Here is a 115,343-nt window from a genome sequence, read left to right on the forward strand (position 1 = left end):
TGGGTTTCTTTAGTATTGCCTTTTTTAGATGCTGGTGGGTTTAAAATTTCCAATTCCTTAGATTTTTGGGCTTGACATATTACCGCAGGACTTTTCCAGTAAATATCTCATCTGATAATATTTATGGGCAAAGTCTGTCACCCTTTTTGTGAGCTGATAGTTCATCCCTGCTCCAATCGCCATACTCACGAGTGGTATTCCTTGAAGTCTTTTGTTCTTAAATAAAAGAATCGTCACCGCCTTTAAAATTTGCTTCAATGGCTGTTCGATCCATTGAATATCTGTTATTTCCTCTTCGCCATCATAAAAATAATGCTCATTCGTCGATTGCCATTCATTCATCAGCTGCACCCAGCCATCCCCTTGCATTCTTGCAGGTAAGGTAGCTGCATGAAACACCTTCAATGAGGTCATCATTTCAAAAGGGTTATTTACTTCATTGCCGTAGGCCATCGCAATTAATTGCACCACGCGTAGGTTGATGATTGCAATAGCTGGTATATCGGTTCCAAGCAGCAACGGACTCCCTGTTCCAGATAGTCCCCCTTGTACAAAGGAATAGAAGCGATGACGAGTCATTTGCTGCTGGGCTATGTATTGAAGCTGGTCTATCGAAAGCCCTTTCAAATCCCCAATTTCACCAATATCCTCCTGAAACATTAGTCCAGCAGAAATAATTCTCCCCTTCGCTTGATGCTGAAATTCACTTCCCTGTATCAAGGCATGAAGATGAAAAAGCCAGGTATCAAGCACTGAAAAGAACTCCTTTTGCGTTTCAAGGGGAAGCAATGAGAAAGCGCGATCTAAATATTTTTCGTATGCTAAGATTAAATCATTGGACTCATAGCTAAAAAGACTTTGCTCCCAGTCCTTTATTTCATTTATCAGCATTTGCTCTCTTTCCGTTAACATGAACAAACCTCCTAACTACGCCATACTAAATTTCAGTATAGCATAGGAAGGAGGTGGAAATGAAAAGTGGGCTTTGAATCAAAAGCATTTTCACGAAAAATACAAGTTATTTCCAAACCTGATCCAATTTATCTGAGTAAAAACTTATCGCTCTCTTATAGTTCAAAATTTCTTCGTCCTTTGTTGTCTCTAATAAACAGTTCAGCAGCACTTCCATGGCCATTTGATGTTCACTCAAATTATATAAGGTCATGGAGTAGAAAACTTGCATTGCTCTATTATCAGGAAATAATTCAAGCCCCTTCAAAAAAACACTCTTTGATTTTTCATAATCCCCCAATGTCCGATAGGTGCTACCCAATCCGAGTAGAGCCCCTTCTAAATCTTTACCCGATAACCCTAAATCAATGGCTCGCTCATAAAAAGGGACAGCCTTAGATTCTTCCCCTAATAAATCACAGCTCCAGGCACATTGATAATTCACAAATGCATCGTTTGGAAATTTTTCAACTAAAGCGAGCAAGATTTCATTCGATTCCTTTGCATGACCGTTTTTCCGCAACTCCATTGCTCGAGTAAGTTCCTCTTTCACTTTTTCCACTCCCCCAAATCATAGCTACCGATTGAATAAACATTCACAATAATTAGACTGAAAAAATCGGGTAATGTTTCAAAAATAGGCCTGTTAAATCCAAAAAATCAAATTAATAGAATAGAAAAATCCGCACATACTGTTATTAAAAGTGCATGCGTTTTGTTTAAAAGTCTTATTAGATTGAGGGGAAAATGGAGAAAACACTAAGTAGCGATGCGAACAAAAACATTTCAAGTCTAATATGGAAGATGGCTCTAGGCTCTGCAATTGCATGGGAAATATCAAAATTCCTTGGTTCTGAGCATCCTTATTTAGCGCCATTATCTGTCATATTATGTCTTCAATCCTCATTCAATAAAACCCTTCGCCTCTCCATCCGACGTATGATGGGGACGATCCTTGGGATTATTGTGACGGTTCTCATTGCAGGCCATCTGAAAATTAACGGAATTAGCTTAGGAATGCTGATATTGATCGGTTGTTATGTGGCAAAATGGTTGAAGCTAGATAGGATTGTCATTCATCAAGTGGCCATCACCATCTTATTTGTCTTTGTGTTCGAAAAACAATCTCACCTCTATGCCATCGATCGCTTAAGGGATACTTTCGTTGGTGTCATCGTCATTGGTTTGATTCAGTTCATTTGGTTTCGCTTTATCGCCAAGGAGAATCATCTCAAACCCAAGCGAAGCTCCTAAACAAAGGAACCCCCTATGATGTTGAAAGGTTCAGCATCATAGGGGGCTTTTCATTGTGGATTTTTTTAGCCATGATTAATGACTTAATCTCATGACATCCCTTGCGATCATAACTTCCTCATTCGTTGGGATCACCATTACTTTTACCGGTGAATGTGGATAGCTAATAAAGGCTTCCTGGCCACGAACTTTATTAAGGGCAGGATCAAAATACACACCCATAAATTCTAGACCTCTAAGAACACGCTCACGGATGGCAGAGCTATTTTCGCCAATTCCTGCTGTGAAAATAATCGCATCCACCCCATACATACGAGCGGCATAGGAGCCAATATATTTGTGAATGCGGTCTGCAAATACCTGTAGAGCTAACTCTGCACGGTCATTTCCTTTTGCTGCTTCTTCTTCAATATCTCTTAGGTCGCTTGAGAAGCCAGATACGGCAAGCATCCCACTCTTCTTATTAAGAACATCAAGTACTTCTTCAGCAGACTTATGGGTCTTTTCCATAATATATGGGATTAACGCTGGGTCAATATTTCCTGAACGAGTTCCCATGGTTACCCCTGCAAGTGGTGTAAAGCCCATCGAAGTATCAATCGATTTTCCGCCTTGGATGGCAGCAATACTAGCTCCATTTCCTAAATGACAGGAAATTAAGCGCAATTGCTCCAAAGGACGACCGAGCATCTCCGCAGCACGCTGGGATACATATTTATGTGAAGTACCATGGAATCCATATTTACGAATGCCATACTCTTTATAATATTCATACGGCAAGCTATATAAGAAAGAATTCTCCGGCATCGTTTGGTGGAATGCTGTATCAAATACTGCCACCGCTGGCACATTTGGAAGTACCTCTTTGAACGCTTTAATTCCAGTCACATTAGCTGGGTTATGAAGTGGTGCTAGTTCTGAAAGTGCTTCAATTTTACTCAATACTTCGTCGGTAATTAGAACTGAATCGGCAAATTCCTCTCCACCGTGCACAACCCGATGTCCGATCCCTTCAATCTCATTCAAGGACTTGATGATTCCCTCAGATGTCAAACGATTTAACAGCATCTTAACCGCAACACTATGGTCTGGAATGTCAGTTATTTCCGTTTTTTTCTCACCATTCACTGTTATATTAAAAATGGAATCCTTTAATCCGATTCTCTCAATTAAGCCTTTTGTGATAACTTCCTCACTCGGCATTTCAAATAACTGAAACTTAAGAGAAGAGCTTCCTGCATTGATCGCAATTACTTTTGCCATGATTTCCGCCCCTTTATATGTATTTATGCTCCTACTTATTTTGTTCAAGTAAGGCTATTTCTATCTCCAATTTCTCATTTAATCATTGTCTCTCCTTCAATTCAAGATATAGCATAAATTGGGACCGCTTTCACCCTAAAGTAATTATTTTCTGTTTTTTAAACATAAATTTGACGAAGAAGTGAACAGAATAATGAATGCACTTTCATTTCGCTGTGTATCAACTAGGAACACTGGGATCAAAAAAACCGTCACAGCTGCAACGGTTTCATTTATGAATTATTTATTTTCGGCGATCCAGCCGTCAATTTTTTGCAGCACGCTTTCCACTGCTGTTCCTTTCGATAGACTTGGAAGATTGACGAGAAGAACCTGCTTTGGCGCTTTAAGTCCCTCTTCCTTTTTCTGAAGGATGAGGATGCTTTTCGCTGCATTTTCATGGCGGAACATCGTCATAGGAAGCTGTAAAATAGCCTGAATATATGCATGGTCCTGCAAATATTGATGAAGCTTTGGTGCTTCCACACTCTCAAAAAGTCCATTCGGAATTAAGAAGAAGAGATATCCTCCAGCTTTTGTATATTTCATGCTCTGTTCAATAAATAGATGATGCGCATAGGAGTGACCCTTATCTGCCTTGAGATGATAATCAGCAGCGCGAACATCATTCGGATAATATCCAACGGGCAAATCACTGACAACAGCATCTGCCAATTCAATAAATAACGGCTCTAGACTATCTTGATTGAAAAGCTGAATCGGATGCTGCTGTAAATTCGCATTCACATAGGCAAGCTTAATGAGTAAATCGTCAATATCTATGCCGATTCCCTCTACATTTTTTCCAGCCTGCTGATTCATAACGGTTGTTAAAAGGTTTCCCGTTCCAACAGCGGGATCAAATAATAGAAAGGACGACTTGGTCACAAATTTATTCACTAAATAGCCAATGAGCAGTCCGATCGAATCTGGAGTCATCTGATGGTTGGGCTGGACACTTTCCTTCATTCCCTTAAGGATAGCCAGTTGAAAGGATTTGCGTATTTCCTCCACCGTATAGTCCTGAATATTTAATGCTTGGTAGCTCTTTCGCAATCTTCTTAATGTCAGCTCACTGATCTCTTCTTGCAGAACGGATTGCTGAAAAATGTTTTCACCTGTCTCCGCCAGCGCTTCAAGAAAAGATATGCCTAATTCCTCTTGGAGAAGTGCTGCCGTTTGATTAAATACCGTAAATAAATCCTCTACCGGAGTAATTTTCACGTTACTTTCCTCCTTTTTCTAACTTTCTATTTTAACGGGAAAATTTATGTAGCACAAGCGGGGTCTAATTTTTGCGGCACTAGTTTACAGAGGTTTTCATACAACCGATGTTCAGTAAAGAACTTCCTTCTTCGAGCTCTGTCTAAAAGACAAGCAAGACCCCGAACGTTTCGAGGTCTTGTGTTTAAGCTTTTGCTTGTTATTCCTTATTTCGCTGCTTTAGCCGCTTCAATCGCTGCTTCATAATTTGGATGGTCTGTTGCTTCACTTACATATTCCACATATGTAACGGTGTCATTTGAATCGACAACAAAGACAGCACGAGCTAGTAGGCGCAATTCTTGAATCGCTACTCCATAAGCTTCACCAAACGAAAGATCGCGATGATCAGACAAAGTTTGTACATTTTCAATTCCTGCAGCTGCACACCAGCGCTTCTGAGCAAAAGGCAGGTCAACGCTTACCGTTAGAACCTTCACGTTCCCTAGACTTGCTGCCTCCTCGTTAAAGCGACGAGTTTGAGCATCACATACTCCAGTATCAATAGAAGGTACCACACTGATTAAACGAACATGACCCTTTGAGTCATCTAGTGTAACAGGGGATAAATCATTTGCCAATACGGTAAAGTTCGGAGCTTTATCGCCTACCTTCACCTCTGAACCTAGTAATGTAACAGGACCACCTTTAAATGTAATTGATGCCATTTTCCATCCTCCTTACCATCATATGTACAGTGTAAATCATAAACGATTCCCCAGCATAATTGCAAATAATTGCTACCAATATTTTCATTCCATTTGAATATACAAAAGTGCAAGCGCCTTGGTCAGCCCCACAAGCACAGCAAAAAAAATAAGCTCCCGCGAAAGGAGCTTCTATCTTTTTAAAGTTCCAAATCCTGCTTTGGTCCACCGTACTCTGGATTTTGATATTGGTTCTTTTGATTTTGTTGATTTTGTTGGCTGCTTTGACTATTTTGTCCTTGTCCTTGACCAGATCCATTTTTATTAGAGAACATTTGCTGAATTTTTTCAACCGCTTGTGGAGCCAAATCAAGAATCCGTTCATATAAATGGGTGCTTTCATCCAAATGAACCATTTTTACCTCTTTGGAATTAACAATCAGGAAAGCAATAGGAGTAATGGAAACACCACCACCGCTACCGCCTCCAAAAGGATGCTTAGCTGCCCCCTCTTCCTTTTGACCATTATCGATAATAAATTCGCTACCTCCAGCAGCAAAACCAAAACCAACCTTTGACACCGTTAGTATTACAGAACCATCTGGTGTTTCTACTGGGTCTCCTATAATCGTATTGACATCGATCATTTCCTTTAAATTTTCCATTGCAGTTGTCATCAAACCTTGAATTGGATGCTCTGTCATTCTGCTTCCTCCTTCTTAAACGGATTTTGTCTTACTTGAAAAAATGGATAATGGCTTTGATTTAAAGTTGGGTCGTCCGCCCTTCCAAAATTTGATTAGTTTAATACCTGCAAAAATAGCATGCCCGATTCGAAAATGGAGCATACATTGAAAAGAAGTTTGGCTTATGGCCCGATTGAATTCTGGTGTGATCATAATTTTAGGTATCGTTTTAACCTTCATTAATGTGCTAATAAGCCCCAAAAGACTTCCTTTAGCCGTCCAAAACGCACCTGTAAGCATGCCTGTATAAGCAGCATCTCCGACTCCAACTACCGTAATCCATTCGATCCTTGATACGGTTACTTTTTTCAAAAAGGAGCGAACAATCTTATAAAAACCAGAGACATGCTTCAAAAAATGCTGCATATCTTGAATGCTATGCAGAATTTCTTCTGCTGTAAATTTTACTTTTTCATGTTTTTTATCTTTTTCCTCATTGCCTACTCCAACCTTTTTGTGAACAACTAGGCTCGGGGAATCCTCCGCCACTTTTATCACAGGAACATTGACCTTGTACTTTAGAAGGCCAAATAGGGCTCTGAGGGTAATCTCTAAGTGATCATTATCATTTCCATGGTAATAATCAATAAATACCTTCAATTTCAAAAATAAAATTGTACAGAGTATTAAGATAATGACAACTAATGATAAAAGAACCCATATCATCCCGCTCACGACCTTTCAGCCTACCATTATCGACGAAATAAAAAAAAATAAACCTGCCAACGAATGTTGACAGGTTTGTAATACAGACTAGTGACAAAACCTATTTTTCATGTACGACTGTTGTATCAGAAAACAAATCATGAAGTCCTTGCTTTTTTGGTAAAAATGCAACAACCGCATAAGTAATCCAGATCGTGGTAGAAATAAAACGACCGATCCATTCACGGAAAAGAATCGTACTCCAAGACAATTTGTTCCCCTTTAAATCAACAACCTTCAATCCAAATGCCATTTTTCCAAGGGTTTGGCCGAAGAACTTCGTCATTAGGACAAAATAAGCATAAAAAGTAATAGCCGTCGCAATCGAAATAGGAGCAAACATACTAATGGCACTTAATTCAAGATCGAACGCACGAAAAACGGGGTTGATCAAGATGCGATCAATGCTTCCGATGACAATAAGATCTAAAATATAGGCCCAGAATCTCATCCAGAATCCTGCATATTTCATATTTGGAATCTCTTTGTTCCGATCCGTTTCTATTGGAACAAGCTCCTCCTCTTTCGCAATCTGTGGAAGGGAATGTCTGGAGTCTAATGTTCTATCTTGAGTCAAACCTTGTTCATAATCCTTTGAATCCATTTTGACCTTCCCTCCTATTCAGCATATAAATACATCAGACGTGGAGAATGAGACTTCGATAAAATTTGAATCAAATCCGAAATTTCATGCTGCTCGCCCATCATTTTTTGCGCTCCCATGCTGAACAAAGAACCAAATCCAAAGGATTCTGTATAACTCACGACTTGAGCATCCTTTAATTTCTGTTCCTTCTTCACAACCTCAACAACATCGCTGAAATAACCGAAGCCATCTATCAAATTCAATTCTTTTGCTTGTCTGCCATCATAGACTCTTCCGTCGGCGATCTTTTTGACCTGTTCCTTCGTCATTCCTCTTCCTTTAGCAATCACATCGACAAAGCCTTCATAAGAGTTATTAATCATCTCTTGAAGAATATTTCGTTCCTCCTCAGTCATTTCCCTTGTTGGGCTCATAATATCCTTATACGGACCACTTTTAATGGTGACAAATTCAACCCCGTATTTTTCCGCTAAACCAGAAAAATTATAGCCCTGCATGATAACTCCTAAAGAACCTGTTAATGTTTCTGGCGTTGCATAAATTTTATGAGCCGGTGCGGAAATATAATAGCCGCCAGATGCAGCCATGGAGCCCATGGAAATATACACAGGTTTCTTTGCCTCTTCCTGTATTTCAACAATCTTGTCATGAATTTCCGCACTTTCGACAACGCCACCGCCTGGCGTATTCACCCGTATGATAACCGCCTTCACGGTATTATCATCTTTGACATGCTCCAATTTTTCCATGAAGGAACGGTGATTGTAGCCCTCACTGGCGAAAAAGGAAGTCACATCCCCCGTATCCTGAATCGTACCATTCAACTCCAATACAGCGATTTGATTAAAAACATCGCCTTCTTCAATAACTTCCTCTACGAATAATTCGTCACTCGCACCAAATAGTTCATCTAAGGATTTCTCAAAATTGCCAAATGCAAAAGCAGAGAACATATTGATTGCAATTGAGAAAAATAATAGAACTGCTGCTATTCCTAAAGCAGCCCAACGTTTTCCTGTCATTCCTCTTCCTCCTTTGGAATCATTAAGAAAGGTATTATGGGTTCACCATCAAACTTGAACTCCTACACAATATAAATCTTATCCTCTGGTTCAGACATCAATGTCAATTACCCTGTAATATTTACGGGATACCTTTCAAAATGTTTCAAAAACCATTACACTTATTTAGAGAGCCTTTTCCAATTATGGCAAAATTAATAATGAATATCTAGAGTATCTTTAGAAAAAATTCAACTACATACGGGAGGATGACAAGATGGCTAAACGCAATAATGTATTTTTATTTCATAAAAATAATGAAGAATTGTTGGAAATCGTTCGCCCTTTTTACGAGCATGCAGAGAAATATGGCTTTTCCATTGTCACGGATCACAAGCAAGCAAATATTATTATCAGCTTTGGAGGAGATGGGGCGTTCCTGCAATCCGTCAGAAAAACTGGATTCCGTGATGATTGCCTGTATGTAGGGATTTCAACTAAGGATAGTCCAAAGCTATATTGTGATTTTCACATAAGTGACACCAAAAAAATTGTTGAGGCGATGGCGAATGAACAGCTGGAGGTTCGACGTTATCCGACCGTTGAAGTCACCATTGATAATGAGTTCACCGTCCATTGCTTAAATGAATTTAGTCTTCGTTCATCCATTATCACCACGATTGCGATGGAAATATATATTGACGATTTTCTTTTCGAAACATTCAGAGGGGATGGAATTATTGTAGCCACTCCAACAGGCAGTACAGGCTATAATAAATCCGTCAATGGGGCCATTGTCGACCCGCTCCTTCCATCCATTCAGGTGAGCGAGCTTGCCTCATTAAATAATAATCAATTTCGTACGCTTGGATCATCGTTTATTTTAGGTGGAGATCGCGAGCTTACAATCAAGATCGTTCAGGATGGAAATGATCATCCAACAATGGGAATGGATAATGAAGCGCTCAGCATCCAAAAGGTTGAGGAAATCAAAGTCAAGCTAAGCGATAAAATTATTAAGACCGTGAAACTAAAGGATAATTCCTTCTGGGAAAAAGTTCAAAGAGCCTTTTTATAAAGGCTCTTTGTATATTTCTCCTATAACAGGTTTTCAGAAACAGTAAATTTTCACTTATGCTCCTAGTCCCTTCCCTTTTTTCCATTTAGATTCAATGGATACGATAAGCCTTGTCCGTGATAATGAATAGACGGTTAGCGCACCCCAAATAAGCATAAAGGACAATAGATGTATTCTTGAAAAATGCTCGCCGTAGAAGAATACTCCTAAAATGAGCGTCAGTGTTGGAGCGATATACTGTATAAAGCCCAGCATGGAAAGCGGAATTTTCTGAGCTCCCATCGCAAAATATAAAAGTGGCACTGCCGTAGCTAACCCAGAGCCGATCAGTAACAAATCTGTCGCAACGGATACGTTGAGAAAAGCAAGGTTCCCCTGGAAAAATAAATAGATGATGTATCCTAGGGCAATCGGCATGACCACCATCGTCTCCAGTGTCAATCCAATTGTTGAATCTACTGTAATAAGCTTTTTCGCTAAACCATAAAAACCAAATGAAAATGCAAGTGCAAGCGAAATCCATGGAATCTGTCCATAGGAAACACTTAAAATAATCACACCTGCTATCGCCATGAAAAAGGATAGATACTGGGCAGGAGATAACTTTTCTCTTAGGAAGATGACTCCTAGTATGACGCTCACAAGCGGATTGATATAATAACCTAAGCTTGCTTGAATCATATGGTCATGATTGACAGCCCAAATATAGACAAACCAGTTACCGCTCACCAAGAATGAGGCGGTAATAAGTGTCCAGAGCTGTCTTTGATTTTTCCCGAAACCCTTCACGGTTACAACGAATTTGGACCATTTTCCTGTTATAAGCAAAAGAAGAATCATCAGAACAAAAGACCAAACGATTCGATTGGCGAGGATTTCATCTGCCTTGACATCGTGCAAAAGCTTCCAATAGATTGGAAGAATTCCCCACAGGAAGTAGGAGAAAGCTGCTTGAATGACCCCTAATTTCATTTCTTTATCTTTCATCGCTACGCCTCTATTCCTTCTAGACTCGAAATATCTCCATTATAAACACAAATAGATACAACTTCCATCCTTTTTAGATCGTTTCGCAAAAAGAAAGCAGAGGGCATCAATAGCTAAACTGTCTCTTTTCTAGAATAAACCATTTCCCCACCGATGACGGTTTTCTCGACCTTTATCTTAAGTAGCTCATCAGGCCGGCATCCGAAAATATCCCGATCGAGAATGGTAAAATCCGCTAGAAAGCCTTCCTTAATCATTCCCCTATCCTCCCCATGACAAGCAGCAAATGCACTTCCTTTCGTATATAAGCACACCGCTTCATAGATGGAAAGGGCTTCTTCTGGCCGATAGGCGATTTGGTTTTCATCGGTCGGACTCGTTCTCGTTACAGCTGCATGAATTCCAAGCAATGGAGAAATGTCCTCTATAGGCGCATCAGAGCCACCAGCACAATGCAAATTCTCCTCCAAAAGTGTCTTCCAAGCATAACAATACTTCATCCTGCTTTCACCAATCCTATCTGTCACCCATGGAAAATCAGATGCTACAAAGCTTGGCTGCAGATCCAAAATGATTGGTAGCTTCTTGGCACGATCAATCAGATCCCTTCGTAATATTTGAGCGTGTATGAGCCGATCCTTCCCGGGCACGTTCAAAGGATTTTCCTCGATCGCCTGTAGCGTCATTTCAAAGGCTAAATCCCCTATTGCATGGACGGCGATTGGCATCCTTAGCTCTCTAACCTTTGCAACAAGAGCATTTAGCTCCTCCTGCGAGAATATGGCCACACCATTTGTTGTCAGGTCATCGGCATAAGGATGGCTTAATAGTGCCGTTCTTCCCCCTAAGGAACCATCAGTGAAAATTTTTATCGCTCCGAATTCAATCCATTCGTTTCCTTTTAGAAAATGCCCACCGGCCTTTTGGAAATCATCCATTACTTTATGATGAACGAGCAAATGGGCACGAAAATGAGTTCCTTCTTCTTCAATGACTTCTCTAAAAATATTGTATGTTGGGCCAAACCCGTTATAGTAGGATAAATCCTCTGTATGCCCTCCTGTTAAGCCGTGGCTGTGGGCATCCCGAATCGCAGTTCGAAGTGCTCTTTTAAGATATGAATTAGTGGCCTTCGGAACGGCATCTAAGACAAGAGATTGAGCCTCTTCCTTGAAGATTCCATTTAAGGCCCCATCTTTATCCTTTCCGATAACACCTTCCACCTGATATTCTTTTCCTTCTACGATCGAGGCTTCCTCTAAAGCACAGGAATTAACGACTAGTGCATGGCGGCAAATTCTTTTTAATAAAACAGGATGGTTCGAAACCACTGCATCAATATCCGAACGAACAATGGGTTCAGCCTCTTCCCACAAATTTTCATTCCAACCCTCACCGATCACCCACTCCCCGCCCGCAACACTCTCAGCATAATTCTTCACAGCCTCTAATACTTCCCTTTTTGAACGATATCTGGAAAGATCGAGGCGGATGAGCTTTTCCCCGTGACCGATGAGGTGTAGATGACTGTCGACAAATCCAGGGAGCAAGGTTTGACCATTTAAGTTGATTCTTTTTGTGATCTTATATTTGATTTCAAACTCTTGAATATTTCCAGTTGCAATAATTTTATCATTTTCGGTTAAAATAGCTTCAACCTGATGCCCCTCCTCCGTCATGGTGTAAATCGGGCCTCCATACCAAAGCGTAAACATTTCATTCCCTCCCCAAAAATAAAGGTGCAGACAAAAAATAGTCTGCACCCTTATTAATTCTACTTCGCACTTTCTAATTCCTTTTGCCTTAATTCTATACGCCTAATTTTTCCCGACGTTGTTTTCGGTAGGTCGGAAACGAATTCAATTCTGCGCGGATATTTGTATGGAGCCGTTAAGCTTTTTACATGCTCCTGTAGTTCTTTGATTAGACTAGGATCTCTCTCGTCAACCCCATCTTTTAGCACAACGAAAGCCTTTACGACATGACCCCTTATTTCATCTGGACTTGCTACAACCGCACATTCCTTCACAAATGGATGCTTTACAAGGGCATCCTCCACTTCAAACGGTCCAATCGTGTAGCCTGAACTAATGATGATGTCATCACCACGCCCTTCAAACCAGAAATAGCCGTCTTCATCCTTTTTCGCTTTATCCCCTGTTATATAATATTCTCCCCTGAATTGCTTGGCCGTCCTCTCAGGGTCCTTGTAATAATGCTTGAACAACGCAGGAGTATCGATATGGACCGCAATATCCCCGACTTCTCCCGGTTCACATGGTTTTCCATCATCATTGACAATTTCAACACGGTTCCCTGGAATTGGCTTTCCCATTGAACCGGCTCTTAATTCCATACCCTTTGTTATGCCAACTAAGAGTGTATTCTCGGTTTGACCGTATCCATCACGAACATCGATGTTGAAATATTTCTTAAACGTATCAATGACATTTCTGTTCAAAGGCTCTCCAGCAGAAACCGCGCTGCGAAGATGAGCGAGCTTATAGTCCTGTAGGTTTTCTACCTTCGCCATCAAACGATACTCTGTTGGGGTACAACAAAGAACATTCACAGCATATTTTTCAAGAAGCTGTAAATATTTATTTGGTTCGAATTTACCATGATAGACGAGACCTGTTGCACCCGAACCAAGGACAGAGAGGAAAGGACTCCAGATCCACTTTTGCCATCCAGGTCCTGCCGTTGCCCATACGATGTCGCCCTCTTCAATACAAAGCCAATTCGGTGCCGCTGCTCGCAAATGTGCATATGCCCAGCCATGTGTGTGCACGACACCCTTTGGATTCCCAGTCGTTCCTGACGTATAAGAAAGAAAAGCCATATCCTCTTTATCTGTATTTGCTAAGGGCAGTTCATCAGAAGCTTGAGCCATTTCATCGTCCAAATGGATCCATCCCGGTTCTTGCTTGCCGACTACAATCTTAGAAAGATGATCAATTCCATCCACCTCAGCAAATTGTTCAACATACAGATGGTAGCTAATGATTCCTTTCACATCCCCATGTGAAATGCGGTATTGAAGGTCTTTCGTTTTGAGCATTTCGGAGCTTGGGATGACGACAAGTCCGATTTTTAGAGCAGCTATGTAGACCTGATAAGCTTCGATCAATCTAGGAACGATTACTAGCACTACGTCCCCTTTTTCCAGACCGCTGTTTGTGAAGACATTCCCGATCCTATTTGCATTCCTTATCAGGTCTTGATAGGTTATTTGCTTCGTTTCCCCGTCTTCTGATTCCCAGATAACCGCAACCTTCTTCGAATCCTCCGCAAACCTTTCCATTTCAGAAACTAAATTATAGCTACTCGGTGCTAACAAGTCTTCCCGTCTCATTCGAACTCCCCCTAAAAATTGAATTATTATCTAGTCATAATATCAAGTGTTAATTTTATTTTATCGATTTTTCCGAGTAATTTCTAGTTTTAGTTTTTGAAATTTATTTGAATTTGGCTTTTTTTCTCAAGAAGTTCATTGGAAAACAGCCTCGAAAAAATAAAAAGGAGCGGGCCGAAACCCACTCCTTGTAGCCATTTTATTTATTTTTTTATTTGTAGCCGCCGCCTAATTGAGATTGAGCCATTGATACTAAACGCTTTGTAATTTCTCCACCAACAGAACCGTTAGCGCGAGAAGTTGTGTCAGCCCCAAGGTTAACACCAAACTCTGTAGCAATTTCATATTTCATTTGGTCGATTGCTTGTTGAGCACCAGCAACTAGTAGTTGGTTTGAACTGCTGTTGTTTGCCATAGGATATCACCTCCTTGTGAATATAGAGTGTGTTATCCGTATGGTGTTCATTCAAAAAAAACATTGGTAAATTGTTTCAATCAAGACTTGCCAATCTTGTAAATTTTGGGCAAATAGTCTTTGATCAATTACCGCCTTATACATGTACGTTCTCGCTAGTTTCGTACCGCATAAAACCCGTTCACGTACACGTATAAGGCTAAATAATTTTTAGAACAACTCTTCAATCTCATCTTTTTGAGTTTGATCTATAGGTCTAATCTGAATCGTTTCCGTTCCGTTAACCGCTTCAGCTATGAGCGGGTCAAAATCGATAAAACTCTCATAAAATTCAACCTTTTCCTTCTTCGGCTTCGTTTTCGGTGAAGATGGAACAAAAACCGTACAGCAGTCCTCGTAGGGTTGAATGGAAATATCATGCGTGTCTATGTCCATGGCAAGCTTAATAATATCCGTCTTATCCATCATTACTAATGGACGCAGGATCGGTGTACTCGTCACATCATTAATCGCAAACATGCTTTCAAGGGTTTGACTCGCAACCTGTCCAAGACTCTCACCCGTTACAATAGCTAATGCATTGTGCTTCTCTCGTAGAGCATCAGTAATTCGCAGCATTAATCTTCTGGTCGCAGTCATGGAATAATTCTGTGGAATCTGTTGCTGTATGGCCTGCTGTGTCGCAGTAAAAGGAACGATATGGAGCGTAAAATAGCCTCCGTTGGCCATGGCGAGCTTTTCTGCAAGGTCGATTACCTTTTGCTTGGAACGTTCACTTGTGAAAGGAGGGCTATAAAAATGGACTGCTTCAAGCTCTAAGCCCCGCTTCATGGAAAGATAGCCTGCAACTGGGCTGTCTATTCCACCAGAAAGCATCAGCATCGCCTTCCCGCTAGAACCGCTCGGCAATCCACCAGCACCTTGAATATTCTCACAGGATAAGTAAGTCGCTTCAGCACGAACCTCAATATGCAGATCAATATCAGGGTTTTTGACATCCACCTTAAGATTAGGAATATTTTTTAATAAATGGGCACCAAAAATTTGATTAATTTCATTCGTATCATAGGCAAATGTCTTATCCGACCTTCTAGTGGAGATTTTGAAGCTTTTCCCTTCTTCATATACCTGTTCAAATAGTTTAAGAGCTGCTTCCTTCATTTCCTCTAGCTCTCTACTCGTTTTTACAGCTGGACTGAAGGATTGAATCCCGAATATTCCTCTTATCCGCTCGATGATTTCTTCCCCATTCTCTCCATTTAAGACAATATACATCCTTTCCCGCCCGCCTTGAACCTTGGCATTAGGAAAGTCTTTAATGGCTCGCTGAATGCTTCGTTGTAGCTTTGTTACAAATTTATTGCGATTTCGACCCTTTGTCGAAATTTCACCGTATCGTATCAAAATTCGATCATAGTTCATCCTTATTTCATTACCTCTCTTAATTTGTTTACTGTTTCCTTGATCGCATCTACTACAAAATTCGCTTCCTCTATTGTATTCTCATGGGAAAGACTAATTCGAATGGCACTTCCCGCGATTTCCTCCGGTACCCCCATTGCAGTTAATGTGCTGCTTCCTGCTTTCTTTTTTGAGGAGCAGGCACTCGTCGTCGAGACGTAGATGTCTTTTTCCTCTAGTGCATGAACGAAGACTTCTGCCTTAAATCCTTTTACTGAGAAGTTAATAATATGGGGAGCGGAGTTAACTGCAGGTGTATGAACAACAATCTCTTCGATATCCTGAATCCCCCTGATAATTGTTTCCTTTAGTTTAAGGATTCGTGGAACCTGCTCATCCATATTTTCAAGTGTCAGCCGAAGAGCCTTTGCTAAAGCAACTGCTCCTGCCACATTTTCTGTACCACTGCGGTATTTTCTTTCCTGACTCCCTCCCGTTAATAGAGGGGAGAGCGTCACACCCTCGCGTACGTATAGAAGCCCTGTTCCCTTTAAGCCATGAAATTTATGACCGGAAAACGAGCATAAATCGACATGACTCTTTTGCAGATTCAAAGGCACCTTGCCGACCCCTTGAATATGATCGACATGAAAAAGAACTTTGGGATAGCTTGTCAGAAGAGCCCCTATTTGTTCAATCGGCTGTATTGTCCCTACTTCATTGTTCACATGCATCACAGATACGAGAATTGTTTGATCGGAAATAGCATTTGCCAGTTCTCGAACGCTCACTCTTCCCTCATCGTCAACGGGGAGAATAGTCACTTCAAATCCAAGCTCCTGTAATTGCTTATATGGTTCCTTAATCGAGGCATGCTCAACAGCGGAGGTAATAATATGATTGCCCCTATTTCGGTGCATAAGCGCAGCACCTTTTACCGCAAGATTATTGCTTTCAGTTCCACCCGAGGTGAAAATAATCTCTGATGGCTTGACCGCGAGCTGTTCTGCTATTTGCTTCCTACCTTTCGAGAGTAGCTTCTCTGCTTCCCCTCCAATCCGATGCAATGATGATGGATTTCCAAAATAATCCGTTGAGACTTTTACAAAGGAATCCACTACTTCTTTGTATGGTTTCGTTGTGGCACTATTATCGAAATAAATAAAATTAGATGTCAATTACATTCACTCACCTTAAAAACGTTGATTTAACGGTATTTATTATAGTTCAAACTGTCATAGAAAGCCATTAGCTTTTATAAAAACTAACCAAACGTCAATCATCGGCCACTTTTTGATCACTGAAAATCACTTAAGAATGAAGGAAAAGATGAAGGATGAGAGTCGAATTAGAAAGTGTAAATGAAGGGATATACACAATTGAAGTTAACGTGAATTCGGAACAAAAGAAACAAGACAATTTTCACAAGCTGGTTTAGAAGAATATTTAGAACTAGCTGACACACTTAACTATTTCCATCTCAAAAGAGAACCCGTTACTCTAAAAGGGACTTTTTTTAATTATATAACTATAATTATATTAGTTTAAGAAAATTCAAGAATAGAGTAGAATACCCAACAAAACATAGAAAATTTCAAGCTATACGGAGAAAACATAAAATTCCCTATCTTGTTATATTATTCAAGAGCAGAAAGGGGGAGATACGGAAATGAAGACAAAATAATCTTGCTAAATGTTGATCTCTTAGCATTTATTTAAGTTCGGTTGGTTGACCAAGTTTCAAATCATTCTTAAGAAAAAAAGAGTTATTTTTCAATCGTATTTAATTGAAGAGGACTGATAAAATGAAAGCTTTATTTCAAAAAAACTTAAAAATCACTATTCTTATGTTAACTTTTGCATTAGTATTCACTTTAATTCCAATGAACACAACGTTTGCAAATTCATTAGAAAACACTGAAAATCTTATAATTTCCGACAAAGTAATTACTCTTTCCAATGAAGAATATCAAGAACTTGTGGATAGTCTTGAAAATGAAAGTAATATTTCCGCAAATGTTGATAATAATTTTAGCACATTCGCTACAGACAAGCATAATATGTTAAATGATTGGACGACTTTTCTTGGACGTTCAACTTATACTCATACCAGTTCTGGGGGTATTAGACAATTTACCAATAAGGGAAATAGAACTGCTGCACAAGCGGAGTTCGGTAAGCTCGGTGGAGGAGGGGAAGTCACATCTTATGTAAGTGGAAACAATATAACTCATGTAAAGAAGACACCAGCTGGGAATGTTACTTTATATACCAGCTCTAGTACGACTGCTGGTGCACAAAGACCTACTATATCTTTTCTAAAAGATAAGGTGAGATTTCTTGGGGATTGATTTTAGGAGGTTGTTTTATGGAAAGTGAGAAGCTATTAGTTTGGGAACCTATCCATGAGGCGGATAATCAATTTAGCAGATTTAATAATGAGTTACTCTTTGTTGAAATGCACTATCAAAAAGATTTTACCCTTGTTTTTGAAGATGCGAATCACACTAAGAAATATATCTTTACATATAAACAACCAGAATCTAGGCCTAACGCAGTTATTACTTTCCGGTTGTTTGATGAGACAGCAAGACCTGATATTGAAAACCTTATTTCCAGAGTAGGAAAACAAAGAGAAGAAGATGGTTTGGATAAACTTACCTACGAACCTACTTTTTACAAGGTTTTAAATTCCAGCTTTTTGTCTTGGTATGATAATATTTTTCCCGCTAGAGTTCAACTACAGCCCATGGCTGAACATCATTTATATATCTCTTCAGACTACATTATTGATGTACTAAGTGAGCACGATCCTTTTGTTAAAGTTGATGTTCAAACATGAGATATTCTCAGTAAAAGTCCCTCCCCCTATTCGAGGCGTATTGTCAAAACTGTTATAAGAAATAGGTTATGAAAGACCTTGATAGAGGGCTTTATAAGCAAAGAAATTGCCACTCCCTGGATTCTAAGGATTATTGAGATTACGACACATTTCAACAACCTAGAATAGGAAGTGGCAATTTGTCACTTCAAATAATTAGCTATTTATTACAGAAAAAACCTTATTTGTTAGATACATTGTTTTATTTGAAAATAAATAAAACGGCTCGCTTGCGATCGCGAACCGTTTCTTATTCCGTTCCCTATTCAATGATGAATCCCTGTCACAAGACCTGTTCGTCTAAGAGGGCCTCAATTCTTTTTAATGCCCCTGGCTCTACTTCCTCGATAGAAGCCGCCGCTTGCTCCAAAGCTGACTGATAATCAAAGCCACGGAAGGATGATTCTGCTTCCTTCAAGCCTTTATCAACAGAAGGAAATCGGCTTCGGTAACGATTTCCGTATTGAATGACCTTTTCAACTAGCTTTGCCGTTTCAACTAGCTCATTCGTTGTTTCATGTGTTTTCTCCACATTTAACACAGCCACTTCAAGAACCCTTTGGACTGAAGGAATATCCAGTGGTTTTTCCTCGAGCTTCTCCTTTACATCCTGAATGCTTTCTTTTGAATCCTCCATCAAAGTGATAAGGTCCTCAGGGATGCCAGGAATATTGTTCTTTGAAACGAGCTTAATCGATTCAGCCATTTTTCTTGTAAGCTCCTGTATTTTCTCACGGGCAGCGAGCTCATCTTTTCTTAACATTTTTAGATCCTCTGAGAAGGCTAACAGCTCCGTATTCATCGCTTCAAGCTCTGTCTTAATCTCCATTAATTCTTCTTTTAAAAGAGAAAAAGCTGTTTCATCCTCTTGAATTTTAAGCTCCAATAGCTCGTATCGTTTGAGAAGTTGGTTCAACTGCTTTTCTAGCTGCAATTGTTCGTCTAATTTGCTTTCTGAAAGATGGTAGCTTTGTTTAACTGCATCCATCTCAACTTTGAGATCGCCATTTGCAGTCTGTGCCGTATGTAGCATTTCCTTCGTTCTCTCTTCATGCTCATCAATAAATTGTTTGGCAAGGACCTCTGCTTCTAGCATATCATAAAGAAGCTCAATGCCTTCCTTTATCTCTTCAATTCCCGTTTCGACTGCTTCCGTGTCAGACTGCTCTAACAACTGCTTACAATTCTGAAGCAGATTTTCAATTCTTTCCACTTCTTTGTCCAACTGGACATGCTCAAGTATGTATCCCTGCTGGGTCATTTCTCGAAAGCCGTCTTTTAACTCAGCGAGCTGGGAAGGGATATGTGATTGAATTTCTATAAGTAGATTAGGAACCAATTCCATTTTTATCTGAATGACGTCAAGCTTTTCTCTTATCGACAAAACGGTTTCTTTTGCGTACAGATAATCTCCATTACTCATGAATTCATCGAATTGCTGAAACGTCCTCATAATATCATCAAGCTCTGCTTCCAAGCTGGTCACAGCAGACCCGTAGTTATGTCGATGAGCTAGGAGGTTTTTCTTAATCACTCGGTAGCTTTCTTTTAATTCCTCAATTTCAACCTTACTAGTTTCTTCACTACCTACCAAATCTTTTATTTCATTGATTAAAGCTTGAATCGTTTCATCTGTCTCTTTTAGATGCTTTTCTATGGCTACTTGTATTTGTTTCGCCTTTTTGAATCGGTATTTATCAATACACTCTTCCGCATCAAAAAGAAACTCCTCCACATCAGGAAGCCCTGTGGTGACAATCTCGTCCCAGTCTTTTCTCCATTTTTCGAAAAGCTCTTCCGTTTGTCCTGTCATATTGAGCTTTTTGACCTTCGCCAGTTCTTCCAAAACAGGACGATTCATAACTTCTATTTTCCAGGCTTCAAGCCGATCAATATCCTTATAATACTTCTTTTTGAAAAAATAACCAGTTATATATAAAATTAAAATTAAAATAAGGGCAGCGATTATAAACTCCATTTTAAAGCCTCCTGTCAAGCTCCGTTTGCTAGGCCACCAACGTTTTCAAGTGTTCATTTCAATGTTACTATGATAACATGTAAACGACAATTTTTGACTATTAATTTCAAATTTTTTGTAGGAAATGGGCGTTTTCGAAAGATTGTTCGTCCATTATCTCGAAAAATGGGGTCTTAGTTCATATTTTTAGATGATTTAGGAGGTCATTAAGATGCTGAAGGACGGCCATATTCATACTCCATTTTGTCCTCATGGGACAAAAGACGGGTTTGAGGAATACATAGAAAGAGCGATTGAGCTAGGCTTCAGAGAAATCTCCTTTACTGAGCATGCCCCCCTTCCCAAGGGATTTGAGGACACCACTCCGAAAAAGGACTCCGGGATGAAATTAGAGCAGCTAGAGGAGTATTTCGCTAAGATTGATCAACTGAAAGATAGATTTAGTGATCGATTGGTCATTAATTGTGGATTTGAGGTTGATTATATAGAAGGGTTTGAGGAAGAGATCACATCCTTCCTTAATCAATATGGAAGCAGATTAGATGACGCCATTCTCTCGGTACATTTTTTAAAGCATGGGCATTCCTATGATTGTCTTGATTACAGCCCTGAAGCCTTCGAGCAAATGGTTAAAAAGTACGGAACCGTTGAAGACATATATCAGAATTATTATCGGACCTTACTTAAATCGATCCAGACTGATTTAGGTCCTTATAAACCAAAGCGAATTGGCCATATAACTTTAGTAAGGAAGTTTCAAAAAAGGTTTCCTGTCCAATCCGATTTTCGAAATGTAATTATGACCGTGCTACAGGCGATTAAAAACCAAGGGTATGAGATGGACTATAATGGGGCCGGAACCGCAAAGCCCTTATGCAGAGAAACCTATCCGCCAAAATGGGTTGCGGAAGAAGCGAGTAATCTACAAATCCCTCTTGTCTATGGGTCTGATGCCCACCAAGTAAAGGAACTAAAGCAGGGTCATGACGCGCTGCTAATCAAATAAACCAAACGGGAAATTGGCCGTTTGGTTTATTTACGTAATAACCATTGGGAGCAACTCGCTCCTCTTGTTACAAAGTACCCCCTCCATCCAGAAGCATAACTCCTTGTAATATCTCTTTACGAAATAGGATTCATTCGGAAAAACCTGCAATACTTCAGTTAGATAAAAGGGATTTAAGAATGGCATTGTCAGCAAACTCTTATATTGGATAATCAAATAATTGACGGAAAATGAGTGGAATTCTTTCGTGAGGATTCCCTCCTCCATCACCTTTTTAAAATAATATCTTTCTTTCACCAAATACGTAGACATAATCTCCCTAACCATTTGGGAGTCTAACGATATTTCCCTTAAGACTAGCCTTGTTAATTGAATATTTCGAGACTGGAATTGTAGGATATTTTCCGTTATTTGCTTTAAGCGATGAAGGGCACTTTCTTTGGATTCATTATACCCTATTTCAATTTGCTTCAGGTATTCCTCAAAATAAGTTGTAAAACAAGTTTCAAGAAGGCCGTGCTTGCTTCCAAAGTAATAAGAGATATTAGAAACATTCGTATTCGCTTTCTTGGCGACATCTCTTATCGATGTCCCCGCAAAGCCATTTGTATTGAATAGTGAAATGGCTGCATCCATGATCGCTTCTTTCGTATTTTTAACCATCACTGCACCTTCTTTCATTTACTTATTTACTCCCTCATCCCTAATAACCGATAATTCCCTTCCTTAATATTAAAATTCTTGGCTTCTTCATCTTTTCCTCTATAAAAAACTTGACAAAGTATCCTATTTTTCAACGATTTTTGATACAATAAAATGATAATCTTAGAAAAGTAAGGTGATTTAGGGTGTTTAAAGTCGAAAACTATGACGGAAATCGTCAGGCTCAATATAATCTTCTCCGCAAGCAGCTCGTTTCTCTTCTAGAAGGAGAAAGAAACCAAATCGCTAATCTAAGTAATGCCTCTGCTCTGTTAAATCAATTCTTTGATCGAGTGAATTGGGTGGGTTTTTATTTGACAGAAGGAGATGAACTCGTGCTCGGTCCATTTCAAGGCTTGCCAGCCTGTGTAAGAATTCCTTTTGGCAGAGGCGTGTGCGGGACAAGTGCGAAAGAGAGAAAGTCTGTTCTTGTTGCAGATGTCCACCAATTCCCTGGACACATCGCTTGTGATGCTGCTTCCCAATCAGAAATCGTCGTGCCGATTATAAAGGATGGCCAAGTTTTAGGTGTCTTGGATATCGATTCACCTGAAAAGAACCGCTTTGATGAGATTGACCAAGAGAATCTTGAGGAATTCGTACGGATACTAGTGAAGTTTTTATAACTCTAAAAGGGGGAGCACGGTGCTCCCCCTTTTGCTGGTTCTTGATCAAATTCCATTCAAGGCTGATGCCAAGTCATCCCTGATGTCCTCCCATGCTTCAAGACCAACCGAGAGCCTTAATAAATGATCCTCAATCCCCATTTTCTTTCTTTCATTTTCTGGAACGACGGCATGGGTCATGGTTGCTGGGTGCTGGATTAGTGTTTCAGCGTCTCCAAGACTCACCGCAATTTTAATCAATTCCAAGCGATTCATAAATCGTTGGGCATCTTCCTTACTTCCTTTAATCGTAAAAGATATCAGTCCACCAGGTTGAGTCATTTGTTTTTCCATAATCGGATAGTCTTCATGATTCGGGTCACCGGGATAATAAATTTTTTCTATCTTTGGATGCTCAGATAAAAACTCGGCTAGTTTCGAAGCATTGGAACAATGACGATCAAGCCTTACTGCAAGAGTCTTTAATCCCCGTAATAATAGCCATGCATCGAAAGGAGAAATAATACCGCCTATATCCTTTTGCGTCGTCATTCGCACTTCATCTATAAATGCTCGCTTTCCTACGATAATGCCCGCAATGACATCTCCATGCCCGCCTATATATTTCGTTGCACTATGAATGACAATATCTGCTCCAATGGGGATGGGCTTCTGTAGATACGGGGAGCAAAACGTATTATCGACGACCACCTGTATCCCCTTTTCCTTTGCGACACTGCAAACTAACTCCAAATCGACCAATTTCATCGTGGGATTAATCGGTGTTTCTACATAAATACAAACGGTTTCAGGTCGAATCGCTTTTTCAATCTCATCCCTTGTAGACATAGGAGAAAAATCATGTGTAATCCCATATTTTTCTTTCATCATTTGTAATAAGCCAAATGTGCAACCATATATCCCTTGTGAGCATACGATATGATCACCCGTTTTTGTTAAGGATACCAAGACGGCAGATACCGCAGCCATGCCAGAACCAAATGCCAATGCAGCTTCCCCATCCTCCAATGCAGCCATCCTTTCCTCTAGCACCTTCACAGTGGGATTTCCGAGGCGGGAATAAATAAATCCTTCCTCCTCCCCGGAAAATCTCTTTTCTCCACGTTCTGCAGTTGCAAAGGTAAAGGTCGAAGTTTGGAAAATAGGTGGATTTAAGCTGTCTTGAAATTGATTAGAATCATAGCCTTTGTGAATAACTTCTGTTTCGAATTGGTAGCTTTTATTTTTCCCCATGATAACCTCCTGTGTGAAATCGCTTACATCCATTTTCATATTTAGCATATGATAAATACTTACAAATGGAAAGGAAAAAATAAATAAGCACCCTGCCGAAGCGAGTGCTTATTCATTAATATCTATATTCTCTTGAACGACGACTTTATTTTTTCCTGTTTCTTTTGCAATATAGAGAGCATTATCAGCTCGTTTGAACAGTTTGGTGAAGGTATCGTTTGAATATTCCTTGCGCCAAAAAGAAACACCACAGGAAATCGTTACACTTGGATTGGTTTGCTCTCTAACTTTTTTCACTAATCTTTCTGCAATAATCAAAGCTACATCGGATTGGATTTTTGGCAAATAAATGGCCAGTTCCTCTCCTCCCCAGCGGGCGGCCACATCCGTATCGCGAATGTTATCCATCAGAATGGAAGCTACCTGAACCAGAACTTCATCTCCAACCTGGTGTCCATACGTATCATTGATTTTCTTGAAATCATCAATATCAATTAAAATATAGGCGCCATAGGCGTCCTCTTTCATCGATTGATGGATTTTTTCATTTAAATAATTACGGGAATGTAATTTCGTTAGCTGATCCGTGATCACCAATCTCTCCAATTCTTCCCTTAGCATCGAGTTCGTAAAGGCTAATGTCGAGTGATGAATAAGAGCCTGCAAGAGCTTGAACGTCTCAAAGGTAAACCGATATGGATTATGATGCAACACGACCACAAAGCCAATAATTAGACCTGTTTGAACCATTGGCACAGCCATCAAGGAACGGAACCTTATTGGTTCACAATCAATCGTTAAGTCTCCGATAAAGATCGAATCCCGTTCTCGCTTTATTCTCTCTACAATAAAATGAAGATAATGCTCAGATTCATCGGCAAAAAAGAATTCCGTACTTCCTTTTATCACCTTTAATTGTTCAAAGTCTTCAGATACGAGAACAAACCCGATTTCCTCTGCACCAAAGGACTCCTTAATTTGTCCAGCCATAAAATTGATCGATTCAGTCAGCCTTAGATTGGAGTTTAAACGATGAGAGGTTTCATTAATCAATTGCAGATCTGTAATCAATCTTCTCGATTGTTGGTATAATTGAGCATTTTCCAAAGCGGAGCCAGCTGTATTGGCCAGAAGAGTGATAAACTCTACTTCATTTTTTGGAAAGGTCATCGTATTAGGAGCAATGACCTGAAGTACTCCATAGACCCCTTGCTTGCCCTTAAGCGGTGCATATAGAATTGAACGCTTCTCTAAAAGGGAATCCTCAAGCTGAATCGTTCCTGTTACGTACGCCTGCATCGCCGTAATGTTCTCGCTATCATACTCCAAGTCCTTGATAGGGAGGTCACCATGGCTATTATTATCCTGAGAAAGCATCAAATAATAGGTAAAGGATGGATATACTTCCTTTAACGTGTAAATAATCTCTCCTAAAACCGCATCCATGTCCATGGAGGAGTGAAACTTTTCGGTGACTCGGAATAGCTGCTTGTACCTCTTTTCCTCAAAAACAACATTACATATCACCTGTGCTTTATGAAGAAAATTGGAGCACTCCTTCGCAACCTCCACAATTAAATCATCGGGACAAGGACAATCCGTTATCCCTTTAATGGCAAGATATCCATGGAATTGTTCTCCCCTTCTTAATTGTAAGACTAAATCATAATTCTCTAACCCCGCTAAAGAAATGGGCTTGTGTAAAACACATACTTTTGAAAAAATACTTCTAATTTCTTCGCATAAAATAGGACTAATTTCAATATCAAATTTCAATTTTTCGTTTGTGGAGGCCTCCACAAACCATTCATGCTTCCATTCATTGCAGTTAAATAATGTAACTTCATCAGCTCGAATAAAGCCCTTCACGATAAAAAGCATTTCCTGAAGAAACTGTTCATAGCTTAACAAGCCACTATCCGTATCTATTAAATCAAAAAAACGGCTTTTTAGATTTATGATTAATTGTTTTTCTAGCACTTTCATTCCTACCATCACCTACATCACGTCTTTACCAACGGATCAACAAATATTATTATAAAGTAATTATTTGGATATTCTTGTTAAACTTTTGTCTATTTCGTATCAATTGTCGAAATCTTCACTCCATGATTCGTCAAAATCAACCATAGTCTCTGATCGATAGATAAAGGTAAAACTTGTCGAACGATTTCATTGACTTCTACCTTCACCCTTTCCCCATCCCCTAGAACTATCCATTTTCCATCCTCAGTCTGTACCTCGGTATAGGGAATTGGCTTTGTTGAACTTTTATATTCAAGGCTTCTCTTCTTCGGCTGTAAATCTTGATCAAAATAATGCCATTTGCCTGATATTTTTACCCAGACCCCTTCGTCCCGATCCTTTTCCAAATCGGTGACTGCCTGCTTAATTTCCACGGCATGAAGTGTCTTGAATCGATAATCATGATTCCTTTCAATCTCATATTGTGCTAGAATATGTTTTGGCTCCCGAAAATCGTACATGATCACAACCGGGTTATCCTTTTCCAAGCTTCCTTCTATCACGATCACTAAAGGTACAGGATCATCTCGTTTTGCTTGATCGATTCCATTATATTTATAAAAAAGGGCTCCTATCGTAATACTAACAAACACCGCGACTAAGAAATATCGCAGCCTCTTTTCTCTTTTGGTTTCCATACATAACCACTCATTTTTCATACTTCATTTTTTAATTATATCATATGTTCCAAATAGACTTCACTAATATTTTTGAATCCACCCTTGACTTTTAACAAGAATTGTAGTTATAATATTCTTTGTGTAAAATATCGCAGCCTATGAGAACACCTTTATGTCTTCATTTTGTTCCTCAAGAGAGTCTTTCCTCTCTGACGGGGTATTGCGTAACCCGCTGCTGCAGGGCGAAGATACATGAAAACAAAATGTGCATAATCGCTGTTGTCGTCTGTTTTTATTTTACCAAAATAAAAACACAAGGAGGAGTCAATCAATGGCTCGTTATACAGGTCCAAGCTGGAAATTATCTCGCCGTCTAGGTATTTCCCTAAGCGGTACAGGTAAAGAATTAGAGAAGCGTCCTTACGCTCCTGGACAACATGGTCCAAACCAACGCAAGAAATTATCAGAATACGGTTTACAATTACAAGAGAAGCAAAAGCTTCGTCATATGTATGGTGTAAATGAGCGCCAATTCCGTAACCTATTCGACAAAGCTGGCAAAATGGCTGGCGTACACGGTGAAAACTTCATGATTCTTCTTGAATCTCGCCTTGACAACCTTGTTTACCGTCTTGGCTTAGCTCGTACTCGTCGTCAAGCTCGTCAGCTAGTTAACCATGGTCACATCCTTGTTGATGGCAAGCGTGTAGATATTCCTTCATACCGCGTAGCACCTGGTCAAACAATCGGTGTTCGTGAAAAATCACGCAACCTTGACATCATCAAAGAAGCAATCGAAGTAAACAACTTCGTACCTGACTATTTAACATTTGATGCAGACAAACTAGAAGGTACATTCACTCGCCTTCCAGAACGTTCTGAGCTTCCTGCAGAAGTTAACGAAGCGTTTATCGTTGAGTTCTACTCTCGTTAATAAAATCGCTTCTTAAAGAGCGATAACGAAAACCCTAGAAACGTTGATTTATCAATGGTTCTAGGGTTTTTTATTTTTTGTGTCATGTAGTTGTATTCAATCGGAACGACGGATTCGTCGAGCGTTGCATGAAAGTCATAGTTAAAGTCGCTATCGAAGGACGAGTACCAAGGAATGTTCCACCCCATTCGTTCCTTTTAGCTTTGGAGCTTGGGAAGTGGAGCACGAGATATCAGTGCCAGTGACGTGTTGCGTGCATGCAGGTGGGCGAGATGATGACCAATATTGTCCGCAGCGAGCGAACAAGCCATTCCTCTCGTGAAACAACATTTGGTAGTTGTAAATTTCAATTTCAAAACATTCTATCGGTTTTAGGATGTTTTTCTTTTTTATTCAATTAGCCACTAGTGGGATCTACAAAAACATTTCGTAAGTTTCGCATATTTTAATTTCGCGAAACATAGGGTATACTAGGGGGTGAAGAGGTGAGAATAATTATGTACGAAATTCAAACAGAAGAATTGGAAAAAATGAAGCGAAATTTACAATTGTCTCCTCCAATGGAAATGTATATTACAGCCATTGAAAATTTATTGGTAGCTGAAAAGGTCTTAAAAACAACAAATATCGATAGTGATTTAGCTTATGCGAATCAAAATGCAAAAGGGTTCGCAACGCTGGTTAAACAAATCGTTCAGAAAAGAGATAATATAGCAATTATCCCAAGTGAAGAAAAGGTCCTCGATACGTTTGAATTAGCTGATTACTGTGGTGTATCTGCGCAAACAATTCGTAAAAAGTGCGAATCTGGCGAGATTAAAGCAAAAAGAGGGAAGAGAAATCAATGGATTATCCCAGAGAGTGAGTTATCCAACCCAATCATTTTAAAGTGGTTAGAAGACAAAGAAACTCGATTTACGAGTATAAAAGAAGCACAGGATGTTTTAAGCAAAAGCAAAGCTTTTATTGACGGTTTAAAAGAAGAGGAAAAAGCCAGAAAAGCAGAGGCAGAAGAATAAAGTGGCAAGATACTTAATTGATACAAATGTTATTCGGTTATATGTAGATAGACAGCCTGAAGTCGAATCGTTCATTGAAAGCTCCCTTGCTAAAAATGATACATTTTTCATTCCTGAAACCGTCAAATATGAAATTTTGAGTCAATTTGTAGAGATGAAAAAACATGAAGTCGTAGCTGCAAGGAAACTAATCGCAGCTTTTCAACCAATTGAAGTTGAATTGAGTGATTTTAAAAGAGCACATCTATATAGAAGACAAGGTAGAAAGATCAGAAAATATCATAACGGATGGAAAAAACCCCAAACTCCAGCACTTCCAGGATTAGCTGATTCCTTTATAGCAGTAACAGCAATCAATGAAAAAATCGATCTTGTAACGAATAATCTAAAGGATTTCCACCTATTGCGTTTTTTTGGAAGAACAATTATTGAACCCATTACACGGGAGCGTTATGGACCAATAGATTTCAAAAATAAAAATACCATTCCTAATGAATATCCAAAATCTTAAGCAACTATCTCATTAAATTGGGATAGTTGTTTTGTATTAATGCAACTCATTCGACATTAAGAGACATAGTCATTAAGACTTGATTGGTGCTGGGCTACTAAAAACAATGCAAATTAAAGAACCTCCCAATGTTCGGAGACTCTTTTCAGAGTTTTTTTGCATAAAATCAGGCTAGTATCCTAGTGTTATGTTTTCAATCTCATTAATCAATCTTTCAACTTCTTTTATTCCCAGAGCTGTTATTTCGCATGAATCTTTTTGAAACTCAATAAAACGAGATGCATGTAAGCTCTTTAATACCTTTGCAAGAAAAAGTTTCTTTACTCGTTTTTCTACTGTTACTTTGACTTTTCTAACATAATAATAGCTCGTACTTTTAGGTTGTACAAGACTTACGCAGGGTATATAATTCACCCAAATGGAGGTATTATATATCATGAATGACTTATTAAAAGAAAAGGCAACGTACTGGAAAATCAGATTAAAAAAGTGTATGGATGCAGCAAGATATACTCAAGCATCCTTTGCTGAAGCCTTAAACAATAAATATGGAACTAGTTATGGCCAAAAAGATGTTAGTAGATGGATGAATACAGGAGCCAAAATTAAAAATGGAGAAGTCGGCTTTCCAAAATACGATACTATGCTTCTAATTGCAGATTTCTTTAGTGTAGATGTTGGCTATCTCACTGGTGAAACTGATGAGATTTCATTTTCAGTGGAGAAGGCCTGTTCTTATATGGGTTTGAATGGCGAAGCGATAAAAGCCATAAGAGAAATCACACAACCTGAAAATGAAGCAACTTACATGAGGAAAGATATGAGAGAATCATTTAACAAGTTTCTTTCAGCAGAGGGCTTTCATAATTTTTTTGATAGGCTACATGATCTTCAACTTACATCTATATTACCAAATCAAGAGAATCACGTCTTGGACAACCTTGATAGTGCTATTGACTACATCCGTGGTTTAGAGTACAAAGGGAAAATTGCACGATATGAATTGAATGAAGCTCTAGTACTACTAGTTAATGAATTATATCCTAACCCACCACAAGTAGATTTGAATATAAAAGAATGAATAATATAACTTATATCAGATTATTCAAGGGTTTCCACCACAACAAAACACCAAGATAGCGGCTCTAGGATAGACTATGCTGGCATTTAATGAAAATCATATTGAACGTTGCCTTTTGTGTTTTTTGTTATACACAATCAAAAATTCAATTAATAAGGGCATAAACCCTTTATATTCTATGCCCTTTATAGCTTGGCTTATTTAACTTCTACCCGTTTATTTAAGTGAAATTCTTCACAAAAAAACTTAAAAATAGAGGTTGTTTATTACGCATTATGAGACAACTACGTAATATAAGGGTTAATCCAAATATGGCCCTTTAACCGAATAACCATTTAATTACTTTACAATACTTTTTTATCCTATTTCATGTTCAATCGTAGCAATTTTTATTATACTAAGAGTATACAATTGGGAATATGTGTAATATTTTATTGGCCGATGAAATCAAAAAGAGTTGTATTTTGTTAAACTATAAAATAGGTACTTTTCATAGTTAAATGGGGTGAAAAGAATGTTTGTAGCAGTCGACCAAAATGGGGAGAAGCAATTCGCATTTGATGAGGATAAGAATGCATTACGATATTTGTCAGCTGCAAAAATACTCTATTGTCCCAACTGTCAGAAGAAAGTTTTCTTTCGCGGAGGACCAAAACGCATTCATCACTTTTATCACGAACCTCATGTTGAATGTAGTTTCGTTGGGGAGCCTGAGACACAGGAACATCTTGGTGGTAAATTAGCAATTTATAATTGGTTGAGAAAACAATATCCAAATACCTTTATAGCTTTAGAATACCGAATTACAAAAACGAATCAAATAGCTGATGTCTATGTGGATTTTGGCAATGGCAAAAGATTTGCATTTGAAGTGCAGTGTGCCGAACTAACAGCAGAAACTTGGCTAGAGCGACGTAAACTATACCGAATTGCTGGAATAAGAGATATATGGCTTTTTGGAACTATTAACTATTACAAAGAGATAAATAGTAATGAAATTGGTGAAGGAGAGCTTCTTCTTCGATTAAAGTACTTGCAGCAAACAGTTAATGAAAAAGAACGTAACGTGTACTTTATTGATGTGAAAAATAATCTGGTAAAGCAAATTGGTCAATTTTTCGGTTTGTCTTATTGGACAGAAACAAGAGCAGTTGTAAAAACACAAGAAATTTCTATAGACGAAATGAAAATTTTTCAAGTACCAACTCCTTGTAAATATGTCTTAGGAGATCAAAGCTCCCTCGCAAGGCTTCATGAATATTTTTCAAACCGGAGGAAAAAAGCAGCAGAAATTTGGGAACAACGGAAAAAGGAAAATCATTTAAGATTACAGAGAATACAGCAAAAACAACAACGGATAAAGAAATTTGAAAAATATAAACGGTATTTGAATAACTTTAGTATACAAGTGGTGTTGCAGCGTATGTCACATAGAGAACAAATTCTTTTTAAACGTTTAGTGAAAGAATACAATCTATCCGATACAAGTTTTCCGGGAATATTTAACATTCAAATGGAAGATTATGAATATATACATACGCCTTATCCTTTATGGCAGTTACTCGTATTCCATAAAGCAATTAGACACAACTATAGTAAAAAACAATTAATCTATTCAAAGTATTTATTTCAAGATATAAAAGATCAGATCCGGTACAATTCTAGGGACAGTAAAGAAGTCGCTACGATAATTCATAGCTATCTAGTTCTATTAGAAAAGTGTGGATTTTTAGATAAAAGAACACTCTATCGCAAGTATATTCATCCATTTACAATTGAAAACAATGTGTTACCAATTGTCGATGATAAAGAACTTAACTCATTTGTGGCTTTGTATTTTTCAGAATTTAATTTACTAGAGATTGGTTGGGCTGAATATTACGATACTCAAGTATTTATCGAGGTTGAGGAACAAAAAAAATTAAAAAAGGCAGTGAATCGTTATCAACATCTCGTTATCAATCGAATGGAGTCCCCTCTTCACATTGAAGAAGGTTTAATTGAATGGTTTCAGAAGGCAGTATTGAGTCAATCTATTCAATTAGAAAAAAATGAGGAAGAATTTTTGAACGATTTAGTGAATCTAGTTCAAGAAGGTAATTTTATCTCACAAGCAATATATGATACGTTTTTTGCGTTAATAGAAGGGAAATTTAATTAAGGAAATTTAAGTTAAAGAGTCAAAGAAAATTTAAAAGACCGAGTATATAAGTCTGTACATAGATTTTCTCCAGTTACGAATACTCACTATGTAATATTTAACAGTCGAATGCCGTATCTAATGGTATCTATTATTAGATACCACACTATTTTCACCTATAAAAGCGACATATTTTTGGTGCGTATCATACTATTAGAGACGAATAGTGGTAACCATGAAATTTATTCATCCCACTAAGGTTATATCAGTTTTGCTAAAGTAAATTTCAATAGATACGATTAAGTGACCCTTATAATAGTAACCAATGTCAGTTTCTAAAATAGATTACTCTCTTAAAAAACTTTTTTGCGACACTTTGTAATCATATTCATAAACTGAGTAACTAAAATCAATAAAATTATTTGGTTTCAATTTTTCTTCCTTATGATTTATCCCAAGCCAAATCGTTGATAATCTGTTCCTCCATCAATAAAAATGCTACCGCAAGAACATTTCTTAAAATCATGCGCAAATTTGAATGAATGTTATAAAATTTTAAATCTCATTATATTTTCTGGCTAAATTATCAAATTATCAATGTCAATAATTCCAACGTGCCTATTTTACTACGCACGTTGGGGGCGTCCGCTGCATGAGCATAGTTCAAAATCTTTATATCCCAGTAGTATCAACACTTATCACCTTTAGAAAGAACAAGAAAAAAGCCCGACTATAACCAAAAGTAAGTGGTGAAAAAAGCGCAATTACCGTCCGATCATAGCCCCCTTTAATCAGGTCTATTGATATAAATATAAATTTTAAAAAATCTTAACAGAACTGCACATTTCTTTTTCGTTATTAACTACACATTGACTAAAGTTACAAAAAAATCACCCATGGTTAATGAATAACCTTGGGTGATTTGGCTATTAGATTATAGCAGTCTCAATGTTTTATCCAATGAAACCTCTTCACTTATATCATTGCTTTCTATTACGTATATATAAACATATTGTTCAATTCCAGTATAATCATCATAGTTAATGCTACGTAAAAGATCTGGCAAAGAATCCGTTACAATAATAAAACGTGTTTCATCTTTTGTACCTTCACTCGTAAAATCAACAAGACCAAATGCTTTTCTCTTTTGGATATTGAGTCTTCCATTCTGGTATTCATATTCTTTTACCTTTTGAAATACATCATCTGGTATCACTCTGCCTGTTTGTTCTGTTGGCTCCAAAATTAATTGTGCAATTCGTTTGATTGGTTGTAATTGGATGCTTCTCTCACGCTCGATGTCATCTAATCGCTCACGACTTCGTTCTTCTAGGTCTTCAATTTGAGAATAGGTTAGGTTAATTAACGCACTATTTTTATTGTCAATATTGCTCTGTTCATACTGTAAAAGACGATTTTGGAGCGTAATCATTTGTTCATCAAAAGATTTTCGTAGGTACACACTTTTCTTATTAACATAATCATCCCGCTTCATTTGAACCCCTTGTAACAACCTACGTGCTTGCATAATAGCTTCTCTCTTGAAGGAAGGATCTTCTCCCCCATCCGTGTTTATCACATCAAATGGCTTAGTAAATAAGCAATATGGATCGATTTGAATCCATTCACCTGATTCACGTTTTCCCAAAAGCATGAATGAACGCTCTAATTCTCTTCCTGTCCCATCTACGATACTAACTTGATCTAATTCAACAGTAATCTGTTCACTTACATTTGCTTCAACATGGCAAACAGGAATGGCAACTTGCTGAATTTCAGTTCCTCCTAATTCCAACGCCAGTTTATATAGTGGATGGTCGTTTTGTAATAAAGGCGTTTCTTCGGTTTCTTTTTGAGGTTTTAATGCAAAGCGAATTGATTCATCGGTCTTCAATGGGATTCGTCTTTTTTTAGCTAATTCACGGATATTTTTTGGAAAACGATCAATTCTACCTAATGTCCCATCAGTTGAAAGGTGGAGACGAATTCGAGTTTCTTCAAACTGAGCTACTGCAAATTCACCATACACCCTTGCTGGCAGACTATTAATTGAAAGCTCTTGGTATGCTCTCCGCATTCCCGGTAAGTCAAAACTTTGCTCATCCATCCTCTCCTGTTTTGCTAAATCTAATAACCTTTTATGTTCTTCTGAGAGCGTTTTTTCCATACGTGCAATGAGTTCATCTAAGTTTTCCCTACCGCTTACCGCTTGTTCCATTAAGTCTGAGAGATCGACACCTTGTTCCTTTAATACATCGCCAATAAAGTCATATACTAGCTCTTGCCCTAAATCATTTCGCATCTGTTCCATCTTCTCAAGCAAACGGACCAATACATCTCCTTCACGTGTATTCGATGCCACTAAGTTAAAGATAAATACTTCATTCTTCTGCCCGATTCGATGAATACGGCCCATTCGTTGTTCGAGCCGATTTGGGTTCCACGGAATATCGTAATTAATCATTTGATTACAAAACTGCAAGTTGATTGATTCTCCACCTGCATCTGTGGCTAACATTATCTGCAGTTCATTACGAAACTTTTCTACCTCCATGCGCCGCTGATCCATCGAGAAATTCCCAACTATTTTAGCTACCTCTGGTACATGAGTAAGTAATTTCTTTTCTAAGTAATACAGAGTGTCTTTTGATTCGGTAAAAATTAATATCTTTTCTCCTTTAGCTAATAGTCCGTTTCCTCCAAAAAGGGTTTGCTCTAATTCAATATATTTTCGTTCTACATCTTGCTGACGAATCCAATTCGCTTTTTCAACTAAACGACCAAGTACGTCAATTTCGAGCTGCAATTCTTCTAAATTAAGAGTTTCCGTTTCCCCTTCTAACTGCATTTCCAACTCTTCTTGTTCATCTGCTGAGAGGTCTTCGAAATCTTCAGTATCTACCTGCTGCATATGTTGCTGATTATATAAAACAGCCTCAAGTTTCTCTTTTCTTCGTACTAGTGACAGGTAAATGGCATCCAATGAAGAACTTAACCGACGTTGCAGAATCATCATAGCAAAAGCTACATTGGGCTTATTATTCTGTTTTGCGCGGTTAAAATGCTCTCGAACATACTCAGTAACCTCTTCATATAGTTCTTGCTCTTCAGCGCTCAATTCAAATGAAATGGTTTTCGTAGTACGTTTAGGAAAGAGCGGTGTTCCATCGAAATTGACCATTGATTCCTTTAAGCGACGGATAACAAAAGGGTTACTTTTCTCGTACATCGATTCCCCACTATTTAGACGAGAAAAGATGTCATGATCAACCAGACTCATTAAATGGCGATAGTTCTCCTTATCCCCCTTATGCGGTGTTGCCGTCAGCAACAGACAATGCTCTGTATGTCGTAATAGGGCTTCCCCTAATTGATACATCTTTGTGCGCTGAATTTTTTTCTTTTTTACTCCATGAGTATAAGCTGCCATTTTATGAGCCTCATCCACGATGACAAGATCAAATTGAGATTTCAATATCAGCGATTTTATTTCTTCTCTTGATGCCCAATAAACTGAAGCGATCACTTTATCGTATGCTTCAAATGGATTAATTTCATTGGAATTGTTTAAAAGAGAACGAGTCACAATCGTAAAATCTTCTCCAAACTTCTCTTTTAGCTCTTCTTGCCATTGCTTTAATACTAATGGTGGGACAAGAATAAGAATCCGTTCTGCACTCTGCCTAGCTAGTAATTCACGTATTAGCATTCCAGACATAATTGTTTTACCCGCACCCGGATCATCCGCTAACAAATACCGAACTTGTGGAGATTGCAACATTCGGCTATATACTGCTTCTATCTGATGTGGCAAAGGAATAATTTTCTTATTTCCTTTAGCTCTAGATTGTGAATATTTCTCTTCTGTTTTCAAAATATAATATTGAAGATAATGTTGCAGGCGATCTGGATTAAAATAAGAATCCTCCTGCTGGATCTTCTCTAACTGTTCTAGTTGATATTGCTCTAAATAGCGGTCATAGTATTTATTTGTGTTCCTACCAATTGATTCAACTTGATAGAGACCATCATCAATTAGTTCACAATTTTTGATTTCAACAATTTCTGGCCAAAAAGGTCCTTTTATTATTTCTCCACTCTTTAGCAAAATCAAAGCCTCCTTCCTGAAAAACCTGCCAAGCTCTTTTTGCAAGGCAGGTATAGATCATTAATACAATGCATCATACATTCGAATCGTAAATGTTTCTTCTTTATAAAATTCATATGTCTTATCTTGAACGGTTTCCACCTTTAAAGTACATACTTGTCCCAGAGTGTAATACGCTTCTGCTAAATTAAAGGTTAGTTGTTCTGTACGTTGATGGTTTTCACCTGTTAAGTTAAACGTGAATTCGATTTCATTTGAAATACGTTCGTTTTCAATATAAAAAGCAGCCTTTATTTTACGAGGCAAAAAGTCGCTTGAAATGCTTTCTTCTTGATAAAACGTGACTGGTACACGGAAATTTGTAATCACTTTATCTAACATGGCAACACTTACACCTACTAATTCGGCACGATCCGTACGTCGGTAATCAATTAACGGAATAATAATTTCTTGTGGCATGGCACCACCATGAATGAATTGTAATCCACCACCACCAGTAAAGCGGTTAATGCCTTTAGCTAATACAGTTTCAGTTTCTATTAATTCCGATTTGTTCTCGTCAAGCTTAACAGCTCCCTCCGGAATGGAAAGTCCTTGTCCTAGAGCAAACCGTCGATTGCTTTCTATAATTTTACCGTTTACTGCTTCAATTTTCACGTCAGCTTCTATTTTAGAATATTGATATAAAAAGCCATGATCGGCTGTTATATAGACTCTCTTAGCCTGTAATCTTGATAGCCGATCTATCGTTCGTTCCAAATCATTTATTGCTTTTTCCGCTGCTGCATATGTATCTCGCTCCGATTTCTTTGAATCCCCTACAGCATCAATTACATCATGATAAATATACACAAGCCGTTTTCCCTTAAATTTTGAATCAGCCTCTGTTTGGGTCCAATTGTCAAATTCATCCCATCGATAGGCAATTGCATCTTGATTTATTTTTTGTAAAATTTTCGTTCGATTTGCTGTACCATTAGTTGGTTCACCATCTGCATAAATGATTTTGTTTTCGCCTAAAGTCAGCTTGCGATGTGGCAGCAAAGAGGCCATTCCTAACTGTGTATACGTTGGCAAACTAGCTTGCATTGGTGATATACTTGCTTCTCCATTAATACGGCGGTTCAGACGCTCACAAAGTTCAAAACCAACCTCATAGCGTAGTGCATCCGAAATAATGACGAATACTCTAGTTGATTCCTTATCTAAAATTGGTTGTATTGTTCTTTTGAAAAATCCACTTTGTAAAGGGATTTTAGAATGCTGTTCATTTGCAAGGATATAATTTGTTTCTTCGGCTATTTTTCGTAAATAGACGTTTTCATACCAGTTGGTAAGAACTTCTGCTATTGGTTCAACCATCTCTCGTTTATCAAGCTCCGTATAAGCTTGCATAAAGTGACGATAAGCTCGATCAATGGAATGAATTCTTGCAGCATATTGTCCATACAGCTCTTCACGCGTATCATACTGAGTTAAATAGGATTTATAGTCCGTTAATCGCACGGCCTCCAATAATGTGCGATATAGACCAGCTAGTCCTGATTTACTCCCCCAGTGAGTGCTTATTCGATTAGGAATTCTTTCTTTCCAAGCTTCTAAATCAATGGTCTTATGCTGTAGTTCGTCCGTCACTTTTTCAATAAGTAAAGCATCAATGAGTGGGAATGTAGTCACTTTTTCAAATTGCTCAATAGATATATCCTGTAAGTGAGAGCGTAAATGAAAGCCACTTTCCATAACCTTTATATATTCTTCTAACACTTTAACTTCTTCGGTCTTCCCACGTATCCAGTCATCAATAAATAAAGCACAAATGTTTGCTCGTACCGTTGAGTATTTTTCATCCAATGCTTTAATCGTAACTGTAGCCTCTCTAGAAAAATGAGCAAATAAAAGTTGTTCCATTAAATATCGCAATGTACGCTGTTCATTTGAAAGACGCAACCCAAAATACTGTTCTAGCAATTCCCACATGCGGTCAATCGAGAACAATTTGCTAATTTTTTTATAATTACTATTATTATTTTCTTCCAGACCATCAAGCAATAGATGTTTTGTAATATGAGAAATATTAGATGTTGGAGCGCCTGTTAGTACAGCAAGTATCGCCAATTCAATTTCTTCCTCTTTAGGTGAAGGATTGATTACTCTCTTTAATTTTTCTCTCCGTTCTTTACTGTTAAAAAACGACGGATAACGATTCGCTACTGTACGCAGAATAACATCTTTTACGCCAAATTGTTCAGACCATATAGCAATCTGATCCGCTTTAAATTCAGATCCGTATAAAAGAATATCTAATAAAAAATTCTCTTCATCTGCTGGGCGAGAAAAAGGAGCATACAATAAATACGACCTTGTAGGATGCTCAATCTCGATTTCTATCTTTAACTTAAAAAAATTATTTTCTGTTATTTCTCTTACTGTTACTTCTTCATGTGTTAATTCGTTTGATAAGGCCTCTACAGTTTCTTGTCCAGTGGAATCGTACCAAAAAACAACAGCACGTTCTTTTTTATCTTTTTCATCCCGAATCCTCTCGCGGACCATTTCGATTACATCCATTTTTTCACCTCAGTTTAACTACCGTAATAACATTTCTAAGTCGATAAGTATATTTTACCAAATCAAAAGTCATTTGCCGAAAAAAATCAAATGCCCACCGTTATTCGCATCATTAAAGCGACGGTGGGCGGCAGGTATTGATACACAAGTTATAAATATTACTGTTTATTTAATCTTTGCTAGTACCTTATCAAATTTTTCATAATTCACTTTCACACCATCATCCAAGTCAATTTCAATCTGTGCATTTGCATATTCAGCCAGTTTTTTATCAAACACAAGCAATTCTTCCAAACGTTTTTGAAAAGCCGTTTTACGCTTCTCAAGATCACGTTTCTCTGTAGCACTTAAATTTGGATTCACAATACGTAAATCAATTGCTGCGATTTCATTGTTATACTTTGCTTGGATTTCTTGTAGATGCTCAAAGCGAATCGTTGCCATTGTATCTGGCTGATAACGGTGCATATAAATAAGTGTACGTAACCCTTTTTGCTTGCCTGAATCAACCAGCCAATAGATGGGACGTTTTTGATATACTTGGCAATGGTCTTTAAAGAACTCATCTAAGAAATAACGACGCAAACGTTCTTCTGCTATTTCATTACGTTTTAATTCAAGAGATTCTGCTAACCATTGCATGTTTTCCTCTATGGTTTCTTCTCCAAACGTTATAGATAAAAATTTCCGTAAGCGAGCAATTATATCATTTTCAAAGTAGTGTTCATCTGTTATTTGTATTAAGCCAAATTTATTTGGTTTAAATGTTTTATATTTTGAGTCATCCCACTCACCTCCTGCATAAGCTAAACCTTCAACATCTAAAGAATAACGACCCATTACGCATCCAATGAAGTAGGAAAGGAATGACTTTGAATCAAATTCTTGATTAGCTTTACGAATTGTGATATTGTCGCCCGATACAGTAGGTGACAGTTCATCTTGTAATTCATACAATTCGATGAATATTCTATTTATTTCTTCTTCATTAGTTTTTAATTGTTCAAATTGTGATTCCATATTTTCCATCCATTTGTTAAAGACATTAATTAATAGTTTACTTTCATGTCTATAATTTAGAAATGGGTGGAGTTGAAAATCCCATGATGTTTCGAAAGAGTTCCAATCTTTTGTTGCAATTGATATGTTGGTCTGTGCTAATTCATTGATTTTCTTCTGTTCTACTTCGGGAATAGAATCAATTATTGGTAATAAAGCAATATTCCCAACTTGAAAATTAAGGGTGTCATTTTGAACTTTTAAAAATTCAAAAGATAATTTTGAATTTAAAAATGCAATAAGTAATAATAAATTTTCATTAGGAAATACAGAAGAACCACCTATATCAAATATTGCTCCCTTTGGCGAATACCTTACTCCAAAATTACCAGAACTTACAAATGACCATGTTATACTTTCACGGAAATAATATTGTACGTTTTTGGGTTTTGAATTACTCTCAAGACATTTTCCTATAGAAAGTTTATAGAGTTTGTCATTACGAATATCTTCACCATCATTGTACCAATTTACAACATACTCATTATTTCCAAACCATTTTCTATAATCTCCACCTTTGTTATATGGAAACCATTTTTTCTGACTACTTTTTGCTTCATCTCTATTACCACAGCCTATTCCCATTTTAGTATAATCAACTTCGCTCCAATATCTTACAAAAGTTTCATTTTCGCCTGTCTGAAGTCCTGCACGTGGTTCAGCAATATCTTTTAATGGTTTAAAGTTCAGGAAAATATCAATAATTTTATCACTTATCCAAAAAGAAAAGGGGTAATTGGGTAGTTTTTTGAAATCAAATTGATTAAATAAATATTTTAAATTTGAACTTTGTGCTACTTTCATTAAATCTAAATTGGAAAAATGTTTATTTTTTTCATTATCCTTGCTATATAAGAATAATTCTCTTATCTCGTTTGTGTCAAAGTACTGGAATAATCTTTTATACAGTTTAAAATATGTTCCTTTATAGTTAATACCCTTGCTCTTTCTAATTACAAAAGCAACTGAACCAAAATCAATACCAAAATTACCTCTACCCATATACAAAAGACTCTGAATAATAGTATTATCTAAAAGGAATTTTCGTAAGTGTTTATAATATGATAATTGCACCCAAGAAGGTTGAGTAATTAAGGCAACAAATCTATTTTCTTGTGCAAATGAATAACATCTTTCCATGAAAACACTAAACATATCATATTTTGAATTATTAAATCTTTTTTTAACATACGATAGCAATTTACTACCCATGCCTCTACTTCCCATATATGGAGGGTTAGTCATAGCCACATCATACTTAGATGCTAGGATATTTGCTTGCTTCAATAAATATTTAACTTCTGGCATTTGCTCAAATGCAAGATAATTTTCGGTGGTCAATTGTTCAAATGAGAGTTCATCAATTCTACTTATATACTTCTCATAATCAAGAAGCGGTGGTTCTAGAATTGAACCAAAATTTTTCGCCTCAATAAATCCCTCTATAAGTGAAATTAGATCTTTTTTCTCATCTTCGTTTTTCCCTAATAGGAATGCAATACCAACTTTATCTATATGATTAGATTCATGAATCGACAATATATTTAGTTCAATACTTTTACGAAAGATTCTGCGGGATTTTTCTCTTGCCTTCATTGTTAATGCAAACGATGCTAATTGAGTTGCGCGCTCATCTATATCTAGCCCGTATAAATTTTTTTCTAGTATTAATTGTGGAATCTCAGCACTTGGATAACCTGCTTCTTCATACATTTGATACAATAAATCAAATGCATAAACAAGGATATGACCGGAACCAACACAAGGATCAAGTATCGTAATTTCCTCTAAGTTAACATTTTTATATCGGATTTGTTCTAATTTTTGTTTCACTTTTTCATCTTGTTCTGCGGGTTCTATGTAATAGCGCATTGTTTCTTTTAATAGTGAATCTGGATTAGATTCTAACCATAACTGACCTAAAGAGTTCTCCACCATGTACTGGACAATCCACTTTGGTGTAAAAAGTTGTGTTGCAGCAGGTATATCATATTTCTCTATCTTCTTATTCTTTTTTAGGTTAGCAAACACTTTGTCTTTAGGCTCTGAATTGTAAAATTGATAAAGCCAACCAATTACTTCAACTTCTTTAAAGCTTTCCGATAATGAATCATTTGAAACTAATTTATTGATAACTGACTCACTGTCTAATAAAAAATCAGGAAGTAATAATTCTGTATAGTCATGAATTTTTTCGAACATGAAAGGCAAAATTTCGTTTAGTGCATTACATTGGGCTATAAACAACTTTCGATAAGCATCATCTGTTTCCCCTTGACGAATTAAATCTTTGATTTTTAATGTGTCGATATCTAAATCCATTGTTTCAAATTCTGAAAAAATATCCGGTTCAACCTTACCTGTACTACTTGTTAATACATTCACTCTCTCAGGAAGATATTCATTCACTTCCATATACCGTATGGCAATGATACGGTTAAACCATGTATAGGCTACTTCTTCAATCAATTGTTCATAGCCTTTTATTTCTAACTGTTTTTTTAATGACAAAAATGCTGATTTTTTATCGATTGGATAGGTTTCACCATTAATGGCTAGTTGACCAAATTTTTCTTCTATTGTTAGGCCGTTCTTCTCATCAATCCCAAAGATTTTTGCTCGTAAAGCGACTTTTTCGAGTAAATCTCTTCGAGCAGAGACCGCAAAATTCTTTAACTCCGTTTTGTTCATCTAACATAACTCCTTCTCTGATATAAAAAGCAGGTCGTTAAAGACCCGCTTCTGTTCAGTCAATTTCCAACGTGTGGTCTTTTAATTCTTTTAATAATGCAGAACGTAACTGATTAAGAGCTTCATCTAAATCTTGCTGAGTTTCGATCTTATTACGACCATTAAAAAATAAGCGATACAATTCATTTGAGCCAATACGTTTGCTTTTCTTCTCCCTAATTACTACAGGTGGTGTATCATCACTATCATCTGGATCAACAACTGGTGGTTTTCTCAACTCTTCTTCCAGCTCTTTTGCTCTTTTTTCAATCCTTGTCGCAATTTCATTTAATTGTTGCAAAAGCGCACGAATTGTTACAAGACTAGCTTCTGTTAAGATGCTCGACTTGATTTGATTAAAGTTATAATATTCGGTTTCAATATAATCAACAATAGACTGCATACTTTGGTAATAATCTTTTAGCTCATTTAAATTTGTTTCCATTTGTTTTACTTGTACCTGTATAGCTTGTCTTTGCTCATTTACTTCTTTATTAACACTTTCTTCTAATTGGTAAGTTAACTGCGGAAGTCTTGGTATATCACGATAAGGTTCTTGCTTCGTTAAAATATCGGTAATCTGTTTCTTAATTAATTGAACATCCGTACTTTGAATAAGGGTTAGATCCCTTTGATACTTCTCTAATATCTCAACTGCCTCATCAAAAACAGTAATTGGCGTTTTATTGTAAAACCCTGTTAGTTTCTCTAAAACTCCAAACCAATCATCAATATCATCTTCTGCATTAATAAATTCTTTCACCATCTGCTCCGGATTACGTATTTGTAAAAGCTTTTGTAATCCCATTGAAAGTGCGTTTATTTCCCTTTCGCCCGGATAGGGATAATTACGTAACCGTGCATTTTGGCGTTTTAAACGAATATCTTCGAGGGGTGACTGGAAGCGTTCTTTCAACTCGACCTCAATGGCATTCGCAAATTCTTGATACGTATCTCCTGCTACGGAACGACCAAAAAAATCTCTTATTAACGAGATGAACTCTCTTCGTATTTTTGAGTCCACTTCAATTTCCGGTATTACTCGTATTTTTTCTCGCTCAGATACACGTGCTAAACGGTCATAGAAGTTAGAATGGTCAGGTGTAAACTTATCATCACCGAGATGAAGATTCACCTTTCCAGCATTCATATGGGCCAATATTAGGCCGATAATATCATACTCACTCCAGCCATACGGGACAGCATGGTACTTTTCAATAATTACTTTTATTGATGGTTTTTCATGCTTTCGGGCAACATCTTCAAAGTAGTCTTTCAGTTCATCATAGGCTTTCCGATTGCTTGTCATTTGCAATAAGTCATTGTCAATGCCTTGTTCTGCAAGTCTCTTCCAGTCTTCTTTATAGGACTTAAACGCAATTGGAACATCTATATAATCTAAGTATTTATACGTATTACTAATTAGCATATCAAAGGCACTGTTTACTTGATTTTCAAAGGATCCTTTAAAAGAACGTTCTTGTCCTTGAATATAGAAATGAGCTTTTTCACAAGCCTTTTTCAGTAATTCTTCCGCTTTTTGTTCAAATTCATCAATGGCAGCAAGTTTTGCATCATAAATACGATGTTGGGCTTGGGTTGTACTGTTATTCCGCTTTAAATTGACATAGCGTTGAACTTGCTCAGAATATTTAATTGCTGCCTCTGCTTCAGCAACTAGTTCTTCGTCAAGACAAATCACCATTTGCCCAGAGTTTGCTTTTAGGGCAGCTTCCATATCAGACATATAGACAGAAAAGATTTGCATCGTTAATGGATGAGTCATATTACCCTTTGAATAATTATCAAATCGTTTATTAAAATCAAACGGTGGCGTATCTTTTCTGTAATCATATTTTGTTTTTGGATACATTTTAGTGAAAAATAAATCCCCAAGTTGCTCTTTAATTTTTGTAGGATTTACTTCAACACTTCTAATTTCCTTATTAATTTCTTGTTCCTCATCAGATAAGAACGAATAAGTACCATCAGCATGTTTTTCAATAAACATTGCCTGTTCTAAACGATTTAACGATTCTTTAATAGGAAGATCATTTTGATCGTCATTTATTGTTTCTAAAAGAAGTGTAGCAATGTTATTTGGTGTTGCTTTTATTTCATCAATTCCTTTTATTAAGTAAAGGACTTTCAATACTGAGATGTCTTCAGGTAAGATATTTTCATTATTACGCGCACGGTCTTCAGCTCTACTGATTGTTCTCGTAATAGATGTTTCCAAGAAATTGCGAATCGAAGGAAAGAATTCTGCCAATGTGACAAGATTTCCTATTTGTTCTTCAGCATTCAATTTTGCTGCTTCTTGGAACGCTTTCAGTAAGGAGCGTTCACCATGAGCTAAACTCGTCCCACCTTCGCCATGAATTCTAATTTTGTTAAATACCTTTTGTAGTAAATCAACTTGATAAGGAACAAATGGGTAGAGAGCCGAAAATTCTTCTGCTGATCGATAACCTGAACGAAACTGTGTCGTATTAGGATCAAAAGATAAACGATTTCGAACTAGTTGTTCAATTGGTTCATAAGTCATTTTCAACGTTTTATCTGCTGTATCTGTTTTTTCTAGTATACGACGCTTAATAACTTCATCTGTATTCGCACTCGATAAGTTAATACGGGTAGCAAAACGGCCTTGAATCTTCGAAAAATCATTTGTACTATGAATATTTGCAACGGCTTTAATCTTTTCTTGTGAGGTAACTATTACCCATGCTTGACCCATTGTGGCGCCACCAATATCTTCAACAACTGTTTGTAAATTGAGCATCAAATTAACGTCAGTTCCAATGTATTGCCCAACCTCATCAACTAGGAATACCAGACGATATTCTTTCCCACGATTACGACAGTATTCTGCAATTAACTGTGAAAGTTTCTCAGATGTCATACTGAAGGTATTTTTACTAATTTCAAAAAAGCTATTTGCCGTTTCTTCGTCATATCCTGTTTCAACAAGTGCTTGAACAATTTTCTTCCGTCGGATAACAGCCTTTAAACGGAAATCTTCCCATTCTGTATCATATAAACGATGGATGATTTCTTTGAACTCTTTATATTTACCTTCTTCATCTAATTGTCGCTCCATATCTGCAAGCCATAACGTATCTGAATAGCCTAAATGGCGGTTAAAAACTCGTAAAAACACTTCTACAATACGTTCCTTGTTAGTTGCACCAGAGGAACTCATCGAATCAATATTAAATAGAATGGCATCTGAATCTTTTCCATCTACTTCTTTCATCATCGATAGTAGTTTCTGATTATTTGTTTTTTCTATAAAATACTCATACGGCTTTTTGGCATCAATTTCTTTTCCATCTAGTAAATAAGACAAGATTTTTAAAAAGTGTGATTTACCTGAGCCAAAGAAGCCACTGAGCCAAACCCCGATATCTTTTGTAGGAGTGTTATAGACTGCTGAATAATTTTCATAAAACTTTTGAAAGTATTCTGTTACCTCTTCAGTCATGACATACTCTTCAAGCTCCGTTTTAATCGTCTCATGATCAAGCTGTCCCGCTTGAACTACCCCGTTAATTGGTCGAAATATATCTTTTTTAAATATTTCTTTAATGACCATCTCGTTTCCCCCTTTACGAAATTCTTGATAATTGATACTGATCTTCATTCTGTAAAATTCCAAACAGCCTAAGTTCTAAGCCGGTAAAATAACCGGGATAAAAAAGAATGATTGGCTTTCGAAAGGCATGATTGGATAACTTTTTAAGTAATTGGCTAGATCTTAGGAGTGGATGAGCATTGCCTACACCTGTTATAAAAACGATTTCCGCATCATTAACTTGATCGACGAAAGCTTCCACAACAACATCTTGATCTTCTAATACAGTTTGCAGTGCATGGACTAACTCGCTGTATCCTTCTTCCTCACTGATTTCAATTAATTCTTCTATATCATCTTCAAAAAGACTTAATAAGAATAGGAACAAATTAATTTCCTTAATATTTAACGATGTCCGTTTCAAAACTCCTTCAACATAAGTTCGAACGATTAATTCATCCTCTGCTGGATAATCAAATACGAAATGTGGAATCTCACTTCCAATACCGGTAGGAGTTGTAAAACCTTCTTCATTTATTCGTCTTTCCATTTGCTTTAAACGCTCATATGTACTACTCATTTTTTTACCTACCTTACTTCACTTAGTAAACAAAGCAGCTGGTCATGTTTAATTGCGTAACTCTTTAATCTACTGCTCAAATGTAATGGGTGTATTCGGAATGTATCTGAATTCTCTTCTTGTAGCATTCCGCCTTCCTTAAAGAACATTAATATAGAGCTGCGTAATCTTTTTTTGGTTTCAGGTCTCCAGCCTGCCACTTTTTCAGATTCACTTTCTTTACGTTCTATAAAGAATTCGACATCAATATTTTGAATAAATGGCTTGTTGTTACGGTAATTGTATAGAATAACTTCATTAAAAAATTCAAATGGCAGTCGATAGCATTTTAAATAGCTATATAAGAGCAGTGCTTTTTGATCTAGACGAGAACCATTTATATAAAGTTTTGCTAATTCAGTATTAAATGTTTCGGTCCTACGATAAACCATTTGAAATCGTTTCTTAATACTAGATTCACTTCTCAATTGAAATAAATTTTTTTCAAGAACTCTTTCAAGTATTTCACTTCTTGGTAACCCTTCAATCTTTAATGGAAGAACAATATTTATTTCATTTTGAAACCAGCCTTCGCTCGTGAAACCCGCTGAGTATTCCAGCATTATCTCGATATCCCCTTCCATTACTCGTTTGTAATCATGTTGAAACTGTCAATTGTATTGGTAAATATTCTCACATTAAATTATAGCAGTTCAGAGAAAACAAAAGAAGGAAACATATAACATAAAATACCCCTTACAACGATGACAAAATTTTTTATGTGTTTTAAGGTATATTAATAGAGTACAAGATTTTATCTAAAGGAAGGAATGAATTAAATGTCTTTAATTAAACAACTAGAGCCTGCTTATATCTCTTTTTATGTTACCTTTGAGCAGGTGAAAACAACTGCCAATAATTTAATAAAGGATGAAATAGGTATTGAACTGCCTATACATATTGAGGCAGAAGATTTTAACAACAGCTTAAAAATATTGGTTAACATTGATGATAGTTCACTTTCAGATGAAGATGCAAGGTTTCTTTCAGCTGCAGGATTTAGTTCAGAAACACCATATAAAAACGCAGATTTAGTATTGGATGAAATTTTTAGTGGAGTCGCCCGCTTTGACATTGAAATTCAACCCTTGACCGGAGAAGATGATGAATGGGGTACATATTTTGTAGTACAAATACCATATTCAGATTATGAGGACTGCTTAGACTCATAAACAAAAAATGGAAGATTCGCTATAGAACCTTCCATTTTCCGTTTAATCATAGGTGATTTTATTAGATATTGTTTTAGAAAACTTTTTATTTGATTTTCTCTAAATGATATTCAAAGTTCCTAATACTGCGATTTTTGTTCTCTTCACGCAAGTTATATTCCATTTTTCTAAGACGATATGTGTCTTGTTCAGAAATATTTTCGATTTTTATGTCTTCTTCATTTAAGATCATCATTAGTTCAGCTTCAGATGAGATTAAGTCAACGTCTATCAAAGAATGACCTGTATTTTTATATGCGCGTATTGTAAATGTATACTTTTGAAATTCCCCGTTTATAAATGATACTCGGTGGTTTGCAGTCTGTATCTTAGGGAAATCATGTCCATCTCCATTCTGATCATACGAAAATTCATAAGCATCACATTCACCATATTGTAATAATAAGGGTTTATCCTTTTTTCCATTACGAGCAATAGCAATTATTAAAAAATAAGGTAAATCCAAATAATCTGCTGCAGCACAATCACCATTACTTGGATTTGCCCATCCTTCAAATGGTTCGTCGTACGGATGACTATGATAGGTTGCTATACAATTAGAAGTTGAAAATAATTCTTTAGCTGACTTAACTGCTTGATCCACTTTTGAATCAGGCATAACCGATACATCGCTGCGTTCCATTACGCTTCCAACAGGAAATGCATAGTCACACTCCACTGAGTTTTCTTTATCGATCCCAAATATTAACCCGTGTGCTTCAGAATGAACTTTCTTCTTATTCTGCGGAAAGAACTGTACAGCGTCTAAAATAATTGTAGATAAGACATGCTGAATGAATTCAACTGGTTTTTCATTTATCATTCTACGAAATTCCTTCTTTCTAACCCGTAAAGAATTTAATCAAGAGATTTACTAGTAAAAATTGTTGTTTTCGTGTTGGCTGGCGTTACTAAGACTGGCCACCAGAAAGGGCAACCCCTCCAACCATTTTCCTCTTTACCATTTTGGCGAAGTAATATTAAGGCTGGAATATCAGTGGCAATCTGCTTCGCGACCCTTAATTCACTTTTTTGTCCCGTAGGGGTATCTGGCGCATCTTCAAATCGGTCATCTTTTCTAACACGACTTATGTTTCTATCTTTTCTTACGATACACCATACTTTTCCACTATGTTTTGAATCCGTATTATTGGAGAGAAACTCCATACTTGAGATAAAAGCAGCATCATCCCACTGATTGCCTTCATCTTCTGCAAATGTAGACTTAATTTTTTCGATAATAGTAATGGCTTGATCTACATCGATAAGAAATGGATGCTCATCATTTGTAGAAAGTTGCTCTAATACTTGATCGATTTCTGTAATAGTTTTCGAAATATAAGACTTATAGCCGGTTTGAAATCCTACTGGCAACAAACGTTTTAAAGGCTTTAACGCAGTAGTTTTCGATAATAAAATTTTGTTTGGACTGCAAGGAATGATTTTATTTTTATCGTCCTTTTGGATAAAAACAACACCCTTGTCTTGTCCCCCATTTTCAAATGCTGCTCTTAATGAAGAATCAAATTCATGAATCTTTTTCATCACATCATAAATATCATTCGTTGTATAAAAACGAGTTACTGATAAATCTTCTATTGGTCGGTATCCAAACATTCGCGAGTGCTGTAAAACAGTATCTTGCTGAAAAGTTTTAGGATTTCGTCCATAGTAGAAGCCAATTAGGTTTCCAATTGTAATTCCTCTATCTAAAATCTGACCACCTATAAAAATATTAAGTGGTGCGCGAAGCTTTAATTGTCCGGAGTCATCCAGTAATTGTGTGATATCTTTTTCTGAATTTACCTTTGTAATCATTAGATAATCCTTGCTCAGTGCGGTTAACACTTCATATTTTACATCTTCAAGGCTTGGAATGTAGCTTTCTATTAAACTAAGGGACTTAATTAAATCTTCATAAGACTCTTGAATTAACTCATTCAATAATATCGGATTTTGATTAAGTATTCGCTTCAACTGATCTTTTATTTCAGTAACAATCGTTTCTTGCCATTCATGAGCAGCTTTTGCCTGCTCTGTATGTACTATAAAACTATATTTTTTCTGTCGGACACCTTTTTTCTTATCTTGAATTCTTCTAATTGAACCACCCACAATAAAGTTAACAATGGCATGTCTGAGCGAACTAATTTTATTGCTTGTTAGCACATCTTCTAATTTAAATCTTCTTCCATCAGCCTTTTTCAAAATTAATAATTCATTCGAAGAAATTGGTTCATAAATATGGGAAGCTATTGAGTCATGTTCTTCACTTTCCTCAAAATAATATTCACCACCTATGTACGCATCAGGTACAGGAACCAATCCTGTAAAAGCTGGTTTAATCGGCTGAAATGTTTTGGTTGTACCATCTATTTTCAAGTCTTCTGGTTGCAAATATAATGAGTATGGGGTAGCTGTAACTTGTAAAAAATCTGCACTGCTTAACTCTTTACGGATATTATCAATTAAACCAGCAATTACATTGATCTCATATATTTCTTGCTGAGTTTTAGAGAACCCAATACTTGCAAAATCCGCTTCATCATCAATGATCAAGACTTTTTTATTGGCAAGAGCAGGATATGTTTCAAACAATGCTTTTTGTAGTCTTCTTAAATTGTTTGCTTCCTTCTTTACAACAAAAATCAACTTTTGCTCTAACTCATAATCTATCAAATTGTCCGGCAAGGTCATGATATCGAAAATCTGTAATACATCATCATCCTTGAAATCTTCAAATTCTTTTTTCAGTCGTTCATAAGTTTGCTGTGCTAAAGCCCTTGTTCCTTTTGTTAATACAATCGTTATGTCATAGTCATTGTCGAAAGCAAGCGCAGTTATCCCAATAAATGTTCTTGTTTTCCCGCTTTGAATTTTCCCTAACAACATACCGGGCCTGCTGACAGTTGTGTCATTTTTCATTAAATTTATTAAGGTATTTTCAATACATTGTTTCGTTTCCAAAGAATAGTTATTCTTTTCTTTAAATTCAGGATAAAATAATCCCTCTGTATTTATCATAGTAGTTTGCAAAAAAATCTTCCCCTTTTCCATTGTCTACTCCATAGGTGGCAAATTTGCTTAAAATGAATTTATAAGCTTAATGCTAATTTAAATTCAATCCAAAAGCCCTCGTTCCAAGTTTTTCCTTATAGAGAGATTCATATTTTATAACTTCATTTTTAGTTAGTTCCTTTTGTAAAGTTCTTAGAATGGTAAATTTAAAATGTTTAAAAGACTGAGGATTTTCTTCTAATATTGTTTTTAATACTTCGTTTCCCCCATGTTTTGTTTGGGCATAATGTTTCCACCTACCGAGAATACCTTCTTTTCCATAAGCTGAGCCAACATATTGTTTCCCTGTTTTCGAATCGACAATTAAATAAATCCCGGCAACAGAGGAAAGCATTTTATGCCACTCTTTATTTGAGTCTGGAAAATTAACGATTCTTAACAAATCATCCGAATCTAAAATGAATTCTAAAAAGCCGGGAAATGAGTCATAGTAACCAACTGGGAAAATCTCAACAATTTCTTTTGGCTTGTTAATATTCAGCCATTGATGCCAGCTTCGTGTGCCTGCTCCCCAATCAATGACTAATCTCTCTTTGAGATCATCTAGTAATGGCTCTTCGATCATTTCATAATAGTAATTATCGTTTAGAAACATTTCAGGATAAATAAAATTGTCGGGAATTTCAGCGTCTGAAATCGGTATTTCTTGTATCACCCTGTATACCAACAAGTTTTGCCTTATTATTTTCAATCCCAAGAAAAGATATGATATATTCACAGTCGCTAAAGACATTGTTCTCCTGAAAGCTTTGATAAATATCCATCATCCCATTTTTATAGATGTTATTAATATCAAACCTTGAATCCTGATGCCTAACCAATTTTGTTTTCGCATTTATATCAAAATTCCGCATTCTTAATAACTCTATTAAATTCATTACATAACCCTCCCAACTGAAGAAAAATTTGCTTTGTTTGATAGGTTCCTTCGCTTCTTAATTCAAATTGTAGATTCGTAAGCATTCGGTCTATATAGTTATAAATTTCAGTTATCTCACCAGCATCAATTTGATCTAAGTTCATCGTTCATTCCCACAATTTTCCCCAATATAATTTCAAAGCATAAAATTAGAAGTTCGTGACTATAACCTCTTAGAAACTAGTTATTTAGATATAGATTTTATAAACCTTATTATATAATAGAGATGGAAAAATTTGAAATTGAGGTGATGAAAATTGAACTGTTTTCTTGCCGTGTGTAAAGATCGTCCAAATGATCCGAAGCAATTTTTTTATACGATATATTTTGTCAATAATACAAATTTAATAATCGAAGAAATATTTTATGAAACTGGAGCATTTATGTCCGAAGATGATGATCTCATTGAAACATCAAGACATAAACGTAACCTTGGGAAGATCGCATCCAATGATTTTGTTGAAGTTGAAACAGCTGACGAAGGGACTTTCGATTTTGAAATTGATTTTTCATTCAAAATGAAATTTTCAACAGGAAAAGTGGTAAATAAGGCATTTTCCATAGGAAAATATTTAAGAAATGCAACCAAATCTGATTCCATACCTGTCCTTCTTAAAGCGGGTTATACGATAAAAGAAAGGTGAGGTAATCATACCATGTATATAAAATTTGAGCCGATTTCTCCCATCGATCAAAAGCAGTTTATAGAATATTGGGCAGAATTATATAATTATGATCCGAAACATCCACTTTGCAACAAACTATATGATGAAAACATAATAAAAGAAGAATACAGTGAAAAAGATATATTTGCTCTATATGCTTGGAAAAACGGTATGGCTCTAAGCAAGAAGAAAGCGGAAGCCGTAAAACAGATCGTTTTAAACCTAGACCGGATAAACGAATTAAAAAAATCTAATCAAACTGATTTGTATTCATCTTTATATTTTATTCCTGATGGAGTTTGGAAGTTATTTTTACTCCATATCATTAATCCAGCTTATTATCCTATATTCGATCAACATACATACCGAGCATATCAATACATAAAGAGCGATATGATTTTAGAGATGCCAAAAGATAAATCTATCATGATTAAATTTTATTTAAATGACTACATCCCTTTTATTCATGAATACATTCAGGATAGTGATTATGATCTGAGAAGAATGAACATAAGAAAAATGGACAAAGCCCTATTTGCATTTGGAAGGTTTTTGAAAAGTCCTTTTGTAAAAATGATAAATAATCCCTTAGATACTGAATTGATTTTGAGCATCTTCTCATCTGTTTATTCCCATAGAGAAAAGGGAACCTATCAATTTTCATTGTTACTCGAAACGTATTTGACTGAAAATCCTGATCATATTGAAGATGTTTGCCATGTTTTAGAAAAAAGGGATTTTTATATGCAAGATATAAATTATGATAAGAGATGGGAAATGGGTCGGTTTTTAATGGATCAATTCGGCATTCAATTCGAGCAATCTGAAGGATCTGAATTGATATTTTCGTTATGCTTGGCGATTAAAAATGCATTTTCATTAACGGATAACAATATTGGTAAGTTGCTTGAGATAGCAATCTCAAAAAAATATTTAAGATAGAAATAATATTTTGGAAGGAGCATCCCATGAGTTGGTTTCATGAACGTGCAGCTTATGCTGAACATATGAAATATAGAGAAAAGAATCCTAACCGCTATGTAGTAAAACATGGGACAAATAAACATTCAGATCATAGTAAAGTTTTGTCTAATGATTTAATACTTAATCAAAGCTTAGTGGATACCCTTTTTTGTCAAATTATGTCCTTAATACCATCAAAGTCCATGTCGCTCCCACTCTCAATTGAGATTTGTTTTGAAAATAACTGGTTGGAACATAAAGATAATGACAGTTCAGTAATCGGAAGCTTTTTGCCATATAAATTATTTCAGCATGGAAAATTACTACGTGAAGGTCGAATGCTACTTTCTAATTGGGGAAATCGGGGTGAACCTGCTTCTGTATATGAAGATGCCTTTTCACGATTCCTTATCATTGAATTGAAAAAACAAAGATCAACAAATAATTATGATGGGCTAACTCAATATGGATTTCATAAATTCTTGAATGCAAGATATGCAAAGCTGTTGCCTGAATACAAAATACTCGGTGTCGGAAAGGAACTAAAGCCAAGAATTTTAAATATACTAGTTGACAATTTTGAACTGAAAGTATCAGGAGATTTTATCATTTTACCCGAAGTAGAAATTAAAAAGGATAGTGATAAGGATTTATTGAATTTTATACAGCAATTATTTGTTGTTGGCCTTGCAAAAGAGTTCAGTCGTGGAAGATTATCTGAGATGCAATTAGACAAATAGAATAAATTAATCACTACTCTATAACAATAGTAATCTCAATATTTACAGAAAAACGAACTTCCAAGATGGAGTTCGTTTTTTATTCCAATAAAAACTTTGTCGTATAATTAATATCAATGCCACTATCTTATTACTATCTCTTTAGATGTACGAACCGAATAAGCTAATTCGCTTAACACCATATTTTCTTTCTACGCATTTAATTTAACAATTCATCAAAAATTTCCTACTCCGATAACATATCTTCAACGACATATCTCGGTATTAATTACGATTCGTTGTATATCCGAGTAAGATTTCATTAACTATTTGAAACCAAAATATTGATATCTTATAATTTAGTAAGATCTATTAAACATTGTAGTTTATGGAGGATTTTGTATTGGAAATTATTCACGAACCGCCCTATAGCTGGCAAGATTTAGAACTAATAGTTGCGAAAATATTAAATCAATGTGGATTTGATGCTGAGCGTGGCAAACAGATATCAACCGTAAGAGGTACTGTTGATATCGATGTGTTCGCAAAGGATAACAATAGCACACCTTCATCAGAATACCTAATCGAATGTAAATATTGGAACACTGATATCCCTCAAACGGTTATTCACTCCTTTAGAACGGTTGTTAATGATTATGGTTCACAGCACGGTCTAATCATTGCTAAAAAAGGGTTTCAATCAGGAGCATATGAGGCAGCTAATAACACAAATATACAGTTACTTTCTTGGAATGAGTTTTTATCATTATTTGAAAAACGCTGGTTACAAAACAGAATAAGAAGTATTCATCATACAGCAAAACCATTGCATATTTATACTGATCCTTTAGATGTTTCTGACTATCTGGATACTCTCACTAAAAGTGAAATATCACAGTACCAAAAGTTATGCAAAGAATATATCGGGTATAGTATTTATTCTCATAAGATTACTTTTGGAGAAATCGCAAGTATGTCATTGTCACATAAAGAACAAATAGACAACATTATTCAAACGGCTCAGAAGCATTTTGATGACTATTCTTTTAATAATTACACTGATTTCTTTGAACTTATAGAACAAAAATGTTTGGAGGGAATTCAGCTATTTGAAGAGCTTTTCAAGAATACTGATGCAATACTCCACGTTCAAAAATATAGTTAATCTTGCTCTATAATGTGAAAAAAATGGCGCTTATTCCTTACTGAAGGAAAGCGTCCGATTGTGGAAAAATCAATATATTATATTTATAGTAAAGTATCATGAACTAATCTGCACTCTACAAATTAATAAAGTTACAGAATAATACATTACTTACCATCATTTTAAAAAATCCAATTTAATTGTCGACCACTATACCATTTTTATAAAATTCCCATATCCAATCAGATATGATATTTCCATTGTAATCACTTAACATATATGAATCGTTAAAACTTTCAATTTGTATGTCGTGTAACTGAAGAATAGGATTGTAATAAAATGAAATTTCTTCAGATTTCCTACTATCTTGATATATTTTCTGACTCATTTCTTTCTCAACTTCACCATTATAATAAAGGTAATTTACTATTGCTATTAGAGCATCTCTTTCCGATTCTCCACAACATACGAAACGAAAATCTTCTAATGTACTAATTTTATTTAGAAGGTTATTGTATATTCCCTCATTCATACCATACTTTAAATATAGAGCATATAATAGATATACAGACTCCAAATAACAAGTTATTACAATATCATAGGGCGACTGCATAAGCAAGACCTCTTTGTCTTTTTCTGGAGATGCAACTTTTTTTAGACCAATTCCGGTTTCTTTTCTCATATATTCATCCAAAAGAATATTGTTAGAAATATCTATTTTAAAGTTTATGAGCTTTATTTTTCTGTTTTTTTTATATTTTATTCCTTCTTTTAAATTAAATGTTTTACACTTAACCTTTTTAGATTTTAAAACGTAATAAAAAACAAAATCCTCTATATCATCTAGATTATTTATCCGGAGTTGATTGTCCGCAAATTTATTATATTTAAGCAAACAAACACCTAATGATTTTGAATAACTTAATAAACTTCTATCCTTCGAGTTATTAACCTCTTTTCGAATTTCTGTTGCAATATAACTCTCAAGCTGAGTTACTCTAAGTTCAGGAAGGTCTTTTTCAGGAATATTATATTCTCTATGTTTTCCATTAATATTTGCACTATCTTCTATCCTAAAAAGCATATAGCCTCCTTGAAATCTTATAACATTTTTACCCTTTAAATTTTTTAATACTAAAATCTATATTTCATCATAGCTAGTTATTTGTTCAGGTGAAATATCTACTTCATCTTTTACATATAGGCGTATTTTGACCAAGTTGACCACATTTCATCTTCTTCCACGTAGCTAAACCTAAATTTGAAAAGATCCTTTCCTTATTCATGAAAACGAGCCTGATTATCGAAGATTAAGTCTGTGATTATTACCATTTACTCAGGTAGCTGTATGCGAAATAGAATCGTCCAGTAATAAGCCAAATTCATTCGTTTTCTCATGAGCATAATTCGAAATTAATTGGCCAATCATTTCCAATAAAAATGCGCGCCCAAGTCGAATTGGAGTTTCTTCTTGAATCCTGTCTTCATCTCTTAAAGGCAAAATTAAGACCTTACGAGAAGGTTCTTCAAGCGCAACATTTTTAAGTGCATCTGTACCATGTGTTGTAGTACAAAGTCCTCCATATATTAAACGATAGCTGTCCTCTTGACCTAAAAGCTTCGCTAATTGGTAAATAGAAGAAGGGCCTCTAAATAGAGAATACCATCTAGGATCATCATTTCTTTGTCTTGAGAGCAGATTTTGTTTTGCTCGATTCCATTCATTAGAGATTGGTAATAAAGTTGCTACATTAAGAGCATTTTCAATAATTGTTTTCTTAGTTATAAGTTCTGATCTTGGCACATCTGGTTCCAAAATATTATCTGCAATGGCAATATTGAACCAAGAGATTTCTTCTTTCATAGCCCCTACTTTATAGGATAAAGCTCTTTGAATTGATTTAGCTGGATCTTTCCAAATATAGTTTAGACCAAGCTGGGTTTCATAAGCATTTCGAAGTGATGATCTAGATAAAGAAAGGTTACCCTGATCAATTCCAATAAAAACTCCATCCACTTGCTCAATTAGCTGCCTACACAAAGCAAAAACTACAACCTCTGTTTCTGTATAATTCCCTTTCTCTGCGATGTATTCCAGAAGCTCATCCGCAAAAATAATAACCTGACTTAACGAATCCAATAAAGGGTAATCTTTTTCATCTGTTGCAGAATTATTCATATTATTACTCCCTTCTTATTTTACGTATTGTCAAAACTTTTATATTAAATAGGCTATAAAATACCTTGATAGTTGGTTTTATAAGCAAAAAAATTGCCACCCCCTAAATTCTTTGGATAATTGAGGTTACTACACACCCAACAACCAAGAATGGAAGTGACAATTTGTACCCTCAAATTATAACCTATTTATTAACTTTTATAAACTATCAAGAACAACTCATTCGAACATTGCTTACTTTATTGATTGGCAAAAGCATGTTCGAAAAGCCTACTGAACAGCCGGTAAATAAACCCTATCGAAAACTTCAAGTGGACGACCTTCCGGTCATTGAAGTTCTAGAACAGCTTGATTATCGGGTTCTTCTTAGTGAATACCTAGAGAAGAACGGGAAACCTCTTAAACCTGTTCAAAGGCGTAAGAATGCAAAAGTTTCCGTACCTAAATCCATTAACTGTCCAAAGTGTGGTGCTCCATCGGATTATCTTTATGCCAACAATGGAGATAAAGGTCAGTATCAATGCAAGGTGTGTACAGAATTTTTCAGTGAAAAGAACCGTTTTTCTAAGGAGGCCATCCTGAAGTGTCCTCATTGTTCCAAGACCCTCGAGAAAATAAAAGAAAGAAAAGATTTTCACGTGTTCAAGTGCAAAAACAATGACTGTTCTTATTATCAAAAGAAGCTCAATGGGATGTCTTCAAAAGAGAAGAAAAGGTTCAAAAAGGACCCTCAAGCATTTAAATTAAGATACATTTTCCGTCAGTTTTATATCGATTTCCAGCCGTTATCTAAGGAATCACCAGCACTTCCAGCCGTGGATTTATCAAAGATTTATGCATCCCCACATACATTAGGATTGATCCTAACCTATCATGTAAACTATGGCCTTTCGGCCCGTAAAACAGCTGCGATTATGCAGGACGTACACGGAGTGATGATTTCACATCAGACCGTATTGAACTACGAAAATAGCGTAGCTTTATTACTTAAACCTTATGTGGATCACTATCCCTATGAACTTTCTGACCAATTCTGCGGTGATGAAACGTATATCAGAGTAAACGGTCGATGGCATTATTTATTTTTCTTTTTTGACGCTGTAAAAAAGATTATTCTTTCGTATCCGGTGTCGCCTAATCGTGACACAGCAACAGCTATTCGAGCGATTGATGAGGTCTTAGTGAAGATGAAAGAGATTCCAGAGAATCTGACTTTCGTTGTAGATGGAAATCCAATTTATCTCCTAGCTCAACACTTTTTCGCTCAACACGGTATTGCATTCGATGTGAAGCAGGTCATCGGGTTAACCAATGAGGACCCTGTTTCGACCGAATATAGGCCTCTTAAACAAATTATTGAGAGACTCAATCGGACATTTAAGGGTAATTACCGCTCTACTCATGGATTCGGCTCTGAACACGGCTCCGTTTCCTACGTCACTTTATTTACGGCCTACTTTAACTTTCTACGTCCACATGCCGCGTTAGAAGGAAAAGTGCCTGTAGTGAATCCAGAGCTAAATAGGCTTCCCACCATGCCTGCACGTTGGACGAAACTGATAAGTTTAGCCCAACAATGGATCATGGAGCAGCAGAGAACAGCCTAACTTTTTGTTTAGCTGAGCCCTTGGGCCATATCAGCAATCGGCGGAGCGAACTCTTGACAAACCGAACTTGCCAATGGTTTAAAATGGAAATAACCAAGGGCTTATTTGGCATACCTTCTTTTGTTCCCTTCGCCCTTGTTAAACACTCATCAAACCATTGGCGTGTTTGTCAAGAGCGATTGCGGGGCTCTCCCACCTAAAAAATGGGGAAGAAGCTAAACATCTAGGTAGTTTTCATAGAACTTTTGACACTACCTTATTTTATATATAACTAAATACCTTCAAATTCAATATAAAACAGAATTTCTATAAAATACTTGATTCATCTAATCTATAATAGCATAAAAGTATCAACTAGTAGATTTGGGTCCAAAAGTCAACCAAGATACCATAAGTCTTCAAACTTTCAAGATATTCTTATTCAATTAAAGGGATGCTTATATATAGTATCAGCAAAAAAACGTTGATGTGTTGCACCTTTTATCATTGTTTATATGTAACCATAGATAACGGTTAAGGACTTGACTTGGAGCCTCCGTGGGTATGATCTGTCTTGAAAGTCTGAAGCAGGATGTTTCAACAGGCAAACGAGCCTATCATACCCACCACTCCAAGTAAAGTCCTATGTTTGTTAAAGTTGATAACTATAAATACTTACTATAGATAATGTTTCTACAAAGATAGAGAAATGCCATTTTTGCTATCTTTACTTACGTTGAATACGGTAGAAAATCATACTACATATAATGGCCCGATTGTTGAATAATAGCTAATGGCAATTCCCCTACTAAATTGCCATTTAGTTTAAGTACATTTTTTCACAAAATAACATTCATATATGAAATTTCATAACTTGACAATACTTCAATACTTCGGAAAGACATTTTCATTATTTTGGATTATAATTAACTTAAACAAATACTACGTTCAAATAGAATCACTATGCACTTTCTTTCTATCCCTTCACCCATGCTAAAGAAAGGATAGTTAGAATGGAGTATCACAAATCAAAAAAGATCCAGAGCTTTATTATTCCATTAACGATAAAGGTGAAAAACGCTGGATGTTTCGTCACAAATATTATGATTCATTAGGAAAACGTAAAGAGAAAAAAAGACGGGGATTTCTTACCGAGAAAGAAGCATATCAGGCTCTATTAGAAGTAAAATCTAATACACTTAAAGGAGCTATTAAACAAGTAGAGTATTCAAATTTCACCATAGCTGAATGGTTTGATCTTTGGTATGAAACACATGAGTTGGATTGGAAGCCTACCACTCGTCAACAGCGTGAGATGGCCATACGTCTACAAATTAAACCATTGTTAGGTCGTTACAAGCTTCAAGAATTGGATAAAACAACTTATAAACGGGCTTTTATAAATCCGCTTCTTAAAGAATACAAAGTAGAAACTGTAAAGCTATTTCATCGATTATTTAAAATTGGAATAAATGCGGCTGTAGATGATGAAATCCTATCTCGGAACCGTTTTACCAAAATCACTATTCGCAATGAAAAGCAGGAGCTACTTTTCAAGGGAAAAAGTTTAAATGATAATTTCTTAGAAGCGCATGAGTTAAACAAATTATTATCTACCGCAAAAGAGTATGAGAACATCACTAATTACACACTCTTTTTGCTTCTTTCTTATACGGGTTTGCGTCGTGGTAAAGCTTGTGGACTACAGTGGAAGGATATTGACTTTACCAAGAAAACATTAACAGTAGAACGTACCAGAGACAATAAAGGAGTACGATCTCCCAAAACTGATAACAGTTATCGTACCATCTTAATTGATGATATCCTAATCCAACAGTTAAATGGCTATAAGAAATGGTGTAAGGAAACGAAATCGAAATTTGGATACCACCTGATAAATAGTGACTTTATCTTCATCTCTTATCAAAATGGAAATCCCATCACAGATAATACTATTATTTATTCTCTAAGACGGATAACTAAAAAAGCTGGTATAAAACCAATCACTCCACATGGATTAAGACATACACATGCTACACTTCTGCTAAGTCAAGGTAAACGCGCAGCTAGTATTAAGGTAGTTGCTGAGCGACTAGGAAACACACCACAAATGATCCTTGACATATACGGTCATACATTTTTAGATTTAGAAGAAGAGTCCGTTCAGTTATTCTCTGAAAGTCTTAGTGGGGCCAAAACTGGGGCCAATTCCGAGTTATAGTGGTTTAAACGTTGATACATCAGGGGTTGATAGAATCGTTGAATATTACTCTCGTTAATTCAGTCGCTTCCTATAATAGTGATAAAGAAAACCCTAGAAACCTTGATTTATCTATCAATGGTTCTGGGGTTTTTTATTTTTTGTGCTTTCTTGAATAATGTCCCCTGTCTCCCCCATTTTGTTAGCCTAAACACGGAATCAATCCAAAACATTTTACCTTTTTAACAGAGATGTTCCATATTTACCATCCACTAAATTATAGATATATGACAATAATGTGAAGAACATCACATACTCAGATAAAATGTGATCAACTTCACAATAATTAATCCTATTCCCATTTACAATATTGCTATAAAGATTAACATAAGAACCTACTAACTATAGGGAGAGATAATAGATGAAGAAATTAGTCATGATCGGCAATGGAATGGCGGGAGTCAGAACCATTGAAGAAATTCTCAAACTGGCACCGGAACATTTTGAAATTACTATTTTTGGGCAAGAACCCCATCCAAACTATAATCGCATTAAATTATCTAATATTCTACAGGGCGACACAAACTTTGAAGAAATCATTATCAGTCCACTCGATTGGTATAAGGAAAATAATATTCAACTATTTACTGATGAAGCCGTTGTGAACATTGATGTGGAAGCAAAGCGTGTTATGAGCAGCAAAGGCCGTGAAGTTGACTATGATGAATTAATTATTGCAACAGGCTCCAATTCATTCATTCTACCAATTCCAGGTGCAGACAAAATGGGTGTGACAAGTTTTCGTGATATTCATGATTGTGAAGTAATGATCAAAGATGCGAAGAATTATAAAAAAGCGGTCGTCATTGGTGGCGGTCTCCTCGGTCTAGAGGCAGCTAGAGGGTTGCTGAACCTTGGAATGAAGGTGGATGTTGTCCATTTGATGCCACATTTAATGGAGCGCCAGCTTGATCCAATTGCGTCATCCATGCTGAAAGCTGAGCTTGAAGCACAAGGCATGAACTTTTTGATGGAAAAAGAAACAGCTGAAATCTTAGGAAATGAGCGTGTCACTGGACTACGCTTTAAGGACGGTTCTGAGATTGAAGCAGATATGGTTGTGATGGCAGTCGGCATTAAGGCCAATACGGAGGTTGCGAAGAACTCCACCATTGATGTTAATCGTGGGATTGTCGTGAACGACTATATGGAAACGAGTGTACCGCATGTTTATGCAGTCGGAGAATGTGCTGAGCACAGGGGAACTGTATATGGGCTTGTGGCACCATTATATGAACAAGGAAAAGTGCTAGCCAACCGTATTTGTGGCTTGAGCGCAGAGGCGTATGGAGGTTCTATTACCGGAACTCAATTAAAGGTGGCAGGTGTCGATTTATACTCAGCTGGAGAAATTACCGATGATGACCAAACGAAATCCATTATGATCTATAACGATTTCGAAGGGATTTATAAACGAGTGCTTACAAAAAATAACGTGATTGTCGGAATTGTCCTTTATGGGGATACAACGGACAGCACAAGACTTTTCCGTATGCTTACGAAAAAAGAAGATATCAGTGGAGTTTCCATTTTTCATACAAATACCAATGACGCTGCTGCCGATGATATTGCCGAAATGCCAAATGATGAACTCATTTGCGGCTGTAATGGTGTCACAAAAGGAGCGATTGTCGAAGCGATCAAAACACAAGGGCTCACAACACTCGATCAGGTCAGCCATTGCACGAATGCGGGACGCTCATGCGGCCGTTGTAAACCAATGGTCTCAAGCATCCTTGCCCATACACTAGGGGATCAATTTGATGCGGCGGCTGCACAAAAGACAAGCATTTGTGGTTGTACGACCATCAGCCGTGAAGAATTAGTAGAGGAAATTAAGACGAAGGGCTTATCAAGCGTCAAAGAAGTGATGAATGTCTTGGAATGGAACAATGAGGAAGGCTGTACGAAATGCCGCCCTGCCATCAACTACTACCTCGGTATGGTTCACATGGATGAGTACAAGGATGACCGTGATTCCCGTCTCGTCAATGAAAAAATGCATGCCAATATTCAAAAGGATGGTACTTACTCCGTTGTCCCAAGAATGTATGGCGGGGTAACAACAGCAGCAGATTTGAAAAAAATCGCTGAAGTAGCAGAAAAGTATAATGTGCCGTTAGTTAAATTAACAGGCGGCCAGCGGATCGGTCTGTTTGGAGTGAAAAAAGAAGATCTGCCAAGCATGTGGGAAGACCTTGATATGCCATCTGGCTATGCTTACGGAAAAACACTTCGTACCGTTAAGACTTGCGTCGGCGCACAGTTCTGCCGCTATGGTACACAGGATTCCATGGCTCTTGGCATCGAGCTCGAAAAAAAGTTTGAACGTCTCGATACTCCGCATAAAGTCAAAATGGGCGTGTCAGCTTGCCCAAGAAACTGTTCTGAAGCTGGGATTAAAGACATTGGCTTCGTCGGAATTGATGGTGGCTGGGAGATCTATGTTGCTGGTAACGGCGGTGTGGACCTGCGTCCTGGAGATCTACTTTGCACGGTGAAAACAGAGGAAGAAGTCATGGAAATGACAGGTGCTTATCTCCAATATTACCGGGAAACAGCGAACTATTTAGAGCGGACCTCCAAATGGGTCGAACGTGTTGGCTTGGACCATGTGAGAGAAGTATTAGCAGATGAAGTTACGCGCAAGGCCTTAAATGAGCGAATGGACAAAACATTGAATAGATACATCGAGCCATGGAATGAAGCAATTCAGAATGACGCTATTCAAGATAAATATTATACAAAACAAACTATTAAGGTAGGAGAGTGAATCCAAATGGTTAAGACAGTGATTCCGGTGGCAAACGATTCAAAACTACAGGCTCAGACAGGCTATTCTATTAAAATAGATCAAACTGAAATTGCTCTCTTTAAGGTGACAAGCGGCGAGGTTTTTGCACTGGAGAACCGCAGCCCGCATCCGAAGGGCGGAGTGCTTTCAGAAGGACTTGTTAGCGGTAAGTATGTCTACTGCCCGGTTTATGATTGGAAAATCTCACTCGAAAATGGGATGGTTCAGGCGCCGGACGAGGGTCAGGTTCAGACATTTACAGTAGAAAAAGAAGGAGATATTATTTTTCTCATCATATAACATCGAGACAACATGGCAACAAGAAAGGATGGCTGCAACATGAAAACAGGAAAGGTAGTTTTAGTAGGAGCAGGACCCGGAGACCCAGGGCTTATAACAGTAAAGGGATTGAATGCAATTAAGCAAGCGGACGTCATTTTATATGATCGGCTTGCTAATCCAAAGCTATTAGAATTTGCTGAGCCCGATTGTGAATTTATATACTGTGGTAAATTACCGGAACGCCACACTTTACGCCAAGAGAAGATTAATGAACTACTAGTTGAAAAGGCACTAGAGGGAAAAACAGTCATTCGCTTAAAAGGTGGAGATCCAGGTGTATTTGGCCGCGTTGGCGAAGAAGCAGCAGCCCTTGCTCACTACAAAATACCATTCGAAATCGTCCCCGGTATTTCTTCGGGGATTGCAGCCCCTCTTTATGCAGGAATCCCTGTGACCCACCGGGAGCATGCTGAGTCGTTTGCCGTTGTGACCGCCCATGACAAATCTGAAAATGGGAAACCGTTACTCGATTGGGAAGGGCTTGCCCGAGGTGTGGACACAATTGCCTTTTACATGGGTGTTGGTAATTTACCTTATATCTGTGAAAATCTAATCCATCACGGAAAATCAGCTTCGACACCCGTAATTTTGATCCATTGGGGGACATTTGGACGCCAAAAAACATTGCAGGGAACACTCGCTAATATTGCGGAAAGAGCTATAGCGGAGAAGTTTAGTAACCCTTCGATCATTCTTGTTGGCGATGTCATTTCGCTGCGGGAAAAAATCAGCTGGTTTGAGCAAAAGCCATTGTATGGCAGGCAGATCCTCCTTGCCCGCACTGGCGACAGTGTCAGTGAATTAGCACAGGAATTAATGAATCAGGGTGCAGATGTGATTGAATTTCCAAAATGGAAAAGGACGGTACTTTCTATTGATGTAACAAATGTGGCCTCCTATGATCATATTCTCTTCACTTCACCAGAAAGTGTGACAGAGTTTTTTACAGCGCTATTTGAACAAGGGAGCGATATCCGAACCATCCGTGCTAGTCTGTATGGTGCTTCCAGCAAATCAGTAAGAGCATTAAACAAACAAGGATTGATGGCTAATCTTGCTGAAGAGATGCCAGCCACGGGGAAACGACTCATTGTCGGTGACGATGGCATAGTCACTCAAGACAATGCGGACAAATTATATACGAGTAAAAAAGAGCTCGATCAACAGTTCATCCCCATTTTTAAAAGAATGCTAGAGGAAGCTGACGTGAATACAATGATCTTCCCAAGCAGTGCTTCGGTCGCTCAGTTTGTAGAAGGGTTGCGAGAATGTGGGATCGATGCCACTGAACTACTGGCTAATCTGCAGGTTGTTAGCATGGGAAAACAAACAATGGCTGCTGTAGCTGATGCCGGGCTTCCACTATCTGGAATGCCTCCGAAAGCAACAAAGGAAGCTTTAATAAGCTACTTAGCAGGTCGGGCACTAGGAGGAGAATAGAAAATGGATGCGGTTATCTATCTCGCACATGGGAGCCAGCGATCAGCAGCAAATGAGAAATTTGTTGATTTTATTAAAAGAATCATGCAACACTCACCATTATCTATCCAAGCCTATGGATTTCTGGAAAATGCTCAGCCATCCATTGCCCAGACCATAGAGTCCTGTATCGAACAAGGTGCACGTAGAATTACAGTTGTCCCTGTTTTTTTATTACCAGGAATTCATACCAATGTCGATATTCCAATCGAACTTGGACAATATCCTGATGTTATTTTCCACTATGGAAAGCCGCTTGGTGTGGATGACATCATGGTTGATATTCTTGCGGACAAACTTGCTGATGCTGGTTTCGGCGCCCGCGACAATGAAGCAGTATTATTAGTGGGACATGGGAGCCGACTTCCTGAAGCGGGTGCTGAGTTTGAAAGGTTAGCTATTAGTTTAGCTGAGAAAGCAAGATGTAGTGTTCATCCAGCATATGTGACGACGCCTGTTTACTATCAGGAGATAGCAGCAAAATTAGTAGAAAAGAAGATATTTATTCTACCCCACTTCTTGTTTTCTGGTGGCTTTACTGACAAAATGAAAAGAGAACTAGAGTGGGTGGAAGAAAGTATCATTTTCTGCGAACCGGTTGGTTTCAATGAAAGATTAATTCCACTAATTGAAAAACGGGTGGCTGAGGTGCATGATGAATTTAACTTATCCGATTATGTTACACCTTGAAGGAAAAAAGGTAGTGGTCATTGGCGGCGGTAAGGTGGCGGAAAGAAAAGTTTGCGGCTTATTGGACACTGGGGCTCTTATTACAGTCATTAGCCCTGAAGCGACAGATGAATTACAAAAGCTAGCTCGCACTGGGCAGATCCTCTGGGCTAAGCACCGATTTTGTGCAGAGGATATAAAAGATGCATTTATCATCTTCGCGGCAACGAACGACAGGCTTCTCAATCAGCAAGTGAAAGAATCAGCAGCTCCCAGCCAGCTTGTTTTAATGGTCGATAATCCTTGTGAATCAGATTTTCAGTTACCCTCGTCATTCCGCCGTGGACGTCTATCAATTGCTGTTTCAACAGGTGGCGCAAGTCCGACGCTAGCACGGAAAATTCGTACAAGGCTGGAACAGGAATTTGATCCATCCTACGAAGAATATCTTGAGTTTCTGTATTTGAAACGAAAGTGGATCATTAATGAAGTGGCAGACACTGCTTTAAAGAGAAAACTATTAACAGCGATAGCAGATGATGAATTTTTATTCAGCCCTGATCGTGAGGGCGATTTTCAACGGTTATATGAGAGCATGATTTGATAGAGGATACTTGTTTGTATTAGATTTTCCAGTTTATTAGTGAAATCCATTTTTAATAATATCGATAGGTGATTCTTATCTCTTCTTACATAAATCTTCTGTAATGGTGAAATCTAAAAGAAAACAGAAAGAAGAGATGGAGAATTATGATCGTACCCTTGGTTCGAATTGGTTTCATTTTAACGTGGTTGTCGGTTTATTTTCTTCCTAAGAAGACTGTGAAACGGTACCTACCCTCCTCTACAATGGCGGCATTATTAGTGATGACAACTGTGTTTATTGGTACTCATTTTAACGCTTGGAAGGTAAAAGGCGGAACAATAACTAGGATCCTTAACATTCTATCTATCATTTTGGGACCGTTCTCAGTAGGAACACTGTGGATTTTACGTTTCACCTTTGGAAAGTTTTGGTTATATGTGCTTATCAATTTGGTTCAAAACCTAATTTATGCATTTCCAATCCTCAACATCCTCGATAAAATTAATTTCATAAAATATGTTAAGTTTACACGAATTCATCATATAATTGCGTCCATGACTTATGCCATAATCATATATGGCTATCAATTACTTCTAGAAAAGCGTTAAAATTTAATTTATTTGTTAAATGAATCAAAAAGGCTATTGGCTACCGGTTTGGATATTTCTAGTCCAATTTGGTCGCCAATAGCCTTTATTGGATACTCTTTAACTACTTCCCATCCTTTTCGGTCGCCAATCAGCCATATTGGATACCTCTCAAACTGTCGTTAGCTTGGTTCGGGAGCCAATAACCTCTATTGGTTACCTTTATGGGTTTTAAAAAGAGTATTCGGTAACTTATTCCTGATTTTGGTTTGATTTGGACCATTCATTTGACAGCTGTTCAATACTTCCTTTAATATTGCCCTTCCCCGCAAAGGTTTCCAGTAGCTCCTTCATATCGATACCAGATGAAGCTTTAAGGGTTTCTTGCAGTGATGACATTAAGTTTGTTGCATAGCCAGTTACTTTGTTGGCTCCCCCATTTTCGCCGCTGCCACCCGTATCAACAACGGTAATCTTATCAATATTTCCTAATGGACTAGCGATTTCCTTCGCGTACTCAGGTAGCATACGAACGACCATATCGAGAATAGCGGCTTGGCCGTACATTTCGAAGGCTTCGGCGATTTTTCGTTTTGCCTCCGCTTCAGCAAGACCCTTCAGACGAATAATATCTGCATCCGCTTCCCCTTTCGCTCTCTCTGCTTCTGCTTTCGCTAAACCATCTAAACGGATCTTTTCTGCTTCTGCCTTTGCCATCGATTCTACTCGATACTGATTCGCATCGGCCTCTGCTAGCTGCTTCGCTTTATCCGCAGCTGCTGCTTGCTCGACCGCATAACGATCCGCATCTGCCTTCTTTTTCACTTCTGAATCATATTGTCTTTCACGGCGAAGGATTTCCTTCTCTTCCAGCTCAATTTGCTTCTGACGCTCAATGATGCGAATTTGCATCTCCTGCTCCGTGACTTCCTGCTTGGAACGAGCGGTTTCCAAATCATATGCCTGGTCCGCCCGTGCTTTTGCAACATCTTGTTCACGGCGGAAATCAGCCATTTTCATTTGATTTTCTTTTTCTGCCTCTGCAATTTCAGTTGCTCTTTCAAGCTCTGCCTTTTTCGCATCTTTATCAGCTTCTGCTCGTTTGATCCGAGTTTCCTTCTCTGCTTCTGCAGTTGCGATATCAGCATCTCTCTTTACTTGCGCAATACGAGGCTTTCCTAATGATTCTAAATAGCCGTTCTTATCCCTTACGTCTTTAATGGTGAAAGATACGATAACAAGACCCATTTTAGCTAAATCTTGGGATGCCACTCGCTGTACCTCTTGTGAGAACTTATCACGATTTTTATAAATTTCTTCTACTGTCATCGAGCCAAGTATCGAGCGAAGATGACCTTCGAGAACTTCCCTTGCCTCATTTTCTCTTTCATCCTTCGGTTTGCCAAGGAATTGCTCTGCAGCCGTTGCAATTTCCTCTATCGAACTACCAATCTTAATAATCGCCGTTCCGTCAGCCATGACCGGTACACCCTGCTCTGTGTACACCTCAGGAGTTGTGACGTCAAGCTTGCTAGATAGTAAACTCAGAGGCTCAGCTTGTTGAAACACTGGTAAAATAAATGCCCCGCCCCCACGAATGATTTTCACCTTATTGCCCGATTCGTCAACATTGACATTTTTACTTCCTAGATAGCTTCCCGTTACAATCAACGCCTCATCCGGGCCTGCTGTACGGTACTTCGTAATGAATACAGCAATAAGTGCAATTAGTAAAAATACAACAACTCCAATAACAATGAACATTGGTAACATAGTTTCCCCTCCTAGATTAAATAATCTTCTTGGCTCTCATGTGGTACTACATGGAGTACACCATCTTGAACCTCTACTACTAAAACTGTTTTGCCCTCTTCGATCGGTTCGCCCTTAAAGCTCTTTGCGGATTTTGCCACCGTCCCGCTATTGCTTTTTAAAAGGACCTCTCCGTAGCCATCTAGAGGAATGGGGATAATGACCTTCCCTGTTCGACCTCGCAAGGATTTTGTCGTATAGGCTAGGGATTCCTCCGCTGAAGAAAGTGGAACAAGCACAAAAACATTTAATAAAGTATCTAAAACCAATGCAATGACAATTGAAATACCAATAATGAGGAAATTGTTCAGTGAGGTTAATAATTCAAACAAGTATCCACTCGCTGAGAAGAAGGTGATAAAAGCAAGAATTAGAGCCGGGTTCACTGGAAAAACCTCTGCGACGGCTTCAAGAATATCGTTAAATAAAATATAGAGAAGCGTTAAGCCACCTGCAACGATTAGGGTAATTAAGTATACAGACTGTATCGGTGCTCCGAATAGCTCCATCTGTCCTCCCCCTTTCTATGTAATGGAATGCTCTTCCTGGCTTTTCATGTCCGGAAATATCCCCCCTCCTTTCATCATAGCTTTTCGATAACTTATATACGGCTCAATTAGTCAAAGGTTTCAAAAAAGTAATAATATAGACCTACAGATTTTTCCATAGGTCTATTTTGATTTTAGTATTTAATTAAGAAATATTTCTTCTTGCCGCGGCGAATGACGGTAAACTGCCCTTCGATGCGATCGGCATCAGATAATACATATTCAAGGTCTGTCACACGCTCTCCGTTCACATAAATCGCGCCATTGGAAACGTCCTCACGGGCCTGACGCTTTGATGGAGAAATCTTTGAATTAACCAATAATTCAACTAGACCAAGATCTTCATCTGCTCCAGCCTCATAAGAAGGAACATCCTTAAAGCCCTCTTTAATTTCGGCAGCAGTTAGGTTCTTAATGTCACCGCTAAATAAAGCCTCGGTAATTTTGATAGCCTGAGCTAAAGCGTCTTCCCCATGAATCAAACGTGTCATCTCTTCAGCAAGCGCCTTTTGTGCTTTGCGTAAATGCGGTTCCTCTTGAACAGATTGCTCTAAGGCTTCGATTTCTTCCTTAGACAAGAACGTGAAGTATTTTAAGAATTTCACGACTTCTGTATCAGCAGTATTAATCCAGAATTGGTAGAACTCATAAGGGGAAGTCTTCTTCGGATCTAACCAGATGGCTCCACCTTCCGTTTTTCCAAATTTCGTTCCATCCGCCTTTGTTACTAGCGGAATCGTCATTCCAAATGCTTTCGAGTCTTCACTTGTCATTTTTCTAATGAGCTCTAGCCCTGTTGTGATATTCCCCCATTGATCGCTTCCGCCAATTTGGAGCTTACAGCCATACTTTTCATAGAGAAGCTTGAAGTCCATCCCCTGCATGATTGTGTACGTAAATTCAGTAAAAGAAATTCCTGTTTCCAAACGAGACGCAATCGTATCCTTGGCTAGCATATAATTAATTCCGATATGCTTTCCGTAGTCTCGTAGGAAGGTAATGATATTCATCGAAGCAGTCCAGTCGTAGTTGTTAACCATTATGGCCCCGTTTTCGCCTTCAAAATCGAAAATTGCCTTAAGCTGAGCGGTCAAGGCCTCAACATTTTTCTCAACAGTCTCGACCGTTTGCAGAACTCTCTCCTCAGTCGCCTTCGGATCCCCAATTAGACCTGTTGCCCCACCCACAAGAACTATTGGACGATGGCCGGCATTTTGGAATCGTTTCAATGTTAAAAAAGGAAGCAAGTGCCCAATATGTAGGCTGTCGCCTGATGGGTCAGTCCCACAGTACAGCGAGATTTTTTCTTTTTCCAGTACTTCCCTCAAACCTTCTTCATCTGTTTGTTGATAAATAACTCCACGCCATTGTAAATCCTGTAATAAATCCATTTTATTGGCCTCCTGATTCTTATAATCGGCTGGCATGCCCTCTCTTCGCTGTTGCTCCAAACCCCAGGAGCAAAGGCTCGGTCAAGTATACCAACCGATGATTAATTTTCTCATAAAAAAAATCCCTTCGATTAAATCGAAGGGACGTTGTATACGCGGTACCACCCAACTTGAGAACAGTTATTGTTCTCCACTTTAAAAGATAACGGATCATCCGTTTACTGCTAATACTTATCAGGTTCACAGTAAATGCTCCGGGAGGTAATTCATGCCATTCTACATGCACTGACTCGCAGCAGCCGTCAGCTTTCTGTACCAGAGGTAGATGCATTACTGGTGAAAAAATTTCCATTCCCATCTTTGCATTTTATTTAATTGCTATGAAATTTACCATAAAAGCAGGATGTTTGTCAAATATAGTTTTTAATCGAGTACTTCCTATCTATTTAATTCTTTGCAATTCCTTCAAATAATAGCTTCTTAATGATTCTCCTGCAGAAACCTGTTCGATTTCTTCAGAATGCTTTTCCAAAATAGCAGGAATTGTAAAATAGTTTAATGCCACGATTTCAGTATATTTATAGGCTTGAGGAGCTTTCTCAATTTGAATCCTGTTCCCTTTATTCACATTTGTTAGCTCAATTCTACTGTCCTTTAGATATTCATTCAGGAATGCTTCAATCTTGTCCATACTCCACTCAGAGGCCTCAGCACATGAGTAGTGAACTGGATAAAAATCCTCAATCTCGTCCCCTACAAAGCAAAAATCCACCTTATCCTCCAAAGGAATGTAAGAGTTGCTTTCCTCCCACCATTCCCAAAAGGTTGGCTCCTCTATGGAGCAAAAATCTTCGCCCTTATACTTTACCAAAAGAAGCCTTCCATCCTTCCATTTATAAGAACGAATTTCTCCATTTTGGATAAAGAAAAAATACTTGTGAACCATCAATTAACTCTCCTCAGTACGTAATGCTGCCTTCGTCATTTTACCAATTTTACTTTGGATGCTATCTTCACTCATATTCGGATTCATATTTTTCAAACCATTTATAATAGCTGATTCTATCTTTATATCTGTCTTTTCATCCAATCTACCAGTTAAGAAGTCACTCATGTACTTCATATCAGATACGCCGCTTTGCTTAAAAGCATCCATAAATCCTTTTACTTCCAGAGCTTTCATTTCAAGCTGGGCTGCCTTTAGGAGAAACTCAGGAGAGAGACCGAGACCGAATTTTTCTTCTATATTTTTTGCATACAATGTCGTTCCAATCGTACGGCAGGCTAACTGCTCCTCTGGAGACATTTTTTCGAATTTTTCTCGGTCAAATGCAACCTCATTTCGGAGGTACTCAATATATTTTTCTGTGGATGAAAAATCATCCCGTTTGAGTTCTGCATCCTGTGCTTTTGCACCAAGCTCTTCTGCTGTTTCTTTATCTGGCTTTAGACCTAGAATCTCAGCAATTCCACTAACAATTTCTGCGACAATGATAATCGTATAAATGGCTAGCTCAATTTGCGGAAATGGTGCCAATAATTTTGTTGCAAAGCTCGTTACCCCACTACCAAGTGTTGACACAGCACTTCCAATGGCACTGCATACTGCACTAATTCCACTCCCGATTGTTCCCAAAAATCCCATTTGTAACCCCTCATTTCAATAGTTTTAGTTTGCGATAATGTTTATTTACTAGATTCGGCTCAAGGCCGTCTAATAGCTGATTAAAAAATGCAACCACCCGCTCTGTTCTTTCTGCTAAGGAGCACTCCTCCGTTTCCCGGTAATATCGGTTTACCAAATACTGAGAGATAAAATTCAACTCATATTTCTTCACCAATTTCACCAGCTCGAGTGTAAGCGTATCCTCTAGATCACATTTTTTCACAAAATGCTCGTAGGACTTGAAAAAAGTATCCTCTCGAAGCAACTCTAGATAATGCTCCAATTCAGCTATATTCGCTATTTCCGGTAAGGATTCAAGGCCTTGGAAGACACCCCGTCTATATGTACTTCTGTAAAATTCAAGGATGTTTCTTCTAATTTCCTCATCCTTTATAATCAAATCCCCAGTCGTGTTCGTTGTTCGTTCAATTTGAACCTGTATTGCTTTCGGCCAGCCTTGTGTAAATACGACCGCTCTTCCCGTTTCTAAATGGGATAAAAATTGTTTTTGTTCATCGGTTAACGCCATTGTATTCCCGAGAGCATCTTTATCATCCTGGGCAAAGATGCGATGCACGATCTTAGTATTCGTATTTTTCAATACCTCTGGAGTCAGCTTTCCAGGGATCTGATCGACAATTATGAGAGACTCCCCGTATTTCCGTATTTCAGCCAAAATATCGGAAAAAACTTCGACGCCCTGCTTCTTGTTTAAGCTATCTCCAGGCATATACTTACTTAACAATCGATGGGCTTCCTCGATTAGTGTAATATGTTCAAAGGCCCCATGCTGTAAATACTTCGCTTTAATTGCTTCCGTCAAGTTCGTCAAAATAAAGCCCATAATCAATGATTTTTCACTGGCGCTCCGAATTTCCTCGAGCTCCAGAACAACACGGCTGTCCAAAAACTGCCCGAAATCGACTGACCGTTTTGTATTTAGCATAAATCCTTTGGCACCAATTAATAATCCTTGCAGTCTTGCTTTAATCGAACCAATATAATCGTTTTTTAAGCGCTCATCAAAGCCTTGTTCGTGCACGACAACATTGGTTTTTTGAATCAAATCACCCAGTGTTGGAAAGGCAAATACCCCATCAGCAAATGGATCTTCATACATCACATTCTTATTCGTGGCAATATTCCACCCATAATCCTCATAACACTTGTAGATCGCCGCTTCAATAATTTGCGGAATCGCCGCCTCCATTTCAAAGGCAGATTCGATACTCGCCTTAATCATATCCACACGGGACGTGATGCTCTCATGCGGAAAGAATTCAAATGGATTCAAGCGGAATGGTGCTGCTATCTCCCGTCCCAACGTAAAGATGAGCAAATCTGGATATTGCTCGGTCAAAATGCGATATTCTGTCTTTGCTGGCTCGATCACTAAAAATGGAAGTTCACTATCCATTAAGAGCTTCTGGCAGGTCGTAGTTTTCCCGCTTCCGGTCACACCTGTGATGAATAGGTGCTTATTAAGGTTGTCCTTGTCCAGACTGACATCAATCTCTTCAATCACATTCCCGCTTTGAACGACCTTTCCCAGTGTGATCGTGTTGTCTGTCTTATTCGAAAAATTAAGGCCGAATTCAACCTCTTCCCTTAGTGGCAGTCCGACAATTTCCTTTTGCGGAAGTCCGGCAATTAGGCTCAACTCTTTTGTGGAAAGCCAATTTCCGATACATACCTCGCTCTTAGCATTGACATACTGGGAATAAGCCGCCCTAGCCATTTGTTCATTTTGACTGAAGGATTTCCTAGCTTTCCCGTATGGCAATTGAAAGTTTTGCAACGGTTGTAATCGGCTGCGGTCCTTTATTTCATAGACCTTGAGCGGAACCTTGTTCCCCGTCTCCCCAGAGTACAGAGCCTTCACTGTATTTCCTAGTTTGATTAAGCTCCCCTTATTCTGAGTAAAAAGATAAATGGTCGAAACAAAAATTCCTTTGCCCTTCCCATAATCCAACCGTGGAATGATGGCCTCATCCAAGTACTTCAACCAATCCTGTGCTTGCTTATTCACAAACTCAATCGTCGTGCTCGTGGACGTGCCTTCGTTTGTTGAGCTTCCCTTTGTCACCGATTGATTGGTACTGTAGGATTCGGATGAACCAGTGGTGATGCTCACACTCTTGCTTGTGCTTTTTCCAGTTGTTTTCGACCCATTGGAGCCTGTACTGCCGCCTTTTGATTCTGATTTTGAAGAGGAGCTGGATTGGTTAGAAGTACTCGATTGGACACTCTTATTTTCTCCCTTGCTCCATCCCGTTTGTTCGGAGTCGTTTGTTCCACTGCCTTCCTGGTCAGCTCTTGATGTATTTTCCCCCTTCGTCGTCGAAGAACCATTTGAGTTCTGTTCAGTAGTTCCTAATCCTTTACTGATCGAGTCCTGGACACTTCTCTTAGATAGAGGCGTAACCGCTGCATATAAATGATAGAGACTTTCCTCTATTTCAAATATCTCCTCACGGTTCATCGGCTTCGCAATGATCATTAACCCAAATTCATCTCCGAGCATCACGTCGACAAGACGGTCTACCCCTTGAAAATGCTCGTCTTCCTTATTAATCCCAGGGACTCCCTCTAAAAAGGCATTGTTTCTCATGCCTTGTATCTTATGAAGGATCGCTTTCTTTTCTGCAGGCTTTACTTCAGAGACGACACTTCCTCGGAAATTCCCTCTAAGACTTGGCTTTAACACCAATTCCCCAATATCACGAATCTCTAAATCTAGCTCCTCATTTTTATATAAATCTCGAGCGACTCCGAAGTAAAAATGAACCCCTTTTTTGTCACCTAATATAAGATAGATTAAGTTCACACCGTCAATATTTAAAGAACTGATGACATTTTCAAGAGCTTCTTTTCTTGGTGATTTCTCTTCAAAGGTTATTTCCTCAATATGATAAAGGGAAATATCCATTAATTCGAGAGTTTGTGGCTTTTGAAATTGAATACTTTTTTCGTTCCCAAAATACTGATTCGATGGCTCAACAAGAAAATCAAGTGCAAATTTCTCGGCTGTCATCTATGTTCACCTCACCTAAAAAGTCAATCTAACTCGATTTTCTTGATTGAGCTTAAAAAATTCCCTGCTTCAATCCCGTCTTCCGTTGCAACGACGTACTCAAGCGTTTTTGGCCCAACTGCCCTAATGAAGACATAAGCCTCATCATCCAGCACCTCGATTCGCTCACGCTTCATCATTACGCTTCCGATATCAAGATGCCCATTGACTGAATCTGGTAGTTTCGTATAGTACAGCTCAAAATCTTCCACACCAGCATCGATATAGTTGTACCAAACATGGTAATCTGGCTTTCCGTAAGCAGCCTTTGATGCCTTCAATTCATCTAGCAAAACGAAATTCCCTTTTTTCTCATAGCCAATAAAATATTGGAAGGTAATTTCTTTTTCTTCCCCCTTAGCCACCTTGCCATTATCAATAACTTTAATTTTGCTACCTTTACGACATTTGATTAGGCCAAAAGCGACACCTGTTTTGCCGTTAGGCTTTTCGATATTATCTTTATCCGTTTCTAATCCACGTTGTTCAAGAATCTGATTGGCTTCTTCACTCCCTAGAGGAGGAAAGATCTTAAATATTTCTTTCTTTTGATCTCCGTTATGTAATTCTGCATTAATTTTTCTCGTTTCACTTTCAATGTAGCTTGTAAAAATATCCTGGACGATCTCTGCTTTACAGGAATTCCCCGCGAGGAAGATGTTAATCGTGTCAACGCCTTCTGTTGAATGAAAGGTAAAGGATTGGGCTAATGCAGCAAAGAAGTTCCTTACCCCTTTTTCAATCCGCTTTTCGATCGTTGCTTCGATTTCCTCTTGATTTATCACTAAATCATAATCCTTGAATTCCCCTGACGAGTTAAAAAGCTTAACTTTTACACTTGCTAGCTCAAAGATGCTTTCGTAATCTTCGCTCCGTTCCCAGATTGGACGTAGCTTCTCCATTAATTGCTTCGTATTTAATCTTGCTTCCTGACTTTCACTGATGATCGCTTCACTACCAGGAAATCTCTTGCATTCAGCAGGTAAAGTAAACATGATCTTGTTCTCACGCATCAGATCCTGATTGGCTTTAAATGTTTCAAACGCTAGGAGCTCTAATAGGTTTTCCCCGCCTAAATATTTGTCACCGCCAGCTCCAAAATGTTCAATCACATAGTCATAGCGCCTCTCTTTACGATTCGCCCCTCTCCATAAGCCAAAATCGAAGTCAGTCGTTCCGCCACCAAAATCAAAGATTCCGTAGAATACCTTCTCATCCTCATCAGGATCAAAGCCATATTCCTGGAGAGCACAAACTGCATAGGCCGCAGGCTCACTAATATCCGTGTTAATTCTAAATTTGGATATCCATTCCTCATTTTGTAAAACGGTAACAGGCAATGATTTCTTTAGGCCTTTTTCAAAACAACCAGCGATTTTCTCCCTGGTCGCCAGATCATAGGTCACCGGGAACGACAACATATAATCGAGGTAAATGCCATTCCACATATTGTTTATGTAAAGCCCGATATAATAGGCGTAGATTTCGATAGGGTTAAAATCATCTTCGTCTAGCTGGTGAAAAGGCTGCAATACTCTATTTTCCCCAGTCTTATCTAGAATGGTGATGATTCTTTTTTCATCACCAGCCCACTGCTTCAAATCATGTATAAAGGCATTAAATTCCGTGCTGTTCGCATTGACCATGTCAGAAGCTGCTGTATGCGATACGACCATATCCTGCCAGGAGGTATAGGGTCTGCCTACCTTTTCCTGATAGTCCGCTAAAAATTGATTTAGATTGATAAATTCCATGACCGTGGGGTTTTCATAGTGTTTATCGTTGATTTTCTTACTCAAATCTCCTGTTCCAACACGCATGGGGAGAATCTTGTTATTATCCAAGTAAGTGACAACAGTGCTCTTCGTTCCAAAGTCAATCCCGACTACTCCATTTTCTCTAATATCAGCAAGCGGATTCCTTGCAACAAGTTCAAAATCACCCTTCAAAACATAGGAACTCTTCTCATCAAACTCGCCATCCCAAAGCTCCCAATGTCCTGCGTTTGGATCGACCAAGATTTTTTCGGGATAGGAATCAAAATCGGCACGATATAAATCGCAATCTAGTAAATCGGTTTTAACGTTTTCGAGTACATCTCCCTTTAGGTTTGCTTGAACATCAAGAGTCGACTTCGAGAAGATGCTTTCATAGATCTCACTGTAGTTGATCTCTGTATCGCTCGTTCTTAGCTTTAATGTTCCTTTTTTCAAATCCTTTACGATCCCAGGTAGATTCTCCATATTGATCATCAGGGTTTGCTTCTCACTGAAAATGACATATTCCTTGTTAAAAAGATGGCACATAAGCTCATATTGCCTCTTGACCTCTGAAGAAAGTCCATCTGGTATAAGATTATTCTCAATCCATAATCTCGTAGTTTCAGCAGCCAAAATCCTTCTACTATTCACACCGTTTAAGCGATAAATTGGAATAAACAAACAATGATCCTCATCGCTTACATATGTGGCATGGTGATTGACATTCATGCTATTTGAAACGCCATTTTTTAAAACCTTCACGTAGAAAAAGTCCTTGCGGTTTGCATAGATGCTGTTCACTTTTCCTTGTGGATACAGTTTTTTGAATTCCTCAATCGTAATAGGTTGCCCCTCGAAACCGTCAAACTTCATGTAACTTGCGTTAAGATCACATTTCCAATGTAGTCCCTCTCCGAATTTGAACGTCTCCATATCCGGCACTAGCCCTACTACCTTTTTAAAATACCGGCATTTCTTACCTTGGAAAGTAATCCAGTCATTCTTTAATAATTCCTCCACCTCATGAACGAGCTCGGTAGAAAATTCCAACTTTAGCTTGCTTAATATTTTGGCAATTTCCGATTCAGTTAATTTCTCAGCAATTAATTGATAGGTTTCTTTACTGACTGGTAGTGTATCGACTTTCTTTGTATACATTGTTGAATTCTTCTCCCCTTAACATAGCTGTCATAATTAAAGCGCGACAATCGACTTTCTTTCAATTTTTTTGCTGTTTGTGTTCACATAGCCCTCGAAAATCACCCTATCTATGTATCCTGCAACACGACTCTTTGAAGTTCTCATATGCAGCTCACTATCATATTTTTCATTCTCGGAAACCGTTTGAAGCTCATACAACGGTCGGTCGAAGGTTGAATTATAGGCGTGGAAGAAATATAAGAAAATGGCTCGCAGCTCTTCAAGCTCGTCATCATTTCCTTCGACAACTCTTATTTTAATCGCATCCCACAGCAGCTCTATATTCTGCTTTTGGACCCCACAAACTAGGAATTGTTCAATCGTTTGACCACGAAAAATGCCACTTAACGAGGATTTCAAAGCAGGTGACAACTGTTGATAGAGTTTATAGATTTTAAGTTGTTCACCAAAGAGAGCTTTAATCCCCGTGTATTTTTCCTGCCAATGATCAACCTGCCCCTTCAAGATTAAATATTGACTGCTAATTTCATTTAATTTCGTCTGAATTTGTAGGCAATTCTCCTGTTCCTGCTTTGTTTTGCTTCGCTCTAAAATGATTTGATTCTGTAAAGCTTTATTTTGAGCTTCGAGTTCTTGAATTCTTTGCTTCCACTCTTTTTCTACAAAACTATTCTTCTCTTCTGATTCAGCATAAATGCTGCGAATTTGCCCGATAATTTCATCTTCTTTTAATGCTCTTTTTAGAGACTGAAGAAAAGCTTCAAATTCATTTTCGTTCTGTTCTAAATCCATCATCTTTGTCCTTCCTTGCAATCTTAAGTTTCTTCTCATATAGGAACATAGATCTATTATAATGGATTCAACTAATATTTAGGGTCCCGTAATGAATAATTTCTCAAAATAATTTTGATTCAGACTGCCAACTTCCAGCACACATTTACCTATGGAAAGTATTGAGAAATGTTAGAAAAATATAAGGTTCTATCCTACTTGTTTCTTTCTTTATGCTATAATGTATGTGATTTTAGGAGGAATGCTATGAATAATGAAAAGATGAGCTTGAAGAAGGTATTAAAGTCTTGCCAAGATTTTTTGACCAATAGAAGAACGATAAGAGGAGCTAGTATTACCTATCAGGTATTCTGGAATTTAACCCTTATATTTCTTATCCTTCTCATCCTCGGTGGTGCCTTTGCTGGAGGTGTTGGAGCTGGCTACTTCGCATCCCTGGTCAAGGATGAGCCAATTCGTTCCTATGAAAGTATGAAAAAGGATATATACAATTATGAGGAAACTTCCAATCTATACTTTGCCAATGATGTCTATTTAGGCAAGCTTCGTACAGATTTGGAAAGAGAAGAAGTAAAGCTTGATGAAGTATCAGATTATCTGTTAAAGGCTGTCGTGGCAACAGAGGATGAATACTTCTACGAACATGACGGAGTTGTTCCTAAGGCCATTTTGCGTGCCATCTTTCAGGAGGTTACTAATTCCTCTGTGCAATCAGGGGGAAGTACCCTAACCCAACAATTAATCAAAAACCAAATTCTCACTAATGAAGTTTCCTTTGAACGTAAAGCAAAGGAAATCCTATTAGCACTCCGGTTAGAGCGCTTCTTTGACAAAAAGGAAATCTTAGAAGCTTATCTCAATGTATCAACCTTTGGAAGAAACTCTTCCGGACGCAATATCGCTGGGGTGCAAGCTGCCGCTAAGGGCATATTTGGAGTACCTGCAAAGGAATTATCGCTGCCACAGGCCGCTTTTATTGCTGGTCTGCCACAAAGTCCTTTTGGCTATACACCTTTTACGAACAGAGGGGAAATCAAGAATAATCTAGAGCCCGGCATGATAAGAATGAAAACCGTATTGAAAAGGATGTATGACAACGGCTCTATTAACGAACAACAATATAATGATGCAGTTCGTTATGATATTACAAAGGATTTCATTCCACCAAGCACAAGTCCTCAGGAAAAATATCCATGGCTTACCTTTGAAATTGAAAAAAGGGCAGTCGATATTTTATCCAAGATATTGGCTGAAAAAGATGGATATACCGAAGATGATTTGAAAAATGATGAGGATTTGAAGAATGAATACTTGGCATTGGCAGATCGAGATTTGCGCCAAAACGGATATGAAATCCACTCAACAATTCATAAAGATATCTATGATGCCATGCAAAAAGCAAAGGATGAATTCCAGTATTACGGAAGTGATATTCAAGTAACAGAAAAGGATCCAGAAACAGGTGAGCAAGTAAAAGTTAATAAGCCTGTTGAGGTAGGAGCTATATTAATTGAAAACAAGACTGGGAAAATTCTTAGTTTCGTTGGAGGAAGAGATTTCAGCCAGCAACAGCTGAACCATGCGACAAGTGCCAAACGATCAAATGGTTCCACGATGAAGCCGCTCTTAGTGTATGCACCAGCCATTGAGCTCGGCAGCTTGGCTCCTGGTACGATCTTGCCTGACTTACCCCTTACCTTGAAACCAGGTTCGAGCAAGCCATGGCCAAGTAACTATGGAGGCGGTTATAGTGGATTAGTATCAGCTCGCTATGCATTAGCAAAATCCTATAATGTGCCGGCGGTTAAAGCATATGTCGATATACTAGACAAACGACCCGCAGATTATTTAGTCAAAATGGGTTTCACATCTTTAGTACCTGATGATTTCACAAACCGCTCTACAGTACTGGGTGGTCTTACAAATGGAGTGACCGTTGAAGAAAATGTCAATGCTTTCGGAACATTTGCCAATGGCGGTCAATTCATTGATGCTTATATGATTGAAAAAATCGTCGACAAGGAAGGCAATGTGATCTATCAGCATGAGGTTCAGCCAGTTGACGTATTCAGCCCACAAACAGCTTATTTAACCTATGACATGCTAAGAGATGTCATTCGGTCGGGTACGGCTGCTTCATTGAACAGCAGACTGAAGTTCAGCTCAGACTGGGCTGGAAAAACTGGAACGGGACAGGAGTATAAAGATGCCTGGTTTGTCGGAATTAATCCAAATGTCTCCTTTGGAACTTGGATTGGTTATGACACTCCTAAACCATTGCAGGTGACTTACAAAGGGCTTTCCTATTCAAATCGGAATATCTATTTATGGGCCCAGCTCATGAACGCAGCCTACGACGTCGCACCGGATGTAGTAAAATCAACCGAAACCATAAAAATGCCAGGTGGAATCGTGAGACGATCCTTCTGTGCCATTTCAGGATTATTGCCATCTGACGCTTGTTCCCAGGCTGGACTTGTTGAAACCGACCTTTTTAATGCTAAATTTGTTCCAACGAAGGTGGATGACAGCCTCGTACTTGGCAGATATGTCCAGATTGGAGACAAGAAATATTTAGCGCTGGATTCCACACCAGCGGAGTTCTCAGAGGCGGGCTTAATTCTAAACCCTGATTATATTGAACAAATATTTGGGATTAAGATTAACCCACAGCATCTCATCCCAGCAAAGGATCGGTGGGCAAAAATTTTATTGCCTGATGATAAAATGCAGGATAATGGAAAGGTTCCTGCCCCAGTTTCCGCTCATGTCTCGGGTTCCACCATTACCTGGGCCAAACACCCTGAAGGAGACATCATCGGTTACAGAGTCTATAAAAACGGCAGCAAGGTTGCCTCTATTAAGGTTGGGTCTGCACTATCCTTTACAGGAGGAAATGGAAGCTATTATGTGACTGCGGTCGATATCGCCGGAAATGAGTCAGCACCTTCTGGAGAGGTAAGAATCGGACAGGTAGACAATCCTGGAGTTGAAAATCCAGGTGAGGAAAAACCAGAACTACCGCCAACCAATCCACCAGACGATGGAATTGATGAGCCAGGGGATGGATCAGGCGACAACAATGGATAAGATGAGAAAGAGAAGAGGACTAGAGTAAAATCTAGTCCTCTCATTTTTTTCTGATTGGATAAAGAGCATTGAGTACAGTTTGTGCATTTTTTTCAGTAATCTCTGCCTTTCTAGGAATCGGTTTATATAAGTTGTCGGGATCGTCCCATTGTGCAGGCAAGGTGACAGGAGCTTCCTTTTGCCAAAAGTCAATCCATTCCTTTGGCAAATCACCAGCCACATTTCTATTTTCGGTCATTTCCAGCCAAATCAAGCTCCAAGCTCTGGGCACCACTCTCCATATGTCATACCCTCCTCCACCGACTGCAATCCATCTTCCATCACAATATTGATGGGCGATTTCATGAGCAAGCTTGGGGATTTCTCGATAAATTCTCATCGTCGCCGATAGGTGGGTAAGGGGATCCAAATAGTGAGCATCTGCCCCATTTTGAGTCAATATCACATCTGGTTTGAAAAATTCTGCAACTTCCTTAACTGACGTTGTGTATGCATCAAGCCAGGAGTCATCCTCGGTAAAGGCATCAACAGGAATATTGAAGGAATAGCCATATCCTTTTCCTTGACCCCTTTCATTCACATTCCCGGTACCAGGAAAAAGATATCTTCCTGTCTCATGAATGGAGAAGGTACATACGGTAGGATCATCATAAAAGGCCCATTGTACTCCGTCACCATGATGGGCGTCCGTATCTATGTATAGAACCCGTGCCTGGTATTTCTCCTGCATATACTTGATTGCAACTGAACTATCGTTGTAGATACAAAACCCTGAAGCCTTCCCTTTAAAGCCATGGTGAAGGCCACCGCCCAAATTCAATGCATGCTTAACCTTGCCTTCCATCACGTAATCAACGGCTGTTAGGGTGCCACCCACTAAAAGGGCGCTTGCCTCATGCATTCCTGGAAAAATCGGTGTATCTTCTGTACCAAGCCCATAGCTTTCCGCTGTATCAGCCGAAAGTTCTCCATTCCCAGCTTTTCTTACAGCAGCTACATATTTGGGATCATGAATCAGCTCCAACTCTTCATCACTTGCCATTCTTGGTAGAATCATATCCTCATCGGATATCGCATTTATCTTTTGCAACAAATCTAGCGTAAGCTTTAAACGTAACTGATTAAAAGGATGATCTTTATTAAACTTGTATTTTAGTTGTTCCTCAGAAAAAATAAATATTGAATCCCGCATCATGCGTCCATCCCCGGAAGATGTGGCCAAAGTACCTGATGGCCCGACCTTTCTAGCTCCTCAATCAATCGTAATGGATTCATCGTTTGGATTCTTAAGGCAATAATTTTGTAGAACTCATCCTTTTTATCAGGGTATACCAGTACACTTAAAATATTGACCTTGCAGTTTTGAATATCGGAAAAAAGCCGAAATAACGCACCTGGTTTATTGCGAACTCGAATTTCAATTTGCGATCCAGGCTGATGCGCACCTGTTAATTCAACGAGTGTATGGAGCAAATCTGTTTGTGTGACAATCCCCACTAATCTATTTTCCTTAATAATTGGCAAGCAACCAATTTGACTTTCATAGAATATCCCTGCTACATCCTCAACAAAATCAAGAGGATGACCTGTAACGAGATTCGTCTTCATAATAGACTCCAAAGGCTGATCGAGAACCTCCTTATGCACATCACATTGGAAAATAGACGGAGTAGCTTCCTTTACATCACGGTCAGTAACAATTCCAACTAAATGATTTTCATCATCAACGATCGGAATATGTTTGATTCGCTCTTCCTTCATAAGTTTGATGGCATCTTCAATCGTATTTTCCCTGGCTAATGTGTGTACATTGGATTTCATTATCTCCTCAATAATCATGAGTAATCCTCCTCGGCGTAAGTAAAAAATCTAGACTACCTATTTTTGTTCGGCACTGTTATATTGGGTTGCTGATTAGTATATCGCCTTATACGTGTACGTTCTCTACGTTATTCGTACCGAATAAAACCCGTTCACGCACACGTATAAGGCTAAAATCAACACTGTACATTAACATTGTTTAATATCATCAGGGTTTGGAAAAGAGCCTAATACATAAAACGATTCATAAAGCGAAGTCGGTCAAATTTTTGTATTGATTCATTATCCACTCTTTTTCCAATCCTTGCCATTAAGCAATTGGCAGGATGGGAGCTGATTTCCGGATCGTCTGTTGCATACCATTCCAGCCCACCGGCATTCATCATTTTTTCCATCACTTTGCGATACTCCCAAACGTTCAAGCCCGTCCCTTTCAAATCCCAGTGCCAATAATATTCAGTCGTGATTGTGATATAATCCTCCATCGCATCATCCATCATCGATACGATAAGCAAATGCTTCCCCACTCCGCATCCTCTGAATTTAGGAATCACTTCAATGGCCCCTAATTCTATCAAATTTTCGATATTGCCCTCTGACCAGCGTTCAAGAGGGTCTGGATATAGATAGGTCGCATACCCAACCACCATATTCTTGTACCTGGCAATAATGATTCTACCTTCAGGCAATCCAGCAATGCCAATCAATGCTTGATGCTGCTGTGCAGGAGGACGAAATGCTACAAGATCCTCATGAAATTCTAACTTAGCTAGTATCTCTTGGGCTACTGGCCCTTCTATGATTAAATCTCCATGCGGTGTCTTTAATTCTTTGGCGTAATACGTTTTCTTGTGTTCCATGAATCCACCACCTATTTTGTTTCTAGCAAATGATCAATATTATTATACATGAAAATAAATATTATAAATCAATTTCACAAAATTTTCAGTATTTTAACCAAATAGACAAATAATTATTGCAATTTGACTAATCGAAAAAAAATAAAGAGATTGAACATTGATTTTCAGATCTAATATTTATAAAATTGTGAATAGTAATGATTTGTAATATAATATAAACAACTTTTTAAGAAGGGGGAATTTTATCACATGAAATTGGAAACGCTACCAGCCACTCAAGGAAATTATAATTTAGAAAACTATGAGGCTACCTACAAGAACTTCGATTGGAATGAGGTAGAAAAAGAATTCACATGGTCGGAAACAGGGCTTGTGAACATGGCTTATGAAGCAATTGATAAGCATGCAAATTCCTACCGAAAGAATAAAATTGCTCTGTACTATCGGGATGCTAATCGTAATGAAAAGTATACATTTAAAGAGATGAAAGATTTATCTAATAAGGCTGGTAATGTTCTGAAGGCATACGGAGAAGTCAAAAAGGGAGACCGTGTTTTTATCTTTATGCCTCGTTCTCCTGAGCTTTATTTTTCTGTCTTAGGAGCGATTAAGCTTGGTGCTATCGTAGGCCCATTATTTGAAGCTTTCATGGAAGGGGCAGTACGGGATCGACTGGAGGATAGCGAAGCCAAGGTTCTTGTTACTACCCCTGAATTACTTGAGCGTGTTCCTTATCATGAGCTTCCATCATTGAAGCATATTTTCCTGGTCGGTAATGATGTTGAAGAAAATGATCCATTTATCGATTTCAATCAAAAGTTCGCTGAAGCAAGTAGTAAGCTTGACATCGAGTGGGTTGATCGAACGGATGGATTAATTCTACACTATACGTCTGGCTCCACTGGTAAGCCTAAAGGGGTTCTGCATGCCCACAATGCAATGATTCAACATTATCAAACGGCTAAGTGGATATTAGATTTAAAGGAAGAGGATACATATTGGTGTACGGCTGATCCTGGATGGGTTACCGGCACGTCCTATGGAATTTTTGGTCCTTGGTTAACTGGTACCTCCAATCTAATCGTCGGTGGAAGGTTTGATCCGAACACCTGGTACAAAATGTTGGAGGAGTATGGGATAACCGTCTGGTATAGTGCTCCAACCGCCTTCCGTATGTTAATGGGGGCTGGAGACGAAATTATTAAAGAGTACGATTTAAGCCAACTCCGCCATGTTTTGAGTGTTGGAGAACCGTTAAATCCTGAAGTTGTAAGATGGGGAATGAAGGTCTTTAATCTACGCATTCATGATAACTGGTGGATGACCGAAACAGGCGCCCAGCTTATTTCAAACTATCCTTGTATGGACATTCGCCCAGGTTCAATGGGGAAACCAATTCCAGGGGTAGAGGCAGCCATTGTCGATAACCAAGGAAATGTTCTCCCTCCAAATCGCATGGGAAATCTCGCTATAAAAAAAGGCTGGCCTTCCATGATGAAGATGATTTGGAACAATCAGGAAAAATATGACTCCTATTTCATGCCTAACGGCTGGTATGTTTCAGGAGATTCTGCCTACATGGATGAGGATGGTTATTTCTGGTTCCAAGGACGGGTCGACGATGTGATCATGACATCTGGTGAGCGTGTTGGTCCTTTTGAGGTAGAGAGCAAGCTCGTTGAGCACCCAGCAGTGGCAGAGGCCGGTGTTATCGGAAAGCCTGATCCGGTACGTGGAGAAATAATTAAAGCATTTGTTGCCCTACGTGATGGGTATGAGGTGACCGAGGAGCTTAAAGAGGATATTCGTCAATTTGTTAAGAAAGGTCTTGCTGCCCATGCAGCACCTCGAGAAATTGAATTCCGTGACAAGCTTCCAAAGACAAGAAGTGGAAAGATCATGCGCCGTGTCTTAAAAGCATGGGAGCTTGATTTGCCAACAGGTGATCTATCAACCATGGAAGACTAATTAGAAGAACCTCTGTCCTTAGTGACAGAGGTTCTTCTACTCAATCATATCTTTCTCAGCAAATTTGGGATCTAAAACAACAATTTCAACTCGACGATTTTTCTCCCAATTTTCCGGACTATCGTTCGGGACGATGGGTCTTGTTTCTCCATATCCGACCGCAATAAATCGAGCACTTTCTACTTGAAAATGATCAACAAAATATCTAATCACACTGCTCGAGCGTGCTGTTGATAATTCCCAGTTTGATGGGTAGCGAAAAGTTGTGATTGGACGATTATCAGTATGCCCTTCTACCTTGACTAAGTTTGGCATATTTTTTAGCATACCACCTACTTTATCAAGGAAAGCATTTCTTCCACCGATAATTTCCGCCTCTCCTGTCTCAAACAATACCTGTTCATCTAAGACAAGAACAACCCCTCTTTCGGTACGATTCGCTATAATCACATCTTCCAATCCATTTTCCCCTAGGAATGTCTTAATCTCGGATAATAAATTTTGCAGATCAGACTCCTCACCATCTGCCTCATTTCCATTATCCTCTTGAGTACCAGGAGGATTTTCGAGCGGGACGATTGAGGGGTTAAAATCTAGTATTTCACGGCCTCTAAATGATTCAGCTATCGCTTTAAATTTGATCATATCAATCTGAGACATTGAAAATAATAGAATAAAGAACACTAGGATAAGCGTGACCAAATCAGAGAACGTAACCATCCATGCAGGGGCCCCCTTCGGATGCTCATCTGGCCTTCGTTTAAACCTCATCTTCTAGGGCCTCCCCACTCTGCACCACTCTAGAGTCCTCCATTCTCTCCTTCGTAGATAAAAAGGCACTTAATTTTTCCTCTAGAATTTTAGGATTTTGGCCAGATTGAACACCAATCACCCCTTCAATAATGACCTGCCTAAAAAAGACTTCTCTTTCTGTCTTCAGCGCTAGCTTTGCCGCCATTGGAATAAACACCATGTTTGCGAGTAGCGAGCCATAAAGGGTAGTCAAAAGAGCAATTGCCATATTCGGACCAAGGGAAGATGGATCATCTAAATTTCTCAACATTAATACAAGACCAATTAATGTCCCAATCATCCCCCAAGCCGGGGCAAATTCCCCTGCTCTTTCTAAGATGCTTCTGCCCTTACGATGTCTTTCCTCCATTGCTGAAATCTCCGCACTCATAATATCGTGAATCACATCTGGCTCCAAGCCATCTACCGCAAGAAGAACGCCTTTTTTGATAAAGGGATCTTCTACCGTTTCAATTTCCATCTCTAAAGCCAATAATCCCTCTCTCCGCGCTCTTTCAGACAATCGTACAAAAATTCGAATGAGCTCAGAGAGGTTATAGTCCTTTTGTGAAAAAGCCTGCCTCATGACGGTAAATGAGTGTTTCATATCCTTTACAGGGAAACTAATTAGGAGTCCCGATATGATCCCACCAAATACAACAATCATAGAGGCTGGATCAATAAAGGAAATAAAGCCGCTTACTCCCCCATTGTACATAATCCCAAAGACAAGCATAATAACACCGACAGCCAAGCCAATCGGTGTTAAAAGATCAGATTTTTTCATAGCTCCTCCCACTGAAAGATGAACAAAGCATCGTTTTTTCTTTATATCGACCAATTTTTTATTTTGTTGACCGTCTTTGCTCAATTCGATGAGGAAGGATAACAGTATGCTCGGAAACTTTTTCCTTATTCATTAGCTTGGTTAATAAGCGCATTGCTACCGCCCCGATATCATACAGTGGCTGAACAACGGATGTCAGCTGAGGGCGAACCATCAAAGCTAGCCTTGTATTATCTGAAGAAATCACTTCAAAATCCTCAGGAATTTGATAACCCTTATCCTCTGCTCCATGGATAACCCCAAGTGCCATTTCATCTGAACCTACGTAGATGGCAGTTGGCTTATTTTCAAGTTCCAGTAGTTTTTCAAAGGCCTCAATACCAGAATCGTATGTATAATCGCCTTCCACAATCAGCTCTTCGTTGTATTCAATTCCTGCTTCTTCAAGAGCCCGTTTGTATCCATTGAGATTTTTCTTTTCATTGATTGGCTCATGCAAAGGACCGATAACAAATGCAATTTTTTTATGTCCTTTTTCAACGAAAGAACTTACAGCATCATATGCCCCTTGCTCATAATCAATATTTACGGATGGCACCTGCCCCGTTTCCTCAATCGAACCAGCTAATACAATGGGAACCGGAGATTTTTCAAATTCTTCCACATGCTCTTTCGTTATATTTCCGCTCATAAAAACAATCCCATCCACCTGTTTGCCGAGCATCGTATTTAAAAGATGTAGTTCCTTATCCTTATTCTGATCAGAATTACTCAAAATGATATTGTACTTATACATCGTAGCAATATCCTCGATTCCTCTTGCAAGCTCTGCAAAAAAAGGACTCGAAATATCGGGAATAATCACACCAACCGTCGTCGTTTTCTTGCTTGCTAATCCACGTGCTACCGCATTCGGTCGATAACCTAGTCGACTGATTACTTCTAATACCTTTTTTCTAGTAGCTGGCTTCACATTGGGATTGCCATTAACAACCCGTGAAACGGTTGCCATTGAAACATTTGCCTCTCGAGCTACATCATATATGGTAATATTCATTCTTATCGCTCCTTATTTTTACAACTGTTATTCTTATTTTATCCTATGGATGGGTACTTTAGTTAAATATGTATATAATGATGCTTCTATAATGATACTTCACTCCATCAACGCCCGCAATCTTCAACAATCGAAAAAATGAAAAACCTTCCGTACGAAGACAGAAGGTTTAATCATAATGATTATGAACGAACTAAGGAAGAAGCCATCAGTTGCTCCATAAATTCATCAAATTGCTTCAAATCCATTTGCTGTGCGGAATCTGAAAGTGCAACAGCTGGGTCTGGGTGTACCTCTGCCATGACCCCATCAGCTCCGATAGCAAGTGCAGCCTTGGCTGTCGGAAGAAGAAGATCTCTCCTACCAGTTGAATGGGTTACGTCAACTAAGACAGGCAAATGGGTTTCCTGTTTCAAGATTGGTACAGCAGATATGTCCAATGTGTTTCTTGTGGCACGTTCATAAGTTCTAATTCCGCGCTCACAGAGAATGATCTGTCCATTTCCTTGAGCCATAATATATTCTGCAGCGTTAATGAACTCTTCGATCGTTGCCGCTAATCCACGCTTTAAAAGAATCGGCTTATTCACTGCGCCAGCAGCTTTGAGGAGCTCAAAGTTTTGCATATTGCGTGCGCCAATTTGGATCACATCAATATATTCTGCCGCCATCTCAATATCTGCAGGACTTACAATTTCACTGATTACGCCAAGATCATATTCGTCGGCTACTCTTTTTAAAATCTTGAGTCCTTCCACCCCTAACCCTTGGAAATCATAAGGAGAGGTTCTAGGCTTATAGGCTCCACCGCGCAATAATTTTAGGCCCTTTGCTTTGACTGCTTCCGCTACGGTTGCTACTTGTTCGTAGGATTCAACCGCACAAGGACCAAAGATTAATTGCTGTGAACCTGCACCGATCTTCGCACCCCTAATCTCAACCACTGTATTCTCGGGATGTTTCTTACGTGAAACAAGCAATGCTTTACGATGATCGTCCTCTTGTAATTCCAGACCAGCCTTAAATATTTCCTTAAAGAGATGTTGCAACGTAGATTTTTCAAAAGGACCGTCATTCTTCTCCAGAATTGAATCTAGCATCTTGCGCTCACGAACTGGATCATATCGATTAACACCTTGAGTCTCCTTCACACGTCCAATCTCTTGAACAAGTCGAGCTCTTTCATTAATTAAATTCAATAGCTGAACATTTATTTCATCCACACGATTCCGCAATTCATCAAGTTTGTTGCTCATTAATTTCCCGTCCTTTCGAATTCATTTGTCATTGTCCCTATAACCTGTTCTAGGATTATTCACAGAATCGTAGGGAAACTTCTTCCTAGCCCTGTCTAAATATGATACATTTCTATATAATTAGAGTTATTATATATGAAATTATCTTTGATGTCACGTTTTATTCTTTATTAATTGAACGCTTTTAAGCGATAAAGTGTTATATTATTATGCTTTGAAGAAGGTGTATCGTTTTGCAAGATAAAAAGAAATTATTTGCTTTAGATATCGGTACACGTTCCGTTGTCGGAATTATCCTCGAGGAGAATAATCAACAGTATCATGTTGCTGACATGCTTGCCATTGAACACTCGGAACGGGCCATGCTAGATGGACAAATTCACGACGTTCTATCAGTATCGAAAATTATATCTGAAATAAAATATGCACTTGAACAAAAACATGGTCCATTAAAAAAAGTAAGCGTAGCGGCAGCAGGAAGGGCGTTAAAAACCGAGAGAGCCGAAGTGACCATTGACATTAAAGGAAAACCACTCATCCAAAAGGAGGATATTCTTCATCTTGAATTAAGTGCCGTTCAACTGGCTCAAAGCCGTGTAGCTGAAAAGCATAATGATGAACATAGTCATTATTATTACTGCGTCGGTTATTCTGTGCTTTACTATCGTCTTGATGGAGAAGAGATTGGTAGTTTAATTGATCAACAAGGTGACGTTGCATCCGTAGAAATTATCGCCACCTTCCTACCAAAGGTGGTTGTGGAATCCCTCATCTCCGCACTTCAACGGTCAGAGCTCGAAATGGATGCTTTAACGCTTGAACCGATTGCAGCTATTAATGTGCTTATTCCACCTACGATGCGAAGGTTGAATGTTGCGCTCGTCGATATCGGTGCCGGAACCTCAGATATTGCCATCACCGATTCTAGCACCATTATCGCCTATGGCATGGTGCCTATTGCCGGGGATGAAATTACTGAAGCTATTAGTGACCAATATCTTTTGGACTTTCCATTAGCTGAAAAAGCGAAACGGGAGATCAATACCCATGATTTCATAACGGTTACAGATATTTTAGGCTTTGAAACAGAGATTCCAAAGGAGGAAGTGATATCTCAAATTTCTCCTGCGATTGAACGGCTCGCAACCGCCATCTGTGATGAAATCTATCAGCTCAATGGACAGAAATCTCCTAAAGCTGTCATGCTGGTTGGTGGAGGAAGCATGACGCCTGAATTGCCTAAGAAAGTGGCTGAAAAACTAGACCTCCCCTTGAATCGTGTCGCCATTCGTGGGATAGATGCCATTCCTTCCCTAAGCATAGAGGACCATTTGACAAAAGGACCGGAGCTGGTTACGCCGATTGGTATTGCCATTGCTGCTGAAAAAACTCCTGTACATTATGTTACGGTTCATGTGAACGAACAGCCTGTACGTTTATTTGAAGTAAAGAAGCTAACGGTTGGGGATTGTTTACTGGCTGCAGGAATAAAAATGACAAAGCTCTATGGGAAGCCTGGTATGGCCAAGATTATTTCTTTAAACGGTGGACTGATTACCATTCCTGGACAGCATGGCTCTCCGCCTAAGCTATTAAAAAATGGCATTCCATGCTCATTTGATGATGTCATTCAAGATGGAGATAAGCTGGATGTCATCAGAGGGGCGGACGGAGAAAAGACAGATATACAGATTAAGGATTTAATTGATGAAATCCCGAGTAAAAATATTTCTATCAATGGCCAAGATTATCAAATCTCTGCAAGACTTATTTGTAATGGCCAATCGGCTTCACCAGAACACTTGATTGAGGATCGTGACAAAATTGAGTGTATCATTCCAGAAACCATCGAGGATGCTCTTATTACACTAAACCTCAAAGAGCTGTTGCATGCTCTAAAGCCCTTTCGAATTACTTTAAATAACAAAGAAACCTTCATCCCCACATTTTCAGGGAAGGTTTTTCGAAATGGAATCGAAGTAAAGCCACAAAGTGGATTTGAACATCTCGATCAAATCATTATCGAAAAAAAGCAACCGCAGACGATCAGAGATTTAGCAGAAGTAAAGCAAATGATTCTCAATCAGTCCATACCTGTGCGATTTAATCATGAAGAAATCGTTATCACAAAGAAAATTACCGAGTTTCGAAGGAATGGACAGCTTCTAGAAGAGCACCATACGATCCGAGATGGTGACTCCTTAACCTATGAACAAAAACGGTTAGAGCCTTTTATTTTCCAAGACTTATTTAGTTTTGTAGAGATCGAAATGCCTGCACAGGCAAATGGGAACTTTAAATTATTGAAAAATGACCAAGAAGTAACCTTCTATGAACCGATAGAGCCTGGTTGCCATCTCCAAATTGTCTGGCCTGATAAGCAAAATTAAGGAAACACCTCCAGTGCAAATTCCACTGGAGGTGTTCATTTTTATTTCGAGTTTTCTTTCAAAGCGTTCGCTAACGATTTAGTGGTAATTTTCCAATGGGATGCATGCCAAGCCACATCCTCATTTTTGAACAGGATCGCTTGTGGCGATTCATGCTTTATTTGGAAAGTATCAGCAATGTAATTGGATAATGGACGGGCATCCTGTACCGCTAAGTAGTAATGCTTCGTGTCCCCCGTGATTTTTTTCGTGGTCTTCATATTCTTCATAAGCCGCTTGACTGATCGGACAAGTCAATGAATGTTTCAATAAAAAGAAGTGGTCATCTTCCTTTAATGCTTGTTGAAATTCTTCCGTTGATTCAATTTTGATCATAATCGTCTTCCTCCTAAAGAAAATGCATCCTCGTCTAAATTATTGATTAAGCTGCTGCTCTGTTTCATCAAAAGCTCTTTTTGTTTCTTCAAGCTTCCTTTGAATGTCATAATCTCCGCTAGTTGAAGGCATGATTGCAGCATCTTCATCGCTCTCATTGCGATCACCAGTCTGCGGTTTTAGAGCTTTAACCTTTTGAAAAAGCTCTGTTGATTGCTTTGACACTGCTTGTCCGATTGAAGAGGTTTTCTCCTTTGCAGCATCTACCCATTCACTACCTCTTCCCACCGCAGCATCGCGGAACTGACCGGTCTTCTCTCGTAAGCTCTGAGCCTGGGTAGAGAGATTTTGACGCAATTCTTTGCCAGCCTTTGGCGTTAAGAAAAACGCAGCCGCTGCTCCAATGGCCCCTCCAATAATGGCCCCAAGCAAAAAGTCCCTTGAACTTAGATTATGCTCCTTTTGTTCTTCATGATTTCTCATCTATAAACAGCCTCCTTCAAGCTTAATGATTTCCTCTTTGCCTTTTTCTTTCGATTGGCTTATCGCTTATTTCCTTTGCCTGCCTTTTCGCCATCCATTTATTTTTTACTTCGAGTAGGATGTTGCTCCATTGAATGACCTGGGACATCTTCTCCTTATTTTGCTCAATTTGCTGATCTAATGATGTAGTAATGGACTGAATGGAACCATTAAATTTCTTGATGGATGTCCCTACATCTTTAACTGCATCTACTACAGTATTGAGGCTTTCTGATTTCTTTTGAATATCTTCCGCTAAAGCATTGGTCTTATGTAATAAATCAGTTGTTTCTCGTGTCACTCCATCAAGCTGCTGCTCCAATCCCCCCAATGTTTTCGAAACACTATCCAATGTAGTCTGCAGGGATTTTAACGTCCTACCAATGAACATAACCAAAATGAAAAAAGCGATAGCAGCAAGGGCTGCACTTAAATAAAGAATGATTTCCAATAATCTGCACCTCCACGAACCTTCCTAATTTGACTAAATACTTGATTCAAGGTTCTTCCTGTATAAACAAATCTTAACACAAAAAGCGGCTAGTTTCATTTTACGATTTGGTTAAACAAAAGAATAACAGTTAAAATAGAGATGGAGTAAATTAATACATATCTATTTGGAGGGAAATGACTTGAGAGATCCACGTATTGAAACGTTAGCAAAGAACTTAATTAACTACTCTGTCAAGCTTCAAAAGGGGGAAAAGGTCTTAATTGAAAACTTTGGCCTCCAGCGTGAGCTTGTCACAGCCCTAGTTGAAGAGGCTTATAATGCTGGTGGCTTCCCCTTTGTACTACTCAAGGATCATATTGTTGATCGGGAGCTTTTGCTTGGTGCCAAGGAAGAACAATTCAGCTTGATGGCCGATTTTGAAGCAAATGTCATGAGCAAGATGGATGCGTACATCGGATTGCGCTCAGGAGATAATATCAATGAGCACGCCGATGTACCAGATGAAAAAATGAAGATTCACGGCACTACCATTGGCAAAAAGGTACATAGGGAAATCCGTGTTCCTAAAACAAGATGGGTCGTTCTTCGCTACCCAACCTCCTCTATGGCCCAGCTTGCCAAAATGAGCACGGAAGGATTTGAGGATTTTTATTTTGATGTTTGCAATCTAGATTATGGAAAAATGGATAAAGCTATGGATGCGCTTGTCGACCTAATGAATAAAACAGATAAAGTCCGCTTGACAGGACCTGGTACAGACCTATCCTTCTCCATCAAGGACATCCCAGCAATTAAATGCTCGGGTCAGATGAATATTCCAGACGGAGAGGTATACACAGCGCCTGTGAGGGATTCAGTGAATGGGGTCATCACCTATAATACTCCATCTCCGTACCAAGGCTTTACCTTTGAACATGTCAAGCTCACCTTTAAGGATGGGAAAATTGTCGAGGCAGAATCAAATGATACAGAAAGAATCAATAAAATATTCGATACGGATGAAGGGGCACGATATGTAGGAGAGTTTGCGATCGGAGTCAATCCTTATATTTTACATCCGATGCAGGATATTCTCTTTGATGAAAAAATCGATGGTAGCTTCCACTTTACTCCTGGACAATGCTATGATGACGCCTATAACGGCAATCATTCTAACATCCACTGGGATATGGTCAACATCCAAAGACCAGAATATGGCGGGGGAGAAATGTACTTTGACGACGTCTTGGTTCGAAAGGATGGCCGCTTCGTGATCCCTGAGCTCGAAGCACTGAATCCAGAGAATCTAAAGTAAGAGACAGAAAGGATGCCTAGCTTTCAATAGCGGCATCCTTTCTTTGTTCATTTTAAAATCTCTTCATAGGCATTTTGAAACTTCTGAATGTCCCCAGCCCCCATAAAGAGAATGACACTATTTTCATGCTCCTGCAAAATAGCAGTTTCATCCTCATTTATTATCTTCGAGTTTGGAATAATTTTCTTTAGATCATCGATTGAAAGCTGACCATGCTTTTCCCTTGCCGAACCAAAAATTTCGCATAAATAGGTTTGATCTGCCATGTTCAGACTTTCTGCAAATTCCTCTAAGAAGGTTTGTGTTCTCGTAAAAGTATGAGGCTGAAACACGGCAATAATATTCCTATCCGGATATTTTTGTCTTGCTGCATTAATGGTCGCTCTAATTTCTGTTGGGTGATGGGCATAATCATCGATTAAGATTTGTGAGCCAATCTTCTTCTCTGTAAAACGTCTTTTGACCCCTTGGAAGCTCAACAGCTGCTCCTTCACAATATCAGGATCAAGCTCCTCATAATGACATATCGCTATGACTGACAAAGCATTTAAGACATTATGATCGCCATAGGTCGGGATCGAAAATGTATCGTAAAATGTGTTGCGTACAAACACATCAAAGGTCGTTCCTTCAGTAGTCTTTTCAATATTTCTTGCTTGGAAATCATTTTCTTCACCAAATCCATAGAAAACCACGGGAACCTTCGCTTGTATTTTTTGAAGATATTCATCATCTCCGCAAGCAAAAATTCCTTTTTTAACCTGTAGCGCCATCTCCTGAAAAGCGGAAAAAACATCCTCGATATTAGCAAAATAATCAGGATGGTCAAAATCAATATTGGTCATTATACAGTAATCTGGTGAATAAGAAAGGAAATGCCTTCTGTATTCACAAGCTTCAAACACAAAGAACTCAGCCTCTTTGTCCCCTTTTCCTGTTCCATCACCAATTAAGTATGAAGTGGGCTTAGCTCCTTTCATAACATGTGCTAAAAGCCCTGTTGTAGACGTTTTTCCGTGTGCCCCAGTAATTCCTACGCTTGTAAATTGCTGCATAAATTGCCCTAGGAAACGGTGATATCGCACAATCGGTAATCCTAACTCCATTGCCCTGACAATTTCCTCGTGAGTATCTGGATAGGCATTTCCCGCAATAATCGTCATACCTGGTTTAATATTTTCTTTTTGAAACGGAAGGATCTTGATTCCTGCTTCTTCTAGTGCTCTCTGTGTAAAAAATTGTTTTTCATAATCTGAGCCCTGAACTTCATAATTCATATCATGAAGGATTTGTGCTAATGCACTCATTCCTGATCCTTTTATACCCACAAAATGGTAAATCGTCATATAAGAACCTCCAACCATCTTCTATCTGTAAGGCTACTTTCATTCACACTGTTGTTATCTCCATGTTGGCATAAGGAAAAAGGATCTCGGAAAAACCCAAAAAGGAGTCTGATTAATGAGATCCCTCTCCCTATAAAAAGAGCCATCTGTAAAACAGTATATGACTTTTATGCTTTTTTGTTATTTACGTGGAAACGGTTATAAGCCTTATAAAAAAAGATGAAGTATGTATGCATGTTAAAATATTATAGCACCATTTATCAATAAAAACTACGGCGCTAAATCGAAACCAACGAGATTGTAAACAACAAGTCATTTTCACAAACCAATTGTATCATACGATTTATTTATATATTCTAGAACTAATTAGGAAAATAGTTGCTATTCCTATTATAAAACAAATATTTAATACCATGTGCCAAATCTGCATGAAATGGAATGATCCTCATTCTTGCATCGCTTCAAGCTCCGATTCAGTAATCAGAACATCCCTTGGTTTACTGCCCTTCGCTTCAGAAATAAACCCCTGTTCCTCCATCATATCAATCAGTCTTGCTGCCCGATTATAGCCAATCTTAAATTTCCGCTGAAGACTTGAAGTCGAAGCTCCGCCTTGCTCTATGACGAATTCACAAGCCTCATAAAAAAGTTCATCCTCTTCTTCCGTGACAGTGGTTCTTTTTAGTAATTCTTCCTGCTCAAACAAGTATTGCGGACTTTGTTCCCTGCGAACATGATGAACGATACTCTCGATTTCCTCATCTGAAACAAATGTTCCTTGGAGCCTAACAGGCTTAGAGGAGCCATTTTCTAAGAATAACATATCCCCGCGCCCAAGCAATCTTTCCGCTCCACTAATATCAATAATTGTGCGGGAGTCTATTTGACTAGAGACAGAGAAAGCAATTCTTGTTGGGACATTTGCCTTAATTAATCCGGTAATTACATCGACTGAGGGACGCTGGGTAGCAATGATGAGATGAATACCACAGGCACGTGCCTTTTGGGCAATTCGGCAAATGGCCTCTTCCACATCTGCCGGAGACATCATCATCAAATCGGCGAGCTCATCGATCACAATCACAATGTATGGAAGCTTGACTGAGTAATTTCCCTCTTGATCAGCGATTTCATTAAAACGTTTAATGTCTCTGACACCGGCATGGGCAAACAACTCATAGCGCCGCTCCATTTCCTCAACCGCCCATTTTAAAGCAGCTGTGGCTGCCTTCACATCCGTAATGACCGGACTTACAAGATGAGGAATTTGATTATAAGGAGCAAGCTCGACCATTTTCGGATCAATCAATAAGAGCTTTACTTCATTAGGGTTAGCCTTATATAGCAGGCTGATCAAGATTGAATTAATACAAACACTTTTACCAGAACCTGTAGCCCCCGCAATCAAGCCATGGGGCATTTTTCGCAAATCTGTAACAATCGGCTTCCCTGATATATCAAGACCAAGGACAGCTGTTAACGGAGAGGTCGAGGTTGAAAATTCCTCACTTGTCAAAATCTCGCTAATAAAAACGGGGCGGCTCGTTTCATTTGGTACCTCAATTCCGATCATATGGGTACCAGGAATCGGCGCCTCCATCCGAATGTCCTTAGCGGCTAAGCTTAGCTTAATATCATCGGCAAGATTGGTAATTTTATTCACCTTGACTCCAGGCTCAGGACGCACCTCAAACCTAGTCACTGATGGTCCCTGTGTGACATTCACAACACTTGCACGTACATTGAAATTAAATAGCGTGTCGTTCAGCTGCTCCTCTTGCAGTTGAAGCCACTCTGTATCAACGGTTTGATGGACAGGCGGCTTTAAGAGATCCAAAGATGGGAAGATGTAATAAGGGTCTTCCTCCACGATTTCCTCATTTATCTCTTCAACAGCTGGGCTTACCTCCAAGATGGGGCTTTTAAGCTCCTCGATGGCTTGGGCCTTTTCAAGGTTAGGATTTGTGAGCTTCTGTTCGGCCTGAATTTTTTCATATAGTTTCCGCTTATCCTCTTTGAGCATAATGACATTAAAGGGAATATGCGACCTTCTCCTTGGCTCTGCACTTAGAGGAGGATCAATTAACGCAGGACTATTTTCTTCCTTGCTATTTTCTTCTTTGATACCTTCTTCTTTGATATTATCTTCTATGATAACTTCTTCAGTTGGGGCCACGTCATACTCTTCTTCTTGCACGGCGACAGGTGGTTCATATTCCGGTTGGACAAGTTCGTTTTCGAGCAGCTTTGTCTCTGTGTCTTCCGTTACAGTTTCTTCCATTTTCCCAAGTTGAACTGTTATTGAATCTTGCTCTTCAGTTTCTTCTATACTCTCCAGCTGCTCTGCTATTGGATCTTGTACTTCTGTTTCTTCTAGAGTCTCAAACTGTTCTGCTATTGGCTCCTGTACTTCTGTTTTTTCCAAAGCAGCAGATGACCATTCCTCAGGGGCAGGTTGCTGATACACAACTGCTTCCACGCTTTCCTGGTCATCTATGGATTCATTAGAGAAATGATCTAATTCAAATTCAATAGGTTCCGATTTAGGCGGATGACGATCATATCCATAAATCGGCGAAGGGATTTGGGTAGGCCGGAAAGGTTTCTTGGAGATCTGCTTTTTTCTCTCCGCTTGATTGGTTCTTGTATCTGTTGTCGTCTCATGTCTAACCCTTTTTTCTGTTCTCCTACTTGAAGTCATTCTTTGCGCACTGACATTCTCTCTACTATTTTTCTCCAACCTTTTAGATCTCTGTTCAGCTTTTTCTTCATCAGGAATAACAGGAAATCTAAATTGGCCCTTCGGGTATTGATAATAAATTCGCGCGTCTATATCACGGGCCCCCTCCTTTTTTTGAGGGGTGCTTTCCTCTATGTATTCTTCTTCCTCATTGTTAAACATTTGGAATAGTTTCTTGAACCAACTCAAAAGGAATCACTCTTTCTAAAATGCTGTTTTCATATTCTAAGATGCTAAGGACAGTTTGTTTAGGAAACTTCTTATCTTATTTTATCAATAATCACAGAAATTTCGAGTCAAATCTTACCTATTTTAAAATCTATAACTTATTTAACATTCATGAGCGTTTGTACTGGTATAAGAATAGTCGGTGGCATACCTTCTCTTCGCTGTTGCTCCAAAGACCAGGAGCAAAGGCTCGTTCAGGTATACCACCGACAATTAGGTATCTAACAAAAAAAGGCCACCTTAACAGGTGAAACCTTATGCTACTTCTTTTTATTTTTTCCGAGAATAAAGATTGGTTCTAATTCCCCATTTTCATAGAGGAAAGAGAGGGCTGTGATCGGTACTCTTCCCTCAGTAAAAAAGCTCATCGTCATTTGCGCAAGAATATCATAGCCCGTATCATTTTGAATATCTGCGATAATGAGGACATCCTGGTGTGGAACAGCCACGGCCATCTTGCCAGTGATGTTTTGTTCCATCTCCCTTAAAAATGCGTCATTTAAGAGCCGACTGGCATCATATCCATCATTTTTGTTCAAAAAGTAAAAGAAATTCCCGGCGACTTCATCCCGTTTTGTTTCTGTTGAAAGGGAGCGAACATTAAAAAGAGCAATTTCCTTAATCCGATTTCTATCCCAGCCCTCTTTCGCAAGCAGGTTCTCATCAATAAGACGATATGTTTTATCCATATCAAGTGCGTAATAGATTCTTGTTTCAGCTGTATGGGGGTCATGTAAGAGTTGGACCTCGTCTTGAGAGGTTGGAAAGGAGGTGGAACGAATGACTGGGAAAATCCTTTTTTCATGTCCCTCCAGCTGCAGCTGCTCCACCATGGCCTGAAGACCCTTCTCAACATAATAAACAACCGCATCAATGGCCTTTTCCTTTTGAAGCTCCCATTTTGCGATAACTCCAGGCAGTGAGATCGTAATTCCTTTGCCCGTTTCCTTATTTTCAATCCGTAGCTGATCATTTTTTTTATTATAAATAAAAGTCCTGTTCGGGCTTTGTAGTCTATTTTCTAATTCTTTCTTCATTTTGATGCTATCCATCTTCATCTCTTCATCCTCCTTGCAGATAAGGGTAAATGAAAATCCCCCATCCAAAGATGGAGGAATTCAGACTTATTTCAAGCCTTCAATAAACTTCTCAATTTCTTCCTTTGTTTTCCGGTCCTTACTAACAAACCGGCCCAACTCTTTCCCATTTTCATAAGCGATAAAGCTTGGAATTCCGAAGACATCCACTTGACCACATAGGTCGATGAACTCATCACGGTCTACATAAATAAAAGTATATTCCTGATACTTCTCTTGGATTTCTGGCAAAAAAGGATCAATAAATCGACAATCTGGACACCAATCCGCAGAAAACATAAAGATATATTTTCCTTCATTCTTAAACTGTTCAAATTGCTCCATACTCTCTAGCTTCTTCATTTTCTAGTCCCTTCTGTCTGGATAAGCATATCCCCATGTCTTATCCAGCCTTTTTTTCTCATATATTCTGATAATATCAAGCTGATCACCGCTGGTCCAATAATATGCAACAAAATCACCTTGAAAAGTACATCAGCTCCAAAACCCATTGTTGTAAAGGTCATAATTGGACCGACAAAGCCGCTCGTCCCCATGCCCGCTCCTGCCGCATTATTATGCAGAATTAAAAGGGTTGTCCCGATAGGAGCTAGAATCGCTCCTGCAAGTGTCGGAGGGATGAGAATTCTTGGGTTTCGAATGATGTTAGGCACTAAAAGCATAGATGTTCCAATCCCGATGGCAAAGAGTCCCCCTATCTTATTCTCACGGTAGCTACTAACGGCAAAACCAACCATTTGGGCAGCACAGCCAATGGTCGCTGCTCCAGCTGCTAGCCCATTTAAATCAAGCATCATCGCGATGGCTGCGCTCGAAATGGGTGCTGTTAAAGCGAGCCCCATCAGAACGGCGACAACGATCCCCATGATGATCGGCCTTTGCTCTGTTCCCCACATAATTAGACTTCCCAGCCCTCTCATCAAATAGTCAAGCCCAGGACCTATTAACGCAGCAACCGAATATCCTGTTAGGATTGTGGCAAGTGGCGTGACGATGATATCAACCTTTGTTTCCTTACTTACGATCTTTCCAATCTCGGTTGAAATAACTGCCGCTACATAGCTCCCAGCTGGACCACCGAGAGTGGCACCTGCTGCCCCACTGGCTAGTGCCGCAAAGATGACTAGTGGTGGTGCATTTAACCCGTATGCGATCGCCACGCCTATAGCGGCACCATGCAGCTTCATAGCCGAGTCTCCGACCTCAACTAGATAGGAAAGATCAAATTGATTTCCGACCGTTTTAATGATTAAGCCAATGATCAGGGATGAAAAAAGCCCTAATGCCATATAGCTTAATGCATCAATGAAATAAACCTTCGGAGAAAGACTTACTCCTTTTCTTTGTAAAAATGCCTTCATTCTCCTACCCCCTTCTTTATATACAAGTGTCTTTACACATGTGATAAAATTAATTTTATATGCTTTCATATAAAAAAGGAACACTTTTTGTCTATAGGCGCTGTTAAATTTGGTGTTGATCTTGATACCGCCATATGTGCATGGGTTCACTACGTTGCTCCTGTCCTGAGCAAAACCCGTTCACGCCATGCACATATGGCTAATATCAACACTGAACATTAACAAAAAAAGGAGAAAGATCTGTGTGGAGCATCCACATAGTTCTTTCCCCTGAATGATTATTTAAATTGGACGGAATTTACAATTTGCATCATTATTTCCGCTTCAGATTTTAAGTTATTCGTTTTTACTTCGCTCGTGAGCTTCACACCGCCAATTCCTGTGATTACTTCATTTAATTGATTACTATTCTTTTTGACAAGCAAGTACCCAAGCTTATCCCCGTGCTTGAACTGTTCCTTTACATCAAATTCCTTCTGCTGCAAAGTCGCATCTAAAACAACTTTACTTTTTGCGTCTTCTTGAAGATTATAAAATAGTATGTAAGTCTTAGTGCCATTCTTAAAAATGATATTATTCGGTGTTTCTTTTTCGATTTCATAACCAAATGGCAGGTAATAGCGGATATCTTCATTCTCTTTATTTGCTTCTTTTGGAGCTTCTTGAAAAACTTTTTCTACCTCAACCCGTGCCGCATCTTTTTCCTCCTCAAAGGAACTTGAACACCCACCCATGAGGAAAAGAGCCAGTACCAAAAGCATAGCTATTCTATGGAAACGTCTCATACTTTCTTCCTCCTCCTTTTTTATCATACCTTTTACTCTATCTCGATGGCAACATTGTCCAAATAAAAAATGCCCTTATCGCTCTTTGATTGACACAACATATTGAAAAATCATGTACAATAAAAACTGAGCTTTTCTTCAACTTAAAATTTGAAAATTTAAAGAGGACCTGAACATGAATAAAGAAACAGCCAAATCTATTAGAAAAAGCTTAACGGCTGATTGTACGAAATGCTTTGGACTTTGCTGCACAGCGCTTAATATTGTCGCATCGAGTGATTTTCCAATTAACAAGGCAGCAGGCACACCTTGTAAAAATTTACAATCTGATTATGGGTGTCAAATTCACAGTGACTTACGAGAGAGAGGCTTTAAGGGTTGTACAGTATTTGACTGTCTAGGTGCTGGACAAATCGTTTCTCAAGTTACTTTTAAAGGTCAAAGTTGGCGAGAACATCCTGAGATTGGTGACAAAATGTTTCAAGTGTTTCCGATCATCGAACAAATACACGAAATGATTGCCTACACAGCAGAAGCCTTATCCTATGACATCCCTCATGCTTTGTCTGAAAAATTGAGTGTACAGTTAAAAGAATTGCAGAACTTACAAAGCTTGGATGCTGAACAATTATTAACTCTTGATCTAGTGCTGTACAGATTTCCATTAAATAAATTGCTTTCGGAAACGAGCAAGGCTATTCGCGAAAGCTTAATTGCCAAACTACCTGGTACTAAAAATGCCAAGGATTACGATCATGAAAGAGCTAATTGGTTTGGTAAAAAATTAATGGGGAAAGATTTAAGGGCGGTCAATTTGAGGGGAGCCTATTTGATTGCTGCAGATATGAGGAATGCAGATTTAAGAGGTGCTGATCTTATTGGTGCAGATTTGCGTGATGCTGATTTAAGAGGAGCGAACTTATCCACCAGTTTGTTTTTAACTCAAATGCAAATTAATTCGGCTAAGGGTGATATGAGGACAAAATTACCATCACATATACAACGCCCTTCTCATTGGATGAACTGATTTTGAACATGTTATTGGATTGAGGAAATCTCTTAATTTTTTGCCGTTCAATTGATAGAAAATCCTTATTCCATTAAAGGGTGCCTAAAGTATAGAAATTTCAGTAAACATGTTAAGATAGAGATACAATCGTTTTGAGGAGGATGAATGATGAAGCTGACAGTATATTTAGCAGGGGAAATACATAGTAGCTGGCGTGAGGAAATTAAGGATTTAGTAAAAGCCCGTGCGCTGCCAATCGAATTTGTGGGGCCGATGGAAAACCATGACTTATCTGATCGAATTGGAGAAGAGATACTGGGCACTCAACCAAATCCAATCCTTCGTGACGATGCTGCCTCAAGCATCAACAATTTACGGACTCAGGTACTTATGAATAAGTCCGATCTAGTGATTGCATTATTTGGAAAAGAGTATAAGCAATGGAATACTGCTATGGATGCAAGTGCTGCTGTTTCCCTCGGAAAACCACTCATCTTGGTAAGACCTAAGGAATTGCATCATCCATTAAAAGAGCTTTCTAGAAAAGCCAATGTGACGGTTGAATCCGTTGAGCAAGTAATCGAGGTGCTCTCTTACATTTTTTCCGAGAAATAAGCAACTTTGCGAATTATGCTGAGAAAAATAAAATGCACACCAAACCGACTGTTACTTAAAACAGGCGGTTTTTTCTTGCCATCGTTCAAGTCCAAGATGGTTTTAATATAGGTATTGTCCATGGAACGGGGGAGGAAATTTCCATTTTTTAAATAAAGGCTATTAATACGTGAATAGAGAAAAGTGTGCGCAGGAGTAATACCTAATTGGAGTCATTAGTGCATGAACAGAGAAGGATTTGCTCATGAGTAGTATCCAATAGGGGCTATTGGTGCACATGCAAAGAAGGTTTTGCTCGTGAGTAGCACCTAATAAGGTCTATTGGTACACGAACAAAGAAGGGTTTACTCATGAGTTGTATCCAATGGAAGCTATTGGGGCATAAACAAAGAAGGTTTTACCCGTAAGTAGTACCTAATAGGGCCTATTAGTACATGAACGGAGAAGGATTTGCTCATGAGTATAATTGCAAAATTAGCTAGATTAACAAAAAAATGCGTTAATCGTTTTTAATCAACACATCATTAGATTCTGTATATATTTCTCTAACTATCGCACAACTCTTTAGCTCTGATATATTCTTATTCGCTCCATTATCAATACAACAAATGGCAGTCGATATAAATTGAATAAACTACACCCTATTCCGTTACTTATTTAGGGTAACTCTAGTAGTACTTACATCTAAACTACCAATAGTACACTAGTTATTACAGCTATAGAAAGGCAGATCATAATAGAATAGAATAATACTTTCTGTTTAAAAGAGAATTCTTTAAAATTATTTTCTTTAAAAAAATGTTTTGAAACATAGAGCCAGAAAAAAACTGCACCTATCATTATAGAAAAATGTAGAAGTGAAGATACTTTTAGAATGTAAGCTAATATGATCAAGAGAAAGATAAAAATCAGCCTATACTTTTTAATAATCTTCATTTTTTCACCTCCTTTTATACCATATTATACATATAATTACGAAATTTTCCAAAAATTTTTTACAAAAATTCCGAATTATGATAATATTACAATTGTAGTAAAAACTATTAGGAGGGAATTAAATGAACTTGAAAAAAGCCGTATTACTAGCGTTTTCATTCTTACTCCTTCTAAGTCAGGCAGGAAACAGTATAGTTTTTGCAACAAATGCAAATTCTACAAAAATCGATTCGACACAAGATTGCGGTTGTGGCGGGGATTTACCAGGTAATCAAGAGAAAATATTAGGTATCAACCAAGTAGACAATTCATTGATAGAGCGAGCAAAAGAGCATGTTCGTACAGATTATTTTATGGAAGAACATCCAGATAGTAATAAAGATAGTTACCTTGATCTTCTTTGGGAAGAATCAATTTTAGTTAACTATGAGAATGGAAAGCAATCAATCACCGTTCCTTATAAACTCTCTGAAGATAGTAATTTAGAGAAATCTATTTTGAATATTGCATATAACAGTACTGAAGATACATTTGGTGCTGGGATGATAGCAGACTTTATGAGAGAAAATGAAAATGAAGTAGAGCATTTTTCAATTGCATATTCTTTACCTAATGGAGCACATTTATTTACAATGGAGATCGATTTAGAATCGGGCGAAATGATCGTAACTGCTAGTTATGACGATGATTATTATGTGAAAATGGCAGATGACTATGCTTTTAAGTCTGGAAATCCATTGGGATACTGGGACTGTGTTGGTAAGTGTCTCAAAAATACATGGAATAAACTCCCAGGGCCAGTTAGAATAGCATGCGAAGGAGCATGTGGAGCTTGTCTTTGGGATCCTACAAGAATTACCTGTGCAGGCTGTATAGTATGTCTAGCAAGCTATGCTGTAGGTTGCATTTTATCTTGTGCATAGATGAATAAATAATAAAGGAAGGACCTGACTGGATATTAAGTCAGGTCCTTCCTTTATGAAAGCTATTTCTTATATTTGTATTCATACTGACCTTTTAAAAGCTTCATGACATGGGTAAACATTTCAGCACGATCGACCTCCCCATTGGAGAAAATCCCGATCGCTCCTTCCTGTTTACGTACATTTTCCTTTTTAGCATAGTCATCCATCACAGGTCCTAATTCCTCACCAGCTTTAAGCCTTTCCGCAATTTCCGTTGGTAATGGAATTCTTGCCCCACCTGCTAGGAGCGGTTGCTCCCCTTTAACAGCTAATGCTCCCCAGTTACAAAGAAAGAGGCCATGTTCATGCTGATGAACGCCACCTTCTAGACCGATTCCGATATCCCCTTCCCCTTGCTCTAATGCGGCAAGTGCCCGGTTCAGTGCGCCCGTCATCGTTTCTTCATCTGAAAAAGGCTGTCCACTCACGCCTGAAGCAACATTTATAGTCATATATTCCGGTTGATCGTCGACAAAAACAGATTGAACTGCTTTAATTTTTGCCGGATTCTTTGTCCCTATTACGATTTTCATGGTGAATATACCTTCTTTCATCCGGTAGAAAATGAATTTATGAGTTTTGACGAATCGTTTCAACTGTTGTTTTGTCACAAGCCTTTACGAGCTTGATTAATAATTCCTTCGCCGCTGCGTAATCATCGACATGCACGATTGATGCATGGGTATGAATGTAGCGAGAACAAATGCCGATCACCGCACTTGGAACCCCTTCATTTGTTAAATGAACTCGCCCCGCATCGGTTCCACCTGGTGAAACAAAATATTGGTAAGGAATGTGATGGGTTTCAGCTGTATCCAAGACAAATTCTCTCATGCCACGATGTGTAACCATTGAGCGATCGAGAATTCTTAAAAGGGTTCCCTTCCCTAAATGGCCAAATTCCTTTTTGTCTCCGGTCATGTCATTGGCTGGACTTGCATCCATCGCAAAGAAAATATCTGGTTTAATCATTGTCGCTGCTGTTTGTGCACCTCGTAGTCCAACCTCTTCTTGAACGGTTGCACCAGAGTAAAGGGTATTTGGAAGCTTCTCATCCTTTAACGCTTCCAATAGTTCAATTGAAAGACCGCAGCCATAGCGATTATCCCAAGCCTTTGCGAGAATTTTCTTCTCGTTTGCCATTGGTGTAAACGGACAAATCGGTACAATTTGCTGACCAGGCTTAATGCCAATTTTGATCGCATCCTCACGGTCATCCGCACCGATATCGATAAGCATGTTCTCGACTTCCATCGGCTTCTTTCTTTTTTCCTCGTCTAATAAATGAGGAGGAATGGAACCAATTACCCCAACAATTGGGCCGTTCTCTGTAATAATTTGTACACGCTGTGCTAAAAGAACCTGATTCCACCAGCCACCAAGGGTTTGGAATCTAAGCATTCCATTATCCGTAATGGCGGTTACCATAAAGCCGACTTCATCCATATGGCCAGCAGCCATGACGATAGGGCCATCCCCTTTTCTCACACCAAAGATGCTGCCAAGCTTGTCCTGCACTACCTCATCTGCATATTTAGAAAGCTCTTCACGCATGAAATTTCTCACCAAATGCTCGTTCCCTGGTGCACCAGGTAGCTCAGTTAAAGTTTTGAATAGCTGTCTTGTTTTCTCGTTCATCCTTTATGTCTCCTTCAAGTAAACTTATGTATATGCTTTATTTTACAGAAGTTTCTTTACTCTTACCACTTTCAGATTTCAACTGTGTTAATATAAGGGAAGTAAGAAATTCATTCTGACCGGATTGGAGGCTTTTCATTGAACTGGAAATCTTTTTTTCTAGGGCTTAGTGTTGGAATCGTAAGTGGATTTGTGACGAAGGAAATTCTCGATTCCAAAACGATGGTTTCACCGGAAAAAGCATTGTCAAATGCAAAGGAGTTATTTAAGCAGGCTGGACCGATTAGCGGCTCGTGGATCCATATGAATACGGAACCATACGAAAAGGATCATTTCACCTACACAGTGTATAAGGGTGGCATTTCAAGAGCCATTGATGAGAAAATTGAGCAATATGAATTTGTGGCGGATGCCATGAATGGCAGTGTGATTCATACCGCAAGAATACAATGAAAAAATCCCCAACTTGGGGATTTTTTCTATCTCTCTCTTTTAACCGACTGATCGATGTTATTGGCCTCATCCCATTTGACTGCCCGATACATAGCATCATGGTAGAAGGTGAACCAAGCCTGATTCTCTAAACCAAATTTCAACCATTTTTGCTTGGCTGCAATCGAATCCATTGGATAATCGTCATAAGCCATGACCCAAAGGACATTTTGATGAGCATGCGTTGGCATAATATCTGCCATATGTAGAGCCATTTCTCCCCCGTCCTCAAGGATGACAACAGAATGACCAGCACTGTGACCGCCTGTATGAACCATTTTGATTGGTCCGAGCGACCATTCCTTTTCAAATGTTTCGACCTGATGTTGAATCGGCTCCCAATTTTCCTTCCAGTATGTATTTCTAGAGCGTATATTTGGCTCTCTCATTTCATCCCATTCGATTTTGGATGTAATAATTTTGCTGTTAGGAAAGACGGATACATATTGACCATTCTCCTCCTTTGTTAAGCCATTTGCATGGTCATAATGCATATGCGTCATGATAACATAGTCGACATCTCTTGTAGTGAGCCCTAGCTCATGTAAGGATTGCTCAATATCTGATTCTTCCAATACACCAAAGTTTCTTTTTTGCTTTTCAGTAAGCTTTCCAACCCCAATTCCCGATTCGATCAAGAAAGTTTTGTCTCCACCTTGGATTAAAATAGGATCTGTTCTTAATTCAATTTGATTGTTGTCATTATGTGGATATTTCCTCGACCATAATGGCTTAGGTACGACGCCAAACATCGCACCCCCGTCTAAATGGGTCACGCCACCCCTTAGCCATGTAAGAGTATACCCACCAATTTGTAATGTCTCCATGAGAGTCCCTCCCTTTGTTTGATTTTATCATTTTTGGATGAAATTTTCCGTAAATGAAAAGCCTATCCATTTGGATAAGCTTTTAATCAGGGATATTGAACCTCACAACGATAAATTCGGCTTCCTTGTTGCGAGAACTTTTCTTCATATTCCGTCATGATATTTCCCTCAAAATCACTGTTATGCAAATCAAGGCTAATATATTTTAACAAAAGACCATATTCGGAAAAGCTAAGTAAGGAGAACTCAAACAAGCCTTGATTATCGGTTTTGAAATGGAGTTCTCCCTTCTCAACTAGAATATCCTCATATAGCTTTAAGAAGGTCTTGTAGGTTAACCGGCGTTTGGCATGACGAGTCTTTGGCCAAGGATCTGAAAAATTCAAATAAACGCGGTTCACCTCACCCTTGGCAAAAATATCAGTCAGCTTTTCCGCATTCACGTTTAACAGCTTGAGATTAGGCAATTTCGCTTCTGTTAAACGTTCTAAGGCTGAAACAATGACACTATCAAATAACTCAATTCCAATATAATTGATATGTGGATTGGCCTTTGCCATTTCTGTAATGAACCGGCCTTTTCCAGTTCCTACCTCGATATGAAGAGGCTGATCTTTTTCAAAAACGGAATTCCATTTTCCTTTATTTTCTTCTGGAGAAGGGATAACGTATTCTGGATGCGAATCCAGCATTTCCCTTGCCCATGGCTTATTTCTTACACGCATCTGGACACCTCTGTAATCTTTATTCCTACAAAACGATAACATTTCAAAGGACTACAAGCAAGCATTATCCGTATGAGAATGCATAAACAAGAAAAGGAACTCACATGCTAGATGTGAATTCCTTATTACAGAAGCGAAAGGGTGTAGATGATGCCATTGAATCAACAGCATCAGGTTGAAATCTTAAAGGATATATTAACCAATCATCAAGAAGACTGTTGTGGATCCGTTTCAGAGCTTCAGCAATTACAACGATTAGTGAAGTCGCTGATGGCTGATTCAAGTATGAATAATGAAGTATTAGAGCAAATATACCTTTATAGCCAAAATGGGATTAATTCAAGTAATTTAGACAATCATATTGAAACCCATCAAGAGAAATTATCCCAGTGGGTCAGTGATATGGATCAGTTTTCTTAAATTTTCCCTAAATGATCGAGGGTTTTGTTCATTTCATCAAATCTATCTCTGTTCTTATGCCATTGGACAGAATATAAGGTTTGAGCAACAAAATACCATTTCATTCTCAAGCGCAAATGGTTATCGAGCTCTACACCATAAAGATGAATCCAATCCTCCCAGTTTTCTTCAGGGATATACCAATAAAGCATCATACCTAAATCAATGGCTGGGTCACCTATCATAGCACCGTCCCAGTCGATCAAAAACAATTCATCCTTTTCTGTTAAAAGCCAGTTGTTATGATTGACGTCGCAATGGCAAACCACGTGGGCGTCAGTAGGGATGTTCGAAAGCTCTCTCTGTAAGAAATCCAAAGCCTGATTAATCTTTGGATTGGCTAAAAGCTCATAATCCAACATCTCTAATAAGGAACGGAGAAGGCTATCTGGATGGACCGGGGTTTTCCCCATTCTTCTTAACATCCCGAGTAGCGGCTTTGAACAATGAATTTTCTGAAGAAGCTTAGCTACCCGCTCATGATTCATTTCGGGTGGTTTGAGCTCTCTTCCTTCGAGCCATTGCTGTGCAGTGATTACATCTCCACTTTCTAGTCTTTTTGTCCAAATAAGTTTTGGAACAATTCCTTCTGCTGATAAAACGGCAAGAAATGGAGAGGAATTTCGCTTTAAGAATAACCTTTGTTCTTCATGTTGTGCAAAAAATGCTTCTCCGGTTGCCCCTCCAGCAGGGACAATTTCCCATTCATGTCCAAATAAGTGTTCCAAAATTGTTCACCTTCAATTACTGCAACATCGAGTAAGAATAGGGTCCATTTTTATCTATAATGGTTTTAAAAAAAAACCATTATGATGAAAATAGCCAAGAATAAAAAAGACAGCTACTGAAGCAGAAATTCAACAATAGCTATCCAGTGTAAGCTTCTAAACGAAGAAACCTCATTAAAACAGTAAACTGAGATAAGACCATTTCCTTAAAAATGGACAATCTTTATAAATTTTATCTCTTTATACCAATTCTCGTCAAGTACCCTATGATTCTATTTCCTTAATTAATAGAGGCAGAGCTTTGGAGTTTGTATGAATAGTAATCGGGGTTTCTCCAACATATTCTCCGTCAGCATGCACAGGAAATGGCTCTTCCGTTTCAATGGAAATCTCTGTTCCAATCAGATTTTTCACCTCTTTGAACCTCAAATGTCCTCCCCAAAAAACAGTGATGAAGAAGAATAAAAATTTTATTCCTGACAGCTGATGAACGACGGTAATATTTAACATCCCATCGATCACAGAGGCTTTAGGTGAAATTCTCATCCCGCCACCATAATAGGGCTGGTTCGAAACGCACACAAACAAAGTATCCTCAAAATGGTGGGGTACTCCATCCACTACCACCGTTACTTTCGTTCGCCTAAATGAAGAAACTCTCTTCAAGACAAGATAGGCGTAAACCAAATTCCCAAGGGAAATCTTATTTAATCGCTTCTTAAGTCGGGACTCATTGGCCTCTTTCGAAATAAGTGCATCAAAGCCAGCACCTATACTATTGACAAAGTGGGTCTCTTTTTCATGGCAATCGACCATTTTTCCTGTATCTACGAGTGCAGGGGGTTCCATGATCCGTTCTATGGCATAACGAAAAGCTGAGATAGGATTTTTGGGAATCCTGAAGCCTCTTCGGAAATCATTTCCGGAACCCGCAGGGACAAAGCCTAAGCGGACATGGCTGTTACCTGCTACCCCATTTAATACCTCATGGAAAGTACCATCCCCACCAACAACGATTATGATTGCTTCCTCTCCACCTTGTTTGCGACCTATCGATTGAGCTAACATGGTTGCATGTCCCCGATGCTCTGTAAACAAGGATTTGAATTGAATACTCCGGAGTTCAAGCTCCTTCCTAATTTCATCCCAAATCTTCATAGAGGACCCACTCTTCGCTTGAGGGTTAATAATAAAATAAAGTTGTTTCATCCCTTCTTCCTCACTCTTGTTCGATCTCACTCTCCCACTCAAGCCTCCTTATACTTGTGGTTTGACAATACTGAAGCAGAGCTTGGGCTGCTTTAAGCTGGACTAGCTTTAAAGGAGAGCGATTGCCTCTCATTTGTTGAAACCATTTGTCATAGTTTCTTCGTTCAATAAATGTCGTATCATACGGAGCTGATGGGTAATCTAAATATCCATTTCGAGTTAGTACAATCTTTCGAATCGGCAGATCGATCTCATACATCTTAAGAATTCTCTTTACAATCTTTTCCGTTCGATTTAAGGCTAACAATGGGTTCAAGACTTTTTCTTCCTGCTGTTGGTTACGCTTAAGCCAGAAGCGCTCATTCGAACCAACAAAGACAGCCATATCTTCCTTTTCCAAAAAAGATATGCACCAAACATCTGTTGGAGTGATAAGAATTGGCTCTACCTCCACCGGTGCTTTTTTGAGAAGAAAAATCGGATTGTACAGCACGAGATACGTGTCGGGAAACCGTTGTAGAAAATATTTAAGTCGGTTGTCAAAATAAAAGCTATTGTTTACAAATGACTTTTCGGTTAAGGTGGTGCTCGCCCATTTCATTTGAAAACTAAAAAGTTGATCTAAAAAATGGTGCTTCAACTCTTCAAGGGAGTTTGGATAATAAGTAATAGAGGGTGAAAATGAAAGAGAGGAAGGTTCATGTTCGTCGGGCAATTCCTCCTCTACCGGATCATTTTCCTGCTTCCCTCTTCTTAAAAACCCCTTAATCTTATTGAAAAATGGTTCTTTTTCTTCTTCATACCAATCAGGCAAGCTTGGCTCCTCAAGAGTTGCCTCCGAACTGGTTGCTTGCTCCCAGGATTGTTGAGTTTTTTCCCATTGCTGTTTTTTTAAGCGAACAAAGCGTGTTGGGTATGAAAAAATATCCTGCTCATATCGAGAAACATAATCCTGTAGTTTTATTAGTTGTCCCATTCCTTTAACCTACCTTGTTTACTTGCTT

At 38.4% G+C, this 115,343-nt stretch carries 98 protein-coding genes, 2 pseudogenes and 1 other annotated feature (1 of these 101 running past the window's edge); of the genes and pseudogenes, 32 read left to right on the forward strand and 68 right to left on the reverse strand.

Annotated elements, in window-relative coordinates; translation table 11 throughout:
* Nucleotides 1–57: 57 nt before the first annotated feature.
* Nucleotides 58–912: an EcsC family protein gene (locus J2S07_RS13810; protein WP_307150998.1), complete on the reverse strand. Its 855-nt coding sequence runs from the start codon at nt 910–912 to the stop codon at nt 58–60.
* A 106-nt stretch (nt 913–1,018) separates the two neighbouring features.
* On the reverse strand, nt 1,019–1,480 hold the full coding sequence (locus tag J2S07_RS13815) for a tetratricopeptide repeat protein (RefSeq protein ID WP_370872834.1): 462 nt from the start codon (nt 1,478–1,480) through the stop codon (nt 1,019–1,021).
* Nucleotides 1,481–1,698: 218 nt separating this feature from the next.
* On the opposite strand from J2S07_RS13815, the gene J2S07_RS13820 reads away from it, so the two are divergent.
* A complete protein-coding gene (locus J2S07_RS13820) occupies nt 1,699–2,205 on the forward strand; it encodes an FUSC family protein (protein ID WP_307151000.1) in 507 nt (168 codons plus the stop codon).
* Nucleotides 2,206–2,280: 75 nt separating this feature from the next.
* Here the strand turns inward: J2S07_RS13820 and J2S07_RS13825 are convergent, their stop codons facing one another.
* The 7 genes from J2S07_RS13825 to sppA all read right to left on the reverse strand — a co-directional run bounded on the left by J2S07_RS13825 (nt 2,281) and on the right by sppA (nt 8,497).
* Nucleotides 2,281–3,468, reverse strand: a complete 1,188-nt coding sequence (locus tag J2S07_RS13825) for an acetate kinase (RefSeq protein WP_307151001.1) — start codon at nt 3,466–3,468, stop codon at nt 2,281–2,283.
* A 279-nt stretch (nt 3,469–3,747) separates the two neighbouring features.
* Nucleotides 3,748–4,731, reverse strand: coding sequence for a class I SAM-dependent methyltransferase (locus tag J2S07_RS13830; protein WP_307151002.1), 984 nt, complete (start codon nt 4,729–4,731; stop codon nt 3,748–3,750).
* A gap of 206 nt (nt 4,732–4,937) precedes the next feature.
* On the reverse strand, nt 4,938–5,438 hold the full coding sequence (gene tpx, locus J2S07_RS13835; protein ID WP_307151003.1) for a thiol peroxidase: 501 nt from the start codon (nt 5,436–5,438) through the stop codon (nt 4,938–4,940).
* 179 nt (nt 5,439–5,617) lie between these two features.
* Complete coding sequence (gene ytfJ, locus J2S07_RS13840; RefSeq protein WP_307151004.1) at nt 5,618–6,121, reverse strand: GerW family sporulation protein; 504 nt, start codon at nt 6,119–6,121, stop codon at nt 5,618–5,620.
* Between the two features lie 15 nt (nt 6,122–6,136).
* Nucleotides 6,137–6,829, reverse strand: a complete 693-nt coding sequence (locus tag J2S07_RS13845) for a DUF2953 domain-containing protein (RefSeq protein WP_307151005.1) — start codon at nt 6,827–6,829, stop codon at nt 6,137–6,139.
* Nucleotides 6,830–6,929: 100 nt separating this feature from the next.
* The gene (locus J2S07_RS13850; RefSeq protein WP_307151120.1) at nt 6,930–7,340 is read right to left on the reverse strand and encodes an RDD family protein; all 411 of its coding nucleotides are present in this window, start codon (nt 7,338–7,340) and stop codon (nt 6,930–6,932) included.
* A 146-nt stretch (nt 7,341–7,486) separates the two neighbouring features.
* Nucleotides 7,487–8,497: a signal peptide peptidase SppA gene (gene sppA, locus J2S07_RS13855; protein ID WP_307151006.1), complete on the reverse strand. Its 1,011-nt coding sequence runs from the start codon at nt 8,495–8,497 to the stop codon at nt 7,487–7,489.
* Between the two features lie 256 nt (nt 8,498–8,753).
* Here sppA and J2S07_RS13860 point away from each other — a divergent pair, with 256 nt between their 5' ends.
* Nucleotides 8,754–9,554 carry an NAD kinase gene (locus tag J2S07_RS13860; RefSeq protein ID WP_307151007.1) on the forward strand — a complete coding sequence of 267 codons (801 nt, stop codon included), beginning with the start codon at nt 8,754–8,756 and terminating at the stop codon, nt 9,552–9,554.
* Nucleotides 9,555–9,608: 54 nt separating this feature from the next.
* Here J2S07_RS13860 and rarD read toward each other — a convergent pair whose 3' ends face one another.
* The 6 genes from rarD to J2S07_RS13890 form a co-directional block, all read right to left on the reverse strand.
* Nucleotides 9,609–10,541 carry an EamA family transporter RarD gene (gene rarD / locus J2S07_RS13865; RefSeq protein ID WP_307151008.1) on the reverse strand — a complete coding sequence of 311 codons (933 nt, stop codon included), beginning with the start codon at nt 10,539–10,541 and terminating at the stop codon, nt 9,609–9,611.
* Nucleotides 10,542–10,654: 113 nt separating this feature from the next.
* A complete protein-coding gene (locus J2S07_RS13870) occupies nt 10,655–12,256 on the reverse strand; it encodes an amidohydrolase (protein ID WP_307151009.1) in 1,602 nt (533 codons plus the stop codon).
* Between the two features lie 59 nt (nt 12,257–12,315).
* Complete coding sequence (mbcS, locus tag J2S07_RS13875) at nt 12,316–13,896, reverse strand: acyl-CoA synthetase MbcS (RefSeq protein WP_307151010.1); 1,581 nt, start codon at nt 13,894–13,896, stop codon at nt 12,316–12,318.
* A 211-nt stretch (nt 13,897–14,107) separates the two neighbouring features.
* Nucleotides 14,108–14,311, reverse strand: a complete 204-nt coding sequence (locus tag J2S07_RS13880) for an alpha/beta-type small acid-soluble spore protein (RefSeq protein WP_307151011.1) — start codon at nt 14,309–14,311, stop codon at nt 14,108–14,110.
* Between the two features lie 210 nt (nt 14,312–14,521).
* Nucleotides 14,522–15,733 carry a tRNA uracil 4-sulfurtransferase ThiI gene (gene thiI / locus J2S07_RS13885; RefSeq protein WP_307151012.1) on the reverse strand — a complete coding sequence of 404 codons (1,212 nt, stop codon included), beginning with the start codon at nt 15,731–15,733 and terminating at the stop codon, nt 14,522–14,524.
* Between the two features lie 2 nt (nt 15,734–15,735).
* A complete protein-coding gene (locus tag J2S07_RS13890; protein WP_307151013.1) occupies nt 15,736–16,890 on the reverse strand; it encodes a cysteine desulfurase family protein in 1,155 nt (384 codons plus the stop codon).
* 627 nt (nt 16,891–17,517) lie between these two features.
* Between J2S07_RS13890 and J2S07_RS13895 the strand changes: the two genes are divergently transcribed.
* Together J2S07_RS13895 and J2S07_RS13900 are read left to right on the forward strand one after the other, a co-directional pair.
* On the forward strand, nt 17,518–18,063 hold the full coding sequence (locus J2S07_RS13895; protein ID WP_307151014.1) for a hypothetical protein: 546 nt from the start codon (nt 17,518–17,520) through the stop codon (nt 18,061–18,063).
* 17 nt (nt 18,064–18,080) lie between these two features.
* Entirely contained in the window at nt 18,081–18,554 is a 474-nt protein-coding gene (locus J2S07_RS13900; RefSeq protein WP_307151015.1) for a hypothetical protein, read from the forward strand.
* 322 nt (nt 18,555–18,876) lie between these two features.
* On the opposite strand, the gene ezrA is transcribed toward J2S07_RS13900, so the two are convergent.
* A complete protein-coding gene (ezrA, locus tag J2S07_RS13905) occupies nt 18,877–20,571 on the reverse strand; it encodes a septation ring formation regulator EzrA (RefSeq protein ID WP_307151016.1) in 1,695 nt (564 codons plus the stop codon).
* A 211-nt stretch (nt 20,572–20,782) separates the two neighbouring features.
* Here ezrA and hisJ point away from each other — a divergent pair, with 211 nt between their 5' ends.
* Nucleotides 20,783–21,577: a histidinol-phosphatase HisJ gene (gene hisJ / locus J2S07_RS13910; RefSeq protein ID WP_307151017.1), complete on the forward strand. Its 795-nt coding sequence runs from the start codon at nt 20,783–20,785 to the stop codon at nt 21,575–21,577.
* A 30-nt stretch (nt 21,578–21,607) separates the two neighbouring features.
* Here hisJ and refZ read toward each other — a convergent pair whose 3' ends face one another.
* Nucleotides 21,608–22,258 carry a forespore capture DNA-binding protein RefZ gene (gene refZ, locus J2S07_RS13915; RefSeq protein ID WP_307151018.1) on the reverse strand — a complete coding sequence of 217 codons (651 nt, stop codon included), beginning with the start codon at nt 22,256–22,258 and terminating at the stop codon, nt 21,608–21,610.
* A 167-nt stretch (nt 22,259–22,425) separates the two neighbouring features.
* On the opposite strand from refZ, the gene msrC reads away from it, so the two are divergent.
* Entirely contained in the window at nt 22,426–22,905 is a 480-nt protein-coding gene (gene msrC, locus J2S07_RS13920; protein ID WP_307151019.1) for a free L-methionine (R)-S-oxide reductase MsrC, read from the forward strand.
* Between the two features lie 45 nt (nt 22,906–22,950).
* On the opposite strand, the gene megL is transcribed toward msrC, so the two are convergent.
* From megL to J2S07_RS13935, 3 genes are all read right to left on the reverse strand, one after another.
* Nucleotides 22,951–24,138, reverse strand: a complete 1,188-nt coding sequence (gene megL / locus J2S07_RS13925) for a methionine gamma-lyase (RefSeq protein ID WP_307151020.1) — start codon at nt 24,136–24,138, stop codon at nt 22,951–22,953.
* Between the two features lie 108 nt (nt 24,139–24,246).
* Nucleotides 24,247–26,124, reverse strand: a complete 1,878-nt coding sequence (locus J2S07_RS13930; protein WP_307151021.1) for a sensor domain-containing diguanylate cyclase — start codon at nt 26,122–26,124, stop codon at nt 24,247–24,249.
* Between the two features lie 89 nt (nt 26,125–26,213).
* On the reverse strand, nt 26,214–26,801 hold the full coding sequence (locus J2S07_RS13935) for a hypothetical protein (RefSeq protein WP_307151022.1): 588 nt from the start codon (nt 26,799–26,801) through the stop codon (nt 26,214–26,216).
* A gap of 313 nt (nt 26,802–27,114) precedes the next feature.
* Between J2S07_RS13935 and rpsD the strand changes: the two genes are divergently transcribed.
* Complete coding sequence (gene rpsD / locus J2S07_RS13940; RefSeq protein ID WP_307151023.1) at nt 27,115–27,717, forward strand: 30S ribosomal protein S4; 603 nt, start codon at nt 27,115–27,117, stop codon at nt 27,715–27,717.
* Here the strand turns inward: rpsD and J2S07_RS13945 are convergent.
* Nucleotides 27,714–28,028 (reverse strand): annotated as a pseudogene (locus J2S07_RS13945) (DUF899 family protein). The gene rpsD and the pseudogene J2S07_RS13945 sit on opposite strands and share 4 nt — an antisense overlap.
* 186 nt (nt 28,029–28,214) lie before the next feature.
* Between J2S07_RS13945 and J2S07_RS13950 the strand changes: the two are divergent.
* The 4 genes from J2S07_RS13950 (at nt 28,215) to J2S07_RS13965 (ending at nt 32,489) form a co-directional block, all read left to right on the forward strand.
* Nucleotides 28,215–28,736 (forward strand): helix-turn-helix domain-containing protein, encoded by a 522-nt coding sequence (locus J2S07_RS13950; RefSeq protein ID WP_307151024.1) that lies wholly within the window; start codon nt 28,215–28,217, stop codon nt 28,734–28,736.
* Nucleotide 28,737: 1 nt separating this feature from the next.
* Entirely contained in the window at nt 28,738–29,247 is a 510-nt protein-coding gene (locus J2S07_RS13955; RefSeq protein ID WP_307151025.1) for a type II toxin-antitoxin system VapC family toxin, read from the forward strand.
* A 436-nt stretch (nt 29,248–29,683) separates the two neighbouring features.
* The gene (locus J2S07_RS13960) at nt 29,684–30,328 is read left to right on the forward strand and encodes a helix-turn-helix domain-containing protein (protein ID WP_307151026.1); all 645 of its coding nucleotides are present in this window, start codon (nt 29,684–29,686) and stop codon (nt 30,326–30,328) included.
* 514 nt (nt 30,329–30,842) lie between these two features.
* Nucleotides 30,843–32,489, forward strand: coding sequence for a competence protein CoiA (locus J2S07_RS13965; protein ID WP_307151027.1), 1,647 nt, complete (start codon nt 30,843–30,845; stop codon nt 32,487–32,489).
* Nucleotides 32,490–32,917: 428 nt separating this feature from the next.
* On the opposite strand, the pseudogene J2S07_RS22030 reads toward J2S07_RS13965, so the two are convergent.
* The 7 genes and pseudogenes from J2S07_RS22030 to J2S07_RS13995 all read right to left on the reverse strand — a co-directional run.
* Nucleotides 32,918–32,971: pseudogene (locus J2S07_RS22030) on the reverse strand (hypothetical protein); the annotation flags it as partial.
* Between the two features lie 431 nt (nt 32,972–33,402).
* On the reverse strand, nt 33,403–36,576 hold the full coding sequence (locus J2S07_RS13970; protein ID WP_307151028.1) for a DEAD/DEAH box helicase: 3,174 nt from the start codon (nt 36,574–36,576) through the stop codon (nt 33,403–33,405).
* A 60-nt stretch (nt 36,577–36,636) separates the two neighbouring features.
* On the reverse strand, nt 36,637–39,144 hold the full coding sequence (gene pglZ, locus J2S07_RS13975; RefSeq protein ID WP_307151029.1) for a BREX-1 system phosphatase PglZ type A: 2,508 nt from the start codon (nt 39,142–39,144) through the stop codon (nt 36,637–36,639).
* A 165-nt stretch (nt 39,145–39,309) separates the two neighbouring features.
* On the reverse strand, nt 39,310–42,894 hold the full coding sequence (pglX, locus tag J2S07_RS13980) for a BREX-1 system adenine-specific DNA-methyltransferase PglX (RefSeq protein ID WP_307151030.1): 3,585 nt from the start codon (nt 42,892–42,894) through the stop codon (nt 39,310–39,312).
* A gap of 55 nt (nt 42,895–42,949) precedes the next feature.
* Entirely contained in the window at nt 42,950–46,531 is a 3,582-nt protein-coding gene (gene brxC, locus J2S07_RS13985; RefSeq protein WP_307151031.1) for a BREX system P-loop protein BrxC, read from the reverse strand.
* A gap of 13 nt (nt 46,532–46,544) precedes the next feature.
* Nucleotides 46,545–47,090, reverse strand: coding sequence for a BREX protein BrxB domain-containing protein (locus J2S07_RS13990; protein ID WP_307151032.1), 546 nt, complete (start codon nt 47,088–47,090; stop codon nt 46,545–46,547).
* An 8-nt stretch (nt 47,091–47,098) separates the two neighbouring features.
* Nucleotides 47,099–47,692, reverse strand: a complete 594-nt coding sequence (locus J2S07_RS13995; protein ID WP_307151033.1) for a DUF1819 family protein — start codon at nt 47,690–47,692, stop codon at nt 47,099–47,101.
* A gap of 216 nt (nt 47,693–47,908) precedes the next feature.
* Here J2S07_RS13995 and J2S07_RS14000 point away from each other — a divergent pair, with 216 nt between their 5' ends.
* Nucleotides 47,909–48,301, forward strand: coding sequence for a hypothetical protein (locus J2S07_RS14000; RefSeq protein WP_307151034.1), 393 nt, complete (start codon nt 47,909–47,911; stop codon nt 48,299–48,301).
* A gap of 85 nt (nt 48,302–48,386) precedes the next feature.
* Here J2S07_RS14000 and J2S07_RS14005 read toward each other — a convergent pair whose 3' ends face one another.
* Genes J2S07_RS14005 through J2S07_RS14025 form a run of 5 tightly spaced genes read right to left on the reverse strand, consistent with a single transcriptional unit; the run spans nt 48,387 to nt 52,441 of the window.
* Complete coding sequence (locus J2S07_RS14005) at nt 48,387–49,163, reverse strand: MPN domain-containing protein (protein WP_307151035.1); 777 nt, start codon at nt 49,161–49,163, stop codon at nt 48,387–48,389.
* A 35-nt stretch (nt 49,164–49,198) separates the two neighbouring features.
* A complete protein-coding gene (locus J2S07_RS14010; protein WP_307151036.1) occupies nt 49,199–51,397 on the reverse strand; it encodes a Z1 domain-containing protein in 2,199 nt (732 codons plus the stop codon).
* Between the two features lie 52 nt (nt 51,398–51,449).
* The gene (locus J2S07_RS14015; RefSeq protein WP_307151037.1) at nt 51,450–52,073 is read right to left on the reverse strand and encodes a GIY-YIG nuclease family protein; all 624 of its coding nucleotides are present in this window, start codon (nt 52,071–52,073) and stop codon (nt 51,450–51,452) included.
* The gene (locus tag J2S07_RS14020) at nt 52,042–52,296 is read right to left on the reverse strand and encodes a hypothetical protein (protein WP_307151038.1); all 255 of its coding nucleotides are present in this window, start codon (nt 52,294–52,296) and stop codon (nt 52,042–52,044) included. The genes J2S07_RS14015 and J2S07_RS14020 overlap by 32 nt, the downstream gene beginning before the upstream one ends.
* The gene (locus J2S07_RS14025; protein WP_307151039.1) at nt 52,259–52,441 is read right to left on the reverse strand and encodes a hypothetical protein; all 183 of its coding nucleotides are present in this window, start codon (nt 52,439–52,441) and stop codon (nt 52,259–52,261) included. Before J2S07_RS14025 ends, J2S07_RS14020 begins: the two co-directional genes overlap by 38 nt.
* 153 nt (nt 52,442–52,594) lie before the next feature.
* On the opposite strand from J2S07_RS14025, the gene J2S07_RS14030 reads away from it, so the two are divergent.
* The 4 genes from J2S07_RS14030 to J2S07_RS14045 all read left to right on the forward strand — a co-directional run bounded on the left by J2S07_RS14030 (nt 52,595) and on the right by J2S07_RS14045 (nt 55,849).
* Nucleotides 52,595–52,981 (forward strand): hypothetical protein, encoded by a 387-nt coding sequence (locus J2S07_RS14030; protein ID WP_307151040.1) that lies wholly within the window; start codon nt 52,595–52,597, stop codon nt 52,979–52,981.
* A 12-nt stretch (nt 52,982–52,993) separates the two neighbouring features.
* On the forward strand, nt 52,994–53,944 hold the full coding sequence (locus tag J2S07_RS14035) for a hypothetical protein (RefSeq protein ID WP_307151041.1): 951 nt from the start codon (nt 52,994–52,996) through the stop codon (nt 53,942–53,944).
* 26 nt (nt 53,945–53,970) lie between these two features.
* Nucleotides 53,971–54,705: a hypothetical protein gene (locus J2S07_RS14040; RefSeq protein ID WP_307151042.1), complete on the forward strand. Its 735-nt coding sequence runs from the start codon at nt 53,971–53,973 to the stop codon at nt 54,703–54,705.
* Nucleotides 54,706–55,087: 382 nt separating this feature from the next.
* Entirely contained in the window at nt 55,088–55,849 is a 762-nt protein-coding gene (locus tag J2S07_RS14045) for a restriction endonuclease (RefSeq protein ID WP_307151043.1), read from the forward strand.
* Nucleotides 55,850–56,024: 175 nt separating this feature from the next.
* On the opposite strand, the gene J2S07_RS14050 is transcribed toward J2S07_RS14045, so the two are convergent.
* Together J2S07_RS14050 and J2S07_RS14055 are read right to left on the reverse strand one after the other, a co-directional pair.
* Nucleotides 56,025–56,912 carry a hypothetical protein gene (locus tag J2S07_RS14050; protein ID WP_307151044.1) on the reverse strand — a complete coding sequence of 296 codons (888 nt, stop codon included), beginning with the start codon at nt 56,910–56,912 and terminating at the stop codon, nt 56,025–56,027.
* A 252-nt stretch (nt 56,913–57,164) separates the two neighbouring features.
* Complete coding sequence (locus J2S07_RS14055) at nt 57,165–58,007, reverse strand: DUF5677 domain-containing protein (protein ID WP_307151045.1); 843 nt, start codon at nt 58,005–58,007, stop codon at nt 57,165–57,167.
* Between the two features lie 164 nt (nt 58,008–58,171).
* On the opposite strand from J2S07_RS14055, the gene J2S07_RS14060 reads away from it, so the two are divergent.
* The 7 genes from J2S07_RS14060 to J2S07_RS14090 all read left to right on the forward strand — a co-directional run bounded on the left by J2S07_RS14060 (nt 58,172) and on the right by J2S07_RS14090 (nt 67,741).
* Nucleotides 58,172–59,614, forward strand: coding sequence for a DDE-type integrase/transposase/recombinase (locus J2S07_RS14060; protein WP_307151046.1), 1,443 nt, complete (start codon nt 58,172–58,174; stop codon nt 59,612–59,614).
* A gap of 1,063 nt (nt 59,615–60,677) precedes the next feature.
* Nucleotides 60,678–61,814, forward strand: coding sequence for a site-specific integrase (locus J2S07_RS14065; RefSeq protein ID WP_307151047.1), 1,137 nt, complete (start codon nt 60,678–60,680; stop codon nt 61,812–61,814).
* A 400-nt stretch (nt 61,815–62,214) separates the two neighbouring features.
* Nucleotides 62,215–64,626, forward strand: coding sequence for a nitrite reductase large subunit NirB (gene nirB, locus J2S07_RS14070; protein WP_307151048.1), 2,412 nt, complete (start codon nt 62,215–62,217; stop codon nt 64,624–64,626).
* 6 nt (nt 64,627–64,632) lie between these two features.
* The gene (gene nirD / locus J2S07_RS14075) at nt 64,633–64,947 is read left to right on the forward strand and encodes a nitrite reductase small subunit NirD (protein ID WP_307151049.1); all 315 of its coding nucleotides are present in this window, start codon (nt 64,633–64,635) and stop codon (nt 64,945–64,947) included.
* A 39-nt stretch (nt 64,948–64,986) separates the two neighbouring features.
* Complete coding sequence (gene cobA / locus J2S07_RS14080) at nt 64,987–66,429, forward strand: uroporphyrinogen-III C-methyltransferase (protein ID WP_307151050.1); 1,443 nt, start codon at nt 64,987–64,989, stop codon at nt 66,427–66,429.
* Nucleotides 66,430–66,432: 3 nt separating this feature from the next.
* Nucleotides 66,433–67,158 (forward strand): sirohydrochlorin chelatase, encoded by a 726-nt coding sequence (locus J2S07_RS14085; protein ID WP_307151051.1) that lies wholly within the window; start codon nt 66,433–66,435, stop codon nt 67,156–67,158.
* Nucleotides 67,121–67,741 carry an NAD(P)-binding protein gene (locus J2S07_RS14090; protein ID WP_307151052.1) on the forward strand — a complete coding sequence of 207 codons (621 nt, stop codon included), beginning with the start codon at nt 67,121–67,123 and terminating at the stop codon, nt 67,739–67,741. Before J2S07_RS14085 ends, J2S07_RS14090 begins: the two co-directional genes overlap by 38 nt.
* An 821-nt stretch (nt 67,742–68,562) precedes the next feature.
* Here the strand turns inward: J2S07_RS14090 and floT are convergent.
* From floT to J2S07_RS14130, 8 genes are all read right to left on the reverse strand, one after another.
* Entirely contained in the window at nt 68,563–70,083 is a 1,521-nt protein-coding gene (floT, locus tag J2S07_RS14095; protein ID WP_307151053.1) for a flotillin lipid rafts scaffold protein FloT, read from the reverse strand.
* A gap of 11 nt (nt 70,084–70,094) precedes the next feature.
* Nucleotides 70,095–70,631: an NfeD family protein gene (locus tag J2S07_RS14100; RefSeq protein WP_307151054.1), complete on the reverse strand. Its 537-nt coding sequence runs from the start codon at nt 70,629–70,631 to the stop codon at nt 70,095–70,097.
* A 173-nt stretch (nt 70,632–70,804) separates the two neighbouring features.
* The gene (gene tyrS / locus J2S07_RS14105; RefSeq protein ID WP_307151055.1) at nt 70,805–72,061 is read right to left on the reverse strand and encodes a tyrosine--tRNA ligase; all 1,257 of its coding nucleotides are present in this window, start codon (nt 72,059–72,061) and stop codon (nt 70,805–70,807) included.
* A gap of 137 nt (nt 72,062–72,198) precedes the next feature.
* Nucleotides 72,199–72,431: a binding site (T-box leader), on the reverse strand.
* A gap of 72 nt (nt 72,432–72,503) precedes the next feature.
* Entirely contained in the window at nt 72,504–73,007 is a 504-nt protein-coding gene (locus J2S07_RS14110) for a hypothetical protein (RefSeq protein ID WP_307151056.1), read from the reverse strand.
* A 3-nt stretch (nt 73,008–73,010) separates the two neighbouring features.
* On the reverse strand, nt 73,011–73,706 hold the full coding sequence (locus J2S07_RS14115; protein WP_307151057.1) for a hypothetical protein: 696 nt from the start codon (nt 73,704–73,706) through the stop codon (nt 73,011–73,013).
* Nucleotides 73,707–73,716: 10 nt separating this feature from the next.
* Nucleotides 73,717–76,761 carry a helicase HerA domain-containing protein gene (locus J2S07_RS14120; RefSeq protein WP_307151058.1) on the reverse strand — a complete coding sequence of 1,015 codons (3,045 nt, stop codon included), beginning with the start codon at nt 76,759–76,761 and terminating at the stop codon, nt 73,717–73,719.
* Nucleotides 76,762–76,784: 23 nt separating this feature from the next.
* Nucleotides 76,785–79,718, reverse strand: coding sequence for an Hsp70 family protein (locus J2S07_RS14125; RefSeq protein WP_307151059.1), 2,934 nt, complete (start codon nt 79,716–79,718; stop codon nt 76,785–76,787).
* Nucleotides 79,719–79,754: 36 nt separating this feature from the next.
* The gene (locus J2S07_RS14130) at nt 79,755–80,516 is read right to left on the reverse strand and encodes a hypothetical protein (RefSeq protein ID WP_307151061.1); all 762 of its coding nucleotides are present in this window, start codon (nt 80,514–80,516) and stop codon (nt 79,755–79,757) included.
* Between the two features lie 243 nt (nt 80,517–80,759).
* Between J2S07_RS14130 and J2S07_RS14135 the strand changes: the two genes are divergently transcribed.
* The gene (locus tag J2S07_RS14135) at nt 80,760–83,603 is read left to right on the forward strand and encodes a transglycosylase domain-containing protein (RefSeq protein ID WP_307151062.1); all 2,844 of its coding nucleotides are present in this window, start codon (nt 80,760–80,762) and stop codon (nt 83,601–83,603) included.
* A 40-nt stretch (nt 83,604–83,643) separates the two neighbouring features.
* Here J2S07_RS14135 and J2S07_RS14140 read toward each other — a convergent pair whose 3' ends face one another.
* From J2S07_RS14140 to J2S07_RS14150, 3 genes are all read right to left on the reverse strand, one after another.
* Nucleotides 83,644–84,798 (reverse strand): acetoin utilization protein AcuC, encoded by a 1,155-nt coding sequence (locus J2S07_RS14140; RefSeq protein WP_307151063.1) that lies wholly within the window; start codon nt 84,796–84,798, stop codon nt 83,644–83,646.
* On the reverse strand, nt 84,795–85,442 hold the full coding sequence (locus tag J2S07_RS14145) for an acetoin utilization AcuB family protein (protein ID WP_307151064.1): 648 nt from the start codon (nt 85,440–85,442) through the stop codon (nt 84,795–84,797). The genes J2S07_RS14140 and J2S07_RS14145 overlap by 4 nt, the downstream gene beginning before the upstream one ends.
* 209 nt (nt 85,443–85,651) lie before the next feature.
* A complete protein-coding gene (locus tag J2S07_RS14150) occupies nt 85,652–86,284 on the reverse strand; it encodes a GNAT family N-acetyltransferase (protein WP_307151065.1) in 633 nt (210 codons plus the stop codon).
* A 249-nt stretch (nt 86,285–86,533) separates the two neighbouring features.
* Between J2S07_RS14150 and acsA the strand changes: the two genes are divergently transcribed.
* Nucleotides 86,534–88,252, forward strand: coding sequence for an acetate--CoA ligase (gene acsA, locus J2S07_RS14155; RefSeq protein ID WP_307151066.1), 1,719 nt, complete (start codon nt 86,534–86,536; stop codon nt 88,250–88,252).
* A gap of 36 nt (nt 88,253–88,288) precedes the next feature.
* On the opposite strand, the gene motS is transcribed toward acsA, so the two are convergent.
* The 4 genes from motS to J2S07_RS14175 all read right to left on the reverse strand — a co-directional run bounded on the left by motS (nt 88,289) and on the right by J2S07_RS14175 (nt 92,144).
* Entirely contained in the window at nt 88,289–89,023 is a 735-nt protein-coding gene (gene motS / locus J2S07_RS14160) for a flagellar motor protein MotS (RefSeq protein WP_307151067.1), read from the reverse strand.
* Nucleotides 89,013–89,831 carry a flagellar motor protein MotP gene (motP, locus tag J2S07_RS14165; RefSeq protein ID WP_307151068.1) on the reverse strand — a complete coding sequence of 273 codons (819 nt, stop codon included), beginning with the start codon at nt 89,829–89,831 and terminating at the stop codon, nt 89,013–89,015. Before motP ends, motS begins: the two co-directional genes overlap by 11 nt.
* A 58-nt stretch (nt 89,832–89,889) precedes the next feature.
* On the reverse strand, nt 89,890–90,888 hold the full coding sequence (ccpA, locus tag J2S07_RS14170) for a catabolite control protein A (protein WP_307151069.1): 999 nt from the start codon (nt 90,886–90,888) through the stop codon (nt 89,890–89,892).
* Nucleotides 90,889–91,070: 182 nt separating this feature from the next.
* Nucleotides 91,071–92,144 (reverse strand): bifunctional 3-deoxy-7-phosphoheptulonate synthase/chorismate mutase, encoded by a 1,074-nt coding sequence (locus J2S07_RS14175; protein ID WP_307151070.1) that lies wholly within the window; start codon nt 92,142–92,144, stop codon nt 91,071–91,073.
* A gap of 233 nt (nt 92,145–92,377) precedes the next feature.
* On the opposite strand from J2S07_RS14175, the gene pilM reads away from it, so the two are divergent.
* Entirely contained in the window at nt 92,378–94,534 is a 2,157-nt protein-coding gene (pilM, locus tag J2S07_RS14180; RefSeq protein WP_307151071.1) for a pilus assembly protein PilM, read from the forward strand.
* A gap of 41 nt (nt 94,535–94,575) precedes the next feature.
* Here pilM and J2S07_RS14185 read toward each other — a convergent pair whose 3' ends face one another.
* From J2S07_RS14185 to J2S07_RS14200, 4 genes are read right to left on the reverse strand one after another with little or no spacing between them, the layout of a single operon-like run.
* Nucleotides 94,576–94,803, reverse strand: coding sequence for a monothiol bacilliredoxin BrxC family protein (locus J2S07_RS14185; protein ID WP_307151072.1), 228 nt, complete (start codon nt 94,801–94,803; stop codon nt 94,576–94,578).
* Nucleotides 94,706–94,909, reverse strand: a complete 204-nt coding sequence (locus J2S07_RS14190) for a monothiol bacilliredoxin BrxC family protein (RefSeq protein WP_307151073.1) — start codon at nt 94,907–94,909, stop codon at nt 94,706–94,708. The genes J2S07_RS14185 and J2S07_RS14190 overlap by 98 nt, the downstream gene beginning before the upstream one ends.
* Before the next feature lie 39 nt (nt 94,910–94,948).
* Complete coding sequence (locus J2S07_RS14195; protein WP_307151074.1) at nt 94,949–95,392, reverse strand: YtxH domain-containing protein; 444 nt, start codon at nt 95,390–95,392, stop codon at nt 94,949–94,951.
* Between the two features lie 22 nt (nt 95,393–95,414).
* Entirely contained in the window at nt 95,415–95,882 is a 468-nt protein-coding gene (locus J2S07_RS14200; protein WP_307151075.1) for a DUF948 domain-containing protein, read from the reverse strand.
* Between the two features lie 181 nt (nt 95,883–96,063).
* Between J2S07_RS14200 and J2S07_RS14205 the strand changes: the two genes are divergently transcribed.
* On the forward strand, nt 96,064–97,179 hold the full coding sequence (locus J2S07_RS14205; protein ID WP_307151076.1) for an aminopeptidase: 1,116 nt from the start codon (nt 96,064–96,066) through the stop codon (nt 97,177–97,179).
* 47 nt (nt 97,180–97,226) lie between these two features.
* Here J2S07_RS14205 and murC read toward each other — a convergent pair whose 3' ends face one another.
* The 6 genes from murC to J2S07_RS14235 form a co-directional block, all read right to left on the reverse strand.
* Nucleotides 97,227–98,525, reverse strand: a complete 1,299-nt coding sequence (murC, locus tag J2S07_RS14210; RefSeq protein ID WP_307151077.1) for a UDP-N-acetylmuramate--L-alanine ligase — start codon at nt 98,523–98,525, stop codon at nt 97,227–97,229.
* Nucleotides 98,526–98,970: 445 nt separating this feature from the next.
* The gene (locus tag J2S07_RS14215; protein ID WP_307151078.1) at nt 98,971–101,454 is read right to left on the reverse strand and encodes a DNA translocase FtsK; all 2,484 of its coding nucleotides are present in this window, start codon (nt 101,452–101,454) and stop codon (nt 98,971–98,973) included.
* A gap of 299 nt (nt 101,455–101,753) precedes the next feature.
* Nucleotides 101,754–102,551, reverse strand: a complete 798-nt coding sequence (locus J2S07_RS14220; RefSeq protein ID WP_307151079.1) for a DUF1444 domain-containing protein — start codon at nt 102,549–102,551, stop codon at nt 101,754–101,756.
* Between the two features lie 66 nt (nt 102,552–102,617).
* Nucleotides 102,618–102,932, reverse strand: a complete 315-nt coding sequence (locus J2S07_RS14225; RefSeq protein WP_307151080.1) for a thioredoxin family protein — start codon at nt 102,930–102,932, stop codon at nt 102,618–102,620.
* Complete coding sequence (locus J2S07_RS14230) at nt 102,929–103,951, reverse strand: PTS sugar transporter subunit IIC (protein ID WP_307151081.1); 1,023 nt, start codon at nt 103,949–103,951, stop codon at nt 102,929–102,931. The genes J2S07_RS14225 and J2S07_RS14230 overlap by 4 nt, the downstream gene beginning before the upstream one ends.
* A gap of 278 nt (nt 103,952–104,229) precedes the next feature.
* Nucleotides 104,230–104,736 (reverse strand): outer membrane protein assembly factor BamD, encoded by a 507-nt coding sequence (locus tag J2S07_RS14235; RefSeq protein WP_307151082.1) that lies wholly within the window; start codon nt 104,734–104,736, stop codon nt 104,230–104,232.
* Between the two features lie 175 nt (nt 104,737–104,911).
* On the opposite strand from J2S07_RS14235, the gene J2S07_RS14240 reads away from it, so the two are divergent.
* The 3 genes from J2S07_RS14240 to J2S07_RS14250 all read left to right on the forward strand — a co-directional run bounded on the left by J2S07_RS14240 (nt 104,912) and on the right by J2S07_RS14250 (nt 108,219).
* Nucleotides 104,912–105,763 carry a pentapeptide repeat-containing protein gene (locus J2S07_RS14240; RefSeq protein ID WP_307151083.1) on the forward strand — a complete coding sequence of 284 codons (852 nt, stop codon included), beginning with the start codon at nt 104,912–104,914 and terminating at the stop codon, nt 105,761–105,763.
* Nucleotides 105,764–105,913: 150 nt separating this feature from the next.
* The gene (locus J2S07_RS14245) at nt 105,914–106,360 is read left to right on the forward strand and encodes a YtoQ family protein (protein ID WP_307151084.1); all 447 of its coding nucleotides are present in this window, start codon (nt 105,914–105,916) and stop codon (nt 106,358–106,360) included.
* Nucleotides 106,361–107,418: 1,058 nt separating this feature from the next.
* Nucleotides 107,419–108,219, forward strand: a complete 801-nt coding sequence (locus J2S07_RS14250) for a hypothetical protein (protein WP_307151085.1) — start codon at nt 107,419–107,421, stop codon at nt 108,217–108,219.
* A 62-nt stretch (nt 108,220–108,281) separates the two neighbouring features.
* On the opposite strand, the gene J2S07_RS14255 is transcribed toward J2S07_RS14250, so the two are convergent.
* Both J2S07_RS14255 and J2S07_RS14260 read right to left on the reverse strand, forming a co-directional pair.
* Nucleotides 108,282–108,794, reverse strand: a complete 513-nt coding sequence (locus J2S07_RS14255; protein WP_307151086.1) for a DUF84 family protein — start codon at nt 108,792–108,794, stop codon at nt 108,282–108,284.
* Nucleotides 108,795–108,831: 37 nt separating this feature from the next.
* The gene (locus tag J2S07_RS14260) at nt 108,832–109,899 is read right to left on the reverse strand and encodes a M42 family metallopeptidase (RefSeq protein ID WP_307151087.1); all 1,068 of its coding nucleotides are present in this window, start codon (nt 109,897–109,899) and stop codon (nt 108,832–108,834) included.
* Between the two features lie 138 nt (nt 109,900–110,037).
* On the opposite strand from J2S07_RS14260, the gene J2S07_RS14265 reads away from it, so the two are divergent.
* On the forward strand, nt 110,038–110,352 hold the full coding sequence (locus J2S07_RS14265; RefSeq protein ID WP_307151088.1) for a PepSY domain-containing protein: 315 nt from the start codon (nt 110,038–110,040) through the stop codon (nt 110,350–110,352).
* A 26-nt stretch (nt 110,353–110,378) separates the two neighbouring features.
* Here J2S07_RS14265 and J2S07_RS14270 read toward each other — a convergent pair whose 3' ends face one another.
* Nucleotides 110,379–111,218 carry a YtnP family quorum-quenching lactonase gene (locus J2S07_RS14270; protein WP_307151089.1) on the reverse strand — a complete coding sequence of 280 codons (840 nt, stop codon included), beginning with the start codon at nt 111,216–111,218 and terminating at the stop codon, nt 110,379–110,381.
* 86 nt (nt 111,219–111,304) lie between these two features.
* The gene (gene trmB / locus J2S07_RS14275) at nt 111,305–111,943 is read right to left on the reverse strand and encodes a tRNA (guanosine(46)-N7)-methyltransferase TrmB (RefSeq protein ID WP_307151090.1); all 639 of its coding nucleotides are present in this window, start codon (nt 111,941–111,943) and stop codon (nt 111,305–111,307) included.
* A 150-nt stretch (nt 111,944–112,093) separates the two neighbouring features.
* Here trmB and J2S07_RS14280 point away from each other — a divergent pair, with 150 nt between their 5' ends.
* Nucleotides 112,094–112,363 carry a YtzH-like family protein gene (locus J2S07_RS14280; RefSeq protein ID WP_307151091.1) on the forward strand — a complete coding sequence of 90 codons (270 nt, stop codon included), beginning with the start codon at nt 112,094–112,096 and terminating at the stop codon, nt 112,361–112,363.
* Here the strand turns inward: J2S07_RS14280 and J2S07_RS14285 are convergent.
* From J2S07_RS14285 to thpR, 4 genes are all read right to left on the reverse strand, one after another.
* Nucleotides 112,360–113,130, reverse strand: coding sequence for a phosphotransferase family protein (locus J2S07_RS14285; protein WP_307151092.1), 771 nt, complete (start codon nt 113,128–113,130; stop codon nt 112,360–112,362). The two genes, J2S07_RS14280 and J2S07_RS14285, sit on opposite strands and share 4 nt — an antisense overlap.
* Nucleotides 113,131–113,394: 264 nt before the next feature.
* Nucleotides 113,395–114,369 (reverse strand): diacylglycerol/lipid kinase family protein, encoded by a 975-nt coding sequence (locus tag J2S07_RS14290; RefSeq protein ID WP_307151093.1) that lies wholly within the window; start codon nt 114,367–114,369, stop codon nt 113,395–113,397.
* Nucleotides 114,350–115,315, reverse strand: coding sequence for a nuclease-related domain-containing protein (locus J2S07_RS14295; RefSeq protein WP_307151094.1), 966 nt, complete (start codon nt 115,313–115,315; stop codon nt 114,350–114,352). Before J2S07_RS14295 ends, J2S07_RS14290 begins: the two co-directional genes overlap by 20 nt.
* A gap of 18 nt (nt 115,316–115,333) precedes the next feature.
* Nucleotides 115,334–115,343, reverse strand: the 3' end of a protein-coding gene (thpR, locus tag J2S07_RS14300) for an RNA 2',3'-cyclic phosphodiesterase (RefSeq protein ID WP_307151095.1). Its footprint extends 545 nt past the window's final position; 10 of the gene's 555 nt are visible here — the last part of the coding sequence; its start codon lies beyond the right edge, outside the window; the stop codon is at nt 115,334–115,336.

Origin of the sequence: Anoxybacillus andreesenii (assembly GCF_030813005.1) — a bacterium.
GTDB classification, from domain to species: domain Bacteria; phylum Bacillota; class Bacilli; order Bacillales; family Cytobacillaceae; genus Robertmurraya; species Robertmurraya andreesenii.

Coding starts and splice junctions, on each gene's coding strand:
- J2S07_RS13810 (WP_307150998.1), bottom strand. CDS start 912: ATGTTAACGGAAAGAGAGCAAATGCTGATAAATGAAATAAAGGACTGG.
- J2S07_RS13815 (WP_370872834.1), bottom strand. CDS start 1,480: ATGGAGTTGCGGAAAAACGGTCATGCAAAGGAATCGAATGAAATCTTG.
- J2S07_RS13820 (WP_307151000.1), top strand. CDS start 1,699: ATGGAGAAAACACTAAGTAGCGATGCGAACAAAAACATTTCAAGTCTA.
- J2S07_RS13825 (WP_307151001.1), bottom strand. CDS start 3,468: ATGGCAAAAGTAATTGCGATCAATGCAGGAAGCTCTTCTCTTAAGTTT.
- tpx (WP_307151003.1), bottom strand. CDS start 5,438: ATGGCATCAATTACATTTAAAGGTGGTCCTGTTACATTACTAGGTTCA.
- ytfJ (WP_307151004.1), bottom strand. CDS start 6,121: ATGACAGAGCATCCAATTCAAGGTTTGATGACAACTGCAATGGAAAAT.
- J2S07_RS13845 (WP_307151005.1), bottom strand. CDS start 6,829: ATGATATGGGTTCTTTTATCATTAGTTGTCATTATCTTAATACTCTGT.
- J2S07_RS13850 (WP_307151120.1), bottom strand. CDS start 7,340: ATGAAATATGCAGGATTCTGGATGAGATTCTGGGCCTATATTTTAGAT.
- sppA (WP_307151006.1), bottom strand. CDS start 8,497: ATGACAGGAAAACGTTGGGCTGCTTTAGGAATAGCAGCAGTTCTATTA.
- J2S07_RS13860 (WP_307151007.1), top strand. CDS start 8,754: ATGGCTAAACGCAATAATGTATTTTTATTTCATAAAAATAATGAAGAA.
- rarD (WP_307151008.1), bottom strand. CDS start 10,541: ATGAAAGATAAAGAAATGAAATTAGGGGTCATTCAAGCAGCTTTCTCC.
- J2S07_RS13870 (WP_307151009.1), bottom strand. CDS start 12,256: ATGTTTACGCTTTGGTATGGAGGCCCGATTTACACCATGACGGAGGAG.
- mbcS (WP_307151010.1), bottom strand. CDS start 13,896: ATGAGACGGGAAGACTTGTTAGCACCGAGTAGCTATAATTTAGTTTCT.
- J2S07_RS13880 (WP_307151011.1), bottom strand. CDS start 14,311: ATGGCAAACAACAGCAGTTCAAACCAACTACTAGTTGCTGGTGCTCAA.
- thiI (WP_307151012.1), bottom strand. CDS start 15,733: ATGAACTATGATCGAATTTTGATACGATACGGTGAAATTTCGACAAAG.
- J2S07_RS13895 (WP_307151014.1), top strand. CDS start 17,518: ATGAAAGCTTTATTTCAAAAAAACTTAAAAATCACTATTCTTATGTTA.
- J2S07_RS13900 (WP_307151015.1), top strand. CDS start 18,081: ATGGAAAGTGAGAAGCTATTAGTTTGGGAACCTATCCATGAGGCGGAT.
- ezrA (WP_307151016.1), bottom strand. CDS start 20,571: ATGGAGTTTATAATCGCTGCCCTTATTTTAATTTTAATTTTATATATA.
- hisJ (WP_307151017.1), top strand. CDS start 20,783: ATGCTGAAGGACGGCCATATTCATACTCCATTTTGTCCTCATGGGACA.
- refZ (WP_307151018.1), bottom strand. CDS start 22,258: ATGAAAGAAGGTGCAGTGATGGTTAAAAATACGAAAGAAGCGATCATG.
- megL (WP_307151020.1), bottom strand. CDS start 24,138: ATGGGGAAAAATAAAAGCTACCAATTCGAAACAGAAGTTATTCACAAA.
- J2S07_RS13930 (WP_307151021.1), bottom strand. CDS start 26,124: ATGAAAGTGCTAGAAAAACAATTAATCATAAATCTAAAAAGCCGTTTT.
- J2S07_RS13935 (WP_307151022.1), bottom strand. CDS start 26,801: ATGGAAACCAAAAGAGAAAAGAGGCTGCGATATTTCTTAGTCGCGGTG.
- rpsD (WP_307151023.1), top strand. CDS start 27,115: ATGGCTCGTTATACAGGTCCAAGCTGGAAATTATCTCGCCGTCTAGGT.
- J2S07_RS13950 (WP_307151024.1), top strand. CDS start 28,215: ATGTACGAAATTCAAACAGAAGAATTGGAAAAAATGAAGCGAAATTTA.
- J2S07_RS13960 (WP_307151026.1), top strand. CDS start 29,684: ATGAATGACTTATTAAAAGAAAAGGCAACGTACTGGAAAATCAGATTA.
- J2S07_RS13965 (WP_307151027.1), top strand. CDS start 30,843: ATGTTTGTAGCAGTCGACCAAAATGGGGAGAAGCAATTCGCATTTGAT.
- pglZ (WP_307151029.1), bottom strand. CDS start 39,144: ATGGATGTAATCGAAATGGTCCGCGAGAGGATTCGGGATGAAAAAGAT.
- pglX (WP_307151030.1), bottom strand. CDS start 42,894: ATGAACAAAACGGAGTTAAAGAATTTTGCGGTCTCTGCTCGAAGAGAT.
- brxC (WP_307151031.1), bottom strand. CDS start 46,531: ATGGTCATTAAAGAAATATTTAAAAAAGATATATTTCGACCAATTAAC.
- J2S07_RS13990 (WP_307151032.1), bottom strand. CDS start 47,090: ATGAGTAGTACATATGAGCGTTTAAAGCAAATGGAAAGACGAATAAAT.
- J2S07_RS13995 (WP_307151033.1), bottom strand. CDS start 47,692: ATGCTGGAATACTCAGCGGGTTTCACGAGCGAAGGCTGGTTTCAAAAT.
- J2S07_RS14000 (WP_307151034.1), top strand. CDS start 47,909: ATGTCTTTAATTAAACAACTAGAGCCTGCTTATATCTCTTTTTATGTT.
- J2S07_RS14005 (WP_307151035.1), bottom strand. CDS start 49,163: ATGATAAATGAAAAACCAGTTGAATTCATTCAGCATGTCTTATCTACA.
- J2S07_RS14010 (WP_307151036.1), bottom strand. CDS start 51,397: ATGGAAAAGGGGAAGATTTTTTTGCAAACTACTATGATAAATACAGAG.
- J2S07_RS14020 (WP_307151038.1), bottom strand. CDS start 52,296: ATGAATTTAATAGAGTTATTAAGAATGCGGAATTTTGATATAAATGCG.
- J2S07_RS14025 (WP_307151039.1), bottom strand. CDS start 52,441: ATGAACTTAGATCAAATTGATGCTGGTGAGATAACTGAAATTTATAAC.
- J2S07_RS14035 (WP_307151041.1), top strand. CDS start 52,994: ATGTATATAAAATTTGAGCCGATTTCTCCCATCGATCAAAAGCAGTTT.
- J2S07_RS14040 (WP_307151042.1), top strand. CDS start 53,971: ATGAGTTGGTTTCATGAACGTGCAGCTTATGCTGAACATATGAAATAT.
- J2S07_RS14050 (WP_307151044.1), bottom strand. CDS start 56,912: ATGCTTTTTAGGATAGAAGATAGTGCAAATATTAATGGAAAACATAGA.
- J2S07_RS14055 (WP_307151045.1), bottom strand. CDS start 58,007: ATGAATAATTCTGCAACAGATGAAAAAGATTACCCTTTATTGGATTCG.
- J2S07_RS14065 (WP_307151047.1), top strand. CDS start 60,678: ATGTTTCGTCACAAATATTATGATTCATTAGGAAAACGTAAAGAGAAA.
- nirB (WP_307151048.1), top strand. CDS start 62,215: ATGAAGAAATTAGTCATGATCGGCAATGGAATGGCGGGAGTCAGAACC.
- nirD (WP_307151049.1), top strand. CDS start 64,633: ATGGTTAAGACAGTGATTCCGGTGGCAAACGATTCAAAACTACAGGCT.
- cobA (WP_307151050.1), top strand. CDS start 64,987: ATGAAAACAGGAAAGGTAGTTTTAGTAGGAGCAGGACCCGGAGACCCA.
- J2S07_RS14085 (WP_307151051.1), top strand. CDS start 66,433: ATGGATGCGGTTATCTATCTCGCACATGGGAGCCAGCGATCAGCAGCA.
- J2S07_RS14090 (WP_307151052.1), top strand. CDS start 67,121: ATGATGAATTTAACTTATCCGATTATGTTACACCTTGAAGGAAAAAAG.
- floT (WP_307151053.1), bottom strand. CDS start 70,083: ATGTTACCAATGTTCATTGTTATTGGAGTTGTTGTATTTTTACTAATT.
- J2S07_RS14100 (WP_307151054.1), bottom strand. CDS start 70,631: ATGGAGCTATTCGGAGCACCGATACAGTCTGTATACTTAATTACCCTA.
- tyrS (WP_307151055.1), bottom strand. CDS start 72,061: ATGGATTTATTACAGGATTTACAATGGCGTGGAGTTATTTATCAACAA.
- J2S07_RS14110 (WP_307151056.1), bottom strand. CDS start 73,007: ATGGTTCACAAGTATTTTTTCTTTATCCAAAATGGAGAAATTCGTTCT.
- J2S07_RS14115 (WP_307151057.1), bottom strand. CDS start 73,706: ATGGGATTTTTGGGAACAATCGGGAGTGGAATTAGTGCAGTATGCAGT.
- J2S07_RS14120 (WP_307151058.1), bottom strand. CDS start 76,761: ATGACAGCCGAGAAATTTGCACTTGATTTTCTTGTTGAGCCATCGAAT.
- J2S07_RS14125 (WP_307151059.1), bottom strand. CDS start 79,718: ATGTATACAAAGAAAGTCGATACACTACCAGTCAGTAAAGAAACCTAT.
- J2S07_RS14130 (WP_307151061.1), bottom strand. CDS start 80,516: ATGATGGATTTAGAACAGAACGAAAATGAATTTGAAGCTTTTCTTCAG.
- J2S07_RS14135 (WP_307151062.1), top strand. CDS start 80,760: ATGAATAATGAAAAGATGAGCTTGAAGAAGGTATTAAAGTCTTGCCAA.
- J2S07_RS14140 (WP_307151063.1), bottom strand. CDS start 84,798: ATGATGCGGGATTCAATATTTATTTTTTCTGAGGAACAACTAAAATAC.
- J2S07_RS14145 (WP_307151064.1), bottom strand. CDS start 85,442: ATGATTATTGAGGAGATAATGAAATCCAATGTACACACATTAGCCAGG.
- J2S07_RS14150 (WP_307151065.1), bottom strand. CDS start 86,284: ATGGAACACAAGAAAACGTATTACGCCAAAGAATTAAAGACACCGCAT.
- acsA (WP_307151066.1), top strand. CDS start 86,534: ATGAAATTGGAAACGCTACCAGCCACTCAAGGAAATTATAATTTAGAA.
- motS (WP_307151067.1), bottom strand. CDS start 89,023: ATGAGGTTTAAACGAAGGCCAGATGAGCATCCGAAGGGGGCCCCTGCA.
- motP (WP_307151068.1), bottom strand. CDS start 89,831: ATGAAAAAATCTGATCTTTTAACACCGATTGGCTTGGCTGTCGGTGTT.
- ccpA (WP_307151069.1), bottom strand. CDS start 90,888: ATGAATATTACCATATATGATGTAGCTCGAGAGGCAAATGTTTCAATG.
- J2S07_RS14175 (WP_307151070.1), bottom strand. CDS start 92,144: ATGAGCAACAAACTTGATGAATTGCGGAATCGTGTGGATGAAATAAAT.
- J2S07_RS14185 (WP_307151072.1), bottom strand. CDS start 94,803: ATGAAGAATATGAAGACCACGAAAAAAATCACGGGGGACACGAAGCAT.
- J2S07_RS14190 (WP_307151073.1), bottom strand. CDS start 94,909: ATGATCAAAATTGAATCAACGGAAGAATTTCAACAAGCATTAAAGGAA.
- J2S07_RS14195 (WP_307151074.1), bottom strand. CDS start 95,392: ATGAGAAATCATGAAGAACAAAAGGAGCATAATCTAAGTTCAAGGGAC.
- murC (WP_307151077.1), bottom strand. CDS start 98,525: ATGACGATTTACCATTTTGTGGGTATAAAAGGATCAGGAATGAGTGCA.
- J2S07_RS14220 (WP_307151079.1), bottom strand. CDS start 102,551: ATGAAGATGGATAGCATCAAAATGAAGAAAGAATTAGAAAATAGACTA.
- J2S07_RS14225 (WP_307151080.1), bottom strand. CDS start 102,932: ATGAAGAAGCTAGAGAGTATGGAGCAATTTGAACAGTTTAAGAATGAA.
- J2S07_RS14230 (WP_307151081.1), bottom strand. CDS start 103,951: ATGAAGGCATTTTTACAAAGAAAAGGAGTAAGTCTTTCTCCGAAGGTT.
- J2S07_RS14235 (WP_307151082.1), bottom strand. CDS start 104,736: ATGAGACGTTTCCATAGAATAGCTATGCTTTTGGTACTGGCTCTTTTC.
- J2S07_RS14240 (WP_307151083.1), top strand. CDS start 104,912: ATGAATAAAGAAACAGCCAAATCTATTAGAAAAAGCTTAACGGCTGAT.
- J2S07_RS14245 (WP_307151084.1), top strand. CDS start 105,914: ATGAAGCTGACAGTATATTTAGCAGGGGAAATACATAGTAGCTGGCGT.
- J2S07_RS14250 (WP_307151085.1), top strand. CDS start 107,419: ATGAACTTGAAAAAAGCCGTATTACTAGCGTTTTCATTCTTACTCCTT.
- J2S07_RS14255 (WP_307151086.1), bottom strand. CDS start 108,794: ATGAAAATCGTAATAGGGACAAAGAATCCGGCAAAAATTAAAGCAGTT.
- J2S07_RS14260 (WP_307151087.1), bottom strand. CDS start 109,899: ATGAACGAGAAAACAAGACAGCTATTCAAAACTTTAACTGAGCTACCT.
- J2S07_RS14270 (WP_307151089.1), bottom strand. CDS start 111,218: ATGGAGACATTACAAATTGGTGGGTATACTCTTACATGGCTAAGGGGT.
- trmB (WP_307151090.1), bottom strand. CDS start 111,943: ATGCGTGTAAGAAATAAGCCATGGGCAAGGGAAATGCTGGATTCGCAT.
- J2S07_RS14280 (WP_307151091.1), top strand. CDS start 112,094: ATGCCATTGAATCAACAGCATCAGGTTGAAATCTTAAAGGATATATTA.
- J2S07_RS14295 (WP_307151094.1), bottom strand. CDS start 115,315: ATGGGACAACTAATAAAACTACAGGATTATGTTTCTCGATATGAGCAG.